Origin of the sequence: Mesorhizobium sp. M7A.F.Ca.US.010.02.1.1 (assembly GCF_004023085.1) — a bacterium.
GTDB lineage: Bacteria > Pseudomonadota > Alphaproteobacteria > Rhizobiales > Rhizobiaceae > Mesorhizobium.
Map to the genome: position 1 here is coordinate 1 of NZ_RZRV01000014.1, position 110,729 is coordinate 110,729.

At 63.5% G+C, this 110,729-nt stretch carries 118 protein-coding genes (1 of these 118 running past the window's edge); 45 read left to right on the forward strand and 73 right to left on the reverse strand.

Annotated features, from left to right (window positions below; translation table 11 throughout):
* Window positions 1-47: 47 nt before the first annotated feature.
* A complete protein-coding gene (locus EOA19_RS16710; RefSeq protein WP_206638052.1) occupies window positions 48-584 on the reverse strand; it encodes a L,D-transpeptidase in 537 nt (178 codons plus the stop codon).
* Window positions 585-728: 144 nt separating this feature from the next.
* Here EOA19_RS16710 and EOA19_RS16715 point away from each other — a divergent pair, with 144 nt between their 5' ends.
* From EOA19_RS16715 to EOA19_RS16730, 4 genes are all read left to right on the forward strand, one after another.
* Window positions 729-1,412 (forward strand): response regulator transcription factor, encoded by a 684-nt coding sequence (locus EOA19_RS16715; protein ID WP_013528898.1) that lies wholly within the window; start codon window positions 729-731, stop codon window positions 1,410-1,412.
* Window positions 1,413-1,532: 120 nt separating this feature from the next.
* Entirely contained in the window at window positions 1,533-1,988 is a 456-nt protein-coding gene (locus tag EOA19_RS16720) for a cyclic nucleotide-binding domain-containing protein (RefSeq protein WP_023811239.1), read from the forward strand.
* Between the two features lie 254 nt (window positions 1,989-2,242).
* Window positions 2,243-3,325: a glycosyltransferase family 9 protein gene (locus EOA19_RS16725; protein ID WP_128304240.1), complete on the forward strand. Its 1,083-nt coding sequence runs from the start codon at window positions 2,243-2,245 to the stop codon at window positions 3,323-3,325.
* A 122-nt stretch (window positions 3,326-3,447) separates the two neighbouring features.
* Window positions 3,448-4,227: a hypothetical protein gene (locus EOA19_RS16730; RefSeq protein ID WP_164892947.1), complete on the forward strand. Its 780-nt coding sequence runs from the start codon at window positions 3,448-3,450 to the stop codon at window positions 4,225-4,227.
* Window positions 4,228-4,256: 29 nt separating this feature from the next.
* Here EOA19_RS16730 and EOA19_RS16735 read toward each other — a convergent pair whose 3' ends face one another.
* The 7 genes from EOA19_RS16735 to tesB all read right to left on the reverse strand — a co-directional run bounded on the left by EOA19_RS16735 (window position 4,257) and on the right by tesB (window position 12,479).
* Window positions 4,257-5,063 (reverse strand): exodeoxyribonuclease III, encoded by an 807-nt coding sequence (locus tag EOA19_RS16735; protein ID WP_128304241.1) that lies wholly within the window; start codon window positions 5,061-5,063, stop codon window positions 4,257-4,259.
* A gap of 234 nt (window positions 5,064-5,297) precedes the next feature.
* The gene (locus EOA19_RS16740) at window positions 5,298-5,981 is read right to left on the reverse strand and encodes an outer membrane lipoprotein carrier protein LolA (RefSeq protein WP_128304317.1); all 684 of its coding nucleotides are present in this window, start codon (window positions 5,979-5,981) and stop codon (window positions 5,298-5,300) included.
* A gap of 151 nt (window positions 5,982-6,132) precedes the next feature.
* Complete coding sequence (locus EOA19_RS16745; protein ID WP_128304242.1) at window positions 6,133-8,802, reverse strand: DNA translocase FtsK; 2,670 nt, start codon at window positions 8,800-8,802, stop codon at window positions 6,133-6,135.
* Between the two features lie 261 nt (window positions 8,803-9,063).
* Complete coding sequence (locus tag EOA19_RS16750) at window positions 9,064-9,339, reverse strand: hypothetical protein (RefSeq protein ID WP_013528891.1); 276 nt, start codon at window positions 9,337-9,339, stop codon at window positions 9,064-9,066.
* A gap of 255 nt (window positions 9,340-9,594) precedes the next feature.
* Window positions 9,595-11,016, reverse strand: coding sequence for an ammonium transporter (locus EOA19_RS16755; protein WP_023811246.1), 1,422 nt, complete (start codon window positions 11,014-11,016; stop codon window positions 9,595-9,597).
* A 31-nt stretch (window positions 11,017-11,047) separates the two neighbouring features.
* The gene (locus EOA19_RS16760) at window positions 11,048-11,386 is read right to left on the reverse strand and encodes a P-II family nitrogen regulator (protein WP_013892292.1); all 339 of its coding nucleotides are present in this window, start codon (window positions 11,384-11,386) and stop codon (window positions 11,048-11,050) included.
* 217 nt (window positions 11,387-11,603) lie between these two features.
* On the reverse strand, window positions 11,604-12,479 hold the full coding sequence (gene tesB / locus EOA19_RS16765; RefSeq protein WP_013528888.1) for an acyl-CoA thioesterase II: 876 nt from the start codon (window positions 12,477-12,479) through the stop codon (window positions 11,604-11,606).
* Window positions 12,480-12,576: 97 nt separating this feature from the next.
* Here tesB and EOA19_RS16770 point away from each other — a divergent pair, with 97 nt between their 5' ends.
* Window positions 12,577-13,854 (forward strand): ubiquinone biosynthesis hydroxylase, encoded by a 1,278-nt coding sequence (locus EOA19_RS16770; protein WP_164892950.1) that lies wholly within the window; start codon window positions 12,577-12,579, stop codon window positions 13,852-13,854.
* Between the two features lie 241 nt (window positions 13,855-14,095).
* On the opposite strand, the gene EOA19_RS16775 is transcribed toward EOA19_RS16770, so the two are convergent.
* From EOA19_RS16775 to EOA19_RS35890, 3 genes are all read right to left on the reverse strand, one after another.
* Window positions 14,096-14,623, reverse strand: a complete 528-nt coding sequence (locus EOA19_RS16775) for a hypothetical protein (protein WP_023811248.1) — start codon at window positions 14,621-14,623, stop codon at window positions 14,096-14,098.
* A 140-nt stretch (window positions 14,624-14,763) separates the two neighbouring features.
* Window positions 14,764-15,120, reverse strand: coding sequence for a YciI family protein (locus tag EOA19_RS16780; protein ID WP_023811249.1), 357 nt, complete (start codon window positions 15,118-15,120; stop codon window positions 14,764-14,766).
* Window positions 15,117-15,560 carry a hypothetical protein gene (locus EOA19_RS35890; protein ID WP_245486194.1) on the reverse strand — a complete coding sequence of 148 codons (444 nt, stop codon included), beginning with the start codon at window positions 15,558-15,560 and terminating at the stop codon, window positions 15,117-15,119. Before EOA19_RS35890 ends, EOA19_RS16780 begins: the two co-directional genes overlap by 4 nt.
* On the opposite strand from EOA19_RS35890, the gene EOA19_RS16790 reads away from it, so the two are divergent.
* Window positions 15,559-15,984, forward strand: a complete 426-nt coding sequence (locus EOA19_RS16790) for an OsmC family protein (protein WP_128304244.1) — start codon at window positions 15,559-15,561, stop codon at window positions 15,982-15,984. The genes EOA19_RS35890 and EOA19_RS16790 overlap by 2 nt on opposite strands.
* A 55-nt stretch (window positions 15,985-16,039) precedes the next feature.
* Here EOA19_RS16790 and EOA19_RS16795 read toward each other — a convergent pair whose 3' ends face one another.
* The 7 genes from EOA19_RS16795 to EOA19_RS16825 all read right to left on the reverse strand — a co-directional run bounded on the left by EOA19_RS16795 (window position 16,040) and on the right by EOA19_RS16825 (window position 21,618).
* A complete protein-coding gene (locus tag EOA19_RS16795) occupies window positions 16,040-16,669 on the reverse strand; it encodes a DUF480 domain-containing protein (protein WP_128304245.1) in 630 nt (209 codons plus the stop codon).
* The gene (locus tag EOA19_RS16800; protein ID WP_245472976.1) at window positions 16,666-17,478 is read right to left on the reverse strand and encodes a nucleotidyltransferase domain-containing protein; all 813 of its coding nucleotides are present in this window, start codon (window positions 17,476-17,478) and stop codon (window positions 16,666-16,668) included. Before EOA19_RS16800 ends, EOA19_RS16795 begins: the two co-directional genes overlap by 4 nt.
* 7 nt (window positions 17,479-17,485) lie before the next feature.
* Window positions 17,486-18,265 carry a succinate dehydrogenase iron-sulfur subunit gene (locus EOA19_RS16805; protein ID WP_128304246.1) on the reverse strand — a complete coding sequence of 260 codons (780 nt, stop codon included), beginning with the start codon at window positions 18,263-18,265 and terminating at the stop codon, window positions 17,486-17,488.
* Window positions 18,266-18,274: 9 nt separating this feature from the next.
* Complete coding sequence (sdhA, locus tag EOA19_RS16810; protein ID WP_128304247.1) at window positions 18,275-20,110, reverse strand: succinate dehydrogenase flavoprotein subunit; 1,836 nt, start codon at window positions 20,108-20,110, stop codon at window positions 18,275-18,277.
* A gap of 1 nt (window position 20,111) precedes the next feature.
* Window positions 20,112-20,507: a succinate dehydrogenase, hydrophobic membrane anchor protein gene (sdhD, locus tag EOA19_RS16815; RefSeq protein ID WP_128304248.1), complete on the reverse strand. Its 396-nt coding sequence runs from the start codon at window positions 20,505-20,507 to the stop codon at window positions 20,112-20,114.
* Window positions 20,508-20,509: 2 nt separating this feature from the next.
* Window positions 20,510-20,929 carry a succinate dehydrogenase, cytochrome b556 subunit gene (gene sdhC, locus EOA19_RS16820; RefSeq protein WP_128304249.1) on the reverse strand — a complete coding sequence of 140 codons (420 nt, stop codon included), beginning with the start codon at window positions 20,927-20,929 and terminating at the stop codon, window positions 20,510-20,512.
* A gap of 260 nt (window positions 20,930-21,189) precedes the next feature.
* Window positions 21,190-21,618, reverse strand: coding sequence for a hypothetical protein (locus tag EOA19_RS16825; RefSeq protein ID WP_023811256.1), 429 nt, complete (start codon window positions 21,616-21,618; stop codon window positions 21,190-21,192).
* 263 nt (window positions 21,619-21,881) lie between these two features.
* On the opposite strand from EOA19_RS16825, the gene EOA19_RS16830 reads away from it, so the two are divergent.
* Entirely contained in the window at window positions 21,882-22,244 is a 363-nt protein-coding gene (locus EOA19_RS16830) for a hypothetical protein (RefSeq protein ID WP_023811258.1), read from the forward strand.
* A gap of 62 nt (window positions 22,245-22,306) precedes the next feature.
* Here the strand turns inward: EOA19_RS16830 and EOA19_RS16835 are convergent, their stop codons facing one another.
* Together EOA19_RS16835 and EOA19_RS16840 are read right to left on the reverse strand one after the other, a co-directional pair.
* The gene (locus EOA19_RS16835; RefSeq protein ID WP_128304250.1) at window positions 22,307-23,524 is read right to left on the reverse strand and encodes a GGDEF domain-containing protein; all 1,218 of its coding nucleotides are present in this window, start codon (window positions 23,522-23,524) and stop codon (window positions 22,307-22,309) included.
* A 75-nt stretch (window positions 23,525-23,599) separates the two neighbouring features.
* On the reverse strand, window positions 23,600-24,796 hold the full coding sequence (locus EOA19_RS16840) for a GGDEF domain-containing protein (protein WP_128304251.1): 1,197 nt from the start codon (window positions 24,794-24,796) through the stop codon (window positions 23,600-23,602).
* 159 nt (window positions 24,797-24,955) lie between these two features.
* Between EOA19_RS16840 and EOA19_RS16845 the strand changes: the two genes are divergently transcribed.
* Window positions 24,956-25,396, forward strand: coding sequence for a hypothetical protein (locus tag EOA19_RS16845; protein WP_348629839.1), 441 nt, complete (start codon window positions 24,956-24,958; stop codon window positions 25,394-25,396).
* Window positions 25,397-25,436: 40 nt separating this feature from the next.
* Here the strand turns inward: EOA19_RS16845 and leuC are convergent, their stop codons facing one another.
* The 7 genes from leuC to rplS all read right to left on the reverse strand — a co-directional run bounded on the left by leuC (window position 25,437) and on the right by rplS (window position 31,423).
* Entirely contained in the window at window positions 25,437-26,846 is a 1,410-nt protein-coding gene (leuC, locus tag EOA19_RS16850) for a 3-isopropylmalate dehydratase large subunit (RefSeq protein ID WP_127267368.1), read from the reverse strand.
* Between the two features lie 266 nt (window positions 26,847-27,112).
* Complete coding sequence (locus tag EOA19_RS16860) at window positions 27,113-27,748, reverse strand: class I SAM-dependent methyltransferase (RefSeq protein WP_128304252.1); 636 nt, start codon at window positions 27,746-27,748, stop codon at window positions 27,113-27,115.
* 54 nt (window positions 27,749-27,802) lie between these two features.
* Window positions 27,803-28,615, reverse strand: a complete 813-nt coding sequence (locus tag EOA19_RS16865; protein ID WP_128304253.1) for an amino acid ABC transporter permease — start codon at window positions 28,613-28,615, stop codon at window positions 27,803-27,805.
* 210 nt (window positions 28,616-28,825) lie between these two features.
* Window positions 28,826-29,623, reverse strand: a complete 798-nt coding sequence (locus tag EOA19_RS16875) for a transporter substrate-binding domain-containing protein (RefSeq protein WP_128304255.1) — start codon at window positions 29,621-29,623, stop codon at window positions 28,826-28,828.
* A gap of 176 nt (window positions 29,624-29,799) precedes the next feature.
* Entirely contained in the window at window positions 29,800-30,303 is a 504-nt protein-coding gene (locus tag EOA19_RS16880; protein ID WP_128304256.1) for a MarR family transcriptional regulator, read from the reverse strand.
* Window positions 30,300-30,734 (reverse strand): organic hydroperoxide resistance protein, encoded by a 435-nt coding sequence (locus EOA19_RS16885; protein WP_023811268.1) that lies wholly within the window; start codon window positions 30,732-30,734, stop codon window positions 30,300-30,302. Before EOA19_RS16885 ends, EOA19_RS16880 begins: the two co-directional genes overlap by 4 nt.
* A 140-nt stretch (window positions 30,735-30,874) precedes the next feature.
* Entirely contained in the window at window positions 30,875-31,423 is a 549-nt protein-coding gene (gene rplS, locus EOA19_RS16890) for a 50S ribosomal protein L19 (RefSeq protein WP_023811269.1), read from the reverse strand.
* Between the two features lie 328 nt (window positions 31,424-31,751).
* On the opposite strand from rplS, the gene EOA19_RS16900 reads away from it, so the two are divergent.
* The gene (locus EOA19_RS16900; protein ID WP_128304257.1) at window positions 31,752-32,504 is read left to right on the forward strand and encodes a sulfite exporter TauE/SafE family protein; all 753 of its coding nucleotides are present in this window, start codon (window positions 31,752-31,754) and stop codon (window positions 32,502-32,504) included.
* On the opposite strand, the gene trmD is transcribed toward EOA19_RS16900, so the two are convergent.
* Window positions 32,486-33,190 carry a tRNA (guanosine(37)-N1)-methyltransferase TrmD gene (trmD, locus tag EOA19_RS16905; protein WP_128304258.1) on the reverse strand — a complete coding sequence of 235 codons (705 nt, stop codon included), beginning with the start codon at window positions 33,188-33,190 and terminating at the stop codon, window positions 32,486-32,488. The genes EOA19_RS16900 and trmD overlap by 19 nt on opposite strands.
* Window positions 33,187-33,786: a ribosome maturation factor RimM gene (gene rimM / locus EOA19_RS16910; RefSeq protein ID WP_128304259.1), complete on the reverse strand. Its 600-nt coding sequence runs from the start codon at window positions 33,784-33,786 to the stop codon at window positions 33,187-33,189. Before rimM ends, trmD begins: the two co-directional genes overlap by 4 nt.
* A 399-nt stretch (window positions 33,787-34,185) precedes the next feature.
* Between rimM and EOA19_RS16915 the strand changes: the two genes are divergently transcribed.
* The gene (locus EOA19_RS16915; RefSeq protein WP_128304260.1) at window positions 34,186-35,124 is read left to right on the forward strand and encodes a tyrosine recombinase XerC; all 939 of its coding nucleotides are present in this window, start codon (window positions 34,186-34,188) and stop codon (window positions 35,122-35,124) included.
* Window positions 35,125-35,247: 123 nt separating this feature from the next.
* Window positions 35,248-36,318, forward strand: a complete 1,071-nt coding sequence (locus EOA19_RS16920; RefSeq protein WP_023811275.1) for a TraB/GumN family protein — start codon at window positions 35,248-35,250, stop codon at window positions 36,316-36,318.
* A 2-nt stretch (window positions 36,319-36,320) separates the two neighbouring features.
* Here EOA19_RS16920 and EOA19_RS16925 read toward each other — a convergent pair whose 3' ends face one another.
* The 14 genes from EOA19_RS16925 to EOA19_RS17000 form a co-directional block, all read right to left on the reverse strand.
* Window positions 36,321-36,794: a DUF2867 domain-containing protein gene (locus EOA19_RS16925; RefSeq protein ID WP_164892948.1), complete on the reverse strand. Its 474-nt coding sequence runs from the start codon at window positions 36,792-36,794 to the stop codon at window positions 36,321-36,323.
* 670 nt (window positions 36,795-37,464) lie between these two features.
* Window positions 37,465-38,871: a dihydrolipoyl dehydrogenase gene (gene lpdA, locus EOA19_RS16935; RefSeq protein WP_128304262.1), complete on the reverse strand. Its 1,407-nt coding sequence runs from the start codon at window positions 38,869-38,871 to the stop codon at window positions 37,465-37,467.
* A gap of 23 nt (window positions 38,872-38,894) precedes the next feature.
* Complete coding sequence (locus EOA19_RS16940; RefSeq protein ID WP_127296321.1) at window positions 38,895-39,650, reverse strand: SDR family oxidoreductase; 756 nt, start codon at window positions 39,648-39,650, stop codon at window positions 38,895-38,897.
* The gene (locus EOA19_RS16945; RefSeq protein WP_023811279.1) at window positions 39,647-40,165 is read right to left on the reverse strand and encodes a hypothetical protein; all 519 of its coding nucleotides are present in this window, start codon (window positions 40,163-40,165) and stop codon (window positions 39,647-39,649) included. Before EOA19_RS16945 ends, EOA19_RS16940 begins: the two co-directional genes overlap by 4 nt.
* Window positions 40,166-40,223: 58 nt before the next feature.
* On the reverse strand, window positions 40,224-41,504 hold the full coding sequence (odhB, locus tag EOA19_RS16950; RefSeq protein ID WP_023811280.1) for a 2-oxoglutarate dehydrogenase complex dihydrolipoyllysine-residue succinyltransferase: 1,281 nt from the start codon (window positions 41,502-41,504) through the stop codon (window positions 40,224-40,226).
* A 47-nt stretch (window positions 41,505-41,551) separates the two neighbouring features.
* Window positions 41,552-44,539: a 2-oxoglutarate dehydrogenase E1 component gene (locus EOA19_RS16955; protein WP_128304263.1), complete on the reverse strand. Its 2,988-nt coding sequence runs from the start codon at window positions 44,537-44,539 to the stop codon at window positions 41,552-41,554.
* Window positions 44,540-44,688: 149 nt separating this feature from the next.
* Window positions 44,689-45,591, reverse strand: coding sequence for a succinate--CoA ligase subunit alpha (gene sucD / locus EOA19_RS16960; protein ID WP_023811282.1), 903 nt, complete (start codon window positions 45,589-45,591; stop codon window positions 44,689-44,691).
* Between the two features lie 14 nt (window positions 45,592-45,605).
* Window positions 45,606-46,025 (reverse strand): PIN domain-containing protein, encoded by a 420-nt coding sequence (locus EOA19_RS16965; RefSeq protein ID WP_127296323.1) that lies wholly within the window; start codon window positions 46,023-46,025, stop codon window positions 45,606-45,608.
* Window positions 46,015-46,245 (reverse strand): hypothetical protein, encoded by a 231-nt coding sequence (locus EOA19_RS16970; RefSeq protein WP_023811284.1) that lies wholly within the window; start codon window positions 46,243-46,245, stop codon window positions 46,015-46,017. The genes EOA19_RS16965 and EOA19_RS16970 overlap by 11 nt, the downstream gene beginning before the upstream one ends.
* Before the next feature lie 64 nt (window positions 46,246-46,309).
* A complete protein-coding gene (locus EOA19_RS16975; protein WP_128304264.1) occupies window positions 46,310-46,681 on the reverse strand; it encodes a cupin domain-containing protein in 372 nt (123 codons plus the stop codon).
* A gap of 4 nt (window positions 46,682-46,685) precedes the next feature.
* Window positions 46,686-47,879, reverse strand: coding sequence for an ADP-forming succinate--CoA ligase subunit beta (sucC, locus tag EOA19_RS16980; protein ID WP_128304265.1), 1,194 nt, complete (start codon window positions 47,877-47,879; stop codon window positions 46,686-46,688).
* Window positions 47,880-47,922: 43 nt separating this feature from the next.
* Window positions 47,923-48,891: a malate dehydrogenase gene (gene mdh, locus EOA19_RS16985; protein WP_013528846.1), complete on the reverse strand. Its 969-nt coding sequence runs from the start codon at window positions 48,889-48,891 to the stop codon at window positions 47,923-47,925.
* Between the two features lie 746 nt (window positions 48,892-49,637).
* A complete protein-coding gene (gene zapE / locus EOA19_RS16995) occupies window positions 49,638-50,840 on the reverse strand; it encodes a cell division protein ZapE (protein ID WP_128304267.1) in 1,203 nt (400 codons plus the stop codon).
* A gap of 53 nt (window positions 50,841-50,893) precedes the next feature.
* A complete protein-coding gene (locus tag EOA19_RS17000; RefSeq protein WP_023811288.1) occupies window positions 50,894-51,433 on the reverse strand; it encodes a protease inhibitor Inh/omp19 family protein in 540 nt (179 codons plus the stop codon).
* Window positions 51,434-51,693: 260 nt separating this feature from the next.
* On the opposite strand from EOA19_RS17000, the gene EOA19_RS17005 reads away from it, so the two are divergent.
* From EOA19_RS17005 to EOA19_RS17040, 8 genes are all read left to right on the forward strand, one after another.
* A complete protein-coding gene (locus EOA19_RS17005; RefSeq protein ID WP_128304268.1) occupies window positions 51,694-52,713 on the forward strand; it encodes an MBL fold metallo-hydrolase in 1,020 nt (339 codons plus the stop codon).
* Window positions 52,714-52,791: 78 nt separating this feature from the next.
* Window positions 52,792-52,953: a DUF1328 family protein gene (locus EOA19_RS17010; RefSeq protein ID WP_128304269.1), complete on the forward strand. Its 162-nt coding sequence runs from the start codon at window positions 52,792-52,794 to the stop codon at window positions 52,951-52,953.
* A 96-nt stretch (window positions 52,954-53,049) separates the two neighbouring features.
* Window positions 53,050-53,934: a diaminopimelate epimerase gene (gene dapF / locus EOA19_RS17015; RefSeq protein WP_023811291.1), complete on the forward strand. Its 885-nt coding sequence runs from the start codon at window positions 53,050-53,052 to the stop codon at window positions 53,932-53,934.
* Window positions 53,934-55,247: a tRNA (N(6)-L-threonylcarbamoyladenosine(37)-C(2))-methylthiotransferase MtaB gene (mtaB, locus tag EOA19_RS17020; RefSeq protein ID WP_128304270.1), complete on the forward strand. Its 1,314-nt coding sequence runs from the start codon at window positions 53,934-53,936 to the stop codon at window positions 55,245-55,247. The genes dapF and mtaB overlap by 1 nt, the downstream gene beginning before the upstream one ends.
* 12 nt (window positions 55,248-55,259) lie before the next feature.
* Complete coding sequence (gene ftsY, locus EOA19_RS17025) at window positions 55,260-57,071, forward strand: signal recognition particle-docking protein FtsY (protein ID WP_128304271.1); 1,812 nt, start codon at window positions 55,260-55,262, stop codon at window positions 57,069-57,071.
* A gap of 61 nt (window positions 57,072-57,132) precedes the next feature.
* On the forward strand, window positions 57,133-57,807 hold the full coding sequence (locus EOA19_RS17030; RefSeq protein ID WP_023811294.1) for a septation protein A: 675 nt from the start codon (window positions 57,133-57,135) through the stop codon (window positions 57,805-57,807).
* 51 nt (window positions 57,808-57,858) lie between these two features.
* Entirely contained in the window at window positions 57,859-58,479 is a 621-nt protein-coding gene (locus EOA19_RS17035) for a pyridoxamine 5'-phosphate oxidase family protein (protein ID WP_023811295.1), read from the forward strand.
* A 39-nt stretch (window positions 58,480-58,518) separates the two neighbouring features.
* Entirely contained in the window at window positions 58,519-59,049 is a 531-nt protein-coding gene (locus EOA19_RS17040) for an NADPH-dependent FMN reductase (protein ID WP_128304272.1), read from the forward strand.
* A gap of 276 nt (window positions 59,050-59,325) precedes the next feature.
* On the opposite strand, the gene EOA19_RS17050 is transcribed toward EOA19_RS17040, so the two are convergent.
* Together EOA19_RS17050 and EOA19_RS17055 are read right to left on the reverse strand one after the other, a co-directional pair.
* A complete protein-coding gene (locus EOA19_RS17050) occupies window positions 59,326-59,532 on the reverse strand; it encodes a 4-oxalocrotonate tautomerase family protein (RefSeq protein ID WP_128304273.1) in 207 nt (68 codons plus the stop codon).
* A gap of 72 nt (window positions 59,533-59,604) precedes the next feature.
* A complete protein-coding gene (locus tag EOA19_RS17055; RefSeq protein WP_128304274.1) occupies window positions 59,605-60,525 on the reverse strand; it encodes an SMP-30/gluconolactonase/LRE family protein in 921 nt (306 codons plus the stop codon).
* 361 nt (window positions 60,526-60,886) lie between these two features.
* Between EOA19_RS17055 and EOA19_RS17060 the strand changes: the two genes are divergently transcribed.
* On the forward strand, window positions 60,887-61,054 hold the full coding sequence (locus EOA19_RS17060; RefSeq protein ID WP_013528833.1) for a hypothetical protein: 168 nt from the start codon (window positions 60,887-60,889) through the stop codon (window positions 61,052-61,054).
* 103 nt (window positions 61,055-61,157) lie between these two features.
* Here EOA19_RS17060 and EOA19_RS17065 read toward each other — a convergent pair whose 3' ends face one another.
* From EOA19_RS17065 to ccmA, 4 genes are all read right to left on the reverse strand, one after another.
* The gene (locus EOA19_RS17065; protein ID WP_023811300.1) at window positions 61,158-61,739 is read right to left on the reverse strand and encodes a DsbE family thiol:disulfide interchange protein; all 582 of its coding nucleotides are present in this window, start codon (window positions 61,737-61,739) and stop codon (window positions 61,158-61,160) included.
* A complete protein-coding gene (gene ccmD, locus EOA19_RS17070) occupies window positions 61,736-61,903 on the reverse strand; it encodes a heme exporter protein CcmD (RefSeq protein WP_013528831.1) in 168 nt (55 codons plus the stop codon). Before ccmD ends, EOA19_RS17065 begins: the two co-directional genes overlap by 4 nt.
* A 112-nt stretch (window positions 61,904-62,015) precedes the next feature.
* The gene (gene ccmB, locus EOA19_RS17075; RefSeq protein ID WP_023811301.1) at window positions 62,016-62,681 is read right to left on the reverse strand and encodes a heme exporter protein CcmB; all 666 of its coding nucleotides are present in this window, start codon (window positions 62,679-62,681) and stop codon (window positions 62,016-62,018) included.
* 25 nt (window positions 62,682-62,706) lie between these two features.
* Window positions 62,707-63,330 (reverse strand): heme ABC exporter ATP-binding protein CcmA, encoded by a 624-nt coding sequence (gene ccmA, locus EOA19_RS17080; RefSeq protein ID WP_128304275.1) that lies wholly within the window; start codon window positions 63,328-63,330, stop codon window positions 62,707-62,709.
* A 280-nt stretch (window positions 63,331-63,610) separates the two neighbouring features.
* Between ccmA and acnA the strand changes: the two genes are divergently transcribed.
* Window positions 63,611-66,301 (forward strand): aconitate hydratase AcnA, encoded by a 2,691-nt coding sequence (gene acnA, locus EOA19_RS17085; protein ID WP_127273510.1) that lies wholly within the window; start codon window positions 63,611-63,613, stop codon window positions 66,299-66,301.
* A gap of 106 nt (window positions 66,302-66,407) precedes the next feature.
* Here acnA and EOA19_RS17090 read toward each other — a convergent pair whose 3' ends face one another.
* The gene (locus EOA19_RS17090) at window positions 66,408-67,079 is read right to left on the reverse strand and encodes a ceramidase domain-containing protein (RefSeq protein ID WP_128304276.1); all 672 of its coding nucleotides are present in this window, start codon (window positions 67,077-67,079) and stop codon (window positions 66,408-66,410) included.
* A gap of 172 nt (window positions 67,080-67,251) precedes the next feature.
* Between EOA19_RS17090 and EOA19_RS17095 the strand changes: the two genes are divergently transcribed.
* Together EOA19_RS17095 and EOA19_RS17100 are read left to right on the forward strand one after the other, a co-directional pair.
* A complete protein-coding gene (locus EOA19_RS17095) occupies window positions 67,252-68,052 on the forward strand; it encodes a thioredoxin family protein (RefSeq protein ID WP_023811305.1) in 801 nt (266 codons plus the stop codon).
* A gap of 605 nt (window positions 68,053-68,657) precedes the next feature.
* On the forward strand, window positions 68,658-69,041 hold the full coding sequence (locus EOA19_RS17100; RefSeq protein ID WP_128304277.1) for a DUF2794 domain-containing protein: 384 nt from the start codon (window positions 68,658-68,660) through the stop codon (window positions 69,039-69,041).
* Between the two features lie 82 nt (window positions 69,042-69,123).
* Here EOA19_RS17100 and EOA19_RS17105 read toward each other — a convergent pair whose 3' ends face one another.
* From EOA19_RS17105 to EOA19_RS17120, 4 genes are all read right to left on the reverse strand, one after another.
* Window positions 69,124-69,696, reverse strand: a complete 573-nt coding sequence (locus EOA19_RS17105) for a GNAT family N-acetyltransferase (RefSeq protein WP_128304278.1) — start codon at window positions 69,694-69,696, stop codon at window positions 69,124-69,126.
* 110 nt (window positions 69,697-69,806) lie between these two features.
* Window positions 69,807-70,586 carry a Bax inhibitor-1/YccA family protein gene (locus EOA19_RS17110; RefSeq protein WP_127296342.1) on the reverse strand — a complete coding sequence of 260 codons (780 nt, stop codon included), beginning with the start codon at window positions 70,584-70,586 and terminating at the stop codon, window positions 69,807-69,809.
* Window positions 70,587-70,813: 227 nt separating this feature from the next.
* Entirely contained in the window at window positions 70,814-73,363 is a 2,550-nt protein-coding gene (locus tag EOA19_RS17115; protein WP_023811309.1) for an ABC transporter permease, read from the reverse strand.
* Window positions 73,363-74,058 carry an ABC transporter ATP-binding protein gene (locus tag EOA19_RS17120; RefSeq protein WP_023811310.1) on the reverse strand — a complete coding sequence of 232 codons (696 nt, stop codon included), beginning with the start codon at window positions 74,056-74,058 and terminating at the stop codon, window positions 73,363-73,365. The genes EOA19_RS17115 and EOA19_RS17120 overlap by 1 nt, the downstream gene beginning before the upstream one ends.
* Window positions 74,059-74,142: 84 nt before the next feature.
* Between EOA19_RS17120 and EOA19_RS17125 the strand changes: the two genes are divergently transcribed.
* Window positions 74,143-74,787 (forward strand): arylesterase, encoded by a 645-nt coding sequence (locus tag EOA19_RS17125; protein ID WP_128304279.1) that lies wholly within the window; start codon window positions 74,143-74,145, stop codon window positions 74,785-74,787.
* A gap of 125 nt (window positions 74,788-74,912) precedes the next feature.
* The gene (gene thpR / locus EOA19_RS17130) at window positions 74,913-75,509 is read left to right on the forward strand and encodes an RNA 2',3'-cyclic phosphodiesterase (RefSeq protein WP_127382293.1); all 597 of its coding nucleotides are present in this window, start codon (window positions 74,913-74,915) and stop codon (window positions 75,507-75,509) included.
* On the opposite strand, the gene EOA19_RS17135 is transcribed toward thpR, so the two are convergent.
* Window positions 75,413-75,931 (reverse strand): low molecular weight protein-tyrosine-phosphatase, encoded by a 519-nt coding sequence (locus EOA19_RS17135; protein ID WP_128304280.1) that lies wholly within the window; start codon window positions 75,929-75,931, stop codon window positions 75,413-75,415. The two genes, thpR and EOA19_RS17135, sit on opposite strands and share 97 nt — an antisense overlap.
* 50 nt (window positions 75,932-75,981) lie before the next feature.
* On the opposite strand from EOA19_RS17135, the gene EOA19_RS17140 reads away from it, so the two are divergent.
* From EOA19_RS17140 to EOA19_RS17165, 6 genes are all read left to right on the forward strand, one after another.
* Window positions 75,982-76,278, forward strand: coding sequence for a 4a-hydroxytetrahydrobiopterin dehydratase (locus EOA19_RS17140; protein WP_023811314.1), 297 nt, complete (start codon window positions 75,982-75,984; stop codon window positions 76,276-76,278).
* Between the two features lie 123 nt (window positions 76,279-76,401).
* Window positions 76,402-76,764, forward strand: coding sequence for a YkvA family protein (locus tag EOA19_RS17145; protein ID WP_128304281.1), 363 nt, complete (start codon window positions 76,402-76,404; stop codon window positions 76,762-76,764).
* A gap of 270 nt (window positions 76,765-77,034) precedes the next feature.
* Window positions 77,035-77,538: an invasion associated locus B family protein gene (locus tag EOA19_RS17150; protein ID WP_127296348.1), complete on the forward strand. Its 504-nt coding sequence runs from the start codon at window positions 77,035-77,037 to the stop codon at window positions 77,536-77,538.
* Between the two features lie 191 nt (window positions 77,539-77,729).
* Window positions 77,730-78,965, forward strand: coding sequence for a 23S rRNA (adenine(2503)-C(2))-methyltransferase RlmN (rlmN, locus tag EOA19_RS17155; RefSeq protein WP_023811317.1), 1,236 nt, complete (start codon window positions 77,730-77,732; stop codon window positions 78,963-78,965).
* Window positions 78,962-79,411, forward strand: coding sequence for a hypothetical protein (locus EOA19_RS17160; RefSeq protein WP_128304282.1), 450 nt, complete (start codon window positions 78,962-78,964; stop codon window positions 79,409-79,411). The genes rlmN and EOA19_RS17160 overlap by 4 nt, the downstream gene beginning before the upstream one ends.
* Entirely contained in the window at window positions 79,411-79,890 is a 480-nt protein-coding gene (locus tag EOA19_RS17165) for a hypothetical protein (RefSeq protein ID WP_128304283.1), read from the forward strand. The genes EOA19_RS17160 and EOA19_RS17165 overlap by 1 nt, the downstream gene beginning before the upstream one ends.
* Window positions 79,891-79,896: 6 nt before the next feature.
* On the opposite strand, the gene EOA19_RS17170 is transcribed toward EOA19_RS17165, so the two are convergent.
* Together EOA19_RS17170 and EOA19_RS17175 are read right to left on the reverse strand one after the other, a co-directional pair.
* Complete coding sequence (locus tag EOA19_RS17170) at window positions 79,897-80,538, reverse strand: LysE family translocator (RefSeq protein WP_128304284.1); 642 nt, start codon at window positions 80,536-80,538, stop codon at window positions 79,897-79,899.
* Between the two features lie 126 nt (window positions 80,539-80,664).
* Entirely contained in the window at window positions 80,665-82,734 is a 2,070-nt protein-coding gene (locus EOA19_RS17175) for a bifunctional diguanylate cyclase/phosphodiesterase (RefSeq protein ID WP_245486196.1), read from the reverse strand.
* A 287-nt stretch (window positions 82,735-83,021) separates the two neighbouring features.
* Between EOA19_RS17175 and EOA19_RS17180 the strand changes: the two genes are divergently transcribed.
* Both EOA19_RS17180 and EOA19_RS17185 read left to right on the forward strand, forming a co-directional pair.
* Window positions 83,022-84,245, forward strand: a complete 1,224-nt coding sequence (locus EOA19_RS17180) for an argininosuccinate synthase (protein ID WP_128304285.1) — start codon at window positions 83,022-83,024, stop codon at window positions 84,243-84,245.
* Between the two features lie 5 nt (window positions 84,246-84,250).
* The gene (locus tag EOA19_RS17185; protein ID WP_245486198.1) at window positions 84,251-84,838 is read left to right on the forward strand and encodes a hypothetical protein; all 588 of its coding nucleotides are present in this window, start codon (window positions 84,251-84,253) and stop codon (window positions 84,836-84,838) included.
* Between the two features lie 4 nt (window positions 84,839-84,842).
* Here the strand turns inward: EOA19_RS17185 and EOA19_RS17190 are convergent, their stop codons facing one another.
* A complete protein-coding gene (locus EOA19_RS17190) occupies window positions 84,843-85,640 on the reverse strand; it encodes a lytic transglycosylase domain-containing protein (RefSeq protein WP_128304286.1) in 798 nt (265 codons plus the stop codon).
* 141 nt (window positions 85,641-85,781) lie between these two features.
* On the opposite strand from EOA19_RS17190, the gene EOA19_RS17195 reads away from it, so the two are divergent.
* The 7 genes from EOA19_RS17195 (at window position 85,782) to rpsP (ending at window position 92,690) form a co-directional block, all read left to right on the forward strand.
* Window positions 85,782-87,029 carry an NAD(P)/FAD-dependent oxidoreductase gene (locus tag EOA19_RS17195; RefSeq protein WP_128304287.1) on the forward strand — a complete coding sequence of 416 codons (1,248 nt, stop codon included), beginning with the start codon at window positions 85,782-85,784 and terminating at the stop codon, window positions 87,027-87,029.
* A 91-nt stretch (window positions 87,030-87,120) separates the two neighbouring features.
* Window positions 87,121-88,218: a putative zinc-binding metallopeptidase gene (locus EOA19_RS17200; RefSeq protein ID WP_128304288.1), complete on the forward strand. Its 1,098-nt coding sequence runs from the start codon at window positions 87,121-87,123 to the stop codon at window positions 88,216-88,218.
* A gap of 63 nt (window positions 88,219-88,281) precedes the next feature.
* Window positions 88,282-88,881, forward strand: coding sequence for a DUF1236 domain-containing protein (locus EOA19_RS17205; RefSeq protein WP_023811326.1), 600 nt, complete (start codon window positions 88,282-88,284; stop codon window positions 88,879-88,881).
* Between the two features lie 171 nt (window positions 88,882-89,052).
* A complete protein-coding gene (locus EOA19_RS17210) occupies window positions 89,053-90,003 on the forward strand; it encodes a CPBP family intramembrane glutamic endopeptidase (protein WP_128304289.1) in 951 nt (316 codons plus the stop codon).
* A 277-nt stretch (window positions 90,004-90,280) separates the two neighbouring features.
* Window positions 90,281-91,903 (forward strand): signal recognition particle protein, encoded by a 1,623-nt coding sequence (gene ffh, locus EOA19_RS17215; protein ID WP_128304290.1) that lies wholly within the window; start codon window positions 90,281-90,283, stop codon window positions 91,901-91,903.
* Window positions 91,904-91,910: 7 nt separating this feature from the next.
* Window positions 91,911-92,237: a chorismate mutase gene (locus EOA19_RS17220; RefSeq protein ID WP_023811329.1), complete on the forward strand. Its 327-nt coding sequence runs from the start codon at window positions 91,911-91,913 to the stop codon at window positions 92,235-92,237.
* A 51-nt stretch (window positions 92,238-92,288) separates the two neighbouring features.
* A complete protein-coding gene (gene rpsP, locus EOA19_RS17225) occupies window positions 92,289-92,690 on the forward strand; it encodes a 30S ribosomal protein S16 (protein WP_023811330.1) in 402 nt (133 codons plus the stop codon).
* Window positions 92,691-92,771: 81 nt separating this feature from the next.
* On the opposite strand, the gene EOA19_RS17230 is transcribed toward rpsP, so the two are convergent.
* The 3 genes from EOA19_RS17230 to EOA19_RS17240 all read right to left on the reverse strand — a co-directional run bounded on the left by EOA19_RS17230 (window position 92,772) and on the right by EOA19_RS17240 (window position 94,619).
* Window positions 92,772-93,035: a YMGG-like glycine zipper-containing protein gene (locus tag EOA19_RS17230; RefSeq protein ID WP_023811331.1), complete on the reverse strand. Its 264-nt coding sequence runs from the start codon at window positions 93,033-93,035 to the stop codon at window positions 92,772-92,774.
* Between the two features lie 134 nt (window positions 93,036-93,169).
* Window positions 93,170-93,580: a DoxX family protein gene (locus tag EOA19_RS17235; protein ID WP_128304291.1), complete on the reverse strand. Its 411-nt coding sequence runs from the start codon at window positions 93,578-93,580 to the stop codon at window positions 93,170-93,172.
* Window positions 93,581-93,689: 109 nt separating this feature from the next.
* Window positions 93,690-94,619 (reverse strand): bestrophin family ion channel, encoded by a 930-nt coding sequence (locus tag EOA19_RS17240; RefSeq protein WP_245486200.1) that lies wholly within the window; start codon window positions 94,617-94,619, stop codon window positions 93,690-93,692.
* Window positions 94,620-94,776: 157 nt separating this feature from the next.
* Here EOA19_RS17240 and EOA19_RS17245 point away from each other — a divergent pair, with 157 nt between their 5' ends.
* Window positions 94,777-95,184: an ACT domain-containing protein gene (locus tag EOA19_RS17245; protein ID WP_128304292.1), complete on the forward strand. Its 408-nt coding sequence runs from the start codon at window positions 94,777-94,779 to the stop codon at window positions 95,182-95,184.
* 174 nt (window positions 95,185-95,358) lie between these two features.
* Here EOA19_RS17245 and EOA19_RS17250 read toward each other — a convergent pair whose 3' ends face one another.
* The gene (locus EOA19_RS17250) at window positions 95,359-96,393 is read right to left on the reverse strand and encodes an aspartate-semialdehyde dehydrogenase (protein WP_023814446.1); all 1,035 of its coding nucleotides are present in this window, start codon (window positions 96,391-96,393) and stop codon (window positions 95,359-95,361) included.
* Window positions 96,394-96,850: 457 nt separating this feature from the next.
* Here EOA19_RS17250 and EOA19_RS17255 point away from each other — a divergent pair, with 457 nt between their 5' ends.
* Window positions 96,851-98,725: a DEAD/DEAH box helicase gene (locus EOA19_RS17255; RefSeq protein WP_128304293.1), complete on the forward strand. Its 1,875-nt coding sequence runs from the start codon at window positions 96,851-96,853 to the stop codon at window positions 98,723-98,725.
* A 98-nt stretch (window positions 98,726-98,823) separates the two neighbouring features.
* Here the strand turns inward: EOA19_RS17255 and EOA19_RS17260 are convergent, their stop codons facing one another.
* Window positions 98,824-100,191, reverse strand: coding sequence for a glycosyltransferase (locus EOA19_RS17260; RefSeq protein WP_245486202.1), 1,368 nt, complete (start codon window positions 100,189-100,191; stop codon window positions 98,824-98,826).
* A 183-nt stretch (window positions 100,192-100,374) separates the two neighbouring features.
* On the opposite strand from EOA19_RS17260, the gene EOA19_RS17265 reads away from it, so the two are divergent.
* On the forward strand, window positions 100,375-101,085 hold the full coding sequence (locus EOA19_RS17265; RefSeq protein WP_128304295.1) for a DUF805 domain-containing protein: 711 nt from the start codon (window positions 100,375-100,377) through the stop codon (window positions 101,083-101,085).
* Between the two features lie 63 nt (window positions 101,086-101,148).
* The gene (locus tag EOA19_RS17270; protein WP_023814442.1) at window positions 101,149-101,811 is read left to right on the forward strand and encodes a DUF805 domain-containing protein; all 663 of its coding nucleotides are present in this window, start codon (window positions 101,149-101,151) and stop codon (window positions 101,809-101,811) included.
* Here the strand turns inward: EOA19_RS17270 and EOA19_RS17275 are convergent.
* From EOA19_RS17275 to leuD, 6 genes are all read right to left on the reverse strand, one after another.
* Window positions 101,808-102,284 carry a GNAT family N-acetyltransferase gene (locus EOA19_RS17275; RefSeq protein ID WP_128304296.1) on the reverse strand — a complete coding sequence of 159 codons (477 nt, stop codon included), beginning with the start codon at window positions 102,282-102,284 and terminating at the stop codon, window positions 101,808-101,810. The genes EOA19_RS17270 and EOA19_RS17275 overlap by 4 nt on opposite strands.
* A gap of 4 nt (window positions 102,285-102,288) precedes the next feature.
* Window positions 102,289-103,392, reverse strand: coding sequence for a 3-isopropylmalate dehydrogenase (gene leuB / locus EOA19_RS17280; protein ID WP_023814440.1), 1,104 nt, complete (start codon window positions 103,390-103,392; stop codon window positions 102,289-102,291).
* Window positions 103,393-103,552: 160 nt separating this feature from the next.
* Entirely contained in the window at window positions 103,553-103,903 is a 351-nt protein-coding gene (locus EOA19_RS17285) for a VOC family protein (protein WP_128304297.1), read from the reverse strand.
* A gap of 13 nt (window positions 103,904-103,916) precedes the next feature.
* A complete protein-coding gene (locus tag EOA19_RS17290; protein ID WP_128304298.1) occupies window positions 103,917-104,300 on the reverse strand; it encodes a RidA family protein in 384 nt (127 codons plus the stop codon).
* 312 nt (window positions 104,301-104,612) lie between these two features.
* On the reverse strand, window positions 104,613-105,542 hold the full coding sequence (locus tag EOA19_RS17300) for a hypothetical protein (protein ID WP_128304299.1): 930 nt from the start codon (window positions 105,540-105,542) through the stop codon (window positions 104,613-104,615).
* An 84-nt stretch (window positions 105,543-105,626) separates the two neighbouring features.
* Window positions 105,627-106,232, reverse strand: a complete 606-nt coding sequence (gene leuD / locus EOA19_RS17305; RefSeq protein WP_023810900.1) for a 3-isopropylmalate dehydratase small subunit — start codon at window positions 106,230-106,232, stop codon at window positions 105,627-105,629.
* 127 nt (window positions 106,233-106,359) lie between these two features.
* On the opposite strand from leuD, the gene EOA19_RS17310 reads away from it, so the two are divergent.
* Window positions 106,360-106,785: a GNAT family N-acetyltransferase gene (locus EOA19_RS17310; RefSeq protein WP_023810899.1), complete on the forward strand. Its 426-nt coding sequence runs from the start codon at window positions 106,360-106,362 to the stop codon at window positions 106,783-106,785.
* A 222-nt stretch (window positions 106,786-107,007) separates the two neighbouring features.
* Here EOA19_RS17310 and EOA19_RS17320 read toward each other — a convergent pair whose 3' ends face one another.
* The 4 genes in view from EOA19_RS17320 to EOA19_RS17335 are tightly spaced (at most 29 nt apart) and all read right to left on the reverse strand, a layout consistent with a single transcriptional unit that may run on beyond the window.
* Window positions 107,008-108,174, reverse strand: a complete 1,167-nt coding sequence (locus EOA19_RS17320) for an FAD-binding oxidoreductase (RefSeq protein ID WP_128304300.1) — start codon at window positions 108,172-108,174, stop codon at window positions 107,008-107,010.
* A 29-nt stretch (window positions 108,175-108,203) separates the two neighbouring features.
* On the reverse strand, window positions 108,204-109,805 hold the full coding sequence (locus EOA19_RS17325; RefSeq protein ID WP_128304301.1) for an ATP-binding protein: 1,602 nt from the start codon (window positions 109,803-109,805) through the stop codon (window positions 108,204-108,206).
* The gene (locus EOA19_RS17330) at window positions 109,796-110,488 is read right to left on the reverse strand and encodes a response regulator transcription factor (protein ID WP_128304302.1); all 693 of its coding nucleotides are present in this window, start codon (window positions 110,486-110,488) and stop codon (window positions 109,796-109,798) included. The genes EOA19_RS17325 and EOA19_RS17330 overlap by 10 nt, the downstream gene beginning before the upstream one ends.
* A 3-nt stretch (window positions 110,489-110,491) precedes the next feature.
* Window positions 110,492-110,729 carry the 3' portion of a DUF4173 domain-containing protein gene (locus tag EOA19_RS17335; RefSeq protein ID WP_128304303.1) on the reverse strand. The gene runs 1,301 nt beyond the window's last position, so only the last 238 of its 1,539 coding nucleotides appear in the window; the start codon falls outside the window, past its right edge — the gene reads right to left on this strand; its stop codon occupies window positions 110,492-110,494.

Sequence of the window (110,729 nt, forward strand, 5' to 3'; positions counted from 1 at the left end):
GTCCCTACTCCCCTACTCCCCTACTCCCCTCCTCCCCTACTCCCCTACTATCTTACCACCCTCACCACCGTCCGATCCGACAGCAGTGGCAGCAGTCGCGCCATCGTACGAGCCGTGACAGCCACACAGCCTTGCGTCGGCGTGAAGCCGGGGCGCGCCAGATGGAAGAAGATGGCGCTGCCGCGCCCGCGCCGGCGCGGCGACAGGTTCCAGTCGAGCACAAGACAGGCGTCGTAGAGCCGGTCGTCGCGCCGCATGCGTTCGTGGCTGGCGCCATAGGGTATCTTGACGGGCCTGTTGTAGTTGCGGTCGTCAGGCACTTCGCACCAGCCCAGATCGGGCCCGATCGGCGTCATCGCCAGACGGGTCCTGCGGCCGCTGGAGAACTGATCTCCCCGGAAATACCCCGACAGTATCCGCATCGCGGCCAGCGGCGTGGCGCCATCGCCTTCGCGCTTGCCGGCCGAGATGCCACCGCGCCCCAACGCACAGGCAAACACCGTTTTCCCGGCCTGCAGCAGGCCCTGGCTTGAATGCCCAGGCCTGGCCCGCACGGTCAGCACACGCAGCCCTTTTCGCAAAATTGCGCCGGCTGCATTGCGATCGTGTTTTTTCTTGTATGATCGTGCCACGGAACAAATCACTGTGAACGGCTGTTGCGCCGGTCAGCTTCCGCATAAACAGGCAGCGGTCAACTGAATTTTCTTTTCAAAACAACGGATTGATCCATGACTTCACGCACCATACTGATCGTCGACGATGATGATGACCTGCGCGGCACACTGGTCGAGCAATTATCCCTTTATGAGGAATTCGACGTGCTGCAGGAATCGACTGCGGCAAAAGGTGTCGCCGCAGCGCGCGGCGGCCTCATTGATCTGCTCATCATGGACGTCGGGCTGCCCGACATGGATGGCCGCGAAGCGGTGAAGATCCTGCGCAAGGGCGGTTACAAGGCGCCCATCATCATGCTGACCGGTCACGACACCGATTCGGATACGATTCTTGGTCTCGAGGCCGGCGCCAACGACTATGTGACGAAGCCGTTCCGCTTTGCCGTGCTGCTGGCGCGCATTCGGGCGCAGCTGCGCCAGCATGAGCAGAGCGAGGACGCCACCTTCTCGGTCGGGCCCTATACTTTCAAGCCCAGCCAGAAACTGCTGCTTGACCCGCGCGGCGGCAAGGTGCGGCTGACGGAGAAGGAAGCCTCGATCATCAAATATCTTTATCGCGCCGACCAGAAGGTGGTGACGCGCGACGTGCTGCTCGAGGAGGTGTGGGGCTACAATTCCGGTGTCACCACGCACACGCTGGAAACCCATGTCTACCGGCTGCGCCAGAAGATCGAGCGCGATCCTTCCAATGCGGAAATTCTTGTGACAGAAAGCGGCGGCTACAAGCTGGTTCCTTAAACATTTCATTATCCAATGAGCGGTCGGGCGGGGCCGCTTTCGGGTACGATCCAGTTGGAGGGTGGTTTGGATCGAACTCGCAGAGGAGGAGTCGGACTGTCGGTTCGGGGACATAGCTAGATGGCGCTGGATGACGACATCCGCGTCCTGTCCGCCGTGAGGCTCTTCGAGGGCTTCACGCAGGAACAATTGCGCCTGCTCGCCTTTGGCGCCGAGAACACCAGGCTGATTGCCAACCACAAGCTTTATCGCGAGGACGATGAGGCCGATTCCGCCTATATCGTCGTCAGTGGGCGCATCGTGCTCTACCGGGAGCAGGGTGGTGAACGCATCCCAATTGGCACGGCAGGCCCCGGCACAATCCTGAGCGAACTGGCGTTGATCGCCGACACCAACCGGTTGACCAGCGCCTCGGCCGAGATCGATTCCGAAGTGATGCGGCTCAGCCGCAAGATGTTCCGCCGCATCCTGGAGGAATATCCCGAGATCGCGGTCAAGCTCCACCAGCGCATCTCGGAGGAATTTCAGGCGATGATCCGCCGCATCGAGGAACTGGCGCCGCGCTTCTCTGGCTGAAGGCTGCCCGCCTGCGAAGCTGTTGTGTCGCGGCCCAAGGCGGAAGCGCGGCAGCGCTTTTCAACGACATTGGCCGCGATGACCTGATCGTGGCGCACTGCGGCCGGAGCGGGAATCGCCAAGGTTCGTTCATCCGGACGCCCGGATCCAGGGGCAAGGGTCCGTTGACAGGCATGAGGTGAAATCCTAAAGCACCTCGAAGGCGGCCGGCACAGCAGGCGCCATCACCACCAGGCTCCTGGGGGGAGCGAGCCATGCCATCAGGGCGGTACGAGACGATTATCTTGTATTCCCGCAATGACGCGTTCGGCGACGGATTAATCCGGATTCCGGCTTTGCGCGCCGCCAGAACGGCATTCCCCGATAGTTTCATCGTCTACGGAACCACCCGGTCGTCGTCCCTTGAACATAGCCTCAATCGCCATGCCGGCCATTTGGTCGATGCGATCAATGTGCGGACGCCCCTGGCGCGCCTGATCGCCGGTCACCGCAACGGCAAGGGGCGATTGGCCGTGGTCGATTTCCGCATCTCGGCGCGTTGGCTGCTTCAAGCCTCGGCATCACTGCTCGGCCGCGGCATCGCCTATGAGGCAAACTTTCCGGCTTTCGCCCTTTCCTGGCGCCTGGGCCAAAGGCCTGAAGCACGACCCGGGCACAATGCCTGGCGCTACCACCGCCTCATCGAACGCCTTGCCGGCAAGCGGCTGCCTTTCGATCATCGGCTGGAGCCTGGCCCGGCCGCGCGAGCGGCGGCCAGGGGCCTTGCGGACGGCAAGCATGCTCCGTTGATCATTATCGCGGCGCACGGCAGCGCCAGCAAGCGCATGTCGGCGGATCAGGTTGCCGCGATCGCCGACAGCCTGATCGCCGACGGGGCGGACCTTCTCTATGTGAAAACTCCCGGCGATGGTCCCGATATGGCTGAACTGGCTCAGCGCGTACCGAAGCTGCGGCTTGTCGATTCCGCCGCGATCGAGGGTGTCGATATCGGTGACATCTTGCTGGCGCTCGGCGAGTTTGCCGATCTTTACATCGGCGCCGAAGGCGGTACCGCACATCTCATGGCAACCGTGATGACGCCGATGGTTATCCTCAGTGGCGGCGCCAACATGGCCCGTTGGAGGCCGCTTTCGAACTGCGTGGACGTGATCGAATCCCGTCTTGCAAGCCCGACCGGCCTGGTCGCCGATGTGCCTGCGTCGACAATCGTCGAAGCGGCGCAACGGATGCTGGCGACGCGCCGCCGCGACCATCCCCATCTGCCGGATCTCGCAGGCCTGTCAGTCCAGCAATTTCGCGATAACGACATGCATGAAGACTTGAAGCACGCGGTTTGAACTTGAATTCATTTGGCGCGCTTCGAAGCGCGTTGAGATTCAGGTCGGCCATTTGCAGGCCAGCCTCACCTGAACATCGACGCCATGGTATAATGGGTTCGGTGGGGCGAAGCGCTGCAATCATGGTGACCACCGGCACAATGCAGGCGAAGTTCTCGGCGGCAAATCTGGCGGCTGTCGTACTTTGGTTCCAGTGGAGTTCCTCTCAGTCCTCAATGAGAATAGCAATGCCAGAGAACAACGCGCTGAACACAAAGCATGGCGGCGAATGGATAATAGCCTGGCGCTTGGTCGTACTGGCGGCGACGGCGATTAATGTTGCGATGCTCTTAGCCGCGCTGTTCATCGCGCAAATTCGTGGCCTGGACGCTTGGATCTTTTATCGAGATCCATCTGCAGCCGCCGAAGTCGGCTTCTATACGGGGTGGATTTCGTCCCTGGGTGCTTCGCTATGGATCGGCACCGGCGCTGCCACCCTGTTTGCTGGCCTGCTCACGCATCGATGGGATTGCACGTTTCTCGGCGGTCTTACCCTGTTCTTGGGCCTCGATGACCTGTTGTTGATCCATGAGGACGTGCTGCCCATTGTAGGGATACCGGAGATCGTTCCGATGATTGTCTACGCCGCCGCCGGGTTGTTCTGGTTCTTTCGGCTGCGACGAAAGACATTCGACGGCACGATCGTCTTTGTGGCCGCAGGCTTCCTGCTCGCGATGTCAGCATCGATTGACCAGCTCGGAGAGCTGTTTCCTACCCCTGGTTCTGCGGCCGCCATCGCCGAAGACGTCGTCAAAGAGCTTGGCATCTTCCTTTGGGCGGCAGGTGCCGTTGGGTACGCGGCGATGGTGACACGATTGGGCCGTCCGTGGGTGGATCCAGCCGACTCCACCTCTACCGACTGACTGCCGCAGGCCCCGCATCTTCAAGCAGGCTAGTCCAGATCGAACCGCGCGATCACAGGCACATGGTCCGACGGGCGCTCCCAGCCGCGCGCCGGACGCAGGATTTCGTAGCCGGAAAAGCTGGGCACCAGGTTCGGCGACGACCAGACGTGGTCGAGACGGCGGCCGCGGTTGGACAGCTCCCAATCCTGCGCGCGATAGCTCCACCAGGTGTAGAGCTTCTGCTCATGCGGCACGTTGAGCCGCATCAGGTCGACCCAGTCGCCGGCGCGCCGCATCGCCTCGAAATTTTCTGTCTCGACCGGCGTGTGGCTGACCACGTTGAGCAATTGCTTGTGCGACCAGACGTCATGCTCGAGCGGGGCGATGTTGAGGTCGCCGACCAGCACCGAGCCGGACACCTCGTCATGTTCTGCCCGGATGGCATTCATCTCGGCAACGAAGTCGAGCTTGTGCTTGAACTTCCTGTTGATGACGGGATCCGGTTCGTCGCCGCCCGCCGGAACGTAGAAATTGTGGAGCAGGATCGCCTTGCCGCCGGCCCGCACCGTGACCGAGAGGTGCCGGCTGTCCTCGATTTCGCAAAAGCGTCGCTTTTCGACCACCTCGATCGGCCGCCGCGCCACCGTCGCGACGCCGTGGTAGCCCTTCTGGCCATGGAAGGCGATGTGCTCGTAGCCGAGCTTGCGGAAAGCCTTTTCGGGAAACAGTTCGTCGGGAACCTTGGTTTCCTGCAGGCACAGCACGTCGGGCGCATGCTCGACGAGCAGGCGCTCGACGATCGGCATGCGCAGGCGAACGGAGTTGATGTTCCAGGTGGCGATGGAGAAGGGCATTGGCAATCCAGGACAGCGTGCAGCCGGCCAGAACCGATGGGTCCCGGCGGGGAAGACGCCTTTTGACGGAGTCAGCCCGGGAAATTGCCAGCCGCGGGCCGCAAAGACAAGCCGGGCCACGCCCGACGAGGCGCGGCCCGGTGCTTTCCACAGCTATTGAGCGTTTGAAGCCAGAGCAATTCCAGGAACAAGGAGTTGGAGCGGGTCGTCGTTCCCGTGAAACGGTGAACTGCTCTAGCGCGCCTTGTTGGTGTTGAGCTCGCGGTTCGCCGTGTAGTCGATGGCGAAAGTATCCGGCGCGAAGCTGACACCTTCCTTGGTGTTGAAGATCATCACCGTCGTATCCTTGCCCTGCGCGTCGGTGATCGTCCACTGCCGCAAATCGAAGGTTTTCGGATCGAACATCATGGTGATCCTCGAATTGCCGAACACCGATTTGTCGGCGAGCTGGATGGTGGTGAGGTCATCCTCCTGCTTGACGCTTTTGACGCGATCGCCGGAGAGGTCGATCCTGGTGTCGAGCAGCAGCTTCAGGGGCGTCTTCGACAGCGGATAGAGATCGGACGTGTTGAGCCTCTTGTTCAGGATGACCACCGATTTGCCGTCTGAAATCACCCGGAAATTCGAAGAGCCGTCATAGTTGAAGCGGATCTTGCCCGGCCGTTCAAGGAAGAACTTGCCGCCGGTCTGCTCGCCCTTGGGGCCGAACTGCACGAATTCGCCGCTCATCGATTTGACCGAGGAAAAGTGGTCGGCGATCTTCTGTGCCGCGGCCGGCACGGCCGCCTGCGCCGAGGCCAGCACCTGGAAGCCGGGTACCGCGTTGAAGGCTGCCGCCCCCGCAAACGCCAGGCCGAGGCCCAGCAACTGACGCCGGGAGGGAGCAAATGTGCTGAGCGCTGAAAGATCGTTTTTCATGTCGGTCACTCTCATCTGATTCCTGAGTTGTTCTGTGCTTGGACCCCCAGTTAGGCTGAAATTTGGCGGGTCAGGCGTCCCTTGGTCGCTTCAACGCCTTGAAAGGTTCAAGGTTGCCGGACCGGGATGTCACAAGGGTCAGGCTTTCCAGTCAGAACTTGTCCTCTTCGGTCGGCACCAGGATCTCGCGCTTGCCGGCATGGTTGGCCGGGCCGACGATACCTTCCTTCTCCATCTTCTCGATGATCGAGGCGGCGCGGTTGTAGCCGATGCCCAGCCGGCGCTGGATATAGCTGGTCGAGGCCTTGCCATCGCGCAGCACCACGGAGACCGCCTGATCGTAGGGATCGTCGGAATCCTCGAAATTGCTGTTGCCGCCACCGGACCCACCCTTGCCCGACGGCTCGTCGTCGTCCTCGCCGTCATCCTCGGTGATGGCGTCGAGGTATTCCGGCACGCCCTGCAGCTTCAGGTGCGCGACGATCTTCTCGACCTCTTCATCGGCGACGAACGGGCCGTGCACGCGCTGGATACGACCGCCGCCGGCCATGTAGAGCATGTCGCCCATGCCGAGCAGCTGCTCGGCGCCCTGCTCGCCCAGAATGGTGCGGCTGTCGATCTTGGACGTCACCTGGAAGGAGATGCGGGTCGGGAAATTGGCCTTGATGGTGCCGGTGATGACGTCGACCGACGGCCGCTGCGTAGCCATGATGACATGGATGCCGGCGGCGCGCGCCATCTGCGCCAGGCGCTGCACGGCACCTTCGATGTCCTTGCCGGCGACCATCATCAGGTCGGCCATCTCGTCGATGATGACGACGATATAGGGCATCGGCTCGAGATCGAGGTTCTCGGTCTCGTAGATCGCCTCGCCGGTCTGGCGGTCGAAGCCGGTCTGCACGGTGCGTGAGATCTTCTCGCCCTTCTTGTCCGCCTGGCTGACGCGGGCGTTGAAGCCGTCGATGTTGCGCACGCCGACCTTGGACATCTTGCGGTAGCGGTCCTCCATCTCGCGCACGGTCCATTTCAGCGCCACCACCGCCTTCTTCGGATCGGTGACGACGGGCGTCAGCAGATGCGGGATGCCGTCATAGACCGAGAGTTCCAGCATTTTCGGATCGATCATGATCAGCCGGCAGTCCTGCGGCGTCAGCCGGTAGAGCAGCGACAGGATCATGGTGTTGATGGCGACCGACTTGCCCGAGCCGGTGGTGCCGGCGACAAGCACGTGCGGCATCTTGGCGATGTCGACGATGACCGCCTCGCCATTGATGGTCTTGCCCAGCGCCAGCGCCAGCTTGGCCTTCGTCGTCTCGAAATCGCGGCTGGCCAGGATCTCTCTGAGATAGACGGTTTCGCGCTTGGCGTTCGGCAGTTCGATGCCGATGGCGTTGCGGCCTGGCACCACCGCGACGCGGCAGGCGATGGCGCTCATCGAGCGGGCGATGTCGTCGGACAGGCCGATGACCCGCGACGATTTGATGCCGGGCGCCGGTTCGAGCTCATAGAGCGTGACCACCGGACCCGGACGCACGGCGATGATCTCGCCCTTGACGCCGAAATCCTCCAGCACGCCTTCGAGCAAGCGGGCGTTCTGCTCCAACGCGTCCTTGGACAGGCTGGCGTCGCGCACCACGTTCTTCGGTTCGGAGAGGAAGTGCAGCGACGGCATTTCGAACTTTTCCGAGCCGATCAGCGAGGTCTGCGCCTCGCGCTGCACGCGGGCGCCGGGCACGGGGCGCGCCGCCGGCGCCTCGACGCGGGTGGCTGCGTCGGAGCGGAACGGCTGCACCTTGGCGGTCGACGCGCCGCGGCGTTGCACGACAGGCTCATCGTCGAAATCGGCATCCTCGCCCGCATTGTCGAAGCGGTCCTCGAAGATATCGGCATCGTCGGGATCGAGCGAGACGCTGCGGTCATTGACCATGGCGGCGAAGAATTCGGGCTCGACGCGGGCGCGGCCATCCTGGCTCATCCGCTGCTCGGCAAACTCGGCCGATTCGACCCGTTCTGCGGCGCGCCGCCAAGCGGTGGAGCGCTGCTCCATCTCCGGCTCGTACTCGTCCCGCTCCTGCCAGCGGCGCAAGGCGCGGCGGTGCATCCACGCGCGGAGCGAGAGCCACCAATGAGTAATTGCCCCGAGTGCCAGGATGCCCTCGTCGCCCTCGTCCTCGTCATTGTCGAACAGAAGGTCGTCCTCGCGCGGATCAACGGCGGGCTCGTCCTCCATCACGGCGAAGCCGTTCTTGCGTCCGATCAGCGCCGAGCCATGGGCGAAGAGCCACAGTGCGGGCGCCGACAGCAGGATGGCGATGATGCTGGCGATCAGCCCGGTCGGATAGCCGCCGATGACGACGCCGGGGATCTTCAGCACCATGTCGCCGAACACGCCGCCGAGGCCGGTGGGCAGCGGCCAGGTCTTGGGCGGCACGACGCAGCCGACCATCGCAGCGGCCAGCAGCGCGAAGCCGAACCAGGACAACCCGCGCTTGGGCAGCCTGTCGACGCCGCGTGCGGAAAACAGCAGGAATCCCCAGATGACCGTCGGAACCAAGGCGGCGACGGCGGCGAGGCCGAAGAACTGCATGGCCAGGTCGGAGAACACGGCACCCGCATAGCCCATGGCATTGGTGACGGTGTTGTTCGTCGCGTGGGAAAAACTCGGATCGGCGACATTCCAGGTGGCAAGGCTGGCAACGCCAAAGGCGGCCAGCGCGAACAGGCCGACGCCGACCAGCCGCCCGACCTGACGCCGTGCGAACGCCTGGATGCCGTGCCCCGTATCGGCCAGCGCGAGCGGTGCTGAAGCCCCTGAACGCATGCTCTTCCCCGTCTGTCGTGGACTCGCCGGGTGCGTGGCGCATTCCGGCAGATTCGGGTCTCAGACTATCGGTGGGAAGGTTAAGGGCGCATTAACTATAAGAGGTTGAGATGATCAAACCTCGTTACCGCCGGTTGAGCCGCTCGAGGCAATGATGGACGACGGGCCGATGGAGCTTCCATCGAACGACACAATGGCGGGCTGGCAGCCCGCCATTGGTCGTCTGGAACAAAGATCGGGTCTCGGCCCGATCGCGGCAAATCAGTTGGCGCCGCCGAGCGCCTGCACATTGGCGCAGAATTCCGCATGCGGCTTGCTCATCGCCGCATCCTGGCATTCCTTCTTCATCGCTTCCTGCTTTTCCATCGGCATGGCCATGAAGGCTGTCTTGAAATCCGCCATCGGCTTCATGGTTTTCATGCCGGAGTCCGTGAAGAACGGCGCCATGTTGTCGGGCTCATCCAGAGCACCGGCAAAAGCCACGCCGCCTATCATGGAAAGAGCAAGCGCTCCGAGGCAGATGTTCTTGAGGTTCATGAGATGGTTTCCTTCCCTGTTGTTGGCACGAGCGTCAGAACGACGATCGCCTCCACTGTTCGGAACCAGAGCGGTCGTTGTTTCCTCAAAAAACCTGATCACCCGAACGTGATTGCGTGAAGCCGCCCATTGCCGGAATGGCTTGCCAAAAAAAGAGGCCCGGAGGTGATCCGGGCCTCAATGCGTGAACTCCTTTCGGGAGCGTCACGACGGGATGGGAGAATACGAGGCGGCCGAGGCCGCCTCGCACAGGGCTTACGAGTGATAGGCCGCTTCGCCATGCGAGGTGAGGTCGAGGCCTTCGCGCTCTGCGTCGGCTGTCGGACGCAGGCCGATGATCAGGTCGACGATCTTGTAGAGGATGGCGCTGCCGATACCCGACCACAGCAGGGTCACCAGGACACCCTTGGCCTGCGCCAGGAGCTGGGTGGCCGTGCCGGCATAGCCGGCAGCAAAGTCGGCCGTCGAATAGTCGACAATGCCGGCGCCACCGAGGGCAGGATTGACCAGGATGCCTGTGCCGAGCGCGCCGATGATGCCGCCGATGCAGTGGACGCCGAAGACATCAAGGCTGTCGTCGTAGTCGAACGCGTTCTTCACCACCGAGACGAAGAAGTAGCAGACGAAGGTGGCGACGATGCCGAGCACGATGGCGCCCATCGGGCCGGCAAAGCCGGCAGCGGGCGTGACGGCGACGAGGCCGGTCACCGCACCCGAAACAGCACCAAGCATGGAGGCTTTGCCGCGCAGCAGCGATTCAAGCACGATCCAGGTCACCGCCGCCGCCGCCGTGGCGACGAAGGTATTGATCATGGCCAGCACCGCATAGGCGTTCGCTTCAAGGTTCGAACCGGCGTTGAAGCCAAACCAGCCGACCCACAGCAGCGAAGCACCGACCATGGTCAGCGTCATCGAGTGCGGCGCCATGAGATCCTTCTTGTAGCCGCTGCGCTTGCCGATCATGAGCGCGCCGACGAGGCCGGCGATGCCCGCATTGATGTGAACGACCGTGCCGCCGGCGAAGTCGATGGCGCCGAAGCTGAAGATGAGGCCGGTCGGATCGCTATAAGCGCTCGGGCCGCCCCAGAACCAGACCATATGAGCGATCGGGAAGTAGATGAAAGTGACCCACAGGATCACGAAAAGGATCAAAGCGGAGAATTTGACGCGTTCGGCGAAGGCGCCGACGATCAGGGCCGGCGTGATGCAGGCGAAGGTCATCTGGAAGACGACGAACACCAGTTCAGGAATGGCGACACCCTTGGTAAAGGTTTCCGACAGGGTCGTCACATCGACGCCGGAGAGAAACATCTTGGAAAGGCCGCCGACGAAGGCGTTGCCCGGGGTGAAGGCGAGGCTGTAGCCGTAGAAAACCCAGATGATCATGACCACGCTGGTGATGGTGAAGACCTGCATCAGCACCGACAGCATGTTCTTGCTGCGAACCAGGCCGCCGTAGAAAAGCGCAAGACCGGGAACCGTCATCAACAGCACCAGAACGGTGGAAACCATCATCCACGTGGTGTCGCCCTTGTCGACGGTGAAAGCTGGCGCTGCCGCAGCCGCGGCGGGAGCCGCTTCCTGCGCGAATGCGGCGACCGTGCCCAATGCTCCGAGCGCGAACGAGCCGAGCAGCGCGGAGCGCGCCGCTGACTTCAAGGTGGAAGGAATATTCATTGAACTCTCCATTGGAATACGTGATCGCCGCTCAGAGCGCGTCGGTGTCTGTTTCGCCGGTGCGGATGCGCACCGCCTGATCGATGCCGAAAACGAAGATCTTGCCGTCGCCGATCTGGCCGGTCTTGGCGGCGGCGGTGATGGCTTCGACAGCCTTGTCCACCATGTCGGAACTGACGGCGACTTCGATCTTGATCTTCGGCAGGAAGCTGACCGCGTATTCCGCCCCGCGATAGATTTCCGTATGCCCTTTCTGACGCCCGTAGCCTTTGACTTCGGTGACGGTCAGGCCCTGGATGCCGACGGCGGTAAGCGCTTCGCGTACCTCGTCGAGCTTGAACGGCTTGATGATTGCCATCACAATTTTCATAAGGTTTCACCCTTCGCTGTTGCGGTCCCCCGCGTTTGCACACCTTCACCGATCCCAAAAAGCCGGAGAGTGCCCACGAGGATTCAAGCTCCGTGCCAAGTGCCGAAGCAGGATGCTAACCCATTGTAAACAAAGAGATTAGGGAGCACACCGACGCAACCTGCCCACAGCTGCAGCGGTGCATCTGCCTAAAACTTAGGCAATTTTTGAAAAATGCCTACTCTGCAGGCGATCGCTTGAGCCGGATCAGCCCTTCCTGCGCAACCGAGGCGATCAGCGTGCCGTCGCGGGCAAACAGCGACCCGCGTGTAAAGCCGCGGGACCCCTGTGTCGACGGGCTGTCCTGCGTATAGAGCATCCAGTCGTCGAGCGCATGGCTGCGATGGAACCACATGGCGTGGTCGAGGCTCGCCGCCTGGATATCGCGATCGAAAATGGCGCGGCCATGCGCGAAGGTCGATGTGTCGAGCAGCGTCATGTCGGAAAGATAGGCGAGCACCGCCGCCTGGATGGCGCGGTCCGCCGGCACCGGACCGGTGGTGCGGATCCAGATATTCTGCTTCGGCTCCAGCTTTTCGCGGCTGGTGTAATGCTTCAGCATCACCGGCTTCATCTCGATCGGCCGGTCGCGCTCCCAGTAGCGTTTGATGCCATCGGGCACCGCCTCGCCGAATTTGCCCAGCAATTCGCGTTGCGACAGCAATGTGTCCGGCCCCGGAACGTCCTGCGGCATCGGCACCTGGTGCTCGAGACCGACCTCGTCCTGCTGGAACGAGGCTTCGAGCGAAAAGATCGCCTGGCCGTGCTGGACCGCCACCACGCGCCGCGTGGTGAAGGAGCCGCCGTCGCGAATACGGTCGACCTCGTAGACGATCGGCACCTTGGTGTCGCCGGGCCGCATGAAATAGCCGTGCAGCGAATGCACGTACCGATCGGGATCCACTGTCCGCTGCGCCGCCACCAGCGCCTGGGCGATGGTCTGGCCGCCGAACACGCGCTGCCAGTCGAGCAAGGGGCTGCGACCACGATACAGATTGTGTTCCAGCTTCTCGAGGTCGAGAATGCCGAGAAGCTCGTCCATGGCTGCCGTCATATTTCGCGCCCTCACCGCAGAAGTGTTATGGCGGTTTCCGACAGGACGAACAGGCAGTCAAGGGTGCAGGACCCGGCGGCGCGCAGGAGCGAAGATGATGGAACGCAAGGCGGACACGAAAACCGGGGCAAACGCGAAAACAAGATCTGGGCTCGATGTCCTGGTCGCCGGCGCCGGCTATGTCGGCCTGGCCGCCGCCGTATCGCTGAAGCAGGCGCGACCGGATCTCGCCATCGCTCTCGTCGATGCCGCACCTGCTGGCGCCTGGCAAAGGGATGGCCGCGCCTCGGCCATTGCCGCCGCCGCCTGCCGCATGCTCGACCAGCTCGGCGTGTGGGCCGAGATCGTGCCCCAGGCGCAGGCGATCACCGAGATGATCATCACCGATTCGCGCACTGCCGATCCGGTGCGTCCGGTCTTCCTGACCTTCGACGGCGAAGTGGCGCCGGGCGAGCCTTTTGCGCATATGGTCGCCAACAGGGTGCTGAACGGCGCCTTGCGGGCCAGTGCCGAAAAACTCGGCATCGACATCATCGAAGGCGTCGCCGTGCAGGGGTTCGAGACCAACGGCGCCGGCATCACCGTGCATCTCGCCGACGGCGCGACGCTGAAGGCCCGGCTGCTGGTCGCCGCCGACGGCGTCAACTCGAAGCTGCGCGACATGGCCGGCATCAAGACGGTGAAGTGGGAATATGGCCAGTCCGGCATCGTCTGCACGGTGGCGCATGAACGCCCGCACAATGGTCGCGCCGAAGAGCATTTCCTGCCGGCTGGCCCCTTCGCCACATTGCCGCTCAAGCCCGGCGAGGACGGCACCAACCGCTCGTCGATCGTCTGGGTCGAACGTACGCCCGACGCCGAGAAGCTGGTGGCCGGTGACGATCTCCTCTTCGAACACGAACTCGAACAGCGCTTTGGCCTGAAGCTTGGCGAAATCCGCGTCGCCGACAAGCCGCGCGCCTGGCCGCTCGGCTTGACCATTGCGCGTGCCTTCGTCGCACCCCGCATCGCGCTCGCCGGCGATGCCGCCCACGGCATCCACCCGATCGCCGGCCAAGGCCTCAATCTCGGCTTCAAGGATGTCGCAGCCCTTGCCGAGGTGATCGTCGAGGCCGACCGGCTCGGCCAGGATATCGGAGCGCTCGACGTGCTCGAGCGCTACCAGCAGTGGCGCCGCTTCGACACGGTGCAGATGGGTGTCACCACCGACGCGCTGAACCGGCTGTTTTCCAACGATATCGGCCCGCTGCGCACCGTCCGCGACATCGGCCTCGGCCTCGTCGAACGCATGCCGCGCCTGAAGGAATTCTTCATCCGCCAGGCGTCGGGACTGTCCGCCGGCACGCCAAGACTGTTGAAGGGCGAGGCGATTTGACCCGCGGCCAGCATCCCCAACGTCGTCATTCCTTGGGCGTAGCGACGCGAAGCGGAGCGAAGACCCAAGGATCCATGCCGCGACCTTGGCTGAAGAATGCAGCGGAGCAGAATTCTGCACCGTGGTGACGCGTTTGAGTCGCGGCATGGATCCCGGGGTCTGCGCCGCGTCGCTTCGCTCCTTGCTCCGCCCCAGGATGACGAAAGCGATGGGCGTTTCCGCCAATCGCCAAGGTATGCGATCAATTGACCTCAAAACCCAGCTTTTGCCGCAGCCGCAATATCCTCTGGTCGGATATTTCGAGGCGTTTCTCGCCGCCCTGGGCGGCGCGGTTGACCATCTGCAGCAGATCGTTTCGCTCGGCGACATCCAGACGCTCGCGCAGGAACGGCGCCAGCTTGTCGATGACGATTGTGGTGTCGTCGATCTGTGACGCCGCCCATTTGGCGTAGACCACCGCTTCGTCCGTTTTCTTCTTGTCGGCGATCTCGGAAATCACGGCGCGGATGACGGCCTCGCGCTGCGGCAGTATGGGCCCATCCTCGGAGACGATCGATGTGATCAGCGTAGCTGCCGCTACGACCGGATCATCGATCGCCGTCAGCGGCGACAGCGCCGCCTGCTTGCGCAGCTTCTTGCGGCGGATGTTGCCCTGTACGCGCCCGACAACGTCCGCAACCTCACGAGCCGCGTCGTTCATCGCCTTCATCCGGTACCACCAGAACGCTGCCGCGCCCATCACGCCAAGGATAGCAATCAGGAAAGGCATGTCGAAATCCCCAAGAACCCCGGCGACGATAGGAGAACTCTCTCCTTGCTTCAACACGCAAAAGTTGCGCACGAAATGAACCAGGACGATCGTTCAGTCGAATGTCTTGGTTTCCGCGTGGCTGTAGCACATGGCGGGGGCTATGACCCCGGCACATCGTAGATCGCCCGCACCTCGATAGTGCCTATTTCGGCCAGCGGGATCTCGCCAGCGATCTCCAGCGCCTGGTCGAGATTGTCCGCCTCGATCATGACGAAGCCGAGCAACTGCTCCTTGGTTTCGGCGAACGGGCCGTCGGTGATCAGCCGCTTGCCCTGGCGTCGCCGCAGCGTCTTCGACGTCTTCACCGATTGGAGCGCCTGTGCGACGATCAGCATCCCACGCTGATCCAATGAGCGGTCATGAGCCATCGAATCGGCATCGAGCTTGGCCAGACGCTCCGGCGTCATGGCATGGAGGTCGTTTTCCTCGCCATAGACCAGACAGACATATTTCATTTCCAGCTCCCTTGCTGTGACGAACCATAGGCGATCACGGTATCGGTTGAGTCCTTGCCGGCAGCAACATGGTCGAGAAGGCTGACCGCAATGCCGATAATGGCAATTGCCGCAATCAGCCGGCCGAAGCCGGAGGGCGGCACATGCAGCGGGTCGCGTTCCCCTAGATCAGCCCTTCGGCCGGTGCTTGTCCAATGGGCAGAAAACAGATTGTTCATCCGAACCTCCATCCGCCACGAGAATCCGTGGTCGCCCGCAGGACGGTCGGGGCCGGTGCAAGTCGACATTTTTGCACGCACATTTTTCAAAAAAGATTCGATGAGACCCGCCGTCGCCGCATGCGCGCGCAAAACAGCGCGGTGGTCTTCCCGCGCGCCCGCGCTATAGTTGGGAGGAACGCCGCCTGGCCGGCGCCACCGCTGTAACAAGGAGGAATTCATGGACCGCACCGCAAACGCCGTCTGGAAAGGCAATCTGAAAGAGGGCACGGGCACGCTCGACACCCAGAGCGGGACCCTGAAGGGCACGCCCTATTCGTTCAAGGCGCGCTTCGAGGACGAGAGCGGCAAATCCGGCACCAACCCTGAAGAGCTGATCGCGGCGGCGCATGCGGGCTGCTTTGCCATGCAGTTCTCGCATTTCCTGGCCGAGAACGGCACGCCTGCCACCGAACTCGACGCCAAGGCCGTGGTGACGCTGGTTCCCGGCACGGGGATCACCGGCAGCGCCCTCACCGTGGTCGGCAAGGTCCCGGGCATCGATGCGGCGAAATTCACGGAGCTGGCCGAGAAGGCCAAGGCCGGCTGCCCGGTCTCGAAGGCGCTCGGCGCCATAAACGTGTCGCTCGACGCCAAGCTCGGCTGAGAACGCTGCATCCGGTGTGAAGACCCGGCGCGAACGCTCAGGCGCGCGCGGGGACCTATGCTCCCAGCGCGTCCAGCCGGGCACGCAATGCGGCGACTTCCTGCTCCAACGCCTCCAACCGCGCCTCCAGGTCGGAAGCGGGCAGGACCGATGCACTTCGCTGCGCCGAAAGGACGGTAACGTCTACCGGGCCGCTCAGCAGATGTACGTAGCGGTCCTCGCGCTGGCCCGGTCCGCGCGGGATTTCCTGGATGAGTGACGGCCGACGGCCGATCAGCATGTCGAGCTCGGCGCGCAGATCTTCGATCGACGAAAACCGCGCCATGCGCTCGGTGCGCGCCGACAATTCATGGACCGTCTGCGGCCCGCGCAGCAACAGCAGGGCGATCAAAGCGGTCTGCGGCGTGGTCAGCGAGAAGCGCTGCGCCATCTGGTGCTCGTAGCGCTCGACACGCGAGCCGAACATCTGCCGCACCAGTCCCTTTTGTTCGAGCAGCTTCAGCCCCCGGTGCACCTCGGTCTGCTCCAGCGCCATCACCGGCTCGCGCGCCGTCTTCTGGTTGGCGGCGGCCAGTGCCGCGTTGAGCGTCAGCGGATAGACATCCGGCGTCAGCTCCTTCTTCTCGATCAGGCAGCCGAGAATGCGGGCTTCGATGGGGGAAAGGATGGGAAGGTCATCGCTCATTGAAGTTCAGCCTCCCGGCGGTAAAAATCGGTTGCAAGGGCTCGATTGTGCGCTTGGCGGCCCTCATCCCTGACCGTGCCAGCAAGATTCATTTCATAGTGTCCATAACGGGCCTCAAGGTAGCGCGCGATTGCCGTCGGGGTGAGACCGGACCCCATCTCCCGCGTCTGGCTTTTCCGCTCGATCAGGCTGCGGATTTCGTCGCATGCCCGTGCGGGTATCTCGGTCTGGTCGAGGCACTCGCCAAGATTCATCGGAGGCAGGCTGGCAAAGCCGTGCTGCTCCATCCAGTCCAGCGCTACCAGCGGCCGAATGAGATAAAACAGCTTCTTCAGCTTCACCTCGCCAGAGAAACTGCCGATCTTGGCGACATGCGACCGTGCAAGTCCGAGATAGTGATGCGAAACCTTTGCCGGATCGACGATCTCAGCCAACAGGTCGAGAAGGCGCCGGCGAAATCCCGCGACTTCCTCATAGACGATCGGTGACTTTGCCCATTCGACGATGACCGCATTGCCGCCGAGCGCCAGCAGCAAGGCCTTGCGCAGATCCCAGCCGCCGGCATCGATCTCGCCTTCGATAGGAAATTCAATCACGTCGCGTGCTTGTTCCAGCACGAGGTGATCGGGCACCGGCCTGACATAGACGAAGCGGCAATCATAGTCGCTGTCGGGAGACGGGAAACCCCAGGCGCGACTGCCGCTTTCGATGGCGAACAGGATCGTCACACCTTGGGTTCGCACCAGGTCGAGTCGCGCCCGGACTGCCGCAACGGCGTCCGGCGAAAAATCAGCAGGTAGCCGCTTCATTCAGGGCCTAAACCCTTCTCTCCACCATCATCTTCTTGATCTCGGCGATCGCCTTGGCCGGGTTGAGGCCTTTCGGGCAGGTCTGCGCGCAGTTCATGATGGTGTGGCAGCGATAGAGCCGGAACGGGTCTTCGAGGTTGTCGAGCCGCTCACCGGTGGCCTCGTCGCGGCTATCGATCAGCCAGCGATAGGCCTGCAGAAGCGTTGCCGGGCCGAGATAGCGGTCGCCGTTCCACCAATAGCTCGGGCACGAGGTCGAGCAGCAGGCGCACAAAATGCACTCGTAGAGCCCGTCGAGCTTCTCGCGGTCCTCATGGCTTTGCAGCCACTCCTTGGCCGGCTCCGGCGATACCGTCTTCAGCCAGGGCTGGATCGAGGCGTGCTGGGCGTAGAAGTTGGTGAGATCGGGCACCAGGTCTTTGACCACCTGCATATGCGGCAGCGGGTAGACTTTTACCGCGCCGGAAATGTCGTCGCAGCCCTTGGTGCAGGCGAGCGTGTTGGAACCGTCGATGTTCATGGCGCAGGAGCCGCAAATGCCTTCGCGGCAGGAACGCCGCAAGGTCAGTGTCGGGTCGATCTTGTTCTTGATCCACAGCAGCGCGTCGAGCACCATCGGCCCGCAATCGTCCATGTCGACGAAATAGGTGTCGATGCGCGGGTTCTCGTCATCGTCCGGCGACCAGCGGTAGATGCGGTACTCCCGCAGATTGGTGGCGCCCTCGGGCTTGGGCCAGGTCTTGCCCGGCTTGATCTGCGAATTCTTCGGGAGCTTGAGTTCAACCATGTTCGATCCTCAATACACTCTGGCCTTGGGCGCGATCTTGGCGAGGCTGATGCCGCCGTCCTTTTCAGCCAGCTGCGGTTCGGTGTGCACCGGCCGGTAGGAGAGGGCCACCTTGCCGTCTTCGCTCAGCCTGGCCAGCGTATGCTTGCGCCAGACCGCGTCGTCGCGCGCCGAAAAGTCCTCGCGTGCGTGCGCGCCACGGCTCTCCTTGCGCGCCTCGGCGCTGTAGACCGTGGTGATGGCATTGGCCATCAGATTTTCCAGCTCCAGCGTCTCGACCAGATCGGAGTTCCAGATCATCGAGCGGTCGGACACTTTGATGTCCTTCAACTCGCCCCAGATCTGCGAAACCCGCTTGCAGCCGCTTTCGAGGGACTCCTGCGTGCGGAATACGGCCGCGTCTTCCTGCATCGCCTTCTGCATCTTTTCACGCAGCACCGCCGTCGGCGTCGAGCCATTGGCGTGGCGCAGCCGGTCGAAGCGGTCCATGATCTTTTCGACCGAGGCTTCGTTGGGCGAAGGGATCGCCGACTTGCGGTCGATGACCTGGCCGGCGCGGATCGCGGCCGCGCGGCCGAACACCACAAGATCGATCAGCGAATTCGAACCGAGCCGATTGGCGCCATGCACGGAGGCACAGCCGGCTTCGCCGACAGCCATCAATCCGGGCGACACCTGGTCTGGATTGAGCGCCGTCGGATTGAGCACCTCGCCCCAGTAATTGGTCGGCACGCCGCCCATATTGTAGTGGACCGTGGGCAGCACCGGGATCGGCTCCTTGGTCAGGTCGACGCCGGCAAAGATCTTGGCCGATTCCGAAATGCCCGGCAGCCGCTCATGCAGGACGGCGGGATCGAGATGGTCGAGATGCAGGAAGATGTGGTCCTTGTTCTTGCCGACGCCGCGACCCTCGCGGATTTCCAGCGTCATGCAGCGCGAGACGACGTCGCGCGAGGCAAGGTCCTTGGCCGACGGCGCGTAGCGCTCCATGAAGCGCTCGCCCTCGGAGTTGACGAGATAGCCGCCCTCGCCGCGTGCGCCCTCGGTGATCAGGCAGCCGGCGCCATAGATGCCGGTCGGGTGGAACTGCACGAACTCCATGTCTTGAAGGGGGAACCCTGCCCGCGCGGCCATGCCGCCGCCGTCGCCGGTGCAGGTGTGCGCCGAGGTGGCCGAGAAATAGGTGCGGCCATAGCCGCCGGTCGCCAGCACCACCATCTTGGCGGAGAAACGGTGGATGGTGCCGTCATCGAGGTTCCAGGCGACGACGCCGGTGCAGGTGCCGTCCGGCTCCATGATCAGGTCGAGCGCGAAATACTCGATGAAGAACTGCGCGTTGTTCTTCAGCGACTGGCCGTAGAGCGTGTGCAGGATGGCGTGGCCGGTGCGGTCGGCGGCGGCACAGGTGCGCTGCACCGGCGGGCCGTCGCCATAGTTCATCATGTGGCCGCCGAACGGCCGCTGGTAGATCTTGCCCTCTTCGGTGCGCGAAAACGGCACGCCGTAATGTTCGAGCTCGTAGACCGCGGCCGGCGCTTCGCGCACCAGATATTCCATGGCGTCGACATCGCCCAGCCAGTCCGAGCCCTTGACGGTGTCGTACATGTGCCACTGCCAGGAATCGGGACCCATGTTGGACAGCGAGGCGGCAATGCCCCCTTGCGCCGCCACCGTGTGCGAGCGGGTCGGGAACACCTTGCTGATGCAGGCGGTGCGCAGCCCCTGTTCGGCCATGCCGAGCGTGGCGCGCAGGCCGGCGCCGCCGGCGCCAACGACCACCACGTCGAACTTGTGGTCGACAAAGGTATAGCCTGCCGTGTTGGCTTGTTTCGCGTCCTTGGCCAACTCAGCCTCCGAATGCCAGCTTGAGCAGGGCGAAGATCGAGGCGACGCCGACCGCTATGGTGAAAAATGTATTGAGCGCGATCAGCGCCAGCTTCATGCCTTCGCCATGCACGTAATCCTCGATGATCGCCTGCATGCCGAGCCGCATATGGGTAAGCCCGGAAATGAGCACCAGGGCCATCACTAGCGCCACGAACGGGTTGGCAAGAGCTGCCCGCACATGTGCGTAGTCGGCGCCGTTGAGCGCGATCAGGAAGCCGACGAAGAACAGGATCAGCGGGATGTTGGCGATCGCGGTGAGGCGTTGGCGCCAGAAATGCCCGGTGCCCTCACGGGCGGAGCCGAGGCCGCGGACCCTCGCCAGCGGCGTGCGCATGTCGGTGTTTTTGCCGCTCATGGTCAGGCTCCCCGCGCCATAGTGCCGGCGATCCAGATCAGCAGGGTGAGCAGGATCGAGCCGGCCAGCGTCGCCCAGGCGATCTTCGAGGCGGTATGCTTCTCCAGACCCGCGCCGGTGTCCCAGACCAGATGGCGCACGCCACCCAGCATATGGTGCATCAGCGCCCAAGTGTAGCCGAACAGGATGAGCCGGCCGAGCCAGGTGCCGAAGGCCCAATTGGCCCAATCGAACGTCGCCTGCGAGCTTGCCGCCGCCATCAGCCACAGGGCGACCAGCAGCGTGCCGAAATACAGCGCGCCACCGGTGATGCGGTGAATGATCGACATCGTCATGGTGATCGGCGGCCGGTACACGGTGAGGTGCGGCGAAATCGGCCGTTCACGTCTGACAAATTCGCGGGTGGCTGGTGATTTGCTCATGGCTCCCCCAGTTCGGCGTCTCTCTGGAGCCTCAGGTGGAAATGCGGCATTGCCGCTTCCGGTTGCGACTTCGGACAGCCGGTTTCTAATGCTCTTTTTGCACCGCGTCAAAGCCAGAAAACCGTTTCGAAAACGTAATTTAGTCTGACTAAAAGGCCGGCTTGGGCTTCAATCGATTAGGCCGGGAGGCCCGAAGCCGGCTCGATATCGCTGCAGTGCAACATGTCTGACCCAAGGGCCCAGCGGTGTTGAGATTGGCGTCAGCGTTTGCAGGTCTGCGGCGTCGACCCCTTCTTCATCACCAACGCCTCGCGTCCGTCGATCACGATTGCGTCATGCGTGACCGCCTGGTAGCGGCTGCTCTGGTTGGCGGGCGACGCCGCAAACTCCTCGGTCGCGCCGTCGGACCCGACCACACGCAACGATGTACCGAGATTTTGGATAGAAATCATACCGTTGTTGCCGCATCTGTAGGTGGCCGCGCCTATGCCGGACCGAGGCGCGGTAAGGTCGGTGATGATCTTGGTTGCAGCTGCCGGAGGCGCCGCGGCTGCGACGGACTGCTGAGCCGGTGCAGGTGAGACGACCACGGTATTGGCCGCCTTCGGCGCGCTGTCCTGCGGCACACAGCCAGCGGCGATCCCGAGCAACGGGAAAACGGACACCCAATTCGGCCGGCGTAGCGCCATATGCTGTCCTCCCGCGCGGCAAACCAGCCGCGATGCTTTGCCAAGATCAAGGTCATCCCGACGCCGAGACGGACACCAGCCGCGATGGTGCGGCCGAGCATGGCCGAATGATGGCCACCAGGTTTTCCATCCAGTCGGATATTAACGGATATTAACCATGTTTACCGAGACATTGCCGCCAAACGCGCCGGCCTCTTAACAAAGGTTAAGAAAACGTTAATTTCTGATTCGAGGAGGCTTTCCCTCAAGACACGGAGGACGCCATGCGTTCGAATTCGGGCAGATCGCGCCTTGCGGCGCTCATCGTGACGGCGTCGGCCGTCGGCCTTGCAGCGCCAGCGCTTGCAGGCGCGCGGCATCAGGATCGCGTCTACGCCGATTCCTTCGGCAACCTCGTCGTCGACAGCGCCGCTGGCTACAAGCGCATCATCGTCGGCGAAGGCAGGCTGGCCAAGCAGCTTTCCGACTACACCAGCGCCGGCCAGCCCAAGGTGATCTACGAGAACGAAGCCGACGAAATCAGCGGATACAGCGATTGCTACCGGCCGCCGGTGCTGGTGAAGGGCCGCTCCTATATGTACGGTCTCTCCGACGGCGAGATGCCCGAGCTCAGCCCCTGCCGCTAGACTCTTTGTCTGGACGCAATTCCCAAGGGAAAGCGCCATGCGCTTTTCCCGGGAAAACCGTTTCACACTTTTCCTGAAATTGCTCTGGCTTCCATTCCGGCTGACGACCAATTGCCGGCAGGCCCGGCGGAGACGCGCACGCAATCGCGCCCGGCATTCTTCGCCTGATAGAGCGCCTGGTCGGCGCGCCGCATCAGATCGGCAAAGTCTTCGTTCGGATGAAGTTCGGCGACGCCGAAGCTCGCGGTGCAGCGGTTGTCAGCCGGCAGCCCGTCGATGGGCAGCCCGCCAAAGGCGCTGCGCGTGCCCTCGGCGAACAGCCGCGCCGCGGCAAGGTTGGTTCCCGGCAGGATGATGGCGAACTCCTCGCCGCCGATGCGGCCGGCAACGTGATGCGCGGCGGCGGCTTCGCGCAGGAAGCCTGCAAAAATCTCGATCACCCGGTCGCCTGACGCATGGCCGAAACTGTCGTTGACGCTCTTGAAATGATCGAGGTCGGCGATGACCAGCGCGACCGGCACGCCTTGCCGCATCGCGCCAAGCACCGCCAACTCGGCATGGCGGGTGAAGCCGCCGCGGTTGAGCAGGCGCGAAAGCGTGTCCGTCTCCGACTTCGACGTCACTTCGGCAAGCACGTCGCGAACCAGGATGGCCAGCATCAGCAGCGCCAGCGCCAGCGCAAAGACAGTGCCGAGCGATTGCGACACCAGCGCGTAGTTGCTTTGCAGATAGGCCTGCGGATTGGCGCCCCAGCCGCCGAGCGCATGCGCGATGAACGGCTTGGAGGCAAACTGCAGGCCGCTCGCCGCCAGCACGGCCATCAATATGCGATCGAGACGGTCAAGCTTTTGCCTCGATGACCAGACGATGGCCAGCCCGACGAACTGCATGACCGCATAGGGAAGCTGGTAAGCCATGATGCGGATGAGCGACTGGCGAGGCAGGTCCTGCACGAAATACACGGCTATGGTGGTGGCCAACAGGAAAAACAGCATCGGCTTCCAGGGCGGCGCCACGCCGTATTTGCGGGCAAGCCCGCCATTGAACGCAATGGTGGCGCCAAGGAAGACCGCGAAGGCGGCAACGACCGGGAGCCGCGCGTCGGCAAAAGCGGGAATGGAGAATTCGATGGCCGAATAGGCCATGCCCAGCAGATAGCCAAATGCCAGCCAGCGCGCCGGCGCCCGGCCGACATCGTGGAAGGCGACCGCCATGAAGGATGCCGCCAGCAGGCCGGCAACCGACAGATTGATCAACAGGATGAAGTTGGCGCCGCTCATGTTCTCCCGCACCCGCGCCGACAGCTAATCATCGACGGGCGAAGAAGACGTTAACGCCGTCCCGGCCGGACAGATTCAGCCGGTCTTGAGCGGCTCCGGCAGGAACGCCGTTTCCGGCCGCTCATAGGACAGGCGTACACTGTCGCGGCCGTTCTTCTTGGCTTTGTAGAGCGCATCGTCGGCACGGCGCATCAGCGGCTCCAGCGCCTCGCCACCGCTGCGGGCCGCCACGCCGAAGCTTGCCGTCACCTTCGTTCCCTGGGGAAGCCCGTCGACATGGCCGGCCGAATAGACGGTGCGCACCGCTTCGGCGAACAGCCGCGCCGCCGCAAGATCGCTGAGGGGCAGCAGCACCGCGAATTCCTCGCCGCCGATACGCCCGGCAACACCGCGCGCGCCGGCCGCCGACCGAAGCTTGGCGGCGAAGTCGGCGATCACCCGATCGCCCGCCCCATGCCCATGCACATCGTTGAGCGCCTTGAAGTGATCGAGGTCGGCCAGCACCAGCGCGACCGGGAACCGGGCCGAGGCGCAGTGCTGCAAGAGCCGCATGCCTCGCTCCGCGAAGCCACGCCGGTTGAGCAGGCCCGACAGGGGGTCGGTATAGGTCTCGGTCTTCAATGCCTTCAACACGTCGAGTGCCGCGGCGGAAAACAGGCACAGCGCGATGAGCAGCGAGAGCAGCGCGTGCGACAGCAGCGCCGTCGTCCAGTAGGACGAGCCATAGAACCCGTCATAGCTGGCGAAGGGCCCATGCGCGATGACGACGGCAAGGGTGCGCACGAAGAAATTGACGCCCGACAGCAGCGACAGCACGAACAGGATTTTTTCGGTCGGGCCGTTGTTGCGTACCGGGCGCAGTTCGGCGGCAACCAGAAGGCTGATGCCGCCGAATGCGAAATTCATCGCCAGGATGCGCCAGGTGAGATCCGGCGCGACGAACAGGAACCAGCATAACGACGCCAGGCCGCCGCCCGCCAACACGGCGATTCCCACAGAGGGCACCTTGCGGCCATAACGGTGGATGATGGCGCTGGACAGGCAGCAGGCAGCGATGGTGAAGCAGATGTTCGACGTAAGCTTGGTCAGCGGCATCCCGATGGGCAAGGTGAAATACTGGAGCAGGAAGCCAGCCGCCGAGAGACTGTAGCTGATCGCCAGAACGGCCAGATAGGGGCGGTGGCGCTGATAGGACCATAGCACAAGGAACGCCGCGCCGAGCGCCAGCGCGATCGTCGGGTTGAGCAGCGCAATGAGCAGACCCGTGTCCAACCGACTGTGACTTCCCCTGGCTTACGTCAGGGAAGAGCTTAGAGGGCAAGCCCAAACAAGCGGTTAAGCCATGCGGCAAGCAGGACCGCCGCCTCAAAATAATGTCAGGGAACCGCAGTCCCCAGTCAGCGTTCCTCCGTTCACAATCTGGAGCGACCCATGGCCGACACGATCACACTGACCGACCACGATGCGATCCGCTCATGGGCTGCCGGGCGCGCCGGCTTTCCCGCAATCGTCGACATATCGCCGGAGGCGGGGACGCAGCCCATGTTGAGGCTGGTCTTCGGCCAGCACGCCTATCAGGATCAGGACCAGCCTGAACGGCCGCTCAATGCGGGAGGTTATGAGCTCGTCGAATGGGACGAATGGTTCAAGCTCTTCGAGGAACAACAGCTTGCGCTTGTGGTCGCGGCCGAACAGCCGGGACGCCGCGAGGAGTCCACGAACTCGTTCGCCGCGACGGAACGAACTGACCCGAGCCGGGCGCGGCTCGGGTTCTGTTCACGGCAGAGCAATTCCAGGAAAAGTGTGAGGCGGTTTTCCCGGGAAAAGCGCATAGCGCTTTCCCTGGGGAATTGCGTCAAAACAGAGAGATAGAGCGGTCAACGTTTCCGTGAAACGCTGAACCGCTCTAGGGTTACTTCCACTCGCGGATGTCGACGAAGTGGCCGGCGATCGCCGCCGCGGCCGCCATCGCCGGCGACACCAGATGGGTGCGGCCCTTGAAGCCCTGCCGGCCCTCGAAATTGCGGTTCGAGGTCGAGGCGCAGCGTTCATGCGGCTTCAGCCGGTCGTCATTCATCGCAAGGCACATCGAACAGCCCGGCTCGCGCCAGTCGAAGCCGGCGGCGACAAAGATCTTGTCGAGCCCTTCGGCTTCCGCCTGTTCCTTGACCAGGCCGGAGCCCGGCACGATCATCGCATCGACATGCGGGCTGACCGTCTTGCCTTCGACCACCTTGGCGACGGCGCGCAGATCCTCGATGCGGCCATTGGTGCAGGAACCGATGAAGACGCGATCGAGCGTGATGTCGGTGATCTTGGTGCCCGGCGTCAGCCCCATATAGTCGAGCGCGCGCTGCTTGGAGGTGCGCTTGTTTTCATCGGCGATGTCGTCCGGGTTCGGCACGATGCCTTGCACCGACACCACATCCTCGGGCGAGGAGCCCCAGGAGACGATCGGCGGCAGCTTGGCCGCGTCGAGCACGATCACCTTGTCGAAATGCGCGCCTTCGTCGGACTGCAGCGTCTTCCAGTATTCGAGCGCCGCATCCCAGGACGCGCCCTTCGGCGCGCGCGGCTTGTCCTTGACATAGGCGAAGGTCGTCTCGTCGGCGGCGATAAGGCCGGCGCGCGCACCGCCTTCGATCGACATGTTGCAGATCGTCATGCGGCCTTCCATCGACAGCGCACGGATCGCCTCGCCGGCATATTCGATGACATAGCCGGTGCCGCCGGCGGTGCCGATCTCGCCGATGATGGCCAGGATGATGTCCTTGGCGGTGACGCCCTCCGGCAGCTGGCCGTCAACGCGCACCAGCATGTTCTTGGCCTTGCGCTGGATCAGCGTCTGTGTCGCCAGAACATGCTCGACCTCGGACGTGCCGATGCCATGCGCCAGCGCGCCGAAAGCGCCATGCGTCGAGGTGTGGCTGTCGCCGCAGACGATGGTCATGCCGGGCAGAGTAAAGCCCTGCTCCGGACCGATGATGTGGACGATGCCCTGGCGAATATCGTTCTCGGAATAATATTCGACGCCGAAATCCCTGGCGTTCTTGGCCAGCGCCTCGACCTGGATACGGCTTTCCTCGTTCTTGATGCCGAACTTGCGCTCGGGTGAGGTCGAGACATTGTGATCGACCACGGCCAGCGTCTTTTCCGGATGCCGGACTTTACGGCCGGTCATCCGCAGGCCTTCGAAGGCCTGCGGGCTGGTCACTTCATGGACCAGGTGGCGGTCGATGTAGAGCAGGCAGGTGCCGTCGTCCTGGCGGTCGACGACATGGTCGTCGAAAATCTTGTCGTAGAGGGTGCGCGGTGCGCTCATGTGCGTAAATCCGTCGATATGAGAATGGGAAAGACGCCTGACTTGCGGCCCGGCGAAAACGACCTGAACAGGTCGGCCTAGGGTAGTCGGCTGGTCAGCGCCCCGGACACGCGCGCGGAAAAGCGCGACGGCAGGCGTTTCCTGTCCTGCAGCACGAACCCCTTGTAGGCCGGATCGCCAAAAAGCTCTTCCATGGCGTGGCTCATACCAATGTTTTGGGTTTTCGGCAATTGCGGCGTGTCTTCGCAGAACCCAAACCTCTCCGCTCAGATCACTTCAAACACAAACGTCTTCACCAGCGCTTCGGGCTCGGCGATCGCATAGCAGCGGAACCACGGGCTTTCCTCGACCGGTCGCCATTTCCCAGCTTGCTCCAGCTCATCGAACACGGCTTGAAAGCCGCCACTTTCGAACACCTGGTCACGCACGGTGAAGATGGCATGGCCACCCTTGCGAGTGATGCGCACCAACTCGTGCAGACTAGAGGCCGGCGCATGGCTGATGGTGAACACTCCGGTCGAGAAGAAGGCGCGGAAGTGGCCGTCAGGCCATGGCAACGTGTCGCCCAGCATTGCCTGCTTCAGTTCGCTGTAGGCATTGCGGCTGCCGGCGATCTTCAGCATATCGTGCGAGAGGTCGAGCCCCGCAATGTCGCGGTAACCGAGCGCCTTCAGCGACGGTCCCGACAGGCCGGTGCCGCAGCCGGCATCGAGCAAGGGGCCATCGCCCGCCGGCACATGGCGCGCCACCCAGGCGGTGATCAGGAAAGGCAGGAGGTAGCCGAGCGAGGCGGTCTCGCTGTCATAGGTCGCGGCCCATGCGGCATAGGCCTCTTCAAGCGCTTCCGGCGTGTCGGCCGTGTAGACGGAATCCAGCGCCGCATTGGCTTTGTCGACGATCATGGGACCTCCTCAACGGGAATGCTCGGGGATCGTAATGCTGTCTTCGCCGAAAAACTATTCCTCGTGCTGACGGCGCAGCCGCCGCTCCAGCGCCCTGAGCGCCAGCGACAGTCCGACGGTCAGGATGAGATAGATGTAGGCCGTTAGCGAATAGGTCTCGAAGAAGCGAAAGGAGCCGGCGGCGTAGACCTTGCCCATCTGCGTGATGTCGGCAACGCCGAGCACCGAGACCAGCGAGGAATCCTTGACCAGCGCGACGAAATCATTGCCGAGCGGCGGCAGGATGGTGCGGATTGCCTGTGGGAACACGATCAGCCGGAAGCGCTGAGCGCGGGTCAGCCCAAGCGCCTTCGCCGCCTCGATCTGGCCCTTCTCCACCGACTGGATGCCGGCCCGGAAAACCTCCGAGATGAAAGCCGAATAGCCGATGGTCAGCGCCATGATGGCGCGCCAGAGCAGCGACACGTCGCGCACCAAAAGCTCGCCGAACAGGCCCGCACTTTGCAGCGGCGCGGTCAGCGCGTTCCAAGCCGCGACGAAGGCCGGTGCACCGGCAAAGGCGATCCAGAACAACAGCACCAGGATCGGCACGCCGCGGATGATCTCGACATAAAAGCGCGCGATCTGGCGCAGCCAGCGCGAGCCGGACATTCCCATCAGCGCGATGCCGAGACCCATGGCCGAAGCCAGCACGAAGGCAATCACGGTGACGAAGATGGTGACGCCGATGCCCTTGGCGACCGTGGCGAACACCTGGGTATAGAGGTTGCTGGTGGCGACGAAGACGGCCACCGCGATCGCGAGGGTTACGGCAACGACGAGCCACCAGGGGAAGTCGGCTTTGGAGGAAGAGCAAGGGACCTGCATCAGAAGGATTGCGCCAAGGCACCCCCCTCTGGCCTGCCGGCCATCTCCCCCGCAAGGAGGGAGATTGGCAGCTTCAATGCCCGCGCCTTTTCTTCAATGCTGGAGGTACGCGAAGGCAGGGCGGACAGTTGATCTCCCCCCTTGCGGGGGAGATGCCCGGCAGGGCAGAGGGGGGTGTTCAAGCGCCGTGTCTGCGTGAGGTTCAGCGAACTACTGCCCCATCTTGTAATCAAGAAACCATTTCTTGTTGAGCGCATCGAGGGTGCCGTCGGCCTTCAGCGCCGCGATGGCCGCGTTGACCGGCTTCACCAGGTCCGAACCCTTCGGAAAGATAAACCCAAAATCCTCGGTACCGAGCGGCCCCCCGATCAGCTTCAATTTGCCCTCGGAGGCGTCGACATAGCCTTTGCCGGCGGTGCCATCGGTCAAAACAACATCGACGTCGCCTGATTTCAGTGCCTGCACGGTCGCGCCGAACGTCTCGAACAGTTTGATGCGCGGGTTCTGCTCATTGCCGTCGAGCACGCTGTAGACGGCGGTGTAGAAGGGCGTGGTGCCGGCCTGCGCGCCGACCAGCCCGTCCTTGAAGGCGCCGAAGGTCTTGGCGTCGGTGAAGCGGCTCTCATCGCCGCGCACCAGCATGAACTGTTCCGAGCGCATATAGGGGTCGGAGAAATCGACCTTCTCCTTGCGGTCGTCCTTGATGGTGATGCCGGTCATGCCAATGTTGTACTGGTTGTCGGAAACCGCCTGGATCATCGCGTCCCAGGAAGTGTTCTGGTACTCGACCGTGAAATTGAGCCGCTTGGCGATCTCGTTCATCGCGTCATATTCCCAGCCGATCTGTTTGCCGGTCTTGGCATCGATGAACTGCAGCGGCGGATAGGCGTTTTCGGTCACAACCACCACCTTCTTGCCGCCGAGGTCGGGCAGCGCCTGCGCGAAGGCGGCAACGGGTGCCAGGACGAGGGCAAGCAGGCCCGCCAGCAGCAGTTTCGATTTGGTCATGACACACTCCCCGGGAATTGATGACCCGGGCATGGCCGGGCTTGCAGGAAAATCCGGCGCCGACTTTAGCTTTCCGCAAGCGTCATGCAAGACGCTCTGCCGTGTCGCCTGGGGCGAAATCGGATTCCAATGCTCTCGATCGGAAGATTCCGGGAGATCCGTGCCTTGGCCGGCGGTCAGTCAGCCGCCGGTGCCTTGGCGTCCGTCTCGCGCAGCCCAGCAATGAGCTTGGCCAGGATGCGGTGCAGGCCATCCAGTTCGACCGCGCTGAGGCGGGGAAATTGGCAGAGTATCTGGACAGCAACGTCTTTGGCGGGCCCGCGTAGCGACTGTCCCTTGGCTGTCAGCTCCAGAAGCACCCGGCGCTCATCGGCAGCGTCGCGCCGGCGGGTGATGAAGCCGCCCGCCTCCAGCCGTTTGAGCAGGGGTGTCAGCGTCGCCGAATCGAGACCCAGCACCTCGCCGAGCCCACCCACCGTGCGTGGCGCTCGCTCCCACAGCGCCATCATCGCCAGATATTGCGGATAGGTGAGGCCGAGCGGTTCGAGCAACGGCCGGTAGAGCCGTGTCATCAGCCCGCTAGCCGAATAGAGGGCGAAGCAGATCTGTTCGTCGAGTTTCGGCACCCCGGCGAAATCCGCCGAGGCCTGCGTGGTATCGTCCGTCTGTTTTGTGTTCATGCTGCCTTTGCCGGAAGCGCCTTAGCCGAAAGCGCCACCTCGATGTTGCCCTTGATGGCGTTGGAATAGGGGCAAACCTGGTGCGCCGCCGATACAAGCGCTTCCGCCGCCGCCTGATCAAGACCTTTTGTTTCCGCTGCCAGCGAAACGCCGAGCACAAATCCGCCCTGCGCATTGCTGTGCAGGCTGACATTTGCCGTCACCGAGGCATCCTGCAGCGGCAGTTTCTGCTTGCCGGCGATGAAGCGCATGGCGCTTTCGAAGCAGGCGGCATAGCCGGCGGCGAAAAGCTGTTCGGGATTGGTGGCGCCACCTTTGCCGCCAAGCTCCTTGGGCATGGCAAGATCGAGGCTGAGCAAGCCATCATCGCTCTGGACATGGCCGGCGCGGCCGCCGACGGCGCGGGCTTGGGTAGAATACAATGCAGGCATTTCATTTCTCCATTTAATTCGTGCACGATTGTTTAGTACACGATGTAAATCGAGTCAACCGCCGACTTTTCCGCCAGCCAGCCCCCGGAAACGAAAAAAGGCGGCCGAAGCCGCCTTTTCAAACTTGCTCGCCGAAAAACTTATTCGGCGGTGGCTGCTTCGGCTGCCTTTGCGGCTTCAGCTGCCTCGGCGGCGGCCTTCTTCTCGGCGGCGTCCTGAGCGGCCTTCTCGACGGCCAGGGCCTCGGCGGCTGCCACCTTCTCGGCCTCGATGCGGGCCTTCTCGGCGTTCAGAGCATCGCGCTCCTCGTCGTTCAGCTTGCGGGCGCGCACGCCGGTGTTTTCCGAAATACGGGCCGATTTGCCGCGACGATCGCGCAGGTAGTAGAGCTTGGCGCGACGCACCTTGCCGCGGCGAACGATTTCAACGCCTTCAACCATCGGCGAGTAGACCGGGAACACGCGCTCGACGCCTTCGCCGTAGGAAATCTTGCGAACCGTGAAGTTCTCCTGGAAGCCGGCGCCTGCGCGGGCGATGACGACGCCCTCATAGGCCTGGACGCGGGTGCGGGTGCCTTCGGTCACGCGGACCTGGACGCGCACGGTGTCGCCGGGCTGGAATTCGGGAAGCTTGCGCTTGGCTTCGATCTTGGCGGCCTGTTCGGCCTCGAGCTGACGGAGAATATCCATCTCAAAAGTCCACTTCTTGTTCTTCCGACAGTCAGAGCGTCCGACACTCGCCTTGCAGTTCCATTGACCGCTTGGCTATGCCCTTTGTCTCCAAGACATTTGTCTTTGAAACATCAGGCAGGGGCGACTACACCGTCATTGTTGACGGGTCCGGCAGATTCTTTCTGGCCGGTACGGGCGGGCACATACAGCTATTTCGCCGCTTTGTCACGCCTTGGCAGCGCATTTTCTGCTCGCATGGCACCATCGTAATCCTGCCGTGCCGGGTTGCGCCGGTCGTTCAGGCTTTCTAAGCCTGAAATAACACAGTTTTGAGCGGCCGCAATTCATGTCTGTCTTCGATGCCATCCTGCTCTTTCTGGCGGGCTTTCTGTCAGGCGCCGCCAATGCGGTCGCCGGTGGCGGCACCTTCATCACCTTCGGCGCCATGACGTTGGTCGGCCTGCCGCCGATCGTCGCCAACGCCACCTCCTCGGTGACGCAATTTCCAGGCTACATCACCTCGACCCTCGCCTACTCGGCCGATATCAGGCATTTCTGGCGCAGCGCACTGCTGCTGTGCCTGATCTCGGCCGTGGGCGCACTGGCCGGCGCTCTGATCCTTTTGGCGCTCGACAATCCGTCGTTTCGCGCTCTGGTGCCGTGGCTGCTCTTGGCCGCGACAGCCCTGTTCGCCGCCGGCCCCTGGCTGAAACCAGTGCCGAAGCTCGGCCATGAAGCGGCGGTGGGCTCGCTCGCCGGCTTCCTGGCGCAGTTTCTCACCGCCATCTATGGCGGCTTCTTCGGCGCCGGCATGGGCGTGATGATGCTGGCGACGCTCGGCCTCACCCAAGCCGGCGACTATCACCGGCTGAATGCGTTGAAGAACATGCTGGCCATGGTCATCGCCGCGGTCGCGATCGTCGTCTTCGTCTCGGGCGGCGTCGTCGCCTGGCCGCAGGCGATCATCATGATCCCGGGCGGCGCGCTCGGCGGCTATGCCGGCGTCTGGATCGCCAAGCGCGTGCCGCAAAACGCGGTGCGCGGCTTCGTCGTCGCCGTCGGCCTGTTTCTGGCTTTCTATTACTTTTGGAAAGGCTGAGCGGCGGCGCCCAACAAATCAGGACGCCGCTCTTTCGTCAGCGCTTCCGACTGCGCCCGCCGCCATGCGGCGATCTTCTTGTGATTGCCCGAGATCAGCACCTCGGGAATCTCGCGCCCTTCAAACTCCTGCGGCCGCGTATAGTGCGGATGTTCGAGCAGGTCGTTCTCAAAGCTTTCTTCCTCGCCCGACACCGCGTTACCCATCACGCCCGGCAACAACCGCACCACCGCATCGAGCAGAACGAGCGCTGCCGGCTCGCCGCCCGAGAGGATGTAGTCGCCGATCGAGACTTCCTCTAATCCCCGCGCGTCGATCACCCGCTGGTCGATGCCTTCGAAGCGGCCGCACAAGATGACCGCGCCCGGCCCGGCGGCCAGTTCGCGCACGCGGACCTGGGTCAGCGGCTTGCCGCGCGGGCTCATCAGCAGCCGAGGCCGCAGGTCGCCTTCCGGCGAAGTGTGGTCGATGGCTTTCGCCAGCACGTCGGCGCGCATCACCATGCCGGCGCCGCCGCCGGCTGGCGTGTCGTCGACGGTGCGATGACGGTCGGTGGCGAAGTCACGGATCTGGATCGCCTCCAGCGACCACGTGCCGGCCTCGAGCGCCCGGCCGGCCAGCGACAGGCCGAGCGCGCCGGGAAACATCTCGGGGTAAAGCGTCAGCACCGAAGCGGAAAAACTCACCGGTTGCCCCCGGCATCGCTCGGTCCGCGCGGCCTGCCCTTCGGATCGAAGTCTTCCTCTCGCGGGCCGTCGCCATCCTCGTCCTCGACAAGTCCGGCCGCCGCCGGGTCGACGCGGACGAAACCCTCGGCGATCGACACTTGTGGCACGGCAGCCTGTGTGAACGGGATCAGCACGCCCTTGCGCCCGCCCAGCGTCACGTCGAGAATGTCGCCGCCGCCGAAATTGTGCACCGCGACGATCTTGCCGAGTGCGGCACCCGTCTCGTCGCGGACTTCGAGGCCGACGAGGTCGGCATGGTAGAACTCGTCTTCCTCGCCGTCGTCCGGCAGCATCGAACGGTCGACGAACAGCTCCGTGCCGGCCAGCGCCTCGGCCGCGTTGCGGTCGGCAACGCCCTTGAAGCGGACCACGACGACGGTGTTGGCGGGCCTGATGTCGATGATCTGGAAGGCGCGGCCGTCACGGGCGTAGAGCGGGCCGTAGTCGGCCAGCGCCAGCGGTTCACCGGTGAAGGTCTTCACCCGCAATTCGCCCTTGATGCCATGGGCGGCGCCGATCACGGCCATCTGGACAGGGTTCTGGAGCTTGCTCATGGCGCTTCTACCTTCGTCATCCACGGGCGGAGCAGGCGCGAAGCGACTGCGCAGACCCGAGGATCCATTCCGTTACAGCGACCAAAAAGCACGGCAGTTCAGAAAGGGTCACGAGTCTCGTTCCTGCCAAATCTCCATCTGCGGACACGTCGCATTGTCCGCCGCGAATATTTGTAACTTCTGTACCGCAGCAACGCTCGCAGGTCACGGCATGGATCCTGGGGTCTCCGCGACGTCGCTTCGCTCCTGCTGCGCCCCAGGATGACGAAGGGGGCGGGCATTTCAGCCAATCACCAAGGTTGCGACCTGCCACCAATCGATGGTTTCCTAACCCCTGTCGGCGGTCATTTCAATGAGGGTCTTCACCGCTTCCTAACCCGAATACCCGAAAATGCCGCCATGCAGGAATTCCTGATCCCGGCCAAACCCGATCTCCAGGCGGCGCGCGAAAGCTGGCTGAAGATGCTCGCGCGAGAACGTCGGCTGTCGCCTAAGACGGTGGAAGCCTATGAGCGCGACACGCGCCAGTTCCTGCATTTCCTCACCGGCCATTGCGGCGGCTCGCCCGGCATTTCGGACATCGCCGATCTGCGCCCGGCCGATCTGCGCGGCTTCCTCGCTGCACGGCGCAATGCCGGCGCCGGTGCCCGCACGCTGGGCCGGGGTCTCGCGGGCATTCGCTCACTGCTGCGTTTCCTCGAGCGGCGCGGCCTCGCCAATGCGGCCGGTGCGGCAGCCCTGCGGGCGCCGCGCCAGCCCAAATCGCTGCCCAAGCCGCTGACGGCGAGCGACGCCAAGCATATCGTTTCCATCGAAGGCCAATTGGCGGAAGAACCCTGGATCGCGGCCCGCAACGCCGCTGTGCTGACACTGCTCTACGGCTCCGGCTTGCGCATTTCCGAGGCGCTCGGCTTGGCCGGCGCCGACCTGGCGTCGGCGACCGACACCGTGCTGCGCGTCACCGGCAAGGGCGGCAAGACGCGACTGGTGCCGGTGCTGCCGGTGGCGCTCAGGGCAATCGCCGAATATCGCCGGCTCTGCCCCTATCATCTCGACCCCAAGGGCCTGCTGTTTCGCGGCGCCCGTGGCGGTCCGCTCAACCCGGCCATCGTCCAGCGCGACATGGCCAAACTGCGCTCGGCGCTCAACCTGCCCGATACCGCGACGCCGCATGCGCTGCGCCATTCCTTCGCCACGCATCTGCTCGGCCGCGGCGGTGACTTGCGCACCATCCAGGAACTGCTCGGCCACGCCAGCCTGTCGACGACGCAAATCTACACCGGCGTCGACACCGCGAGGCTGCTCGAAATCTACGAATCAGCCCATCCACGGGCATGAACCCTTCAATTTCGCAGTACCAATTAACCGTTTTGCCGCTTTTCGGTTCTAGAACTGACCATGATCCCGAAAAGTGGGACCCGGTTTTCGGAAAAGATCATGGTCAAACATGAAGACAGAACCATGAAACGCGTCATCGCCATCGCCGACCGTGCAGCTTCCGTGTCGCTGAAGCTGCTCGTCGCACTCAATGTTCTGTTCTTCCTGTCGTTCCTCGCCGTGCTGCTGTTCGCGGCCGGCAAGGCGCATGCCGGAATCCCGACCTGCACCGGCGCCGACATGCTGTCGGCCTTGCAGAAGAACGATCCGGCGACCTACCGCAAGATCGAAGCGGAAGCCGCAGCGACACCGAACGGCAAGGGCCTGTTGTGGAAGCTGGAAAAGCCCGGCGAGAAGCCGTCCTTCCTGTTCGGCACCATGCATATGACCGACCCGCGTGTCACCACGCTGCCTCCCGATGCGCAGAAAGCCTATGACGCCGCCGGCACCATCGTCATCGAAACCACCGACGTGCTCGACAAGCAGAAGATGATGGTCGCGATGCTCCAGGAGCCGGACCTGATGATGTTCACTGATTCGACGACGCTGGCGTCGCTGCTGTCGCCCGACGATGCGGCGGCCATGAACGCCGCGCTCGACGCACGCGGCATTCCTCCGGCAACGGTTGCCAAGATGAAGCCGTGGATGCTCTCGGCCATGATGGCACTGCCGGCCTGCGAGCTGGCCCGCCAGTCAGGCGGCGCCCCGGTGCTCGATGTCAGGCTGGCCCAAGGTGCGAAGGCTTCCGGCAAGCCGGTGGAAGGATTGGAGACGGCTGAAAGCCAGCTGCGGGCCATGGCCTCGCTGCCGCTGGCGTTTCACATGAAGGGTCTCGTCGACACGCTGAAGCTCGGCGATAAGATCAACGACATCAACGAAACCATGATCGTGCTCTACCAGCGCGGCGACACCGGCATGTTCTGGCCGCTGTTTCGCGTGGCCATGCCCGATGGCACGGACGACCCCGCGGGCTATGCGGCGTTCGAGGAAACCATGATCACCAGCCGCAACAAGGTGATGGTCGAGCATGCCGAACCGATCCTTGCCAGGGGCAACGTCTTCATGGCGGTCGGCGCCCTCCACCTTCCCGGTCCCGAAGGCCTCGTCGAGGATTTCCGCAAGGCCGGTTACACCGTCACGCCTGTAGGCCTGTAACCTTATCTGATCTGGGCCAGCATCGCCGGAACGACGATCCGGTGGAACGGCATGATGATCGCGAGATAGGCGCGCCCGAGCCAATTGTGCGTCTTGACGATCGTCGTCGCGGCCAATTCCTGCCGGCCCATGCCGAGATCCCTGACTTCGACCAGGACCCGGAAATCGAGATGTCGGTCGTCCAGGCCAAGCACAACCTTGCCGGGAAACTGGCTGATGAGCGGAAATATCCCGATCCGGCCCGACGGCAACACCGCAGCTTCCAGGCCCGTCTTCAGCCGGAACGGCCTGACGGCCAGGTTGCGCAGCGCCATGAGCCTGCCGATCCAGGGCGGTGTTCGCCCCAAGGCGCGTTCCGCCGCGCCGAGTGCGGTTAAAGAAAGACCTTCAGTGACCAGCACATAGCGGTCGGCGAACTGGGCTCCGGCGAGAGCATCGCAGTGATTCGGGACAACCTGCGCTAACGGATTTGTCACGGCAAAATCCTCTGATTCGAGCTTAACAGACGCAAACTTGGCGCGCTGCGGGGCGAAACGACGCCGTTCAGGCTGCGGAAAGGCAGGATTGTCCTTGTTTTTGGCGTTTTCCAACCCTAGCGTGAAACCAGTTCAATGATTGCGCGTTGAATGGTGTTGATTGATATTTTTCATCCACGGAGGACACTTTTATGGCGAACGCACCGAATCCAAACGATCCGTTCAATCCCAACACCACCAACACCACCATCAAACAGAGCGGTGGCGGCGGTAGTGGCTGGCTGATTGCGCTGGTCGTCGTTATTCTGGCGGTTGTCGCGTATTATGTTTTCGGAAGAAGTGGTGAGCACCCGGCACCAGCCGAGCCGCCGGCGGCCAGCACACCGGCCCCCGCGCCCGCACCGGCAGAACCGATGAAGCCAGCCGAACCTGCACCTGCACCTGCACCTGCACCTGCACCTGCACCTGCACCTGCACCTGCTCCGGCCCCTGCAGAACCGGCCCCAGCGCCCGCACCGGCTCCAGCGCCGGCTCCTGCCGCACCGGCCAACTGATCGGTTCGATATATCAAATACGAACGGCCCGCTGAAAGCGGGCCGTTTTGGTTAGTGGTGTCACCGTGCCTTCGTCATCCTCGGGCTTAACCCGAGGATGACGAAGCATTGGCCTTTTAGATGTGGATGGGCTTGAAGAACGTGGCCAGCGCCGCCTCCTTGATCGCCTCCGACATCGTCGGATGCGCATGGCAGGTGCGGGCGAGATCCTCCGACGAGCCGCCGAACTCCATCAGCACCGCCGCCTCGTGGATTATCTCGCCGGCGCCGAAGCCGACGATATGCACGCCGAGCACGCGGTCGCTTTGCTTGTCGGCGAGGATCTTCACAAAACCGTCGGTGTGCAGCATGGCGCGCGCCCGGCCATTGGCGCTGAACGGGAACTTTCCGACCTTGTAGTCGATGCCGGCCTTCTTCAACTCTTCCTCGGTCTTGCCGACCGAGGCGATTTCCGGGCTGGTGTAGACGACGCTCGGAATGACGTCATAGTTCACGTGGCCGGCCTGGCCGGCAATGGCTTCCGCTACCGCCACGCCCTCGTCCTCGGCCTTGTGCGCCAGCATCGGCCCGGCGATGACATCGCCGATGGCATAGATGCCCGGGACATTGGTCTTGAGATGGCCATCGGTCTTGACGCGGCCGCGCTCGTCGACCTCGACGCCGACTTCCTTCAGCCCGAGACTGTCGGCATAGGCCCGGCGCCCGGTGGCGATCAGCACGGCATCGGCCTCGATCGTCTCGGCGGCGCCGCCCTTGACCGGCTCGAAGGTGACCGTGGCACCCTTCTTGGCCTTGGCGACGCCGGTGACCTTGGCGCCGAGCTTGAACTCGAAACCCTGTTTGGATAGCAGCCGCTGGAACTGCTTGGAGACCTCGCCGTCCATGCCGCCCAGGATGGTGTCGAGGAATTCGACCACGGTGACCTTGGCGCCGAGCCGCGCCCACACCGAGCCGAGCTCGAGCCCGATGACACCGCCGCCGACCACCACCAGATGGCCGGGCACCTTCTCCAGCGACAGCGCGCCGGTCGACGACACGATCACCTTCTCGTCGATGTCGACCTTGACGCCGGGAATGCCGGCGACATCCGATCCGGTGGCGATGACGATGTTCTTGGTCTCGATCTCCTCGACCTTGCCGTCCTCGCCGGTCACCGAGACCTTGCCGGCCGCGACCACCTTGCCGGTGCCGCGAAAGCTGTCGATCTTGTTCTTCTTGAACAGGAAGGCGACGCCGTTGACGTTCGACGACACCGTCGCATCCTTGTGCGCCATCATCTTCGTCAGGTTCAATTTCGGCGCTGGTATCTCGATACCGAGCGCGTCGAAGGAATGGCCGGCTTCGGCGAACATCTCGGAGGCATGGAGCAGCGCCTTCGACGGAATACAGCCGATGTTGAGGCAGGTGCCGCCGAAGGTCGCGTTCTTCTCGACCACCGCAACGCTGAGCCCGAGCTGCGCCGCCTTGATGGCGCAGACATAGCCGCCCGGTCCCGATCCGATGATAAAGACGTCATAAGCCATGTTTGTTTCCCTTTGCTTGGCGCTCAGCGGCCGCCGCTTACATTCAGGATCGCGCCCGTCGTATAGGACGCGGCGTCGGATAGAAGATAGAGAACCGCGCCCGCGACTTCATCAGCCGTGCCGGCTCTTTTCATCGGCAGCAGGTCGCGGAACCGCTCTATCCTGTCCGGCTGCCCGCCGGAGGCATGGATCTCGGTATCGATGAGGCCGGGCCGCACCGCATTGACGCGAATGCCTTCCAGTGCGACCTCACGGGCGAGCCCGACGGTGAACGTGTCGATGGCACCCTTGGAGGCGGCATAGTCGACAAATTCGCCCGGCGAGCCCAATGTCGCTGCCGCCGACGAGATGTTGACGATCGATCCGCCCGCCCCCCCATGACGGGTCGACATGCGCTTCACCGCTTCGCGGGCACACAGGAACGAGCCGACGACATTGATGCGCATCATGCGCTCCAGCCGCGCGACGTCCATCTCGTCGACACGCGCCTTGACGTCGACGATGCCGGCATTGTTGACGAAGGCGTCGAGCCGGCCATAGGCGCGGTCGACGGCCTCGAACATGGCCACGATATCGGCCTCGCTGCCGACATCGCCCTTGACGGCTAAGGCCTCGCCGCCGCCGGCCTTGATCTCGGCGACCACTGCGTCAGCGGCAGCCTGGTTCGAGGCATAGTTGACCGCCACGCGGTAGCCGGCTTTCGATCCTAGCCGGCAGACCGCGGCGCCAATGCCGCGGCTGCCGCCGGTGACCAGCAGCACCTTTTTCGCCTCGCTCATTCCTGGCATCCCTTCAAGACAAACACATCCCACGGCACTTTCGAAAACCCGCTGCCGCCATAGGCCGAGGATTGGCGCAACGCCGGCCCGAGGTCCGGCAGGATCAGCGTCTTCGGCGCTTCGACCCCTTCGGCCGGCAGCAGTCCGATGTTGCCCTTGTCATCCGACGTGTAGATGACGCCATGCCAGGGCGTGCAGGCAGCAAGCTCCTCGCCGGTGACGTCGCCTTCGGGGCATTTGTACATCAGCGCGCCGTTCGGCCGCGACACGCCTTCGTTCCACATAACGATACCGTTGAGCACCACATTGTTGTCGAGGATCATGCGGAAGCTGTTGGTGACGGTCGCCGAGGTGCCGGTCGGCGTGAAATCGATTTCGCTGCCGCTCTGGGCGTCGCCATAGACGGCGAGCTCGATCGGACAGGCTGCATGGGCGCCGGCGGTGGCCAGCACCATGCCGGCCGCGATCGATGCGATCGAAAGCACCTTGGAAAGGCTAAGGGAACGGGTCGTCATTCTGCCGCGCAGATCCTTCCTCCGGCACGCATTCCAACAGCCGGATCAGCACCAGACCTCAGAGATCGAGTACCAGCCGTTCCGGATCCTCCAGGCTTTCCTTGACGCGGACCAGGAAGGTCACCGCTTCCTTACCGTCGACGATGCGGTGATCGTAGCTGAGTGCCAGGTACATCATCGGCCGGATCACGATCTGGCCGCCGACCACGACAGGCCGCTCCTGGATCTTGTGCATGCCCAGAATGCCCGACTGCGGCGCGTTGAGGATAGGCGTCGACATCAGCGACCCGTAAACGCCACCGTTGGAAATCGTAAACGTCCCGCCTTGCATGTCGGCGACCGACAGCTTGCCGTCGCGGGCGGCGATGCCCAGCCGGCCGATGTCCTTCTCGATCTCGGCGATCGACATCTGGTCGGCATTGCGCACGACCGGGACGACGAGGCCCTTTTCGGTGCCGACGGCGACGCCGATATGGGCATAGTTCTTGAAGATGATGTCGGTGCCGTCGATCTCGGCATTGACCGAAGGGATTTCCTTCAGCGCGTGGGTGACGGCCTTGGTGAAGAAGCCCATGAAGCCGAGCTTCACGCCGTGCTTCTTCTCGAACACGTCTTTGTATTTGGTGCGCAGCGCCATCACCGCAGACATGTCGACCTCGTTGAAGGTGGTCAGCATGGCGGCGGTCGACTGCGCTTCCTTGAGGCGGCGCGCGATGGTCTGGCGCAGCTTGGTCATGCGCACGCGCTCCTCGCGCGAGGCGTCGTCGCCGGAGGATGGCGCGCGCACGGCAACCGGTGCAGGTGCCGCCTTGGGCGTCTCTGCCGGCTGTGACGGCGCGCCTTTGGAGATGGCGTCGAGCACGTCGCCTTTCAGCACCTGGCCACGCTTTCCCGAACCGGAGATCTGGTCGACCGAGAGATTGCTTTCGGCGATCAGCTTGGCCGCGGCCGGTGCCGGCGGCATGGTGCGCGGTTCGACCGGGCCGGCGTCGCCGGCAATCTTGGCGGTCTCGGCCGCGGCCTGCTTGCCGGTCGATGCGGCATCCGGCGACGAGGCCTGCGACACCGCCTGCGGCTTGGTAGCCGGAGCGGCGGCCGCGCCACCTGCCGAAATCGAACCGAGCAGCGCGCCGACACCGACCGTCTCACCTTCCTTGACGGTGATCTCACCCAGCGTGCCGGCGGCGGCGGCAGGCACCTCCACCGTCACCTTGTCGGTCTCGAGCTCGACCAGCGGTTCATCGGCGGCGATTGTATCGCCAACCTTCTTGAACCATTTGCCGACGGTCGCTTCAGTGACGGATTCGCCGAGAGTGGGAACGCGGATTTCGGTAGCCATTGTGCCTGTCCGTTTTCTTTCGGTTCTGTTGTTCGCCCAGATATTCTCTATTCACCAAGCGCGTCTTCGAGCAAGGCGGCGAGCTGGGCGAGATGCTTCGACATCAGTCCGGTCGCCGGCGAGGCGGCGGCCGGACGGCCGGTGTAGCGCACCCGCTGATGCTTGGCGTCGATATGCGCCAGCACCCATTCCAGATACGGGTCGATGAACGACCAGGCGCCCATGTTCTTGGGCTCCTCCTGGCACCACACCATCTCGGCATTTCGGAACCGCGACAGTTCGGTGATCAGCGCCTTGGCCGGGAACGGATAAAGCTGCTCGACGCGCAGCAGATAGATGTCGTTGATGCCGCGCTTCTCGCGCTCCTCATAGAGGTCGTAATAGACCTTGCCCGAACACAGCACGACGCGGCGGATCTTTGAATCCTTGACCAGCTTGATCGCCTGGCCGGAAAGCAGCTGCGCATCGTCCCACAAAAGCCGGTGGAACGAGCTTTCGCCCGAAATTTCCGGCAGCGTCGACACTGCCCGCTTATGGCGCAGCAGCGACTTCGGCGTCATCAGGATCAGCGGCTTGCGGAAGTCGCGCTTCAGCTGCCGGCGCAATATGTGGAAGTAGTTGGCCGGCGTCGTGCAGTTGGCCACTTGCATGTTGTCTTCGGCGCAAAGCTGCAGGAAGCGTTCGAGCCGGGCCGAAGAGTGTTCCGGACCCTGGCCTTCATAGCCATGCGGCAACAGGCAGACGAGGCCCGACATTCTGAGCCACTTGCGCTCTCCGCTGGAGATGAACTGGTCGAACACCACCTGGGCACCGTTGGCGAAGTCGCCGAACTGCGCTTCCCACAAGGTCAGCGCCTTCGGCTCGGCCAGGCTGTAGCCATATTCGAAGCCCAGCACCGCCTCTTCCGACAGCATCGAGTTGATGACTTCGTAGCCGGCTTGAGCCGCCGACAGATTGTTGAGCGGGATGTAGCGGGTCTCGTCGCGCTGGTCGTAGAGCACGGAATGGCGCTGCGAGAAGGTGCCGCGTTCGGAATCCTGCCCCGACAGGCGGATTGGATTGCCGTCGAGCAGGATGGCGCCGAAGGCCAGCGCCTCGGCCGTCGACCAGTCGATGCCTTCGCCCGACTCGATCGCCTGACGTCGGTTTTCGAGGAAGCGGATGATCGTCTTGTGCGCCTCGAAATCCTTCGGCACCTCGGTCAGCTTCTTGCCGATTTCCTTCAGCGTCTTCACCGGCACGGCGGTCTTGCCGCGCCGCTGTTCGTCCTGGTTGTCGGCGGTGCGCAGGCCCGACCAGGCGCCGTCCAGCCAATCGGCCTTGTTGGGCTTGTAGTGCTGGCCGACTTCCCATTCCGATTCCAGATGCGCCCGCCAGTCGGCCTTGAGCTGGTCGAGCTCGGCCTGGCTAATATGGCCCTCGGCGATCAGCCGGTCGCCATAGATCTGGACCGTCGTCTTGTGGGTGCGGATGTTACGATACATGATCGGCTGGGTGAAGGCCGGCTCGTCGCCCTCATTGTGGCCGAAGCGGCGATAGCAGAACATATCGACCACAACAGGCTTGAAGAACTTCATGCGGAATTCGATCGCCACCTTGGTGGCGTGCACCACGGCTTCCGGGTCGTCGCCATTGACGTGGAAGATCGGCGCCTCGATCATCTTGGCCACGTCTGATGGATAGGGCGACGAGCGCGAGAAGCGCGGGTTGGTGGTGAAACCGATCTGGTTGTTGATGATGAAGTGCAGCGTGCCGGCGACGCGGTGGCCGCGCAGGCCGGACAGGCCGAGGATCTCGGCGATCACGCCCTGACCGGCGAAGGCGGCATCGCCATGCAGCAAGAGCGGCAGCACCTTGGCGCGCTCTTCCAGCGGCACGATCTCCTCGCGGCTGCGGCCGAACAGGTAATCCTGCTTGGCGCGCGCCTTGCCCATCACCACCGGATCGACGATTTCCAGATGCGAGGGATTGGCAGTCAGGGACAGATGCACCTTGTTGCCGTCGAACTCGCGGTCCGACGAGGCGCCGAGATGGTACTTGACGTCGCCCGAGCCCTCGACCTCGTCGGGTGCGGCCGAGCCGCCCTTGAACTCGTGGAAGATGGCGCGGTGCGGCTTGGCCATCACCTGGGAGAGCACGTTCAGCCGGCCGCGATGCGCCATGCCGAGCACGATCTCCTTCATGCCGAGCTGGCCGCCGCGCTTGACGATCTGCTCCAGCGCCGGGATCAGCGCTTCACTGCCATCGAGGCCGAAGCGCTTGGTGCCCTTGTACTTGACGTCGATGAACTGCTCGAAGCCTTCGGCCTCGACCAGCTTCTGCAGGATCGCCTTCTTGCCGGTGGCGGTGAAGGTGATCTCCTTGTCGGCGCCCTCGATGCGGGCCTGGATCCAGGCCTTTTCCTCGGGGTCCGAAATATGCATGAACTCGACGCCGAGCGTCGAGCAATAGGTTCGGGTCAGGATTTCCAGCATCTGCCGGATGGTGCCGAATTCAAGCCCGAGCACATTGTCGAGGAAGATCGGCCGGTCATAGTCGGCTTCGGTGAAGCCATAGTTCTCCGGCGACAGCTCGTTGTAATCCTCGAGCGGCTTGGCGATGCCGAGCGGATCGAGATTGGCGTGCAGATGGCCGCGCATGCGGTAGGCGCGGATCATCATGATGGCGCGCACCGAATCGCGCGTCGCCTGGTGCACGTCGGCATCGGACAGGACGACGCCGTTGGTGACCGCCTTGTCCTTGACCTTCTTTTCGATCGTCTTCTCGACGATGCCCCAATTGCCGTCGAGCGCCGACACCAGTTCGCCATTCGCCTGCAGCGGCCAGGAGGGCTTGGCCCATGAGGCGCCCTTGGCGTTCCTGCGCACATCGCCGGAATCGTCCTTCAGCCCGGCGAAGAACTCCTGCCATTCGGGATTGACCGAAGCTGGATCGTCCTCATAGGCGGCGTAGAGCGCGTCGATGTAATCGGCGTTGCCGCCATAGAGGAATGAGGTGAGCGAAAATTGGTCGTTGGCCTGATCTTGTCTTGCCATTTTTGTCCGCGGAGCCTGGCTCCGTCTCCTGTTTTTGGAGGGGAGTAGGGCAGTAGGGGAGTAAGGCAGTAGGGAAAGCAGGCGGTTGCCGCCGCTCGTCCCGTTCTTCCTATTCCCCTACTGCCATACTGCCCTACTCCCTTACTGCCTTAACCCTTGATCGCCTCGACCAGCGTCGTGCCTAGCCGCGCCGGCGAGGGCGATACTTTTATCCCAGCCGATTCCATCGCCGCGATCTTGTCTTCCGCGCCGCCCTTGCCGCCGGAGATGACCGCGCCCGCATGGCCCATGGTGCGGCCGGCCGGCGCCGTGCGCCCGGCGATGAAACCGGCCATCGGCTTGCTTCGGCCACGCTTGGCTTCGTCCTTGAGGAACTGCGCGGCGTCTTCCTCGGCGGAACCGCCGATCTCGCCGATCATGATGATCGACTTGGTCTCGTCATCGGCGAGGAACATTTCGAGCACGTCGATGAATTCGGTGCCCTTGACGGGGTCGCCGCCAATGCCAACGGCGGTGGTCTGGCCGAGGCCGACATTGGTGGTCTGGAACACTGCCTCATAGGTAAGCGTTCCCGACCGCGAAACAACGCCGACCGAGCCCTTGCGGAAGATGTTTCCGGGCATGATGCCGATCTTGCATTCGTTGGGCGTCAGCACGCCCGGGCAGTTCGGCCCGATCAGCCGCGACGTCGAGCGGTCGAGCCGCGCCTTGACCTTGATCATGTCCATCACCGGGATACCTTCGGTGATGCAGATGATCAGCGGGATCTCGGCCTCAATCGCTTCCAGGATGGCCTCGGCGGCACCCGCCGGCGGCACATAGACGACGGAGGCGTTGGCGCCGGTCTTTTCCTTGCCCTCGGCGACGGTGGCGAAGATCGGCAGGCTCTCGCCCTTCGCGCCGGTCCACGTCTCGCCACCCTTCTTCGGGTGGATGCCGCCGACCATTTTCGTGCCGTGATAAGCCAGCGCCTGTTCGGTGTGGAACGTGCCGGTCTTGCCGGTCAGGCCCTGCACCAGCACCTTGGTGTTCTTGTCGACGAGAATGGACATTTTTTGCGACCTGATCAGTGATTGCGGAAGGGGTTCATGGCGACCACGGAGCCATAAGACTGCCCGTGGTTGAGGTCTTCGGTGTAGAGTATCTTGACGCCAAGGCGCTCGGCGGCGGCGATGATGGCGCCATCCCAATATGAAATCTGGTAGCGTTGCGCGTTCGCGATGCCCCGCATTACAACGGCGCTATCCAGATCCTGGCAGGGCTTCATGGAGATCGCGGCGACCCATTCGGCCGCCTTCGCCGGCGCCAGTGTGACCTCAGCTCGCTTGGTCACGTTGACATAGAACTCCTGCAGCACCTGTGCGGAGGTCGAATAGTCTTCCTTGGCGATCAACTCCACGGCGCGCTCATACTTCGCGCGCTCGGCCTTGTGTCCGATGGCGGCATAGACGAGGATGTTCGTGTCGAGGAAGCAGTCAGCGATCATAGAGAGCTTCCCGGTTCCATTTCTTGCCACCCATGTCGCCTGCCGCCTCGCGGGCGAGCCGCAGAAGGGCCTGCCGTGCCTCGTCCTTGGCGTACCGCTTGGCGGCCACTGCCGAGAAAAACTCCCGCACCATGGCGTTGACGGTCGTTCGCTGTTCGGCGGCTGTCAGCTTGACCTGCTCCAAGACCTCGTCTTCGACTGCCAGAGTGATGTTCTTCATTTCTCTTTTCTCCTGCGCCTGCTTCACACAGTATATGTGTAACTGTGTGGCAGTCGCAAGTTCGTTACAGCCGCTTCAGGTCGGCGACGGTGAGGTCGCTTTTGGCATTGCCGGTGTTGAGCGTCGTTGCCGGCTCGAACATCAGCACCACGGGTTCCGCGGTCAGCGAACGCGGCCGGTGCTCGACACCGCGCGGCACGACGATGAAATCGCCCTCGCCGAGCTCGACCGGACCGTCGCGGAAATCGATGGCGATACGCCCGCGCAGCACGAGGAAGGCTTCGTCCTCATTGTCATGCGCATGCCAGTCGAACATCTCGCCGAACTTGGCGACCTTCGCCTGGCTGTCGTTGACGTCGCCGGCGACGAGCGGATCGAAAACCTTGCTGATGGTCCGATCGGCCGCCTCGACGAGGTTTATCTTGCGCGGAGGCATCCGCTCAGCCCTTCACCGCCGCCACGATCTTCTTGGCTGCGTCGTCGAGATCATCGGCCGACACCACGTTGAGGCCGCTGTCGTTGATGATCTTCTTGCCGAGCTCGGCATTGGTGCCTTCCAGGCGCACCACCAGCGGCACTTCCAGCCCGACTTCCTTGACCGCGGCAATGACGCCCTCGGCAATGATGTCGCACTTCATGATGCCGCCGAAGATGTTGATCAGGATACCCTTGACCGCCGGATCCCTGGTGATGATCTTGAACGCCGCCGTCACCTTCTCCTTGGACGCGCCACCGCCGACATCGAGGAAGTTGGCCGGCTCGGCGCCATAGAGCTTGATGATGTCCATCGTCGCCATGGCGAGGCCGGCGCCGTTGACCATGCAGCCGATATTGCCGTCGAGCGCGACATAGGCGAGGTCGTATTTCGACGCCTCGATTTCCTTTTCGTCCTCTTCGGTTGTGTCGCGCAGTTCGAGCACGTCGGGGTGGCGGAACAGCGCGTTGTTGTCGAACGACACTTTCGCGTCGAGCACGCGCAGCCGGCCGTTCTTCATGACGATCAGCGGGTTGACCTCGAGCAGGCTCATGTCCTTCTCGACGAAGGCCTTGTAGAGGATCGGGAACAGCGTATCGCCGTCCTTGGCCGCATCGCCGTCGAGCTTGAGCGCGCCGTTGAGCGCCTTCAGGTCGGCTGCCGTGACGCCTTTTTCCGGATCGATGGCGACGGTGATGATCTTTTCGGGCGTGTCATGGGCGACCGCTTCGATGTCCATGCCGCCCTCGGTCGAGACGACGAAGGCGATGCGGCCGACCGAACGGTCGACCAGGATCGACAGATAGAGCTCGCGCTCGATGTCGGCGCCGTCTTCGATGTAGAGGCGGTTGACCTGCTTGCCGGCCGGACCGGTCTGCTTGGTCACCAGCGTGTTGCCCAGCATCTCGTTGGCGTTGGCGATGACGTCGGCCACCGATTTCGCCAGCCGCACGCCGCCCTTGGCGTCCGGGCCGAGCTCGCTGAATTTGCCCTTGCCGCGTCCGCCGGCATGGATCTGGCTCTTCACCACATAGAGCGGGCCCGGCAGCGCCTTGGCGGCGGCTTCCGCTTCGCTCGCCTTGAACACCGGCACGCCTTCGGCCACCGGCGCGCCAAAGCTCTTCAGCAGCGCCTTGCCCTGATACTCATGGATGTTCATCTGGATGGTCTCCGGATCGACTGGGGGTTCACTTGCTGGAGATTCATTTGGAGGCGAGTTGCGGCGCGATCTTGACGCAGGCCTCGGTCAGGCCCTGCACCGTCGCCACAGAGGAGTCGAACATCTTCTGCTCGCTCTTGTTGAGTTCGATCTCGATGATGCGCTCGACGCCGCCGGCGCCGATCACCACGGGAACGCCGACATAGGTGTTCTTGACGCCATACTGGCCGGAGAGATACGCCGCGCAGGGCAGCACGCGCTTCTTGTCCTTGAGATAGGCTTCGGCCATCGAGATCGCCGAAGCGGCCGGCGCGTAATAGGCCGAACCGGTCTTGAGCAGGCCGACGATCTCGGCGCCGCCGTCGCGGGTGCGCTGCACGATCTGGTCGAGCTTCTCCTTCGAGGTCCAGCCCATCTTGATGAGGTCGGGCAGCGGAATGCCCGATACCGTCGAATAGCGGATCATCGGCACCATGGAATCGCCGTGGCCGCCGAGCACGAAGGCGGTGACGTCCTCGACCGAGACCTTGAATTCCTCTGCCAGGAAATAGCGGAAGCGCGCGCTGTCAAGCACGCCGGCCATGCCGACGACATGGCTGTTGGGCAGGCCTGAGAACTTCTGCAGCGCCCAGACCATGGCGTCGAGCGGGTTTGTGATGCAGATGACGAAGGCCTTCGGCGCGTACTTCTTCAGCCCGGCGCCGACCTGTTCCATGACCTTGAGGTTGATGCCCAAAAGGTCGTCGCGGCTCATGCCGGGCTTGCGCGGCACGCCGGCGGTGACGATGCAGACGTCGGCCCCTTCGATGCCGGCATAGTCGTTGATGCCGGTGAGCCTGGAGTCGAAGCCATCGACAGGCGACGACTGCGCGATATCGAGCCCCTTGCCCTGCGGGATACCTTCGGCAATATCGAACAGCACCACGTCGCCGAGGTCCTTGAGGCCGATCATGTGAGCGAGCGTGCCGCCGATCATGCCAGAGCCGATAAGCGCTATCTTGTTGCGTGCCATGTGAGGATGTTTTCCCTTTGTCGGTGACGACGTCTCAAATCTCTGGTGATTTGATGGCGGCGTCGAAGAAGAGGCCGGAATGCTGCGGGGAACCGCGAATTTTCGCCGCACCCAATAGCCCCGGCACGGAAAAAATTCAAACGATTATTTTGGTGTCAGTATTTTCAATCGGTTAGATCATTTGGGATTTACGTAAACGTCAAAGTTTGTAAGCCGACTTGGGAAGAAATAGCCGACGAAGATGGAAATCGTAAGGCTGGATGCAGGCGATGACGCCCTTGTGATGGCGGTCGCCAAATCTCCCCCTTGAGGGCAGGCTATCGCATATGGATTTCCTGAGATGTCTGCCCGGCACGGACCCCCACTCCTAACCCCTCCCCACAAGGGGGAGGGAGACTTCCGTTGGCGCTGACCCAGGAGCATCGCCTGTCTTTTCGGCGCCAAGAAGAATTAAAGGCACGCGGCAGCGTTCCCTCCCCCTTGTGGGGAGGGGTTAGGGTGGGGGTTCTTCTTCGCAAGAATCCATGTGCGATAGCCCTGCCCGCAAGTGGGGAGATGTCACCGAAGGCGACAGAGGGGGTCGCCGCGCGTGACGCGCTGGCGCCATCTGTGCCGCGCCCGGTCGAACCAACCCCCCTGGCCTGCCGGCCATCGCCCCCTCGAGGGGGAGATCCATTGCCACGCGATTTCGCCAATCTTCAACGAAGCAGGAATGAGCGGGGCGCTAAGCTGCCAATCGCTTTTCTTTAGGCCTGCGCCTGCGACGCTTCCGACACCGCCGGCTTTCCTTTCTGCCGCTCCGCCCAATCCTCCAGCCAGTCGCGGCTTTGCATCTCGATCAGCCGCGATGCCGTGCGCTCGAACTCGAAGGCTTCGACGCCGCGCTTGGCTGCATAAAGTGCTTGCGGCGGCGCTTCGGCGCTCGCCACCAGCCGCATACGATGGTCGTAGAGCGTGTCGATCAGCAGGATGAAGCGCTTGGCCTCGTTGCGCTTGCCTTCGCCGAGCACCGGGACGTGGTCGATGAAAATGGTTGAGAAGCGCCCGGCGATCGCCAGGAAATCACGCGCGCCAAGCGGCTTCTCGCAGAGATCGGCGAAGGAGAACCGCGCCGCATCGCCCGCCGCACGCGGCACGATCACCTGCCGCCCTTTGAGGGCCAGCGACGTCTCGGCGGTCGGCGCGCCCCGCGTCATGGCTTGCCAGGCCTCGTCGAGTAGCTGGTCCGCCGCCGCGTCGGCCGGCGTCACATAGACCGGTGTCCGGGCGAGCTTTTCCAGCCGGTAGTCCTTGTCGGCATCGAGCGCCAGCACCTGTGTGTGCCGCTCCAATATGCCGATGAAGGGCAGGAAAAGCTGGCGGTTCAGCCCGTCGCTGTAGAGGTTTTCCGGCGCCACATTCGAGGTGGCGACCAGCACCACGCCGCTGGCAAACAGCGCCGAAAACAACCTGGACAGGATCATCGCGTCGGCAATGTCGGTGACCGAGAACTCGTCGAAGCACAGCACCCAGGCTTGCTCGGCAAGGGCCTTGGCCACCGGCGGGATCGGATCGTCTTCCCTGACGTCGCCATTCTTGCGCGCCTGCCGGTGCTTCTGGATACGGTCCTGCACGTCGGCCATGAAGTCGTTGAAGTGGACGCGGCGCTTGCGCCGCACCGGCAGCAAGTCGAAGAACATGTCCATCAGCATGGTCTTGCCGCGGCCGACGCCGCCATGGATGTAGAGGCCTTTGACGGCCTCATGCGTCTGGCGCTTGCGGGCGAACAGCCAGCCCAGCGCGCTCGACTTATGCGCCAGCCGCTTGGCCGAAATCTCATCGGTCAGCCGGTCGAGCGCCGCAATAATGCGTTCCTGCGCCGGATCGCGGTCGATCGTACCGGTTTCCACCAGATGGTCGTAGCGCTGCCTGACGGTCGCATGGGTCTGAAGGCCGTCACGCAGATGCATCGGTCACGTCGTTCTGGAGCAATTCCGGGAACCGGAATTGCGTAAAACAAAAACTATCTCGTAAGCGAAATCGGCTGGCCGTTGGAAGTCTGGCCATCGAATTTCGAGCCGCCCGAGGAATAGAGCCGCGCCAGCGCACCGCCGCTCTCGTCATAGAGCGTCAGCTGCTTGCCGGCGACGTTCCACGACTTGATGCCGTCCATCGGCGCCGGGCAATGCAGCGGACCGGCGCGGAAGCCGGCGCCGAATTTGGTCTGCGGTGTCGCCACCTTGCAGCTCTGGCCCGCAACGCTGGCGTTCCAGACACCGGCGACGCTGGCGGCGGTCACGTCCGAAGCGCCGGCCGGCGCCGAACCATCCGAAGGCAGCGCGGCGACCTGCGTGTTCGCCGGAGCGGTCGGGAATTGCGAAGGGTCGGTGGTGCCGGGCGATGCCGGCGGCGGCAGTTGGTTCGCCGTCACCTTGCCGGCGGGCGCGGCCTCCAGCGGTGCCGGCTGCTGGTCATCCATCGAGGAAAAACGTGAGGTCGAACAGCCGCTCGCAACGAGCGCCGCCAGCGATACGGCCACCAGACCGGTTTTCGAAAAAGTCATTCCAACCTCCGTCGGATCCGGCTGGGGGGAAGCCGTCCGCACAATCTCACCCCCACCAAGATGGAGAAGGTGGCGAAATTTCAACCCGATATGGTTAAAATACAGTTTGCAGCAAGAATTGTCGCGAATTTATCGCAATCGACGGCTGACCGCTTGTCGCGCGTCGCTTGGGAATTCCGGTCAACACTTCGTCGGTGGACGCTTGCGCGAACCGCCTTAGCGCCTATGTCTGAAAAACGAAACCCTGCTGGAGCCGCAAATTGGCCGCGAGAAAAACTGCCGCCAATCTCTATTACAGCGGCCCGCCCAGCGACCATTTCGACGGCGCATTGTTCTTCAATCCCGACGGCCAGCCACCCGGCCGTTTCGCCGACCTGCTGAAATGGCAGTTGAATGGCCAGCGCTCGAAATGGCCGGCGAGCGATGCAAGCCCCCTTCCGCAGGCAAAACCGGCGACAAGGGTCGAGGGCGCCGCGCTGGAAGTGACGATGGTTGGTCATTCCACCTTGCTGGTCCAGACGGCCGGTCTGAACATCCTCACCGATCCGGTGTGGTCGCTGCGCGCGTCGCCGCTTTCCTTCGCCGGACCAAAACGCATCAATGCGCCAGGCATCGCCTTTGCCGACCTGCCGCCGATCGACCTCGTTCTGGTCAGCCACAACCACTATGACCATCTCGACCTCGCCACGTTGAAGCGGCTGAAGGCCGGCCACGACCCGCTGGTGCTCACTCCGCTCGGCAACGACGCCATCATCGAAGCCGCCGTGCCCGGCATGCGACTGTCGGCGCATGACTGGGGCGACAGGGTCGAGATCGGCAATGGCGCCGCCGTCCATGTCGAGCCGGTGCATCACTGGTCGGCGCGTGGCGCCCGCGACCGGCGCATGGCGCTGTGGGCCGGCTTCGTCGTCGAAACGCCTGACAGCAAGCTCTATTTCGCCGGCGACACCGGCTTCCACGATGGCATCAACTACCGGCTGATGGCTGAGAAACATGGCGGTTTCCGCTTCGCCATCCTGCCGATCGGCGCCTATGAGCCGCGCTGGTTCATGGCGCCGCAGCACCAGAACCCCTGGGAGGCGGTGCAAGGCATGGCGCTGTGCAATGCCGCCCATGCCGCCGGCTGCCACTGGGGCACTTTCCAGCTCACCGACGAGCCGATCGACGAGCCGGCGCGCAAATTGACCGAGGCGCTTGACGATCAAGGCATCCCCCGCGAGCGCTTTCGCGCCTTGCGGCCGGGTGAGGTCTGGGATGTGCCGGAGCACATAGCGCCCTGATCCGGTTTCGACGGAACCCCAACGCGGCAACCGCGTTTTCATGTGGTTGAAAAATCTGCCGGTTTGCGAGGCATTGCCATGCTCAAATGGATCGTCATTCTCCTGATCGTCGCCGCGGCGGCGAGTCTGCTCGGCATGCCGGCGCTGGCAGGTGCCGCCGCCACCGGTGCGCGCATCCTTATCGGCATCGTTCTGATCATTTTCCTGCTGATGGTGCTGGGCATTTTCGCCGTCACGTAAGTCCGGCGCTTTCGCCGTGACCAAGCGGCTGCGCACTGGTAATTCCTGCCCGTTTCCGCCATATAGCGCCAAACGGACACGGAATTTTTCGGAGCAATGGCCAGCACTGCCCCTTTCGCCAAGATGAACGGCATCGGCAATGAGATCATCGTTGCCGATATGCGTGGCCGTGCCGACCGGGTGACGGCGGCGGCGGCGATTGCGCTGAATGCCGATGCCGCGACCAGCTTCGACCAGATCATGGCGATCCATGACGCCAGGACGCCGGGCACCGCCTTTTTCATCGACATCTTGAATTCCGATGGAACCAGCGCCCAGGCCTGCGGCAATGGCATGCGCTGCGTCGTCCAGGCGCTCGCCGCCGAGACCGGCCAGAAGATCTTCACCTTCGAAACCGTTGCCGGTATCCTCAACGCGCGCGAGCACGCCGACGGTTCGATCTCGGTCGATATGGGCACGCCGCGCTTCGGCTGGCAGGATATCCCGCTGGCCGAGGAGTTCCGCGACACCCGGATGATCGAGCTGCAGATCGGCCCGATCGACGCGCCGGTGCTGCATTCACCCTCGGTCGTCTCGATGGGCAATCCGCACGCCATCTTCTGGGTCGACAATGACGTCTGGTCCTATGAGCTCGACCGCTTCGGCCCGCTGCTCGAGAACCACCCGATGTTCCCCGAGCGCGCCAACATCACCATCGCTCAGGTTACTTCGCCCGAAACGATGATCATCCGCACCTGGGAGCGCGGCGCCGGACTGACCAAGGCCTGCGGCTCGGCCGCCTGCGCCGCCGTCGTGGCCGCTGCCCGCACCAACCGGACCGGCCGCAGCGTCAGTCTGTTGACCCCCGGCGGCGGCATGCTGCATGTCGAATGGCGCGACGATGACCACGTGGTCCTGACGGGCGCCGCCGAATGGGAATTTTCCGGCAGCTTCGACCCGTCGAACGGGACATGGGCCCGCGACACCGAAAGCGCGGCCTGATGTCCGCTCTGCCCAAGAGCCCGATGTCCCAGGGCATCGATGTCGTCACCTTCGGCTGTCGGCTCAACACCTATGAATCGCAGGTGATGCGGCGCGAGGCTGAAAGTGCCGGTCTGGGCGCGCTGGAAGGTGGCGCCATGATCTTCAACACCTGCGCCGTGACAGGCGAAGCAGTGCGCCAGGCCAAGCAGGCGATCCGCAAGGCGCGCCGCGACAACCCGCAGGCGCGCATCATCGTCACCGGCTGCGCCGCGCAGACCGAGCCTGAAAAATTCGCCGCCATGGACGAGGTCGATCTCGTGCTCGGCAATGAAGAGAAGCTGAAGGCCAACTCCTATCGCGCACTGCCGGATTTCGGCGTCAACGACACCGAAAAGGCACGCGTCAACGATATCTTTTCGGTGCGTGAGACCGCAGGCCACATGGTCGACGCCATCGAGGGCCGGGCACGCGCCTTCGTCCAGGTGCAGAATGGCTGCGACCACCGCTGCACCTTCTGCATCATTCCCTACGGCCGCGGCAATTCGCGCTCGGTGCCGATGGGCGCCGTGGTCGAGCAGGTCAAGCGGCTCGCCGGCAACGGCTATGCCGAGATCGTTCTGACCGGCGTCGACATGACATCATTCGGCGCCGATCTGCCGGGCGCGCCGAAGCTCGGCAGGCTGGTGAAAACAATCCTGAAACAGGTGCCGGACGTGAAGCGCCTGCGGCTGTCCTCCATCGATTCGATCGAGGCCGACGACGATCTGCTCGACGCCATCGCCACCGAGCCGCGGCTGATGCCGCATCTGCATCTGTCGCTGCAGTCGGGCGACGACATGATCCTGAAGCGGATGAAGCGCCGGCATCTGCGCGACCAGTCGATCCGCTTCTGCGAGGATGTGCGCAAGCTGCGCCCCGGTATCGTCTTCGGCGCCGACATCATCGCCGGCTTCCCGACCGAGACCGACGAAATGTTCGAGAACTCGGAAAAAATCGTCGAGGAGTGTGGCCTGACCCATCTCCACGTCTTCCCGTTCAGCCCACGCGAAGGCACGCCTGCCGCGCGCATGCCCCAGCTCCGCCGCGAATTGGTCAAGCAGCGCGCCGCCCGGCTGCGCGCCGCCGGTGAAGTTGCGTATATCAGGCATCTGTCGTCGCTCACCGGTACGCGTCAGTCGATCCTGATCGAGCGCGACGGCCTTGGCCGCACCGAGGGTTTTACGCTTGCCGCAATCGGCACGGGCGCACCGGGTGAGATCGTCGAGGCCGATATATCAGGCCACGATGGTAGCAGGCTGATCGCGGCGCCCCTCGCCGCCCGCGCGGCCTGAGAAACGCAAAGCATGGCTGGTTTTTTCAAGAAGATATTTTCGTTCGGCAAGAAAGAGGTGGTCGAGGAGCGGGTCGACGAGACCGCCCCGCTGCCGCCGATCAAATGGGAAGCGCTCGAGGCGCTGAAGCCGGCGGCCGAGCAGGTCGTTCCGGAGTTCTTGAAGCGTGACGAGCTGGAGCGCGAGGCGGAAACTGCGCCGACGCCGACGACGGTCGAGCCGGAAGTGATCCCCGCGCCGGAATCGGCGCCTGTCGAGAAGCCGGTGCCCGAGCCGGCACCGGCCATTCCGCCAGCACCGGAGCCGACTATTCCCTCCGAGCCGGAACTCCTGCCGGAGCCCGAGCCGGAAGAAGAACCCGCGCCCGAGACGCCTGCCGAGCCGCCGGCGCCCGAGGAGATACCAACACCTCCCGCCGTTCCGGAGCCTGCTCCCGAACCGCAGCCGCAGGAGGTCCCGCCACCCGCGCCGGCCGAGCCGGAGATCGTCCCGTCACGCCCGGAACAGCAGCCGGAACCGGAACCGGTCGAAGTGCCGACGCCTGCCGAGGTTCCGGCCGAGACACCAGCCCCGATCGAGGTGCCGACACCGGGGCCGGCCCCTGCTCAGCCATTATCAGAGGTCAGCGCCGCCCCTCATCCGCCTGCTGGCACCTTCTCTCCGTCTGAAGACGGGGAGAAGGAAGAAGTTTCAGCACCGACGCCCGAAGCCCCGCCTGCCGAAATCGCACCTCCCATTCGCCAGCCGGCGCCGATCGAATCGCAGCCGGTCATTGCGGAAATTGCGCCCGAGCCGCAGTCTCTTCCACAACCCGCGCCGGAGCCAAAAGCCGCACCCGGCAAGGTGACCGTCACCAAGAAGGTCGAGCAGAAGGCCGAGCCACAGAAGGCGCCGGAGCCGGCACCGAGGCGCTCATGGTTCCAGCGCATGAAGGACGGGCTTGCCCGCTCCTCCAAGGAGCTCACCGGCAACATTGCCGGCGTCTTCACCAAGCGCAAGCTGGACGAAGAGACTTTGCAGGACCTTGAGGATGTGCTGATCCGTGCCGATCTCGGCATGGAGACGGCCTTGCGCGTTACCGACGCGCTGGCCGCCAGCCGCTACGGCAAGGACGTCTCCGACACCGAGGTCCGCGCCATCATGGCGGCCGAGGTGGAAAAAGTGCTGGCCCATGTCGCCATGCCGCTGGAGCTCGACCTTTCACACAAGCCGCATGTCATCCTGGTGGTCGGTGTCAACGGCACCGGCAAGACCACAACTATCGGCAAGCTGGCCGCCAAGCTCACCGATGGTGGCCTGTCGGTGATGCTCGCCGCCGGCGACACCTTTCGCGCCGCCGCGATCGAGCAACTGAAGATCTGGGGCGAGCGGACGAAATCGCCTGTGATCGCCTCAAAGATCGGCGCCGATGCCGCGGGACTGGCCTATGACGCCTTCGAGAAGGCCAAGGAGGCCGGTTCCGACGTGCTGATCATCGACACCGCCGGCCGCCTGCAGAACAAGACCGAACTGATGGCGGAGCTCGAAAAGATCGTCCGCGTGCTTGGCAAACTCGACCCGGAAGCACCGCACACCGTGCTGCAGACGGTCGACGCCACCACCGGCCAGAACGCGCTCAACCAAGTCGAGATCTTCCGCAATATCGCCGGCGTCAACGGCCTGGTGATGACCAAGCTGGACGGCACGGCGCGCGGCGGTATTCTGGTGGCGATCGCGGCAAAGCACAAATTGCCGGTCTATTTCATCGGCGTCGGCGAACAGGTCGACGACCTCGAACCTTTCTCGGCAAGCGAATTCGCCAGGGCGATCGCTGGAGTAGCTTAACAAGCATGTCCCAAAAAGTTGCAGACTTTTTGGATCAGATCATGCGCAAGAAAGAGATTCCATGAACCCACCCATTCTCGAACGCGATCCGTCGGACCCGCAGAAGCAGAAGAAGGAAGGCGTCAATCCGCTGCTCAAGCTAGTGCTGGAGCTGGGTCCGTTGATGGTGTTCTTCTTCGCCAATGCGCGCGGCGGATGGCTGGTGCAGAAATTCCCGGTTCTGGCCGAGTTCGGCGGGCCGATCTTCGTCGCCACCGGGCTGTTCATGGCCGCCACGGCAATCGCCCTGATCGCCTCGTGGCTGCTCACCCGCACCTTGCCGATCATGCCGATGGTGTCGGGCGTCGTCGTCTTCATCTTCGGCGCGCTGACGCTCTATCTGCAGGACGACATCTTCATCAAGATGAAGCCGACCATCGTCAACACGCTGTTCGGCGGCGTGCTGCTCGGCGGCCTCTACTTCGGCAAGTCGCTGCTTGGCTATGTCTTCGATTCAGCCTTCAGCCTCGACGCCGAAGGCTGGCGGAAACTGACCTTCCGCTGGGGCCTGTTCTTCCTGTTCCTGGCCATCGTCAATGAGGTGGTGTGGCGCAATTTTTCCACCGACGCCTGGGTTACTTTCAAGGTCTGGGGCATCATGCCGATCACGCTTCTGTTCACCTTCAGCCAGATGCCGCTGATCCTGCGTCATTCACTCGAGGACAAGGCCGGCAAAGAAGAGAGAACCGGAAAGTAGAAAAAGCGGTTCTGCGTTCGTGAAACAATGAACCGTTCTGGGGAGAGGGACATGGAATTCATCACCACGCGCGACCAGTTGAGGACGATCTACAAGACGCCACGGCCGACCGACGGTTCTATCCGCAAGGAGCTGAAAAAACTTGACGGCCATTGCCGCTCCTTCATCGGCAAGAGCCCGTTCGTGCTGATCGGCTCGTCCGACGGTGCCGGCAATGCCGACGTGACGCCGAAGGGCGACAAGCCGGGCTTTGCCACCGTTCTCGACGACACCACCATCGCCATTCCCGATCGGCCCGGCAACAACCGGCTCGACACGTTGGAAAACATTCTCCTCAATCCCTCTGTCGGGCTGCTCTTCCTCATTCCCGGCATGAACGAGACGCTGCGCGTCAACGGCGATGCCCGCATCACCGTCGACGCAAATTTGCGCGAACGCCTCGCCGTCGACGGCAGGGAGCCGCAAAGCGTCGTCGTGGTCAGCGTCAAGGCCGCCTACATGCATTGCGCAAAAGCCTTCATGCGCTCGGACCTGTGGAAGCCGGAAACCTGGTACGACCGTGCGACGCTGCCGACGCTCGGCCAGATCATGCGCGATCAGCTGGCGGTTGCCGATTCCGCCGAGGCGACCGACCGCTGGCTCGACGAGGAATACAAGAAGACGATGTGGTAGGTTTCCGGACGCGATTCGCGTCTGGACCGATTCCACACCTTGCTGAACATCCTTGCCATTTCCGGCAGCCTGCGCGCGGCTTCCACCAATTCGGCACTGATCGCCGCACTGGCCCGCGAAGCGCCGTCCGGCTGCCGCGTCACCGTCCATGACGGGCTTGGCCGTCTGCCCATCTTCAATCCCGATGATGAGGGCGAGCGGACGCCGCTCGAAGCCTCCAAGCTGATCGATGCCGTCAGCCGAGCCGACGGCCTGATCGTTTCCTGTCCGGAATATGCCCATGGCGTGCCGGGCGGGCTGAAGAACGCCCTCGATTGGCTGGTCTCGCGCGATGCCGCAGTCGCCAAGCCCGCCATGCTGGTACACGCCTCGCCGCGCTCGCTGTTCGCCCGCGCCGCACTGGCCGAGATCATGCGCACCATGTCGTTCGCGTTGTGCGACGATGTGCTGGAGATTGCCCTGCTCGGCAAGAAGCCGCCGGAGGTCGAGAGCATCCTGGCGGAGCCGGCGAACCGGCAAGCGATGCGCGATGCGCTGAATGCTTTCGCGGACTTTATCCGCGCCCGTTGAGTGCCGACCCACCACGCATTCGTCATCCTAGGGCGAAGCAAGGAGCGAAGCGACGCGGCGCAGACCCTAGGATCCATGCCGCGACCTTTGCCGAGAATGCATCGGTCCAAGAAGGGCAGCCTAACGTTGGATACTACACGGACCGCCAAAGACAGTATTGCACCGTTGTGCCCTGCTCGAAAGTCGCGGCATGGATCCTAGGGTCTCCGCGACGTCGCTTCGCGACTGCTTCGCCCTAGGATGACGAAGGAAAGGGGCTTCGCCATGCCTTCGAAATCAACCCTTTCGCAGCGTCTCCACATCCGTCTTTCCAACATACCAATCACGCGCATTGACCTCCTCGAAAACCACCCAGACATCGTTATTGCCGAGGCCGGTGGCGTCCATGATGGCCGCCGTGACCTTTTTGGCGATGTCCGCCTTCTTGCCCGCCGGATCGGCTGATATCACTTCCTTGACGATGCGGATGTTGACGAATGGCATTTTGTCCTCCCGGGATGTTCGTGCTCGCGACCCGCTTCGATGAAACCTCGAACGGCCGCCAGTGCTCCAGTCTCAGTATGTCTTGGCGCCGTTGACCATGAGCCGCACCATGTAGAGCGACGTGGTGCCGGCGATGTAGAGGCAATTCAGCTTGTTGCCGCCGAACACGCAGTTGGCGGTGACTTCCGGTACCTTGACCTTGCCGATCAGCGTGCCGTCGGGATGGTAGCAATGGATGCCGTCGGCGGCACTGGTCCAGATGCGGCCGTCCTCGTCGAGCCTGAAGCCGTCGAACAGGCCGGCCGTGCAGCCGGCGAAGACTTTCTCGCCCGAAACCTTCTTGCCACCCTTGCCGACATTGAACACCCGCATATGCGCCGGATTCTGCGCGCCATGCGTGCGGCCGGTATCGACGACATAAAGCTTGCTCTCGTCGAGCGAGAAAGCCAGGCCGTTGGGCCGGACCATGTCGGTGATGACGGCTTCGACCTCGCCGGTGCCGGGATCGACCCGGTAGACATGACAGGCGCCGATTTCGCTCTCGGCCCTGTCGCCCTCATAATCCGTATCGATGCCGTAGCTCGGATCGGTGAACCAGATAGAACCGTCGGATTTCACCACCGCGTCGTTTGGCGAATTCAGCCGCTTGCCCTTCCATTTGGCCGCGATCGTAGTGACCGAGCCGTCGAACTCGGTGCGGCTGACGCGGCGGCCCGAATGCTCGCAGGTGATCAGCCGGCCCTCCCGGTCGACGCTGTTGCCGTTCGAATTGCCGGACGGTTGCCGGAAGACGCTGACATTGCCGTCGGTCTCGTCATAGCGCAGCATGCGATTGTTGGGGATATCGGACCAGACGACATAGCGGCCGGCGGCGAACCAGGCCGGCCCCTCCGCCCACTGGCATCCGGTGAACAGCTTCTCGACCTGCGCGTTGCCGTTGAACAGGCGCGCGAAGCGCGGATCGAGAATTTCATAATAGTCTGCGGCCGCCATGCTTTCCTCCCGGCATCAATGACACCGGATCAAGCCAGCCGGAGGGACAGAAGGCAATGTGGGTACGCACAGTGTCATGCAAAAGATCGCTTGCCGGCTCTGCGCATGACGTTAATGCATGTCGCCCAAAAGTGGCCCCGGTTTTGGGAGAACGACATGCATAAAACAAAGACCTAAAGCGCGTCGCCTGAATCCGTTCAACGCGACGCGCTTTAGCGCCGCATTAACCGGCTATGCGTCCAGCGCAATGGTGCATTGCAACATCTTCTTTTTGCAATGCACCATTACTATGTCATGCTTCGTATCGATCAAGGGAGGAAGAAACCGCCGCCGAAACGCGGCGCCAAAAAGGAACCTTGCTATGATCCTCGACAGTCTCATGACCCGCGCTCGCAACAGCATTGCCAAGCGCAAGCACTACAACCGCCTTGTCGCCGAAATCGACAGCTTTTCCAGCCGCGATCTGGCCGACATGCGCGCCGACCGCTCGGAGATGCTCTACCAGATCCACAAGCAGATCTACGGCTGAGTATTCGATCGCCTCATCACGTTCGCCATCCTTGGGCGTAGCGACGCGTGGCGTTGCGAAGACCCAAGGATGATGCAGCTACGCGTATAGGTGCGTCGCGACGTCAGTTCGACGCCGCCAGCGCCTTGTCGATCTGTGGCAGCAAGAGATCCCTCGCCGTCTCGGGCGTCAGCGGGCCGACATGCTTGTAGGCGATCTTGCCGTCCTTGCCGATGACGAAGGTTTCCGGCACGCCATAGACGCCCCAGTCGATCGCCGCGCGGCCCGCTTCGTCGACCCCTATCGCCTGGAACGGATTGCCGAGATCGCCGAGGAACCGGCGTGCGTTTTCGGGCCGGTCCTTGTAGTTCAGCGCCGCCATGCTGAAACGCTTGTCCTGCGACAGCGCCAGAAGCACCGGGTGCTCTTCGCGGCATGGCGCGCACCACGACGCGAAGACGTTGACCAATGTGACCTTGCCGGCGAAGGTTTTCGAATCGAGCCCCGGCAGGTTTGAGCCCTCCAGCGCCGGCAGGCTGGTTTGCGGCGCAGGCAGGCCGATCAGGGCCGACGGCACTTCCGAAACATCGCGCCCCGACAGCAGCTGCGACAGGAACAGTCCGGCCAGGCCGAGGAAGATCAGCAGCGGCAACAGCACGAACAGGCGACGAGTGCGCGGGGGCGGCGTTTCTGTTTCGATGCTCATGGCTTTGCGACCTTGTCGGAGCGACGCCTCACGCCGGACGCCTCCAGTTCGGCAAGCTCACGCTTGCGCGCCCGCTGGTCGAGCAGGATCCAGCCGATCAATCCGGCCAGCACCACGGCAGTGATGCCATAGGCAGCGGTCACATAGAGTGCATGCGCGCTCATGCGGCAGGCCCCGCTGAAGTGCGGCCTTCCAAGCCGATCATGTCGCCCAGTCTAGACATGCTTTCCCTTAGCCTCGCTCCGTCGGCTTCGCAATCCGCAGTCATACGCCGCGTCAATCCGTGCCATGGCGCAGCGCCAGCGCCGCCGAGACCGGACCCAGCACGCCAAGAAACAGGGTCAGCGCGGCAAGAATGAGGAAGGGCTGCAGAAACGGATCGGGATTGGCGGTCGCTCCATAGCTTGCCGAAACGCCGAAGATCAGCACCGGAATGGTCAGCGGCAGCACCAGCACCGAGATCAGCAGCCCGCCACGCGGCAGCGCCACCGCCACCGCCGCACCGGCGGCGCCGATGAAGGTGATAGCAGGCGTGCCGACCAGCAGCGTCAGCGCCGTGGCGCCGATGCCGAGCGGCTCCATGTTCATGAACAGCCCGAGCACGGGCGCGGCGACCACCAGCGGCAGCACGCTGCCCGCCCAATGCGCCAGGCATTTCACCAGCACCGTCAAGGCCAGCATGTGGCGATCATTGCCGAGCACCAGCAGATCGAGCGAGCCGTCCTCGCGGTCGGCCTGGAACAGCCGATCGAGACCGAGCAGGCAGGACAGCAGCGCGCCAATCCACAGGATCGCCGGCCCAATGCGGGCCAGCAGCTTCAGGTCCGGCCCGACTCCGAACGGGATGGTGGCGATGACGGCGAGGAAGAAGATGACCCCGGTCAGCGCCCCGCCGCCCGCACGGATGTTGAGGCGGATGTCGCGCAGGAAGAGGGCTAGCATGGTATGAGATGCTCGGGCGCCATCATCAACCCGTTTCCCCCATCCTCAACTCCATCCCCTCGATCCCCAGCGGCAGGTGCGTCGCCGCGACAATCATCCCGCCATCCGTGCAATGCTTCGCCATCAACCCCGCGAACCGCGCCTCCGAAGCCTTGTCCAGCCCCGCCGTCGGCTCGTCCAGCAGCCACAATGGCCGGTGGCTGACCAGCAGTTTCGCGATCGCCGCCCGGCGCCGTTGCCCGGTCGATAGATAGCCGAACGGCAGGTGGCCGATGCCACCGAGCCCGACCGTTTCCAGCGCCTCTTCGACGCCGAGCTGTCCGTCGCCGTTGAAGTCGCGCCAGAAGCGCAAATTCTCCGCCACGCTGAGCGCCGGCTTCATTGCGTTCTGGTGGCCAAGGTAGTGACAGGCCGAGGCAACAGACGGGAACGCTTCGCCCCCGTCTTCAATCTTCATGGCACCCTTGATCCTCACGCTGCCTTGCGCCACCGGCAGCAGCGCGGCGATGACCCGCAGCAAGGTCGACTTGCCCGATCCGTTCGGCCCGGTAACGATGAGCGCCTGACCCTCCTCCAGGGCAAAGCCGATGCCGGAAAACACCGCGTCGCCGCCTCGCTCGCCGCCCAGATTTTCGGCGATCAGCCGCATTCCTCGCCTGCCCTGAAACCATGTGTCGCGGCCGCTGCCGCATCGCACAAAATTGCTTTCCAACTGTCTAGAACTATTCCAGAAAATTCTCTATATGCGGTGCATCCGTGCCAGCGGTCGGCACGGGAACAGAATTAGCGCCGAACCAGCGCACGCGCCGCCTTGAACGGCTCGGGTTGCTTGGGAACGGACAGCGGAAATGGCCGTACCCGCACCTTTGCGCGTGATTGCATGCCATCGGCGTCCGTTCCCTTTCAGGCTGAACAGACAAGGATCGCACGTGTCAAAATCCCTCGACAGTTTCAATTGCCGCCGCACGCTGACCGCAGGCGGCGCGGAGTATGCCTATTTCGACCTCATCGAGGCCGAGAAGAACGGCCTCACCGGCATCTCGCAGCTGCCCTATTCGATGAAGGTGCTGCTGGAAAACCTGCTGCGCAACGAAGACGGCCGCTCCGTCACCAAGGAATCGATCCAGGCGGTGGCCGGCTGGCTGACCGACAAGGGCACCGCCGGTGTCGAGATCGCCTATCGCCCGGCCCGCGTGCTGATGCAGGATTTCACCGGCGTTCCGGCCGTGGTCGACCTTGCCGCGATGCGCGACGCCATGGCTTCGCTCGGCGGCGATCCGCAGAAGATCAACCCGCTGGTGCCGGTCGACCTCGTCATCGACCATTCCGTCATCGTCGACGAATTCGGCACGCCGATGGCCTTCGCCCGCAATGTCGAGCTGGAATATGAGCGCAACGAGGAGCGCTACAAATTCCTCAAATGGGGCCAACAGGCGTTCCGCAACTTCCGCGTCGTGCCGCCCGGCACCGGTATCTGCCATCAGGTCAACCTCGAATATCTCGGCCAGGTGGTGTGGACCAACACCGAGGACGGCGAAACGACAGCCTATCCCGACACCTGCGTCGGCACCGATTCGCACACCACCATGATCAACGGCCTTGGCGTGCTCGGCTGGGGCGTCGGCGGCATCGAGGCCGAGGCGGCCATGCTCGGCCAGCCCGTCTCCATGCTTTTGCCTGAGGTGATCGGCTTCCGCCTCACCGGCAAGCTCAAAGAAGGCGTCACCGCCACCGACCTCGTGCTCACCGTCACCCAGATGCTGCGTAAGAAGGGCGTCGTCGGCAAGTTCGTCGAGTTCTTCGGGCCGGGCCTCTCCAACATGACGCTGGCCGACCGCGCCACCATCGGCAACATGGCGCCCGAATATGGCGCCACCTGCGGCTTCTTCCCGGTCGACTCGGAAACCATCCGCTACCTCACAATGTCCGGCCGCAGCGAGGACCGCATCGCGCTGGTCGAGGCTTATGCCAAGGCTCAAGGAATGTGGCGTGAGACCGGCTCGACCGATCCGGTGTTCACCGATCTGCTCGAGCTGGAACTTGGCTCCGTCGTGCCGTCGATGGCCGGACCCAAGCGGCCCGAGGGCCGCGTCGCCCTGGAAGGCATTCCGGAAGGTTTCGCCAAGGCGATGGAGACCGAATACAAGAAGGCCGCCGAAATCTCCAAACGCTACGCAGTCGAAGGCACCGACCATGATCTCGGTCATGGCGACGTCGTCATCGCCGCCATCACTTCGTGCACCAACACCTCGAACCCGAGTGTGCTGATCGGCGCCGGCCTCCTGGCCCGCAACGCCAACCGCCTCGGTTTGAAGCAGAAGCCATGGGTGAAGACCTCGCTGGCGCCGGGCAGCCAGGTGGTCGCCGAGTATCTGGAGAAATCCGGCCTGCAGAAGGAACTCGATCAGATCGGCTTCAACCTGGTCGGCTTCGGCTGCACCACCTGCATCGGCAATTCCGGCCCGCTGCCGGCGCCGATCTCGAAGACCATCAACGACAAGGGCCTGATCGCTGCCGCGGTCTTGTCCGGCAACCGCAACTTCGAAGGCCGCGTCTCGCCCGACGTGCAGGCGAACTATCTGGCCTCGCCGCCGCTGGTCGTCGCGCACGCGCTGGCCGGCACCGTCACAAAGGACCTGACCACCGAGCCGCTCGGCGAGGACAAGAACGGCGAGCCGGTCTACCTCAAGGATATCTGGCCGAGCTCGGCCGAGATCCAGGAGTTCATCGAGAAGAACGTCACCCGCGAGCTGTTCGCCCGCAAATATGCCGACGTCTTCAAGGGCGACGAGTACTGGCAGAACGTCAAGGCGCCGGAAGGCCAGACCTATGCCTGGGACGACAACTCGACCTATGTGCAGAACCCGCCCTATTTCGCTGGCATGACATCAGGTTTCGGCAAGATCGGCGACATCAAGGGCGCCCGCGTGCTCGGCCTGTTCGGCGACAAGATCACCACCGACCACATTTCGCCGGCCGGATCGATCAAGGCGGCCTCGCCGGCCGGCAAATACCTCACCGACCACGGCGTCGGCGTCGCCGACTTCAACCAGTACGGCACGCGGCGCGGCAATCACGAGGTGATGATGCGCGGCACCTTCGCCAACATCCGCATCCGCAACCACATGCTGGGCGAGAACGGGCGCGAGGGCGGCTACACCATCCACTACCCGTCGAAGGAAGAGGAATCGATCTACGACGCGGCGATGGAGTACAAAAGGGAAGGCGTGCCGCTGGTTGTCTTCGCCGGCGTCGAATACGGCAACGGCTCGTCGCGCGACTGGGCTGCCAAGGGTACCAATCTCCTTGGTGTCCGCGCGGTCATCGCCCAGTCCTTCGAGCGCATCCATCGCTCGAACCTGGTCGGCATGGGCGTTATCCCCTTCGTCTTCGAGGAAGGCACCTCATGGGCATCGCTCAACCTCAAGGGAGACGAGCTGGTCGAGATCGACGGCTTGAGCACCATCAAGCCGCGCCAGACGATGATCGCCAAGGTCACCTATGGCGACGGCACGGTGAAGAATGTGCCGATCATCTGCCGCATCGATACGCTGGATGAGCTCGATTACTTCAAGAACGGCGGCATCCTGCAATACGTGCTGCGCGATCTTGCTGCTTAGTACGGGAGTAAGGGAGTAGGGCAGTAAGGGAGTAGGGAAGGGAATCCCTATTCCCTATTCCCTATTCCCTATTCCCTATTCCCTATTCCCCTATTCCCCTATTCCCCTATTCCCCTACCTTCGGCTTCCCAAACCGCGCCGCTGCCGCCAAAAGCACGCTGAGCATCACGCCGTTGAGGATGTGCCAGAGGAAGTGCGTTCCGAGCGGAAAGCTGCCGCAGACCACCGGGTCGATCATCCGGCAGATGACGGACACGACGAAGATCGCCGAGCCCGCCAGATTATACCAGCCGGCGCGATTGCCGCTCACCGTCACCCAGACACCGAAGAAGGCGAGCGCCAGGAACGGCGGCAGATAGCCCGTCGTACCGTTCGACGCCTGGCGCAGCCAGTCCGGCACGGCAAGGGTTATCGCCCCGGCAAGCACATAGAAGGCAATGAAGATGGCAATGGCCTTGCCCCATCGCATGCCGAGGAAGCGGCGTAAATTGAACAGCGTGTAGGCCAGCGTGAAGCCGGCGATCGGCAGCACGTCGGCCCAGACCGTGCCCTTGGTGGCAAAGGTGTGGAAGATCGTCGAACCGATGCCGATCGCCACCACCCACCAGGCCAGCACCTCGGCGAAGGCGCCGGTGCCCAGCCTTCGCACCTCGCGCACGCCCCACAGGCCGGCGGCGATGAAGGCGAGATTGGTCAGGGCGTTGACGGGTTCGGACCAGAATTCCGGGCCGGTCCGCTCGCAATAGAGGTCGACCGGCGCCAAAAACGTTTGCCACATCGTGATTGCCGCCCGAATCGGTTTCTATCCTGAAGCGCAGATCCTTCCTATTGCGGGGTTGCGGTCAGCTGCAATGGCAAAATTTCACCGCAACGTGACTTCCCGTTGACTTCCGGTTCTGCCACATATTTTAGCAATCAAGATAAAGCCGGCACCACCGGCGGGAATCGGAATGGCCATGGCCTCGCGAAAATCATTGTGGCTGGCAGCTCTTGCGCTGGCCTTCTCGGCGTCTGCCGGCGCCGGGCATGCCGGCGAATCCGATCGCGCCCATGCCGACCGGGTCCAGATCGACAGGCTCCAGATCGACAGGCCATTGGGCGTGGTCGAACTGTTCACCAGCCAGGGCTGCAGTTCCTGCCCGCCGGCCGATACGCTGTTCTCCGAACTTGCCGCTAAGGAAGATATCGTCGCGCTCGCCTATCACGTCGACTATTGGGACTATCTCGGCTGGCAGGACACGCTGGGCCGCAAGGAGAACACCGAGCGGCAATACGACTACATGCGCGCCTTCGGCAGCCGCTCCGTCTATACGCCGCAGGCCGTCATCAACGGCCGTGTCCACGTCAACGGCGCCAGCCGCGGCGAGGTCGATGGCGCGCTCGCCCGCATGGCCAAGAACGGCGAAGGCATGCGCGTCGCCGTCAAGGTCAGCCGCACCAGCGACCGTGTGACGATCGACGCCGGTGATGCCGGCAACGGCCCCAGCGACGCCCATGTCGTCATCGTCTATTTCGACCCGCCGCAGACGGTCAAGGTCGGCGAGGGCGAGAATACCGGCCGCAAGATGACCTACTGGAACGCCGTCACCGGGATTCAGACCGCTGGCATGTGGCATGGCAAGGCACAGCGCTACGAGCTGCCGATGAGCGAGATTGCCAAAAAGGGCGGCTGCGCCGTGCTGCTGCAGTCGGTCGGCAAGGACGGCATGCCCGGTCCTATTCTCGGCGCCGCGTTCATCCACAAGCCGTAACGGACGCCGGCGCCCCCCATATTCGCTAGGACTGTGGATGGGAGGCCCCTCATCCGGCCGCTTCGCGGCCACCTTCTCCCCGAGGGGAGAAGAGGTAAAGCGCCGCCGCGATCTCCTCTCCCCTCGGGGAGAGGTCGGATTGTCCCGAATTGCCCCTTCGCAATTCGGTTGGCAATCCGGGTGAGGGGGACGCGACGCTCGGTGAAACCGCACTCGACTCACCACCCAATAAAAAACCGACGTCAGCTTGCTTCTGACGTCGGTCATTTAGGTTTTGGGATCGTCGCACCCGGTTCTTCCGAGGAAGAGCCGAGGTTGGTTCGATCCGACGCAGACCCGTGGGCGGGGGGCTTGGGGTTTACGAGCCGGTGCCGGACCGAACCGTCTCAGGCAACACCGGTAAATTCGTCGGACATTGGGGCATGAGCGCGGATAAAAAAAGGCAGAAATGTGGCGGAACATCACCAATTCCAACACGGCGTTTCATAAAAGTGACTGGACGTGACGAAAACGGCGCGGCGCGGGGCTCGGTTCGCTAGGCCTTGCAATTCAGTCGCGAACACGCCAACTTTGGTTGGCAAAGATTCATTTTGAAGGATCGAGGCATGACGGATGACAGCGGGACGGGGGATGGGGACGCATCCGCGATATTGATCCCGCTGCACGAGGCACGACGCGAACGTCTCGATCAGCCGGTACGGTTTGACCGCCGCGAGTTGGACCAGATCCTCAGGCTCTACGGACGCATGGTCGCTGCCAATGAATGGCGCGACTACGCCATCGATCATCTTGCGGACCGCGCCGTGTTTTCCGTATTCCGCCGCACCAGTGAAGTGCCGCTGTTCCAGATCGTCAAGGATCCGAAACTGGCCCGCAAGCAGGGCGCTTTTGCCGTCATCGCCGCCGGCGGCCGCATCCTGAAACGCGGTCAGGAACTTGGCCGCGTGCTTGGTGTGTTCGACAGCAAGCTCAAGGTTGTAGAGGCTTGAGCTACGGAATTGAAGAAAAGGGCACTCGACGCCTGATGTAACTGCCTTCTTCTTCAGTTCTTCAATTCCCCAATTCCTCGCTTCAGTCCCCTCTAAAGCGGAACTTCCGCTCCGGCAGCGAGCTCGGATCGGGCGGCGCCGAGGCACCGCCATTCAGCGACAGCTGCATGAACACCGTGTCCAGCCAGCGCCCATGCTTGTAGCCGGAACCTTCGAGGCGTCCCGAATAGCGAAAGCCGAGCTTTTCGTGCAGCCGCACCGAGGCACTGTCGGGACGGCCATCGCCGATCACCGCGATGATCTGGCGAAAGCCCGCCGTCGTCACTGCCTCGATCAGGCTTTGCATCAGCTTGAGCCCGACGCCCTGGCCCTTGGCCTCGGGCGCGACATAGACCGAATCCTCGACGATGAAGCGATAGGCCGGGCGCGGCCGGAAGGCGCCGGCATAGGCGTAGCCGAGAATGGTGCCGTCCTTCTCCGCCACCAGGTAAGGAAAGCCGCCGGCCATCAGGCTGTCGAATCGAACACCCATCTCCGCGCGGCTCGGCGGCTCCAGTTCATAGCTCGCCGTGCCTTGGGTCACCGCGTCGGCATAGATGTCCGTGACGCTGTCGAGGTCGGCCACCGTAGCGGGCCGGATCGCAATATTGCTCATTGTTTATGCATGCCGTTTCCCTGCTCGCAATAACAGCAAAGGCCAAGACAAAAGAAAAGGGCGGCCGTTGGGCCGCCCTTCTGGAACTCGATGGTCCAAGCGCTGCTGAACTAGCGGCGGTCGCCCATGAACTGCAGCAGGAACATGAACAGGTTGATGAAGTCGAGATAGAGCGTCAGTGCGCCCATGATCGCCTTGCGGCCGGCGACGTCGGAAGTGTCGCCCTCGAAATACATCTCCTTGATCTTCTGCGTGTCATAGGCGGTGAGGCCGGCGAAGACCAGCACGCCGATCGCCGACACGGCAAAGGACAGCGCCGACGACTGCAGGAAGATGTTGATCACCGACGCGATGATGATGCCGAACACGCCCATGATCAGGAACGAGCCCATCGCCGTCAGGTCGCGCTTGGTGGTGTAGCCGAACAGCGACAGCGCGCCGAAAGCGGCGGCGGTGGCGAAGAAGGTCTGCGAGATGCTTGCCGTGGTGTAGACCAGGAAGATCGACGACAGCGACAGGCCGACGAGACCGGCATAGACCCAGAACGTGGTCTGCGCGGCAGCGACGCTCATCGACTGAATCCTGAACGACAGGAAGAACACGGCGGCCAGCGGCGCCAGCATCACCACCCAGCGCAGCGGCGAACCGAAGATCGCGTAGCCGAACGAGGTCAGCATCTCGCCGCTTGGCAGCGTCGCGACAGCCGAAGCCGGATCGGTGGTGGTGGCCAGCATGATCGTGCCGACAGCGGCAAGACCAGTGATGAGGAGGCCAAGCCCCATCAGATTGTAAACCTTGATCATGTAGGCGCGCAGGCCCTGATCGATGTCGGCACCGACGCTGACGCCGGGCACGGCGCGCGTCTGGTAGTTGCGAATGGGATCAGCCATTGTAGTCCTCTATTGCTTCTGCCCCGTCCGGTGTCAGGTCCTTCCGGACCCAGGCGCCGCTGGCAGGGCTCCAGCATGCCTGTGGCGAAATATGATGGTTATTCGCGTCAAGAACAAGACCGTAACCGGATGTAACGGTTCGTGAGGCAACCAAGTGCCGATTCCTCGGCTTTCCGGACGGCTTTCTTACCAAGATTTAATCCAGGATGCCTTTTCCGGGCCTGTCGTCACAGGTTGCGCAGCACCGGTGCTGCCTTGTGGCCGAGCACCCGCCAGGTGCCGGCGAGACCAATGCCGACCGTGACCACCAGCGAAAACAGAATGGTTGCCACCGCCACCTCCGGCATGAAATGCGACGGCAATGTCATGATGCGCGCGACGACGAACCAGGCGGCAGCACTGCCCGCTGCCAGCGCGAAGATGGCGGTGGCCAGCCCGATCAGCATATATTCGAGCGAGAAGGCCGATATCAGCGTCGTGCGTGTCGCACCCAGCGTCTTCAACACCACCGCATCATGGATGCGCGCCCGGTTGCCGGCTGCAAGCGCGCCGGCCAGCACCAGCACCGAGGCGATCAGCGCCACGCCAGCGGCGGCCCGGATCGCCGTGCCGAGTTGCCCGACCAACCGGTTGACGACATCGAGCGCGTCCTTGACCCGCACCGTCGTCACCGCGGGGAAGGCGCGGGTGACGGCGTTGAGGATGCGGGCGTCGTCGGCCGTCGAGGCACTCTTTTCGGTCAGCGTCGCCATCCAGCCATGCGGGGCGCCTGCGAATGTGTTGGGCGAGAAGACCATGACGAAATTGATGCCCATCGTCTCCCATTCGACCTGGCGGAAATTGGCGATCCTGGCGGTGACATTGCGGCCCAGCACATTGACGGTGATGGTGTCGCCGAGCTTCAGCCCGATCTCCTTGCCTTCTTGCGCCGAAAACGAAACCAGCGGTTCGCCGCTGTAATTTTCGGGCCACCAACTGCCCTCGGTCAACGTCGCGTTCTCCGGTTGCCTGGTGTCATAGGTCAGGCCGCGGTCCCCCCTCAGCACCCAGGCGCCTTCCGCCGGCACTTTCACCTTGTCGACATCGACACCGTTCAGCGCCATCACCCGGCCGCGCAGCATCGGCACCTTGGCCAGCACGCCCTGCGGGGCCTCCTTGCCGATCAGCGCCGAGAAAGACGCGACATCGGCGCTCTGGATGTCGACGAAGAAGAAGTTCGGCGCCCGTTCCGGCAGGCTGCCGGAGATCTGCCGCCTGAGATTGCCATCGATCAGCGCCAGCGTCACCAGCAGCGTCAGGCCAAGCCCCAGGGACAGCACCACCGATGGCGTCAGGGCGCCTGGCCGATGAATGTTGCCGATGGCGAGCCTGAGCGCCACGAAGCGCACGCGCGGGCTTTTCCTGGCCGCCCATTGCACCAGTGCGCCGACCACGCGCAGCACCAGGAAGGCGAAGACGGTAGCGCCGACAAAAATCGAGGCTATGCGCTGGTCGCCCGAGAACAGAATGGCCAGCGCCGCAAGCAACAGCGCGATGCCTATGGCGGCCGCGACATAAGCGGGGCGCGGCAAGCCGCGGCCTTCCAGCCCCATTTCGCGAAACAGCGCGGTTGCCGGCACGTCGCGGGCGCGGCCGAGCGGCAGCAGCGCGAAAGCCAACGTCACCAGCAGGCCGAACAGCGCCGCCATACCGAGCGCGCCGGGATAGAAGCCGCCTTCGGCAGGCACCGGAATGACGGATTGCAAGGCCGCACTCGCCGCGAACGGCATCAGTGCGCCGAGCACAAGGCCCAGCACGATACCCAATCCGGCTATGATCAGGATCTGCACGAGATAGACGGCAAAGACGAAGCCGCCCGAAGCGCCCAGGCTCTTGAAGGTGGCGATGACGCCGCGCTTGCCGTCGAGATAGGCGCGTACCGCATTGGCGACGCCCACGCCGCCGACCACCAGCGCCGTCAGCCCGACCAGGGTCAGGAACTGCGAGAAACGTTCAATGTTGGACGACAGCGCGGGCGCCGCGTTGCTGCGTGTGCGGATCGACCAGCCTGCTTCGGGGAAATCCGTGGCGGCCTTGTCCTGGACGGCTTTCAGCCGCACCTCGTCGGCGTCTGCCGGCAGCCGGATCTTGTAGGCATTCTCGACCAGGCTGCCCGGCTGGATCAGTCCAGTGGCCGCCAGTCCGTCGGTCGAGATCATCAGCCTTGGGGCGAAGCCGAAACCGTCGGACACGGCGTCCGGTTCGGCGACCAGCCTGGCGCGCAGTTCGAAAGTGGCGGTGCCGAGCTTCAGCCGGTCGCCGATCTTGACGTGCAACCGCTCGAACAGAAGATCGGGTGCCGCCGCACCGAAGACGCCGAACTCTTCGCCGAACAGTTCCTGTTTCGACAGTGCCGGCTCGGTCTCCAGCGTGCCATAGAGCGGATAGGCATGGTCGACCGCCTTGGCCTCGACCAGCGCCTGGTCGGATCCGTCGGCCAGACGCGCCATCGAACGCATGCTGGCGGTCCGGGAAACCGTGCCGAGCCCGTCAAGGAAGCTGCGCTCCGCCCGGCTGGCGTCACGCTGGTTGATCTGGAAGCGAAGATCGCCGCCGAGCAGCGTCTGGCCCTGATTGGCGACACCGGCGGTGATCGAACGCGCCACCGAGTTGACGCCGCCGATGGCCGCGACGCCGAGCGCGATGCAGGCGAGGAAGATCAGGAAGCCGGACAGGCCGCCGCGCATCTCGCGCAGTGAGAAGCGGACCGCGAGCCTCAACGTCCGGGACAGCGGCATCAGGCCGTCACCTTGACGGGGGCCGGTGCCTCGATCCGGCCCGAGCGCATCGAAACCTGGCGCGAACAGCGCGCCGCGAGCGCCGGATCATGGGTCACCAGCACCAGCGTCATGCCGCGCTCGGCCGCCTTGGCAAACAAGAGGTCGGCGACCTGCCGCCCGGTCGCCTGGTCGAGATTGCCGGTCGGCTCGTCGGCGATCAGGATGCGCGGCGACGGCGCCAATGCGCGGGCGATCGCCACGCGCTGTTGCTCGCCGCCCGACAATTCGCCGGGATAGTGGGTGACGCGGTCGCTGAGGCCAACCGCCGCCAGCTCGCGCGCCGCCACCGAAAACGGATCGGCATGGCCGGCCAGTTCCAGCGGCACCGCGACATTTTCCAGCGCCGTCATGTTGGGAATGAGATGAAAGGACTGGAACACGATGCCAATGTTTCGGCCACGAAACGAAGCAATCTGGTCCTCGCTTTTGCCGTTGAGCAGCTCACCGGCGATTCGGACCGTACCCGAATCGACTCTTTCCAGGCCTGCCAGGACCATCAGCAATGTCGACTTGCCGGAACCCGAAGGCCCTACGATGCCGGTCGCCTCGCCCGTCGCCACATCAAGGCTGACACCCTTCAGCACATGGACCGATGAAGCGCCCTCGCCAAGGGTCAGGGATACATCTTTCAGCGCGATGACGGCTTCTGTCAAAATGAAATCGTCCTATATCTGGAAAGGCTCTGCTTGCCGGAAGCCGTCGACTGAAGAATTCCTAGCTCATATGGGGCCTGCCGCATGTCTTTCAAACGCAGTATTGCCGCAGGCTTGATGGTTTTCCTCGCCATCAGCGGCGCCATGTCGTCGGCGAGCGCCGAGCCGTTCAAGATCGTCGGCTTCGGTGACAGCCTGATGGCGGGCTTCGGTCTTGGCCCGGACCAGGGCTTTACCGACAGGCTGCAGGCCGCGCTTGGCGCCAGGGGCCAGGATGTGATCGTCGCCAATGCCGGCGTCTCCGGCGACACGACGAGCGGCGGCCTGGCTCGGCTCGACTGGTCGGTGCCGGACGGCACGCAGCTTGTCATCCTCGAACTCGGCGCCAACGACATGCTGCGCGGCGTTTCGCCCGACATCACCAGGAAGAACCTCGACGAGATGCTGAGCAAGCTGAAGCAGCGCAAGATTGCCGTGCTTCTGGCCGGCATGCGTGCCGCACCCAATCTCGGTCCCGACTACCAGAATGCGTTCGACGCCATTTTTCCGGACCTGGCGAAGAAATACGAAGTCGTGCTCTACCCGTTCTTTCTCGACGGCGTCGCCGGCCAGCCCGGCATGCAACTCGAGGACGGCCTGCATCCGAGCGCAAAAGGCGTCGACCAGATGGTCGAACGCATCCTGCCGACGGTAGAGAAGGTGATCGCGGCAGTGCCGGGCGATTCCTAGCGGATTGGAACTGTTTCCGCCCGGCAAGCTTTTAACAGGGACTGTGGCCAACAAACCTCTTGCTCCGTTTGACTATCGATGATTCGCTATAGGTGACAGTTCGATTCGAGGAAGGGAGGCTCTTCATGCCGCGTCTTTTCACCGCCCTCGAAATTCCGCGTGACGCTGCCCTTTCGCTGTCCCTGCTGCGGGGCGGCTTGCCGGGAGCCCGCTGGATCGATGTCGAAAACTACCATCTGACGCTGCGCTTCATCGGCGATGTCCCCGGCCATGTCGCCGACGAGATCGCCAACGCGCTCGACCGCGTCCACCGCCCTTCCTTCTCGCTGGCGCTGTCCGGCGTCGGCGCTTTCGGGCAGAAGAAGCCGCATGCGGTGTGGGCGGGTGCTTCCGCCTCGCCCGGTCTGGCTGCCCTTCAGGGCGAGATCGACCGCATCTGCCAGCGGCTCGGCATCCCGGCCGATCCGCGCAAGTTCATGCCGCATGTGACGCTGGCGCGCTTACGCAATTCGACTCCGCTGGACGTCGCCCAATATCTGTCGGCGCGCGGCAATTTCTCGACGCTGCCGTTCCGCATCGGCCGTTTCGTGCTGATGTCGTCGCGCGATTCGGTCGGCGGCGGACCCTATATCGTCGAGGAAGCCTGGCCGCTGTCAGGCACGGACGCCCGCGCCTCCAGCCTTGTCGCCAGCGCCTCCGACGCCTCGCGGATCATGCGATAGGCGGAAGCGAAGGCTTCTGCCTCGTCATGATAAGGATCCGGCACGTCGCGTGCCTTTCCCTGCGCGAACTCCAGGAACAGATGGATGCGGTCCTGCACGGCCGCCGGCGCCAGCGCCTTCAGGTCGGCGACATTCGACCGGTCCATGCCGAGGATCAGGTCGAAACGGTGGAGGTCCTGCGGCGTGACCTTGCGCGCCCTCTGTCCGGAAATGTCTACGCCGTGCCGCACCGCGATCGCGATCGCGCGTCGATCGGGGGCAGAGCCGGCCTCCCAGTCACTGGTTCCCGCTGAATCGAGCAGGATATCCCGGGCCGATCCGCGCTCGGCCCAAACGGCGCGGAAGACACCTTCCGCCAGCGGCGACCGGCAGATGTTGCCGAGGCAGACGAAGAGAATGGAGTTTATGGGCTTCGCGCTCATCGATCCGTCGCTATGGTGAGGGTCGTTTTCGAATAGCACAGGATATGGACATGGCGAGAGAGAAACTGGGCAGGCAAGCCGCTGAAGCCGCATTGACCGGTCTCGACGGCTGGGCGCTGGCGGAAGACGGCGCCTCCATCAAGCGTACATTCACCTTCGCGAATTTCTCCGAGGCTTTCGCCTTCATGACCCGCGTCGCGCTTGCCGCCGAGACGATGGACCATCATCCCGACTGGTCGAATGTCTACAAGACAGTCGACGTGACGCTGAACACTCACGACGCCGGCGGCGTCACCGCGCTCGATATCGATCTGGCCAAGAAAATGAACCGTTTTGCCGGCGCCTGAGGCCTGGTATCGCCTCGGCGGGCCCAAATCGGCACCGGCATCTTGTAGCGGGGGTCGGGTTTCACCACATTTTGCCCCGCGGGCATGCGCCGGGATGCGCACGGGCTCTGCAAGGAGAGACTGATGGCGCGACAATCCGGTTTTAATTTCTTCGGCTTTGGCGGCAAGCTGGCGGACGAGAGCGAAGTGCGCGAGAAATTCTGGCGCACAGCCAAGAAGGCCGCGCGGCAGATCCCCTTCATGGAAGAGGTGGTGGCCGCCTATTACTGCGCCATGGACAAGAACACGCCGCTGCGCGCCAAAGGCATTCTGCTCGCCGCGCTCGGCTATTTCGTGCTGCCGGTGGATGTCATCCCCGACTTCGTCTTCGGGCTTGGCTTCACCGACGACATCGCCGTGCTCACCGCCGCGATCACCGCCGTCAGTGCCCACATCACCACTGCGCACCGGCAGGCCGCCAGGGACGCCATGGCCGACAAGGGCTGAACTCGCGCACGGAACGCCGTTGAAGCCGGCTTTCTGCGACAGCGTAAAAAGTCAAACTCTTGCCGCTTTCGTGGCCTCCAAGTCGCCAAAGGGATGTCGCGCCAGCCGCTCACAAGGCGGCGGCGCGGGAATGGCGGCGGTTTCCTCGGGGTGAGGGTCCTTTTCTCTTCGGAAATTCACCGTTTGGTAACCCAGATTAAATCAAAATGAAGCGACGGGCAGGACGCCAAGCCGGCCTGCCTCCGCACCATTTGGAATACGGGAAAAGCGATGCGCGGATTGATTGCTATAGTTTCGAGTCTGGCCCTGGTGGCCGTGGCAGCGCCGGCACTGGCGCAGTCGGCGACCAAAATCGGCCAGCACAATGCCTGGGGCACCTACAGCTACCAGGCGTCGGGCGGCAAGGTCTGCTATGTCCTGACCGTGCCGACCGACAAGCAGCCGCCGACGCTCGACCATGGCGACATGTTCTTCTTCGTCAGCCAGCGGCCCGGCCAGCAAGTGTCCTACGAGCCGCAATTCATTGCCGGCTACAACTTCCAGGACGGCTCCAAGGCCACCGTGACCATCGATAAGAAGACGTTTTCGATGTTCACCCGCGGCAAATCGGCCTGGGTCGAGAATGCCGCCGAGGAGCCGGTGCTGATCGCCGCCATGAAGACCGGCACCGACATGAAGGTGACGGCGAAGTCCGGCCGCGGCAACCCGACCAGCTACGTCTTCTCGCTGAAGGGCATTTCGGCGGCGCTGACGTCGATTGCCAAGTGCAAATAGGCTAGGCTTTGTTTTAGTGAAAGGCCGGGCCGCAAAGCCCGGCCTTTCGTTTTTGGGTCTGTTGGTGGATCTCTGGCGAGGGTGCATCATCGCACAACCCATGACTCTGCCGTCAACCTGTGCTATGCGCCGCGCTTCCTTTCCGGCACGATGCGTGAAATCGGCCGCAAACCGCTTATATCAGTGCAACCATGACCCTTTCATTCGATCTCACCACTGACGGCGCCCGCGACGCGTTGCGTGCCCGCGCGGCACAGCCCGAAAAGCCGTCGCTGATCGGCCTGACGCGGGTCGAGCTCGCCGAGGCTCTGGTTGCATCAGGCACCGTGCCCGAGCGCCAGGCGAAAATGCGCGCCCAGCAGTTGTGGCACTGGATGTATGTGCGCGGCGTCTCCGATTTCGCCGGCATGTTCAACATCTCCAAGGATCTGCGCGCCGAGCTCGACAAGCATTTCACCGTCGCCAGGCCCGAGATCGTCGAGGAGCAGATTTCCGCCGACGGCACGCGAAAGTGGCTGTTCCGCTTTCCGCCGCGCGGCGCCGGCCGGCCGGTCGAGATCGAGACTGTCTACATTCCCGAAGAGGGTCGCGGCACACTGTGCATCTCGTCACAGGTGGGCTGCACGCTGACCTGCTCGTTTTGCCACACCGGCACGCAGAAGCTGGTGCGCAATCTAACGGCTGAGGAGATCCTCGCCCAGCTGCTCACCGCCCGCGACCGGCTCGGCGATTTTCCCGACCGCGACACGCCCGACGGCGCCATCGTGCCGGCCGAGGGCCGCAAAGTGTCCAACGTCGTCATGATGGGCATGGGCGAACCGCTTTACAATTTCGAAGCGGTGAAGAAGGCGCTGCTGATCGCTTCCGACGGTGACGGCCTGTCCCTGTCGAAGCGGCGCATCACGCTGTCGACCTCCGGCGTCGTGCCGGAAATCTTCCGCACCGGCGAGGAGATCGGCGTCATGCTGGCGATCTCGCTGCACGCCACCAATGACGATCTGCGCGACTTGCTTGTGCCGATCAACAAGAAGTATCCGCTCAACGAGCTGATCGCCGCCTGCCGCGCCTATCCCGGCTTGTCGAACGCCAAGCGCATCACCTTCGAATATGTGATGCTGAAGGACGTCAACGATTCCATCGAGGACGCCAAGGGCCTGATCAAGCTGCTCAAGGGCATTCCGGCCAAGATCAACCTGATCCCGTTCAACCCGTGGCCGGGCACCAATTACCAGTGCTCGGACTGGGAGACGATCGAGAAATTCGCCGATTACATCAACAATGCCGGCTATGCCTCGCCGATCCGCACGCCGCGCGGCCGCGACATTCTCGCCGCCTGCGGCCAGCTCAAATCCGACTCCGAGCGCATGCGCAAGGTCGACCGGCTGGCGCTGGAAGCGATGATGATAGCGGGGCACGGCGAGGCGTGAGCCGCCCCTTCGCCTGGCTAAAACGCTTCGCCATCATGGCGGTCGGCTATGTCGCCGCGGTGCTGACCTCGATCCTGGTGCCGGTGCTGCTGATCGCTCTCCTGGAAGGCATCGAAGACGGCAACTGGTCCATCATTTTCGCTTTCGACTGGCTGGGCTCGTTCCCGCTCGCCGTCTTGACCGTAACGATCGGCGCGCTGTTGATCGTCGGCCCGGCGCTCTTTGTCGCCGAACGGTTTTCACTTCGGGGATGGTACTACTTCGCCGCCACCGGTGCGATCACGTCCATCGCCTTTGGCGTATCCATGCCGCGCTCGGCCAGCAGCTTTGTCTTCAATCCGGGCTTTCTGGGTTTTCTCGCCACCGCCGGCATCGCCGCCGGTTCGGTCTACTGGCTTCTGGCTGGACGCAGGTCCGGCACGCGACAGACTCTGGGCAGAGATTGATGGCGCGTCTCGTCGGCTACCTCGTCCGTTTCACTGTCATCCTGTTCGGCTATGCCGTCGCCTCGCTGGCGGCGAGTGCCTTCCTCAACATCCTGTTCCTGGCATCGCTCGGCTACACGCCGGAACATGCGCACCCGACGGCGACGACTTCCCTGTATTTCTCAATTCCCTTCGCCGCCCTGTTCGTCGCCTATTTCGCCCTGATGCCGGCCTCTGTCGTCATCCTGCTTGCCGAAATCCTGGGCCGGCGCGACTGGCTGTTCTATGCGCTGGCAGGCGCGGTGGTTGCCGGTGTTTTCCTCGGGCTTGCCGACCGCAGCGATGACACCGCCTTCATCGTCAGGGACACCAGCGCCATCATGGCCGTGATCGGCAGCGGCATGGTCGGTGGTATCTTTTACTGGCTCAGCGCCGGGCGCTGGGCCGCAAGCTGGTGGCAAGGCGAACCAGGCTCAAAAGAGGATGGCCGGACAGGATGACGGCGCCTACTTCGCCTGGGCCGTCAGGATCTTGAGGGCGAAGGCGGAGAACACGCCGGCAAAGAGATAGTCGACCGCCCGTGTGACGCGCGGGCTGGCCTTCATCGCCGCCGAAAACTTTTCCGCCGCCAGCACCATCGGCACCGTCACCGGGACCGACAGCACAATGAACATCAGCCCAAGGAAAAACAGCTTTCCCGGTGCGTTCGGATCATGCGCGGAGACGAACTGCGGCAGGAAGGTCATGAAGAACAGGATGATCTTCGGGTTGAGCAGATTGACGCCAAGACCCGCGGCCCAGCTGCGCAACAGGGAAATCTCGGGGCCTGTCTTCTTCTCCGGCGAAAAGGCCGAGCCCCTGGTGATTGCCTGCCAGGCCAGGAAGACGAGATAGCCGGCGCCGAAGATCTTCAGCACGAAGAAAGCCATCGGCGAGGCGACGATCAGCGCCGAGACACCGACAACCACCAGTGTGGTGTGGATCAGCGTGCCGCACAGCGCGCCGGCCATCGAGGCAAAGCCGGTGGCACGGCCCTGGCTCAGCGTGCGCGAGACGAACAGGGTCATGTCCGGCCCCGGCGTGATCGCCAGGATGACCGTGGCGATGGCGAACTGGATCAGCGTGGCGGTGTCTGGAATGAACGACATGAGCGGCCCCCAAGGGATTGCGAGGCCTATACAGGATGCGCCATGACGATGCCAGACACAGCAGCGACCCGATCTCGATCCAGCAGGCGTCCGCACGGCATTCGCTGGACGGCCGGCCGCGGCGTCCTATGCCTGCCTGCTCAGCCGCATCCTCGCCGGCTCCTCCGCGACGAGTTGATCGTTGCGGACATCGGCGTCCCCGGTGATCTGGTCGATCGGCTTGGGCCGGCCGAGGAAATAGCCTTGCGCCTCGTTGCAGCCTTCGACTTGCAGGATGGTGAGCTGGACATGCGTCTCGACGCCTTCCGCAAGCACCGGAATGTCGAGGCTGCGGCCCAGCGTCAGCACCGCCCGGATGATGGCCTTGGCCTGCGGGCTTCGCTCGACGTCAGCCATGAATGAACGGTCGAGTTTGATCTTGTCGAACGGAAACGAGCGCAGCGTATCGAGCGATGAATAGCCTGTGCCGAAATCGTCGATCGCGATCGTCACCCCCAGCGCCTTGATCTGGCGCAGAACATGCAGCGTGCGCACCTTGTCGGCGACGATCGTCGATTCGGTGAGCTCCAGCTCCAGCCGTTTCGGCGACAACCCGGTCTCGATCAGGATCTGATGGACGAGCTTGGCGAGATCGGCATGGGCGAACTGCACCGGCGACAAATTGACCGCGATCTTGTGGCCGTTGCCCCACGAGGCCGCCTGGCGGCACGCGGTCCGCAGCACCCATTCGCCGATCGCCATGATCGAGCCGTTCTCCTCGGCAATCGGGATGAATTCGGCGGGCGGGATCATGCCGTGCACCGGATGGGTCCAGCGCAGCAGCGCCTCGTAGCCGCAGGTGGCGCCGGTCGGGACCGAGGTCTGCACCTGATAGTGGAGCGAAAGCTCGCCGCGCTCGATCGCCTGGCGAAGGTCGGTGGCCAGCGCGCGGCGCGCCCGCGCCGTCTCGTCCATGGCGGATTCGTAGAAGCAGACGGCTCGCGTGACGTCGTTCTTTGCCCGGTACATGGCAAGATCGGCATTGCTGACCAGCCGCTCGCGGTCGGCCCCGTCGCGCGGATAGATCGCTACGCCGATGCTGGCGCCGGCGGCGATTTCGAAATCGTCGAGTCGCAACGGCTCGAACAGGGATTTCTCCAGCCGCGAGACCAGCCCGAGAAGGTCCTTCTGATCCTTGAAGCGCTTGATCGCGGCGAACTCGTCACCGCCGAGCCGGGCGACGAATTCGCCCTCGCCGATGAGTTTCGACAGCCTGCGGGCGACGATCTTGAGCGCCTGGTCGCCGGCCGCATGCCCCCTGAGGTCGTTGATCTCCTTGAAGCGGTCGAGATCGATGACGATGACCGCCGTCATTGTGTCCTCGCCCTCGCATGCCCGGTCGATTTCATGGTCAAGGCGGTCGTTGAAGGAGACCCGGTTGGGAAGGCCGGTAAGGGCGTCGTTGAGGGCGAGATGCTGAAGCCGCTCGAAGCTCTCCAAACGACCACGCTCATCGATCAGATAGCTGGCGAAGCCGGTGGCCGCGACGATCAGGCCGACAATGGCGACGGCGACCGCCATCGCCACGAGAATGTCGGGGTTGGTGCCGGTGGTGATGAAGGACAGCGGCGTCACCGCCACCGCCGCCATCGCCGTGAAATGCAGGCCGACGATCGCCAGCACCAGCAGCCCGATGGCGAGGTAGTGCGACCAGCGGTATGGTCGACGCACGGCATGGCCGACAGCCACGGCGGAAAACGCCGCCGAAATCACCAGTGAAGCGGCAACATAGGAGCCGTCCCATTCGACGATGCCGGCAACGTGATAGGCCATCATGCCGGTGTAGTGCATGGCCGAGATCGCCAGCCCGACGACGCATCCGCCCCACTCCGGGACCAGACGCTTGTCGGAGGCAAGGGTGAAGCCCGCTCCGGTGCCGGCAATGGCGATGACCAGGGACACCATGGTCAAGACCGGATCGAAGGTGATCGGCGCGCCGGGCTCATAGGCCAGCATGGCGATAAAATGCGTGCACCAGATCGAGGAACCGGCCGCGACTGCGGTCAGGAACAGCCAGCCCCGCATCTGCACGCCGGCGGTTTTCCTGGCACGGTCGAAGAGGCCGATCGTCACCCAGCAGCCGGTGACGCACATCAGCGCCGCCAGCAGGACGAGCCACAGATTATGCTCCGTGGCGATACATGATATAACGCGCATCAGGAATGGCCCAGCCCGAGGGTGCCCGCGACGAGGCAAGGCCGTCTCGGCACTTCGCCTACACAGCTTGTCGTCATATTAGCGACGGAGCGTGAAAACTTGATTAAATCCCTCCAGCAAATGCAGCCCTTGATTGCAGAAGGTTGTTTTCCCTGCCCACCCCTCGCCATGGACTGGACCAGAAGCCATGCATGCACGTGTGCTTGCTCGCTCTGCCGTTCCTGCTAAAAGGCGCTGCGACAATCCGTGACGCCCAGGCTGGGGCGTCCGCCATCGACGGAGTAGAAATGTCCAAGGCCAAAGACGTCAAGAAGGTCGTGCTCGCCTATTCCGGCGGTCTCGACACATCCATCATCCTGAAATGGCTGCAGACTGAACTCGGCGCCGAAGTCGTGACTTTCACCGCCGATCTTGGCCAGGGCGGCGAACTCGAGCCGGCCCGTCGCAAGGCCGAGATGATGGGCATCAAGGACATCCGCGTCGTCGACGTGCGCGAGGAATTCGTGTCCGACTTCGTCTTCCCGATGTTTCGCGCCAACACCGTCTATGAAGGCACCTATCTGCTCGGCACCTCGATCGCGCGGCCGCTGATCTCCAAGCATCTGGTCGATATAGCCCGGGAAACCGGCGCCGACGCGATCGCGCATGGCGCCACCGGCAAGGGCAACGATCAGGTTCGCTTCGAGCTTTCAGCTTACGCACTGAACCCCGACATCAAGGTCATCGCGCCGTGGCGCGACTGGTCGTTCAAATCGCGTACCGACCTGATGAATTTCGCCGAGCAGCACCAGATCCCGGTGCCGAAGGACAAGAAGGGCGACGCACCGTTTTCGGTCGACGCCAACCTTTTGCATTCGTCCTCCGAGGGCAAGGTGCTGGAAGACCCGTGGGTGGAGCCGCCCGAATTCGTCCACCAGCGCACCGTTTCGCCGATGGACGCGCCTGATACCGTCACCGAGATCGAGATCGAGTTCCTGAAGGGCGATCCGATCGCGCTGAACGGCAAGAAACTGTCGCCGGCGACCATGCTGGCGGCACTCAACGATCTTGGCCGCGACAATGGCATCGGCCGGCTCGACCTGGTCGAGAACCGCTTCGTCGGCATGAAATCGCGCGGCGTCTACGAAACACCAGGCGGCACCATCCTGATCGCCGCCCATCGCGCCATCGAATCGATCACGCTCGACCGAGGTGCCGCCCACCTCAAGGACGAGTTCATGCCGCGCTATGCCGAGCTGATCTACAACGGCTTCTGGTTCGCGCCCGAACGGCTGATGCTGCAGGCGATGATCGACAAGAGCCAGGAAGACGTCGAAGGCACGGTGCGCCTCAAGCTCTACAAGGGCAATGTCATGGTCACCGGCCGCAAGTCGAAGAAGACGCTTTATTCGGATGCGCTGGTCACCTTCGAGGACGATCGCGGCGCCTACGACCAGAAGGACGCCGCCGGCTTCATCCGCCTCAACGCGCTGAGGCTAAGGACGCTGGCCGCGCGCAGCCGCACCAAGTAGCGCGGATGCGCGGTTTCGGTCGCTGCTTGGCGCCGCTGGTTGTTCTGGCGACGCCGGCCGCCGGCCAGGAGTTCGACCCCGCCTCTCTCGACCTTCCGGCCCTGATCGAGTGCAGGGCGGACGTTCCGACCTACAACGACTTTGCCCTGTGGCTGTCCAGCGCACCAGGTGCCGTTGAAACGCTTGGCTGGAAGGAGGTTGCCTCGGGCAATCCGTTTCTCAGCCAATACGAACTGCCGGCCAAAATCCGCGTGTTCAACCGCGAGACGGGATCGATCGTGTTTACCGCAGCCGGGCCGATGGCCGTGCTCGATGGCATTGCGGCGCCAGAGCTTGCCAGGGAGCTCAATGTCATTGCCGTTTTTTCGACGCCGGAAAAATTCCTTGGCGAGAAGGTCGTTGTCCAAAGCACCGAAGAGTCGGAAGGATTGACCTTCTCCACGGGCATCAAGCTCAACGTCTCGACCGTCGAGTCGCACCCCGGCAAGACGCTGGCGGGCTGCTCCTACACGCTCGAATCAAATGAAACCCGACATTCGCGCCGGGTTTCCGATCAAGTCAAAAATAGCCGGGGCCTTCTGCCCGGAGCATGATCCGTCAATCGCCGTCGATCGCCGTGGCAATGCGGGCGATGGCCTGCTGATAGACGCTCGCGGAATTCCAGCCGGCAATCGCGCCCATATTCGCACTCGCGCTCGCGCCCGCCCGCCAGCCATGCCCCTTGAGGAAGTTGGCGGTGGAAGCCAGCGCCGTGCTCTTGTCGCGCAGGTTTCCGCCACCGACGCCATATTTCAGGACGTTTCCGGGCAGGAACTGCGTGTGTCCGATCTCGCCATGCGCGGCCCCGACCGACGAGGCTGTCAACGCCCCGCGATCAACCAGCTTCAGGGCTGCGATGGCATGCGGGTAGAAGAACCCCGGCCGGCGGCAATCATAGGCAAGCGTCAAAATGGCAGAGACGGTGTTCTGGTTGCCCATGGCCGAACCGAAGCCGGTTTCCATACCCCAGATGGCGAGCAACACGCCCGGCGACACGCCGTAATTCGCTTCGATCTTGGAGAACAGCGCCGCATTCGACTTTTTCAGCGACCGGCCCTTGGAAATAATCGCTGCGCCACCACGACGCCGCATGAAATCGTCCACCGAGCCGCTGAAGGCCTTGTGAATGCCGCGGTCGACTGAGATCGTCTTTGTCGCGTAGTTTGCCCCGGCCAGAGCGGCCAGCCCCTTGGCGCCTACACCTTCCGACCTGGCCTGCGCGGCAAAGTCCTGCTTCCAGGCGTCGAAGCCGGCGCCGGTCTTGCCGCAGCTGGCTGCCGCCTGTGCGCCCGTCGCCAGCGCAAGCACCGCCACCACGGCCGCTGCAAACATCTTTCCCTTGGCAAGAATTGCCATGTTGATCTCCTGGTTGCCTGAATCACGTCCCAATTGCGAACTTGCCAGCGAAACGCGCACTTGTCACTGTCACCGCTGCAATGCTGGCGAATGCCGTGGAATTTGCCTAGGATCAAGTGATTATTGTGGCAGGGGGGCTGCATGCAAGACGTTGATGTCGTCATCATCGGTGCCGGCTCGGCGGGTCTTGCCGCCGCCAGGAGCTTGCAGGCGGCGGGACTTTCCTTCACGCTGCTCGAAGCGATGGACCGAATCGGCGGGCGAGCCTGGACCAGCGACCAGCATTTCGGCGTGCCTTTCGACATCGGCTGCGCCTGGCTGCATGCGGCCGACCGCAATCCCTATTTTCCCGAAGCCCAGGCGGCAGGCTGGACGTTGCATCATCACGACATGAACGTCGATCATCTCTACTACCGCGAGCGCAAGGCGAGCGAAGCGGAAGAAGCCGACATGAAGGCCGCCGACGCAAAGCTGTTCGAACTGCTGGCCAGGCATGAAGTGAAGGACGGAGATGACGATCGTCTTTCGGCGCTGTTGGCAAAAGGCCATGCACCGCGCGCCGCCGCCACCTTCGCCGGGCCGATGGATTTCGGTGCCGACGAGGACGAAATCTCGATCCTCGACTTCCAGGCCGCTGCCGATCTCGACCCGAACTACTTCAGCAAGGAGGGCCTTGGCGCGCTGGTGGTGCGTTTCGGCGCCGGCGTGCCGGTCGAACTGTCGACGCCGGTGCGCAAGATCCTGTGGGACGTGCCCGGCGTCGCCTGCGTCACCGATCGCGGCACCGTCCGCGCCAAGGCGGTGATCGTCACCGCTTCGCCGGCGGTGCTCGCCTTCGAAGAGATCGCGTTCTCGCCGGCCCTGCCCGACACGCATTTCGGCGCCTTCTTCGACCTGCCGATGGGCATGCTGACCAAATTGCCGGTCGAGATATCGGGCACCAGGCTCGGGCTGCAGCCCTTCGACGACCTGCTGATCGAACGGATGGCCAGGCACGACATCTATTTCCTGTGCTTCCCGTTCGACCTCGACCTGATGGTCGGCTTCGTCGGCGGCGATTTCGCCTGGGAAATGTCGGCAGCCGGCGAGGCGGCCGGCATCGACTTCGTCGTCGACCGGCTGTGTGGCATCTTCGGCGGCGATACGCGCAAGCACGTCGGACGCGCCATGATGACCAATTGGGGCGGCGAGCGCTTCGTGCGCGGCGCCTATGCCGCCGCCCGCCCCGGCCGTTCGCTGGCGCGCGCCGCACTCATGCAGCCGGTGGCCGACAAGATCTTCTTCGCCGGCGAGCACCTGGCCGGTCCTCTGATGCAGACCTGCGGCGGCGCACGGCTGTCGGGCGAAGCGGTGGCAAGACAGGTTGTCGCCCAGCTTGCGGCCAAATAGCTTCAGGAAAATGTGGAACACCGCGCGGCTGTTCGCGTTGGGCACGGGCCGCCGTGAACATCTATGTCACCTCCGGTGAATTGAGACCGACATGAAACTCTTCGACTGCCCCCATTGCGGCCATCGCATCTATTTCGAGAACGCCAAGTGCCTGAACTGCGGGAACCCGGTGCTCTACGATCCCGAGCACGCGCGCTTTGCGCTGGCGGGCGTCGACGGCGTCTTCCAGTGCACCAACGCCGACGAATGCGCCTGCAACTGGATGGCGGAACCGGGTCACGCTTTTTGCCGCGCCTGCGTGCTGAACCAGCTGATCCCGGATCTCTCCGTCGACGGCAACCGCCGCCGCTGGATCCGTGTCGAAGCGGCGAAGAAGCGCGCCATCTACTCGCTGCTGGCCTTCGGGCTGCCGGTAGTCCCCAAGCAGACTCCTGCCGACGAGGTCGGCCTGGCCTTCGACTTCCTCGCCGATCCGATCGGCGGCGGCCCTGGTGGCGAGCGGATCCTCACCGGCCACGACAATGGTTTGATCACGCTCAATGTCGCCGAGGCGGATTCGGCCGAGCGCGAGAAGCGGCGCGTCGAGATGGGCGAGAACTACCGCACCTTGCTCGGCCATTTCCGCCATGAGCTCGGGCACTATTACTGGGACCGCCTCATCCGCGACGATCCGCACAGGCTCGAAGCTTTCCGCGCACTGTTCGGCGATGACCGCGCCGATTACGAACAAGCGCTGAAGGCCTATTATGCCGATGGTGCGCCGCCCGACTGGCAGCAGGGCCACATCTCGGCCTATGCGACCTCGCATCCTTGGGAGGACTGGGCCGAGACCTGGGCTCACCACCTGCATATCACCGATACGCTGGAAATGGTGCACGCACTGAACTTTCCACTCGGCCGGCTGGAGACGGTGGAGGCCAACGACTTGCCGCGCGGCGACACCGGCGGCGAATTGCAGGCGGCACCCTCGGAGCCGGCGGCCGCGCCGGAGCCTTTCGAAAAGATCCTTGCCCGCTGGCTGGTGCTGTCGGAGGCCTCCAATTCGATCAACCGCTGCATGGGTCTGCCCGACCTCTACCCCTTTGTCATTTCGGACGTCACGGCGCGGAAATTGGAATTCGTTCACGAACTTCTGACCGATTTGCCGAAAGAACACGGAACAAATCGTGAGTTGGCGCAGGCGCTTTAGCGGGAACGCATGAGCTGCTGCCCCGTTTTCGCTGCCGAGGGACCATGAAAACGGAGAGAAACCATGAAATCCCTATTGTTTCCTGCGGTAGCCGGAATGCTGACCGTGATGTCGGGCGCCGCGTTTGCCGATACCGCCGTCTCAGCCGTCACCGATCTTAACGTGCGCGCCGGGCCTGGCCCGCAATATCCTGTGATCGGCGTGCTCGCCGCCGGTCAGTCGGCAACGCTCAATGGCTGCATCGAAAACAGCAAATGGTGCACCATAGCCGAGGCCGGCGGCCAGGGCTGGGTCTATTCCGACTATGTGACGGCCGATATAGGCGGCAGCCGGGTGGTGCTGACGGAACGGCGCTCTAGCGTTGCTGTCGTCTCGCCGCCGGAGGACATCGGCAACTACTCGACCGATTATACCGGCGCGATCATCGCCAGCGATCCGGTCGTGGATGACTTCCCTTCGCCCCCGGCTGAAGTCCGCACCTATGTCGACACGCATCGCCTCGATCCCATCTATCTCGAAGGCGAAGTGGTGACCGGCGCGACCCTGCCCGACACCGTCGAGCTGCGCGAGATTCCGGACTACAATTACCGCTATGTCTATGTGAACGGCCAGCGGGCGCTGATCGATCCGCAGACCCGACGCATCATGTACGTCGTTCGCTGACGACAAGCGGCACAAGCGGCCGCAGCGACAGCAGCGGCCGCCAGCAGGCGGCGCTGCCGCGCGGCGCTCTCCTGCGCCGACTTTGCTCTGGCTTAGTCTTTGCGGAAAACCATTCCGATTTTCCCGGCCATCGGTTAGTCAACAGGCGATGACTTTGGGAAGGGAGCCCGCGTGACCATCGATCCGGCCGCCTTCGAGCGTTACAGGCATTCGCCGAACTCCAGGACGACCTTACCGCGCCTGTTGCTCGGAACGGGGATCGTGGTCCTTTTTTGGGCAGCAACCACCGTGGCCGTGCTGGTCGGCGGCACCTATGCCTTCATCGCCTGGCAGGCGACCCCATCATCCGGCATTCAGGGCTTCCTCGCTTCGCCCCTCGGCATCCTCACCGCGCTCGTCTCGTTTGCCGGCATCTGGATCGGCCTGTGGGTCGCGATGCGCTGGGTGCATGGCGAGAAGCTGTCGGCGCTGCTCGGCAACAGCCGACGAGTTTCATGGCCCGGCTTCCTCAAAGGGCTGATCGCGGTGCTGATCACGTCGTTCATATCCGAAATCCTGCTCTATCTGCTGCAGCCGCAGATCACGCGTGGCCCGATCAGCCTGTCATCCTGGCTGCTGTTTGCGATCCCGATCGCCGCGCTTACCTTGGTGCAGACCTCTTCGGAAGAGCTGCTGTTTCGCGGCTACCTGCTGCGCGGTCTCGCCAGCCGGTTCACGAGCCCATTCGTCTGGGCCCTGCTGCCGGCCCTGCTGTTCACCTCGCTGCATTGGAGTGCGAGTTCGTCACCAGCCATCAATGCTTGCGTGCTGGCGTCGATCGCCGCTTTCGCGCTGCTGCTGACACTTGTCGTCTACGCAACCGGCAATCTCGGCGCCGCCTTGGGTGCTCATCTCGGCAACAACCTGACCGGGTTTCTCTTGATCTCGCATCAGGAAAGCTACAATTCCTTCGCCCTGTTCAATGCCAGGCCGCTCGAAGGACCGGGCTGGGCGACGTCGGATGCGGTTCTCATCGCCTTCATCGGCATCGCCTGCAGCCTGCTGACCATCGTGCTGCTTCTACATCCGCGTTCGCCGCTCAGGGTTGCCGCCGAATTTCCGGACCGGGCGAGCACGGCCTGATTGCAGGCCGGGAACGACGCAATCCGGTCTTTGTCTTGACTCCGTGTCCGATTTCCTGTCTACACGCCCCGAATTCCGCGACGAGTATCCCTCCGAGCAAGCCGACCAGGACGCCGAAGCCTCTTTGAGGTGAAGTGCTGTAAATCGATCCTGGAGGCCAACACCCGGCAGCGCTGAGCGCCCCCGGGTGCTTTTTGGTTTTGGCTTTTGGTTGGACACTGGGCGCGAACGCATTACCTCTCGGGCATCATCCGGATGCCAGGGAAAAGGAAAACGAATGTTTGAATCGCTACAGGAACGTCTTGGTTCGATCCTGAACGGCCTGACCGGCCGCGGAGCCCTGTCGGAGGCTGATGTCTCGGCGGCGCTGCGCGAGGTGCGCCGGGCGCTGCTCGAAGCAGACGTGGCGCTGGAAGTGGTGCGCTCCTTCACCGACAAGGTGCGCGAGAAGGCCGTCGGCGCTGCCGTGGTCAAGTCTATCAAGCCCGGCCAGATGGTCGTCAAGATCGTCCATGACGAACTGGTCGACATGCTCGGCGCCGAAGGCGTCGCCATCGATCTCAATGCCCCGGCGCCGGTCGTCATCATGATGGTCGGCCTGCAGGGTTCCGGCAAGACGACCACTTCGGCCAAGATCGCCAAGCGTCTTTCCGAGCGTCAGAACAAGAAGGTCCTGATGGCCTCGCTCGACACGCGGCGCCCCGCTGCGCAGGAGCAGCTGCGCCAGCTCGGCGAACAGGTCAAGGTCGCCACGCTGCCGATCATCGACGGCCAGTCGCCGGTCGACATCGCCCGCCGCGCCGTGCAGGCGGCCAAGCTCGGCGGCCACGACATCGTCATCCTCGACACCGCCGGCCGCACCCATATCGACGAGCCGCTGATGGTCGAGATGGCCGACATCAAGAAGGTGTCGAGCCCGCACGAAATCCTGCTGGTCGCCGATTCGCTGACCGGCCAGGACGCCGTCAACCTGGCCAAGAGCTTCGACGAGCGCGTCGGCATCACCGGCCTCGTCCTGACCCGCATGGACGGCGACGGCCGCGGTGGTGCTGCACTCTCCATGCGCGCCGTCACCGGCAAGCCGATCAAGCTGATCGGCACTGGCGAAAAGATGGACGGGCTGGAGGAATTCCACCCCAAGCGCATCGCCGACCGCATCCTCGGCATGGGCGACATTGTCTCGCTCGTCGAAAAGGCCGCCGAGAACATCGACGCCGAACAGGCGGCGGCGATGGCCAAGAAGATGCAGTCGGGCAAGTTCGACCTGAACGATCTCGCCGGCCAGCTTCAGCAGATGTCGAAGATGGGCGGCATGGGCGGCATCATGGGCATGATGCCCGGCATGGGCAAGATGAAGGACCAGATGGCCGCCGCCGGTCTCGACGACAAGATGTTCGGCCGCCAGCTCGCCATCATCTCGTCGATGACCAAGGCCGAGCGCGCCAATCCCGATTTGCTCAAGCATTCGCGCAAGAAGCGCATCGCCGCCGGTTCCGGCACCGACGCGGCCGAAATCAACAAGCTGCTCAAGATGCATCGCGGCATGGCCGACATGATGAAGGCGATGGGCGGCAAGGGCAAAGGCGGCGGCCTGATGCGCGGCATGATGGGCGGCCTCGCCTCCAAGATGGGCCTCGGCGGCATGATGCCCGGCGGCCCCGGGGGCATGGGTGGCGGCATGATGGGCGGCGGCATGCCGGACCTGTCGAAGATGGACCCTAAGCAGCTCGAAGCCTTGCAGAAGCAGGCACAGGCAGCCGGCCTTGGCGGCGGCATGAAAGGCCTTCCCGGCGGCGGTGGCCTGCCCAGCGGCGTGCCAGGTCTGCCCGGCGGCATGAAACTCCCCGGGCTTCCCGGCCTCGGCGGTGGCGGGCTGCCCGGCCTTGGCAAGAAGAAGTGAGGACGCCATGAACGAAGAGAAGGACATGGCCGACGCCCGCGCTCTCCTGGCCGATTACCGCGCCTCGATCGATAACATCGACGCGGCCCTCATCCACATGCTGGCCGAGCGCTTCCGCTGCACCAAGGCGGTCGGTGTGCTGAAGGCGACGCATGGCCTGCCCCCGGCCGACCCGGCACGCGAGCAGCAGCAGATCGCCCGGCTTCGCCAGCTGGCGAAGGATGCCCATCTCGACCCGGATTTCGCGGAAAAATTCCTCAACTTCGTCGTCCGCGAAGTGATCCGCCACCACGAACAGATCGCCGCTTCCAACGGCGTGATGAAAGCCGGCTGAGAAACCAGCCACCAACCGATCAACCAAATCAGCCTTTTTAGGAGAAAATAAATGCCCTTGAAGATCCGACTGGCCCGTGCGGGCTCGAAGAAGCGTCCTTACTACCACGTCGTCATTGCCGACGCCCGTTCGCCGCGTGACGGCCGGTTCATCGAATCGATCGGCTCGTGGAACCCGCTGCTGCCCAAGGACGGCGAACGCGTCAAGGTCGACGCCGACCGCGTCAAGCATTGGCTGGCGCATGGCGCCCAGCCGACCGACCGCGTGCTGCGCTTCCTCGACGAAGCCGGCCTCGTCAAGCGCGACGCCCGCTCCAACCCGAAGAAGGCCGAGCCGGGCAAGAAGGCGCAGGAACGTGCTTCGCTCTTGAAGAAGGCGCAGGAAGACGCCGCTGCCGCGGCTGCGGCCGCCGCAGCAGCACCGGCCGAGGCGGAAGCCGCCACCGCCGAATAAGTATTGCCCTATCGCATCCAGGAAAACGGCGGGCCAAGGCCCGCCGTTTTGCTGTCCGGTTCTGTCTGTAAGAGCTGCCTATCAATAACCGCTCGGGCAGCGGTCGATGTAGACGCGGCCCCGCCGATCGCGATAGCGGCATTCGCCGCTCTCGCTTGCCCGGCCGATCAGCGCACCGGCAACGGCGCCGACGGCGCCACCGACGACGGCGCCTTCAACCGGATCGCCAGCGACCGCCGCACCGACGGCAGCGCCACCGAGGCCGCCAACGGCCGCGCCTTTTTCCGTTTGCGAACAAGCGGCGAGCGGCACCAGAAGCGCCATCAAAAGCATCGTTTTCTTCATCGTCGTTCCTCTCCGATAGGAGCCGCCTCCGCCGCCAAGCGAATCTCTAACTCGCAACTCGGCGATTCGATCCCTAAGACATTGCCCGGCAAAGGGTTCCAGGCTTCGAGTTGAAAGCGATGCTTCGAGCGGATCTATCGGCTGAACGGGATCAGCGCGCGGACCCTGGCATCGCGCAGATACAGGCCACCCCACAGGATAATGCCGAGATAGACGCCGAACAGAATGTGCGAGAGCAGCGGGTTATCGACGCGGACATTGGTGGCGATGGCGCCGCCCATATAGGCGGTGAGCAGGATGGCGCCGAGCACCGCGCTGCGCGGCAAGGCGTAGAGCGCGGTCGAGATCAGGCCGATGACGCCAAGCATGCGCGCGACATTGGCATCGGCCGGCCAGCCGAGCGGCACCATCGTCTGGGTGACGACATCGAGCGGCGGCAGCTTGATGACGCCGTCGAAGATCATGAACAGCACGATGACGCCGCTGAGCACGCGGCCGGTCCACAAAGCGCCCGGCGAGACGGGCGCGGTTTCGGAAATGCTCATGGTGGTCCCTCCTGATGGTCGAGCCCTTTCGCAGGGGTCGACCCAAGGACGTGGCATGGGGCCGCGATCCGACAGCGGGGCGGATTCTTTTAAACCCGCGCGCCTTCGCCTACGAAAAATAGAACTTTTCCGCCGGGATCATCTTCGGCGGCGTTTCGCCCAGCGCCTCGAATACCGAGATCTCGCAGACGCGGCAGAGACCGTCGAGGGCGAGGTCGTTGGCCTCGGTGCCGAACGGATCCTCGAGCTCTTCCGAAAGCGCGTCGAGGCCGAAGAAGGTGTAGGCGATCAGCGCCGTGAACAGCGGCGTTGCCCAGCCGGCGGTCGAGATCAGGCCGATCGGCAGCAGCAGGCAGACGATATAGGCCGTGCGATGCACCAACAGCGTGTAGGCGAACGGCAAGGGCGTGCCGGCGATCCGCTCGCAGCCAGCCTGGATGGCGGCGATCGACGCGAGCCTCTCATCGAGGATACGAAAGCCGATCGTGTCGACGTCGCCCGCCCGGCGCTGGGCATTGGCACGCCGGCCCATGCGCCTGACCATCTCATCCGCCGGATTGGAAAAGGCTGCTGCCTTGTCCGCCTCGGCGTCGATGAAGGCACGGGCATCCTTCATGCTGTCGATCTTGCGCAACTGCCCGCGCAGGAAATGACAGAAGGCGAGCGCTTCCATCAGCAAGGCGCGCTGTTCGGTCTGGTCCGGTATGAGGCTGGTGGTGGCGCGTGCCAGGTTGCGCATTTCGAAGACCAGCGCGCCCCACAGCTTGCGCGCCTCCCACCAACGGTCGTAGGCGGCGTTGTTGCGGAACGAGAGATAGATCGACAATGTCACGCCGACCAGGCCGAAAGGCGTGATGTTGAAGACGCTGAAATCAAGCTGGAACCGGCGCGCCACGGCCAGGATGATCGCGGAACAAAGCGCGAAGCCCAATATCTGCGGCAGGATGCGTGGCACGACCGAACCGCGCATGATGAAGAACAGCTGTAGGAATGTGGGGCGCGGGCGAACGATCATCGAAGGCCTTTCACGGACCGCCATCGGCCCTCACCTCCTTTATTGTGCGATGCGACAGCTCTGCAAGCCCAGCCGCCAGCGACACCGCCATGTCGTCCTTGCAGGCTATCGGCACCCGACGGGCGTGGATATTGAGGAGTTGCGGGCTGCGGCCCACCACTTCAGTCGAGAGAAGAGAAAAATGACCGGCGAGACCGATCTGAAGACACTGCTGGCATCGATGACGCCGGAGCTGCTGGCATGCACCTATGTCTTCGCCACGCTGGCGCCTGGCGTCGTTCAGCCGGAAGGCCTCGAGCCGGTGATGGTGTTTCGTGAGCGCGGGGGCATGACGCTGATCGTAGACGAGGAGAAGGCCATCGCTGCGGCACTGACCGCGTCATTCCGCTGCCGGATGGTCACGCTCAACATCCATTCGTCGCTGGAAGCCGTCGGCTTTCTCGCCGCCATCACCACGCGCCTCGCCGCCGCCGGCATGGGCGTGAACCCGGTTTCGGCCTTCTACCACGACCATCTGTTCGTGCCGGTCGACCGGGCGGAGGAGGCGCTGGGGCTGTTGAACCAGCTGGCCAGGGAGAACAGAGCGTAGCGCATCGGCCAGAGCTGCCGATCTCCCCCTCGTGGGGAGATCGGCATCCATCAATGCCTTCGCTAACCTTCAGCACCCGGCCGAAGGCCGAGCCCGCGACTGCGGGCCGCCGGTCGTCCGGCGCCCCCGCGGAGGGCCCGCCGCGGCAGCGGCGATACGGCCCGTGAGCGAAAACTAAGCCGCCTTCTTCTTCGGCTGGATCAGTCCACGCTCGACCAGCAGCTCGGCGATCTGCACCGCGTTGAGTGCGGCGCCCTTGCGCAGATTGTCGGAGACGATCCACATCGACAGGCCGTTGTCGATGGTCGAATCCTCGCGGATGCGCGAGATGAAGGTGGCGTCTTCGCCGGCCGATTCCAGCGGCGTAATGTAGCCGCCGTCCTCGCGCTTGTCCAAGACCTGGCAGCCTGGGGCTTCACGCAGGATATCGCGCGCCTCGTCGGCGGTGATCGGCTTTTCGAACTCGATGTTGACCGCTTCCGAATGGCCGATGAACACCGGCACGCGCACGCAGGTCGCCGTCAGCTTGATCTTGGGGTCGAGCATCTTCTTGGTCTCGGCGACCATCTTCCACTCTTCCTTGGTGGAGCCGTCATCAAGGAAGACATCGATGTGCGGGATGACGTTGAAGGCGATGCGCTTGGTGAACTTCTTGACCTCGACGCCATCGGCGACGAAGACCGCGCGGGTCTGGGTAAAGAGTTCGTCCATACCTTCCTTGCCGGCGCCCGACACCGACTGGTAGGTGGCGACAACGACACGCTTGATGGTGGCGAAGTCATGCAGCGGCTTCAATGCCACTACCAGCTGCGCCGTCGAGCAATTCGGATTGGCGATGATGTTCTTGCGCGTGAACAGCGAGATCGCGTCCGGGTTCACTTCCGGCACGATCAACGGCACGTCCTGATCGTAGCGGAAGGCCGACGAATTATCGATGACGACGCAGCCCTGCTTGCCGATCTTCGGCGACCATTCCTTGGAGACGCTGCCGCCAGCCGACATGATGCAGATGTCGGTGTCGGAAAAATCATACTGGTCGAGCGTCTTCACCTTCAGCGTGCGGTCGCCGAACGACACTTCCGTGCCCTGGCTGCGCCGCGACGCCAGCGCCACGACTTCGCTTACCGGAAAGCCGCGCTCTTCCAGTATGTTGAGCATTTCCCGGCCCACATTGCCCGTGGCGCCGACGATCGCTACCTTGAAACTCATCGAAAAATCTCCTGTCCCTCTCCGCTTGGTTTTTGGAGAAACCCGCTGGCCGATGCGGGTTCCGTCCCCCGGGCCGAACCCGGGAGAGGGTGGTTAGGCCAAGGGAGTCACACCGTTTTGGTGGTGGTTTTGGTAGTTTTTTTGGCCAAGAATGGGGTTTTGCTGGAACGAGGGGACGCGCCGACGCGCCCGGCCCAATGATGTGCATTGAGGCTGGGGGCATCGAATGCAAGAAGAGCCATCAAAAGGCCGCGCATCGAAAAAACGATCCCGTTCAAAGCGGGCTTTTACGCGGTTTGCGTCAAGAGTCAATTGCGATGAGCGTCCTGTTGCCCTGTACAATCGCGGCGGCACGAAGTACGAACGGCATGACCATCCGGCTCATGGAGCGTCCCGACGCCCGCCGAAGACAGGCCCATTGCTGGGCATATAAGAATCCGAATTCCGAAAGAGTAAGATGTCCAACTTCGATGCACTCGTTCCCGCGCTGGCAAGGGCGCTGGAAAAACGCGGCTATTCCGAGCTGACGCCCGTCCAGAAGGCGGTTGTGGCGCCGGAACTCGGCGAGGCCGATGCGCTGGTTTCGGCGCAGACCGGCTCCGGCAAGACGGTGGCCTTCGGCCTCGCTCTGGCGCCGACCCTGCTTGAGGGCGCGGAGCGCTTCGGCCACGCCGCCGCACCGCTGGCGCTGGCGGTGGCGCCGACGCGCGAACTCGCCTTGCAGGTGACGCGCGAGCTGGAATGGCTCTACGAGTTGACCGGCGCAACCGTGGCTTCCTGCGTCGGCGGCATGGACATGCGCTCGGAGCGGCGTGTGCTGGAGCGCGGCGCCCATATCGTCGTCGGCACGCCCGGCCGGCTGCGCGACCACATCACCCGGCGCTCGCTCGACATGTCGGCGCTGAAGGCGGTGGTGCTCGACGAGGCCGACGAGATGCTCGATCTGGGCTTTCGCGAAGACCTCGAATTCATCCTCGACGCCGCTCCTGCCGAACGCCGGACGCTGATGTTCTCGGCCACGGTGCCGCGCTCGATCGCCACGCTCGCGCAGGGCTATCAGCGCGATGCGGTGCGCATCTCGGCCGCCGGCGAGGAGAAGCAGCATCTCGACATCGAATACCGGGCGCTGAGCGTCGCCCAGCCCGACCGGGAAAACGCCATCATCAACGTTCTGCGCTATTACGAAGCCAAGAACGCGCTGGTGTTCTGCAACACGCGTGCCGCCGTCAATCATCTGACCGCGCGCTTCAACAACCGCAACTTCTCCGTCGTCGCCCTCTCCGGCGAGCTCAGCCAGAACGAGCGCAGCCATGCGCTGCAGGCAATGCGCGACGGCCGCGCAAAAGTCTGCATCGCCACCGATGTCGCGGCGCGCGGCATCGACCTGCCCAACCTCGAACTGGTCATCCACGCCGATTTGCCGACCAACCCCGAAACGCTGCTGCACCGCAGCGGCCGCACCGGCCGCGCCGGACGCAAGGGCGTCAGCGCGCTGATCGTGCCCAACAGCGCCCGCAAGCGCACCGAGCGGCTGCTGCAGAACGCCGGCCTCAAGGCGACATGGGCGAGCCCGCCCTCGGCCGACGACGTGATGCGGCGCGACGACGAGCGCATCCTGGCCGATCCGGTTTTCGACGAGCCGGTGAAGGAAGACGAGCGCGGTTTCATCGACGCGCTGCTCGCAAGACATGGCGCCGAGCAAGTGGCTGCCGCCTTCGTGCGCCAGTGCCGCGCCAGCCGCTCGGCGCCCGAGGACCTCATGGAGATCGCGCCCTTCACGCCGTCGCGTGAAAGACCGGCAGGCGAAGGTTTCGCGCGCCGCGACGAGGCGCCCAGCCGCCGCGACGATTTCGGTGACAGCGTCTGGTTCTCGCTGTCGATCGGGCGCCGGCAAAATGCCGAGCCGCGCTGGCTCATCCCAATGCTGTGCCGCATCGGCAGCATCTCGAAGCGCGAGATCGGCGCCATCAAGATGCAGCCGGAAGAGACCTACGTGCAGATATCAGCCGACTGGGCCGACCGCTTCCTGGCCGCGATCGGTCCCGATCGCAAGCTGCAAGGCAACATCCTGGTGAAGCGGCTCGAGGGCACGCCCGATCTGTCGCGCGCCGGCTACCAGCCGCCAAGCCCCGACAAGAAGCCGCATCGCGGCAAGGCGCCGTTCGACCCCAACGCGCCGAAGCGCAAATTCGAAAAACGTGCACCAGCAGCAGTCGATCAGCGCCCGGCCACCGCGCATGAGGCAAAGCCATGGGCGAAGAAGCCGGGCAAGCCGAAATTCGACACCACCGGCGCGCCCAAGCACAAGAAGGCGAAGAAGCGGCCCACCTAGAGCATTTCACCGTTTCACGGAAACGGCGATCTGCTCTAACTCTTTGTTTTGACGCAATTCTAGACGGAAAACCGCTTCACACTTTTCCTAGAATTGCTCTAGGACTTCGGCCGGAGCGACGCGCTTGCCTGCAGGCCAGCCTTGATGGCAGCCCAGCTGGCCGATGCCGCCGTCGGGCGATGCTGCTTTGCGATGCGTTCCGTCAGCGACGAGCGCCAGTCCGGGTCTTCCGCCATCCTGCGGATTGCAGCGTACCAGCCGGCCTGGTCATTGGAATCGACCACCGGCATCAGCCCGCCGCTCGCCTCGATCAACGCCGGCGCTGTCGAGACGATGACGGGAACGCCGAAATCGAGACATTCCGAGGCGCCGTAGCCCCAGCCCTCGATATGCGAGGGAAAGACGCCAAAGGAAGCGCTGCGATAATATCGGATGAGCTCCTCATCGCTGATCGCTCCGGTGAACGTAACCCGCTCAAGCAATCTCGGATGGGCCTTGAGATAGGCGCGCAGCGGATCGATCATCCAGCCCCAGCGCCCGGCGCAGACGAGCCGCGGCAGCTTGACGCCCTCGTCGAGCGCCTGCTGCCATATCCGTGCCAGCAGGATGTGGTTCTTGCGCACTTCGATGGTCGAGCAATAGAGCACGAACGGCTCGTCGGCCTCGATGCGCGAAGTCTCGCCCATGCGCGAAGCCGTTTCGTACAGGATGGACGGCATCGGAAACCGATATACCACCGGCTGCGTGACGCCTGCCTGTTGCATATGATCGGTCAGCGTCGCACCAACTTCGTCGGATGCACAAAATGCCGGCGCGCCGGAACGCACGAGGTGCTCGAGATATGACCCGTAGCGAGCCTCGCCAGGGCTCATACCAACCATGTCGGGGCGCAGTGTCGGGATGAGGTCGTGGCAAAGAAACGCAAGGCCACCGGCGCGCCCGGAGACGGCGGCTCGGTCGTCCCCGGTCAGAATGTGATGGCTGATCAGGACAAAGCCGCGTTCAGTCTCGTCCGGTTGGCTTGGAACCTGACGCGGGGCCGACCGGGTCCGCGCCCGCTGGTACAGCCGATAGGCCCGGATCAGCAGCCTGGTCGCCTGATAGGCAATCCCTTTGCGGCCATGGGTCACCGTCTTTGCGAGATGGCGGTCGGCGTCGCGCTTGCCCCATGGCTGCTGCCTCACCGCTTCGAGGGCCTGCGACATCGCCGTGCGTCTCCCAGGCCATCGTTTGAGGCGCCAGGGTGAAATCTCGCCCGTCGCGACATGGTCCTGCTCGAAAGGAGCGAGGGGGCGAAACCGGCCTTCCCACGGTCGGAACGCCACCACCTCTACGCAAGGGTCGGGATCGGCCAGGGCTGCGCTGACGAGAAAGCTTTCCACCCGCGGGATGCCGACAAGTCCCTGGCCGGACGGCCAGAACGTTAGGCCGGTGGCGTCGATGGCCAGCCTGGGAGGTCTTTCCACTCCATCTTCAATCACGGTTTTACTGTCAGGACTCTCGACTGTCATGTTCTGCTTCTGCCGAAGGCGGTTGCACTCGATGCCTTATGCTTCATTTGCCGCGAAGAGGGTAGCTATGCTGGCTTGCCCATCGGCTCGGGCCTGTGCAACCTTCGGCTGGACGTGGCGAGCGGGGGGGGGTGGCAAATGCGGGGCGAAGTGCTTCACTATGACGAGGACCAAGGCTTTGGCTTCATATCCGGGGCCGACGGCAACCGTTACACCTTCACCCGCGAGAACCTGCGCCGGCAGACCGCCATGCCCAAAGGCACGGCCGTCGAGTTCCAGCCGGGTGGCGGCCAGGCGCGCGACGTCTTTTCGATCGCTGCTCCGACCGCTACTTCGGCCACTGACGCCGGCACGAACCCCGCACCGACTCAAGCCGGCAGCAAGGCCGCGGCAACCCCGCCCCCGGCACAGCATTTCGGCCGCTCCTCCGAGCCGGCCGAACCCAGCGATCTCTGGGGCTATTTCTGGCGCGGCGTGACGCAGAACTACTTCAATTTCGCTGGCCGCGCCCGCCGCAAGGAATATTGGGGCTACTGCCTGTTCTGGACGGTTTGCCTGCTGATCATCGGCGGCATCGGCCTGTACACCGATATGGATATGGGCGGTTTCGACAGTGATATTTCGGGCGCGATAACGGTCGGGCTGTGCGGCACGTTCCTGCTGGCGACACTGCTCCCTAGCCTCGGCATGATCGTGCGCCGGCTCCACGACATCGGCCTGTCAGGCTGGCTCAGCCTGCTGATCCTGATCCCGACCATCGGCAGCCTGATCATCCTGGTCTTCGCGCTGATCCCGACGCAGGCCCGGGAAAACCAGTGGGGGCCGGTGCCGGCGGGTGTCAGGATTTAGCCGCCACGTGTATTGCAATCACAAACAACCCTGGGTAGTATTTGCGCAACGCGGGGGAGAAACATGCGTGGCACGATATTCCACTACGATCAGGATCAGGACTACGGCTACATCGACGGAATCGACAGCAAGCGTTATATCTTTGCCCGTGACGATGTGAGCCATGAAGTGACCCTCGCCAGGGGCACCCTTGTCGAGTTTCAACCGGATGACGGTACGGCGCACGATATAGTCGCCGTCACCCCGACAGCGCCATCGCCAAGCACGGGCCAGCCACGCCGTTCGGCCGAGAGCAGGCCCGCCTATTCCATGGGTCTGTGGGCTTACTTCTGGCGCGCGATAATTGCGGACTATAGCAATTTCAAAGGTCGCGCCCGCCGCAAGGAATTCTGGGCCTTCTGGCTATTCTACACCCTCGGGATATTGGCGCTTCTAGGCTTCGGAATACTCGTTGACCTAGCGTTCAATGGCTTCAAAACCAATGCGGACAGGACGACGATGAGGGCCATAGGGCTCATACCCTTCCTGGTTTTCTTTTCGGGATTGATCCTGCCGTCGATTGCCCTCGTCGTGCGGCGTGTGCATGACGCGGGTCTGAGCGGCTGGTTTGCACTGCTGGGCTTCATCACTCCCATTGGCAGCATTGCCTTGCTGGTCTTCGGACTTCTGCCGTCCCAGGTGGGCGAAAATCCTTGGGGACCAGTGCCGGCAGGCGTCAGGATCTAGCCGCTTTTCAACGCCTCACCCGAAAGCCTGAGAAAGACCTCCTGGCCGTGGCGCTCGGCGCCAAGCCGGCCGTAAAAACGCAGCGCGCCCTCGTTCCAGTCCTCGGTGGTCAGGTCGATGCGGCCGATGCCTTCGCGCAGGCAATGATCGGCGAGAAAGCCGATCAGCGCCCGGCCGACGCCGGCGTTGCGGGCTTTGTCGCGCACGAACAGGTCCTTGAGGAACAGCAGCCGCTCGAGATCGATACCGGGGTGCGCGATCGCCACCGACGCCAGGCCGCTGACCTCGCCGTCGACGAAGGCAAGCGCGAAATGCAGATAGGCCGGGCTTTCCTCGCCAAGCCATTTTCGTGCGGCAGACACGGCCCGGCCGGCATCGAGAGGTGGCTGCCGGTAGTGAACCGCCATCTCGCACAATATGGCCGCGAGCGCCGTCGCGTCCTCGATCGTCGCCCAGCGGACGTCGACCGTCACGATATCAGCCCAGGAATTTGGCGATGATCGCGTCGCCCATCTCGACCGTACCGACCTCGGTCATGCCATCGGACATGATGTCTTTCGTCCGCAGGCCCGCGTCGAGCACAGCGGCGATCGCGCTTTCGACGCGGTCGGCTTCCTCGACCATGCCGAAGGAATAGCGCAGGCACATGGCGAAGGACGCGATCATGGCGATCGGGTTGGCGATGCCCTTGCCGGCGATGTCGGGGGCCGAGCCGTGCACCGGCTCGTACAGCGCCTTGCGCTTCTTGGTCTTCACGTCAGGCGCGCCGAGCGAGGCCGACGGCAGCATGCCGATCGAGCCGGTCAGCATGGCGGCGATGTCGGACAGCATGTCGCCGAACAGATTGTCGGTGACGATGACGTCGAACTGCTTTGGCCAGCGCACCAGCTGCATGCCGCCGGCATCGGCCAGCATGTGGTCGAGCTTGACGTCGGAATAGCGCGCCTTGTGGGTCTGGGTGACGACCTCGTTCCACAGCACGCCCGACTTCATCACATTGCGCTTTTCCATCGAAGTGACGTGGTTCTTGCGCGTGCGTGCCAGTTCGAAGGCGACGCCCGAAATGCGCTCGATCTCGAACGTGTCGTAGACCTGCGTGTCGATGCCGCGCTTCTGGCCGTTGCCGAGATCGATGATCTGCTTCGGCTCGCCGAAATAGACGCCGCCGGTCAGCTCGCGCACGATGAGGATGTCTAGACCCTCGACCACCTCCTGCTTGAGCGAGGAGGACGCCGCCAGCGCCGGATAGCAGATGGCCGGGCGCAGATTGGCGAACAGCTCCATGTCCTTGCGCAGGCGCAGCAGGCCGGCCTCAGGGCGCACCTCGTAGGGCACCGCATCCCATTTCGGACCGCCGACGGCGCCGAACAGCACCGCGTCGGCCGCCATCGCCTTTTCCATGTCGGCATCGGAGATCGCCGCGCCATGCGCGTCATAGGCGCAGCCGCCGACCAGCCCCTCATCGGTGGCAAAACCGCTGCCGAGCTTGTCGTTCATGACCGCGATCAGTTTCTTGACCTCGGCCATGGCCTCGGGACCGATGCCGTCACCGGGGAGCAGGAAAAGATGCTTCGTTGCCATGGAGAAACCGTCCTGGAAAGATTTGAACCGCGGCCTTGCTAAACGCCAAGCCGGTTGTGCGCAAGGAGTAACGCAGCGATCAAGAACAACCTCGTTCGTTTGCGATCCTTCGCGCCCCCCTCTGCCCCGCCAGCCTCCCGCAAATTGCAGCGCCTTGCCTTCACCGATGCGAGAGAATGTTGACCAGCCTGCCGAACGGATCGCGGACGTAGAAGCGGCGCACGCCCCAGGGCTCGTCGGCCGGTCCGTATTCGATGGCGAAGCCCGCCGCTTTCATGGCATCGAGCGCCGCATCGACGTCATCGACCTCGATCGAAAGATCCGGCACCGGCGTTTCGGAGCCGCCTTGCGCCATGAAACTGACCTGGACATCCATCTTTGCTTGCGAGCCGTAGGTGGCGATCCAGCCAAGATCCATCAAAAGGTCGAGGCCCAGCACATCCTGGTAGAAGCGCTTTGCCGCCACGATGTCCGATGTCTCAATGTTGGCAACGATGCGCCGGACTTTCATTGTCGGCCCGCCTTCATGCCGTGCGCCGCAGCGCGGTGACTTCGATCTCGATCTTCATTTCCGGCTTGTTGAGTTGGCAGACGATCATCGTTGCTGCCGGCCTGATGTCGCCGAACGTCTCGCCGAGGATCGGGAAGACGATATCCACGAAGGCCTGGTCGGTGATGTAGTAATGCGCCCGCACCACATCGGTCATCTCGAAGCCGCCGTCACGAAGCGCCTTGCCGATCGTCGCCAGGCAATTGCGCGTCTGTGCCTCGACCGTATCGGGCATCGTCATCGTCGCATAATCGTAGCCGGTCGTTCCCGACACGAAACACCAATCGCCCTGCACCACCGCGCGCGAATAGCCGGCGGTCTTTTCGAAGGGCGAACCGGTGGAGATCAGTTGTCGCATGGGGTTCTCGTGAGTTGTGGTGGGCCATTTTGCAGGGAAAGGGCAGATCTGACCATGGGTCAACGCAGAGCGACTGGCGCTGCAAAGGCATTTTTATGTCGGCGGGACAGCACCCCCCTCTGGCCTGCCGGCCATCTCCCCCGCAAGGAGGGAGATCGGATGTCTCCAATGCTTTCGCCAGTTACAAACGGTGCAGAGATAGGCAGAGCGGCCAAGCTGCCGATCTCCCCCCTTGCGGGGGAGATGCCCGGCAGGGCAGAGGGGGGTGTGAAGGATCGCGGCGAAACAGTTTTTGGTTCACCGCCGAAATGCCTAGTTCGCAGACCCCAGCGCCTTGTCCAACGCCGCCTTCACATCGGCCGGCCATGTCGCCACATCAGGCCACGCCTGCGGCTTGCCATTGTCGCCGCGGCGCGCAAAATAGAGCCTGTGCTGAGCCGGGTCGACCGCCATGAAGCCGTCATTGCCGCCGCAGTCATGCGGCACGCAGCCGCTGGCGTAGAAGGCGCCCGAAGCGGTCTTTTCCGTGCCGCCGCCGACCAGCAGGCTGGTCGCCATATCGGGCATGTCCTTGCCCAGCAGCTTTTCGGCTTCCTTGTAGACAGCCTCGTTGTGGAAGGCGTCGATGATGTTCTGGTACTTTTCCGGATCGATGTCTTTCCAGTCCGTGCCGGGTTCCGGCATGTAGGTCAGGTTGCCCGAAATCGTCAGCCCATCGGTCGGCGACCATTGCAAAGCCGGTTTCTCATCCCCCGGCAACAGATACGGCACGAAATAGATGGCATTGTCGGACACCGCCGAGGGCGGGGCGCCGCACTGGTCCTGCTCGACCATTGTGCTCTGGATCGTGCCACCTTCCGGTTTCCAGACGATCACCGTCGCCGGCCCGCATTGGTTGCCGCCGTCGCCGACATCGAACAGCGCCACCTTGACGCCGCCGACTTCCACGATTCTGTCAAAGAAGACGTCATAGTTCGTGGCCAGCTGCTGGCCGTCATAGGCAAGCACCTTCTCGCCATACTGTTCCTTCTGGGTGATGGTCAGCGTGCCGCCTTCGAAAGGGACGGGCGCCTGCTTGTCGTCATCGGCAGCGTCGGCGGCGTTCGTCCCCTGATCGGCGGACGGCTGGTCCGTCGCCGGGGCCGGCTGGGTGGCGGGTCCCTGTGTCTGCGCAAACGCGCTCACGGTTTGCCCCAGCAACAAGGCCAGCCCGCAAACGCCGGCAAGAAGCAAACGTGTCATGACTGTCCCTCCACTCAGTCGCAACGAACCCGGCGCAACGAAGGCCTGAAAAGCGGCCGGGCCTCCGCCTGGAGTGTGTACCGCTCAGGCCCAGGGGCGCTGTTCGGCGTTTCGCTTCTCGAACGAGGCGATGGCGCCGGCCTTCTCCATGGTCAGGCCGATGTCGTCGAGCCCGTTGAGCAGGCAGTGCCGCTTGAAGTCGTCGAGGTCGAAGGTCACGACACCGCCGTCGGGACCACGGATTTCCTTGGCTTCGAGGTCGACCGACACGGTGGCATTGGAGCCGCGCGAGGCGTCGTCCATCAGCTTCTCGAGATCCTCGGGGCTGACGGTGATCGGCAGGATGCCGTTCTTGAAGCAGTTGTTGTAGAAAATGTCGGCGAACGAGGTCGAGATGACGCAGCGAATGCCGAAGTCGAGCAGCGCCCATGGTGCGTGCTCGCGGCTGGAACCGCAGCCGAAATTATCGCCGGCGACCAGGATCTGCGCCTTGCGGTAGGCCGGCTTGTTGAGCACGAAATCCGGGTTTTCCGAGCCATCGTCCTTGTAGCGCATTTCGGCGAACAGGCCGGTGCCGAGCCCGGTGCGCTTGATCGTCTTGAGGTAATCCTTCGGGATGATCATGTCGGTGTCGACATTGACGATCGGCATCGGAGCGGCGACGCCGGTGAGCTTGGTGAACTTTTCCATGGCTTTTGCCCGTGTTTTCGTTGCGGGGGAATTTGCTGACGCCGGTTTACACAAAGCCGGCGGCAAATAAAAGGCAACTGTTCGTGCATGGTGGCACAAGCCAGCCCGATGGTGCAGTCTGACGGCCATGGCAGAAAACGCACACGTCCTCTATAACAGCGAAGCCGCGCTCGACATCGCCGAATTCCGGCGCGTGCTGGTCGAATCCGGCCTCGGCGAGACACGACCGGTCGATGATGAAGCACGGCTGCGGGCGATGCTGTCGGGCGCCAACCTGGTGCTGACCGCGCGCCTCGACGTCGAGGGCAAGCCGCTGATCGGCGTTATCAGGGCGATCACCGACTTCTCCTGGGTCTGCTACATCTCCGAACTCGCCGTTTCCCGATCGGCGCAGGGGCTCGGCATAGGCAAGGGCCTGATGGACGAGGCGCGGCGGCAGCTTGGACCATCGGTCGCCATCAGCCTGATCTCCATGCCCGACGCCGTCGGCTTCTACGAACGTATCGGCATGAAGCGCATGGCGGATGCCTTCTGGTTCGACCGCAAGGGCTGACGTGCGGTCACCTGACTTGCAACGGCTAGCGGGACAGCGCCCCCCTCTGTCCTGCCGGACATCTCCCCCGCAAGGGGGGAGATTGAGCGCTCACCGCTTTCGCCAATTCCTGCGTTGCAGGAAAGAGCAAGGCGCTGAAACTGCCGATCTCCCTTCTTGCGGGGGAGATGGCCGGCAGGCCAGAGGGGGGAACTCGACAGAACGGCGGTCTGCGCTGATCGCTCAAATCACATTCAATTCCCGGAACGCCCTTCCCTCCGCCACCCGCTCATACCCAAACGCCGAGCAGTCCACCGTGCGGTAGCCACCATGCACGATCAGTTCGGCCAGCGCCTTGCCGACCGCCGGCGCCTGCTGCAGGCCGTGGCCGGAGAATCCGTTGGCGAAGATGAAATTGCCGACTTCGGGATGCGGACCGATCACCGCGTTCTGGTCGAGCGTGTTGTAGTCGTAGTGGCCGGCCCAGGCGCGGGTCGGCTTGATTGCCTCGAAGGCGGGAATGCGGGTCGCCAGCACCGGCCAGATCACCTCTTCGAACAGCGGCCAGTTTACCTCGAAGTCACCGGGATCGGGTGCGCGGTCGCCTTCCTCCGGTTCGGCGCCGCCGGTGAGGTAGACCGAGCCTTCCGGACGGACATAGATGCCGGAGGGATCGACCAGCAGCGGCATGCCGGCATATTTCTCGCGCGCCTCGAAGACGAAGACATTGCGCTTGCGCGGCTCGACCGGCAGTTCAAGCCCGGCCATGGCAGCCACCTTGCCGGCGTTCGGGCCGGCGGCGTTGACGACGATGCCGGCCTTCAGCGTCTCGCCATTGCCGAGGCTCACCCCGGTGACGCGATTGCCATCGCGCGCGATGGCGGTGACATCGGCGGTGATGAAATCGACTTTCTTCTGCCGCAGCGCCTTGCGGAACAGCGTCAGCATCGCATGCGCGTCGAACCAGCCTTCGCCGGTGCGGCCATAGGCGCCGGCTGAAATGCCCTCGGTCGACAGCCACGGGAACCGGCGGGTAAGCTGGTCGGCATCCTCGAGCATGATGTCGGCGCCCTCCGCGATCTGCGCCTCGTGATTGCTCTTGAGGATCGGCAAGCCGTCCTCGCCTGCAAGGATGAGGTAGCCGCCCTCGCGAAAGCCGATATCGGCATCATCCCCGAACTCTTCCTTCAGCCGCCGGAACAGTTTTAGCGTGAACTGCGACAGGCGGATGTTTTCCGGGATCGAGAATTGCTGGCGGATCGAAGCCATGGACAGCGTCGTTGCCGCATGCGCGAATTGCGGATCACGCTCGACCAGCGCGATCGTGCCGGAAAACCCTTGCTCACGCAGGTAATAGGCGACCGAGGAGCCGACGATGGCTCCACCGATGATGACGATGTCGTAGCGCATTTTTTCTCCGATCCGGCCGATGGTGTCCGTCACGCCACCGGCACAATGATCTCGAAGCGCGTGCCGCGTTCGCTGTCAACCAGCGCGATCATACCATCATGCGCTTTCAGGAGGGCCAGCACGATGCCGAGCCCCATGCCGGTGCCGCCCTGCTCGCGCCGCGTGGTGAAGAACGGCTCGAAAATGCGCGCCCGATTGCTCGGCGAAATGCCGGCGCCGTCGTCGCTGACCAGGATGCTCGCCTTGCCGTCGGCGCTCGTAGCGGAGACAGAAACCGCCGTCGCGCCGTGCCTGGCCGAATTGTCGATGAGATTGGCCAGCACGATAGCCGCGTTCTCGGCCGATATGCGCAATCTGATGTCGCCGCCGGCTCCGACGCAAACCGCCAGCCTGTTGTCGACGGGCAGCAGCGCCAGCGCCGCACCGATCGATGTGCTTTCGCCGCTCGGCGCCAGGTTTTCGGCACGCGCTAGGTCGAGCAGACGGCGAACCAGCAGATTGAGCCGCCCGGCGTCGGTGACGATATTGTCGGAAAAGCGCCGCCGCTCCGTATCGTCCATCGCGCCACCGGAATCGCGCAGCAATTCGGCCGCGCCCTGGATCGCCGTCAGCGGCGATTTGAGCTCGTGCGAGACATGGGTGGCGAAAGTCTGGATGCTGTCCGACCGCGCCTGAAGCTTTTCGGCCATGTCGAGGAAGGCTGCGGACAGCTCCGCCATCTCTCGCGTGCCGTGATGGTCGAGCGGCCGGATCGCCGTGCGGTCGCCGGCGGCGATGCGCTCGGTGCGGTCGATCAGCGCATAGATCGGCCGGCTGACGGTGCGCAGGAAGATGAGACCGATGAGCAGCGTGCCGCCGAGAATGGCAATCGCCGCCAAGGTCACCTTGCCGCGTTCGCCATAGAGATGCTTGATGATGTTGTTGGGCGTCCGCGACACATAGACAACGCCCGCGACCTGGCCATCGACGGCGACCGGCAGGGCGACGAAGACACGCACCTTGGTGCCGCGGCTGACCGAATAGAGCGGTGGCGTCGGCTGGTCGGGAATGCGCAGCCTGAGCGCGCTGGCATAGTGACCGGCAAGTGCTGTGCGCACCTCCTCGGCCGCACCGAGCGATTGGCCGACCTCGCCACGACCGGCGATGACGACGCCCCGGGGATCGAGCAGCCGGAAGCCGGCTAGCGTGGTTTTCTGCGTGGCGTCGAGAATGCCGGACAGGCGGGCGCCGATCGCGGCGAAGGCAGGATCGGCGGTCGCGGGCGTAGCCGCTGGGCGAGTTGGCAGGACATAGTCGGAGGCGAGATCGAGCTGCGGCTCGATCGGCCTGTACAGCGGGTCAGGATTGACGCTTCGGCTTGAATCCCCGCTTGGCCCCGGCATCGGCGCGCCGAGTTTTTCCGGCGGGATGCCGGCATCGCGCACATCCTGCGCATAGATAGCGGCGATGGCCGCCCCTTGCGCGATCAGCTCCGCTTCGGTCTGACGGATCAGCTGGTTCTCGTAGAGGCGGAAGAAGAACAAGCCGACCAATGGCAGGGCCATCACCATGATCAGGATGGCGACGACGACCGTGGCAAGCCGTGGCCGCCATTTGCGGCCGACCCATTTGCCGGAAGTCGTCAGCCGCATCGACCGAGCCGGAAGCCGACGCCATGCACCGTCTCGATAACATCCAGGCAACCCACTGCTGCCAGCTTGGCGCGGATGTTGCGGATATGGCTGTCGACGGTTCGGCCGGCGACATGGATGTTTGCGGCATAGGCGCTGGCCATCACCGCGTCGCGGTCGAGCACATGCGCGGGCCGCGTCAGAAACCCTTTCAAAATCGAGAATTCGATCCCCGTCAGGGCAAGCGCCTTGCCGTCGAAGCTGGCAGCGTGACTGGCCGGCGCCAGAGCCAGTTTGCCATGCGAAAACTGCCTGTCGTCGACCGGTTCGGGCGCCGCCGGGCGGGCGCGCCGCAGGATGACGTTGACGCGGGCGACCAGCTCGCGCGGGCTGAATGGTTTCGTTACATAGTCGTCGCCGCCCATTTCGAGCCCGAGGATGCGGTCGATCTCCTCGTCGCGCGCGGACAGGAACAGCACCGGCACATCGGATGTGTGCCGCAGTCGCCGGCAGACCTCCAGCCCGTCCATCTCCGGCATGCCGATGTCGAGCACGACAAGATCCGGCGCCCGGCGGCCGATCGCTTGCAGGGCGGCGGCACCGTCGGCCACCCCTGTCGTTTTCATGCCGGCCTTTTCCAGCGCAAAGCAGATCACCTCGCGGATGTGCGGGTCATCGTCGGCGACGAGGATGTGATGCGGCATGGATCAGCGGCCCGGCATGGAAAGTTCGATTGCGGAGGGAATCACGAACGGCCCCTTGGTGTCGAGATATCGAAGCAGCCGCCAGTCGCGAAAGCTCCAGGCCCGCCAGTTCTGCTGGATAGTTCGATACCAGATTTCATCGCTGCCGCGCACGCCAGCCAGTTCGCGGACAGTGCCGGCGGCCGCCGTCTTGCCCTGCTGCTCGAGGAACCGATCGAGTGCGGGAAGCGCGCCCGGACCG

Coding starts and splice junctions, on each gene's coding strand:
- mdh (WP_013528846.1), bottom strand. CDS start 48,891: ATGGCACGCAACAAGATAGCGCTTATCGGCTCTGGCATGATCGGCGGC.
- EOA19_RS17190 (WP_128304286.1), bottom strand. CDS start 85,640: ATGGCAATTCTTGCCAAGGGAAAGATGTTTGCAGCGGCCGTGGTGGCG.
- EOA19_RS16745 (WP_128304242.1), bottom strand. CDS start 8,802: ATGCGTTCAGGGGCTTCAGCACCGCTCGCGCTGGCCGATACGGGGCAC.
- EOA19_RS17245 (WP_128304292.1), top strand. CDS start 94,777: ATGACCGGCGAGACCGATCTGAAGACACTGCTGGCATCGATGACGCCG.
- EOA19_RS17240 (WP_245486200.1), bottom strand. CDS start 94,619: ATGGCGGTCCGTGAAAGGCCTTCGATGATCGTTCGCCCGCGCCCCACA.
- EOA19_RS16825 (WP_023811256.1), bottom strand. CDS start 21,618: ATGGCGCTACGCCGGCCGAATTGGGTGTCCGTTTTCCCGTTGCTCGGG.
- ftsY (WP_128304271.1), top strand. CDS start 55,260: ATGGCTGGTTTTTTCAAGAAGATATTTTCGTTCGGCAAGAAAGAGGTG.
- EOA19_RS17320 (WP_128304300.1), bottom strand. CDS start 108,174: ATGCGCTACGACATCGTCATCATCGGTGGAGCCATCGTCGGCTCCTCG.
- mtaB (WP_128304270.1), top strand. CDS start 53,934: ATGTCCGCTCTGCCCAAGAGCCCGATGTCCCAGGGCATCGATGTCGTC.
- EOA19_RS17300 (WP_128304299.1), bottom strand. CDS start 105,542: ATGACACGTTTGCTTCTTGCCGGCGTTTGCGGGCTGGCCTTGTTGCTG.
- EOA19_RS35890 (WP_245486194.1), bottom strand. CDS start 15,560: ATGAATTCCTCCTTGTTACAGCGGTGGCGCCGGCCAGGCGGCGTTCCT.
- EOA19_RS17100 (WP_128304277.1), top strand. CDS start 68,658: ATGACGGATGACAGCGGGACGGGGGATGGGGACGCATCCGCGATATTG.
- EOA19_RS17195 (WP_128304287.1), top strand. CDS start 85,782: ATGCAAGACGTTGATGTCGTCATCATCGGTGCCGGCTCGGCGGGTCTT.
- leuC (WP_127267368.1), bottom strand. CDS start 26,846: ATGAGCGCACCGCGCACCCTCTACGACAAGATTTTCGACGACCATGTC.
- EOA19_RS17220 (WP_023811329.1), top strand. CDS start 91,911: ATGAACGAAGAGAAGGACATGGCCGACGCCCGCGCTCTCCTGGCCGAT.
- tesB (WP_013528888.1), bottom strand. CDS start 12,479: ATGACGGCAGCCATGGACGAGCTTCTCGGCATTCTCGACCTCGAGAAG.
- EOA19_RS17325 (WP_128304301.1), bottom strand. CDS start 109,805: ATGCGGCTGACGACTTCCGGCAAATGGGTCGGCCGCAAATGGCGGCCA.
- EOA19_RS16830 (WP_023811258.1), top strand. CDS start 21,882: ATGCGTTCGAATTCGGGCAGATCGCGCCTTGCGGCGCTCATCGTGACG.
- zapE (WP_128304267.1), bottom strand. CDS start 50,840: ATGCATCTGCGTGACGGCCTTCAGACCCATGCGACCGTCAGGCAGCGC.
- EOA19_RS17105 (WP_128304278.1), bottom strand. CDS start 69,696: ATGAGCAATATTGCGATCCGGCCCGCTACGGTGGCCGACCTCGACAGC.
- EOA19_RS17010 (WP_128304269.1), top strand. CDS start 52,792: ATGCTCAAATGGATCGTCATTCTCCTGATCGTCGCCGCGGCGGCGAGT.
- sdhC (WP_128304249.1), bottom strand. CDS start 20,929: ATGAGCAAATCACCAGCCACCCGCGAATTTGTCAGACGTGAACGGCCG.
- EOA19_RS17185 (WP_245486198.1), top strand. CDS start 84,251: ATGCGCGGTTTCGGTCGCTGCTTGGCGCCGCTGGTTGTTCTGGCGACG.
- ccmD (WP_013528831.1), bottom strand. CDS start 61,903: ATGAGCGCGCATGCACTCTATGTGACCGCTGCCTATGGCATCACTGCC.
- rpsP (WP_023811330.1), top strand. CDS start 92,289: ATGCCCTTGAAGATCCGACTGGCCCGTGCGGGCTCGAAGAAGCGTCCT.
- EOA19_RS16805 (WP_128304246.1), bottom strand. CDS start 18,265: ATGGTTGAACTCAAGCTCCCGAAGAATTCGCAGATCAAGCCGGGCAAG.
- EOA19_RS16835 (WP_128304250.1), bottom strand. CDS start 23,524: ATGAGCGGCGCCAACTTCATCCTGTTGATCAATCTGTCGGTTGCCGGC.
- EOA19_RS16880 (WP_128304256.1), bottom strand. CDS start 30,303: ATGAACACAAAACAGACGGACGATACCACGCAGGCCTCGGCGGATTTC.
- EOA19_RS17230 (WP_023811331.1), bottom strand. CDS start 93,035: ATGAAGAAAACGATGCTTTTGATGGCGCTTCTGGTGCCGCTCGCCGCT.
- EOA19_RS16845 (WP_348629839.1), top strand. CDS start 24,956: ATGGCCGACACGATCACACTGACCGACCACGATGCGATCCGCTCATGG.
- EOA19_RS16790 (WP_128304244.1), top strand. CDS start 15,559: ATGGACCGCACCGCAAACGCCGTCTGGAAAGGCAATCTGAAAGAGGGC.
- EOA19_RS16755 (WP_023811246.1), bottom strand. CDS start 11,016: ATGAATATTCCTTCCACCTTGAAGTCAGCGGCGCGCTCCGCGCTGCTC.
- EOA19_RS16770 (WP_164892950.1), top strand. CDS start 12,577: ATGGAACGCAAGGCGGACACGAAAACCGGGGCAAACGCGAAAACAAGA.
- EOA19_RS17095 (WP_023811305.1), top strand. CDS start 67,252: ATGGCCATGGCCTCGCGAAAATCATTGTGGCTGGCAGCTCTTGCGCTG.
- EOA19_RS17310 (WP_023810899.1), top strand. CDS start 106,360: ATGGCAGAAAACGCACACGTCCTCTATAACAGCGAAGCCGCGCTCGAC.
- leuB (WP_023814440.1), bottom strand. CDS start 103,392: ATGGCAACGAAGCATCTTTTCCTGCTCCCCGGTGACGGCATCGGTCCC.
- EOA19_RS16900 (WP_128304257.1), top strand. CDS start 31,752: ATGTCTGTCTTCGATGCCATCCTGCTCTTTCTGGCGGGCTTTCTGTCA.
- ccmA (WP_128304275.1), bottom strand. CDS start 63,330: ATGCGGCTGATCGCCGAAAATCTGGGCGGCGAGCGAGGCGGCGACGCG.
- EOA19_RS16885 (WP_023811268.1), bottom strand. CDS start 30,734: ATGCCTGCATTGTATTCTACCCAAGCCCGCGCCGTCGGCGGCCGCGCC.
- EOA19_RS17050 (WP_128304273.1), bottom strand. CDS start 59,532: ATGCCATTCGTCAACATCCGCATCGTCAAGGAAGTGATATCAGCCGAT.
- EOA19_RS16800 (WP_245472976.1), bottom strand. CDS start 17,478: ATGAAGCGGCTACCTGCTGATTTTTCGCCGGACGCCGTTGCGGCAGTC.
- EOA19_RS17145 (WP_128304281.1), top strand. CDS start 76,402: ATGGCGCGACAATCCGGTTTTAATTTCTTCGGCTTTGGCGGCAAGCTG.
- EOA19_RS16970 (WP_023811284.1), bottom strand. CDS start 46,245: ATGAAGAACATCACTCTGGCAGTCGAAGACGAGGTCTTGGAGCAGGTC.
- EOA19_RS17035 (WP_023811295.1), top strand. CDS start 57,859: ATGGAATTCATCACCACGCGCGACCAGTTGAGGACGATCTACAAGACG.
- EOA19_RS17270 (WP_023814442.1), top strand. CDS start 101,149: ATGCGTGGCACGATATTCCACTACGATCAGGATCAGGACTACGGCTAC.
- odhB (WP_023811280.1), bottom strand. CDS start 41,504: ATGGCTACCGAAATCCGCGTTCCCACTCTCGGCGAATCCGTCACTGAA.
- EOA19_RS16940 (WP_127296321.1), bottom strand. CDS start 39,650: ATGAGCGAGGCGAAAAAGGTGCTGCTGGTCACCGGCGGCAGCCGCGGC.
- ffh (WP_128304290.1), top strand. CDS start 90,281: ATGTTTGAATCGCTACAGGAACGTCTTGGTTCGATCCTGAACGGCCTG.
- EOA19_RS17030 (WP_023811294.1), top strand. CDS start 57,133: ATGAACCCACCCATTCTCGAACGCGATCCGTCGGACCCGCAGAAGCAG.
- EOA19_RS17255 (WP_128304293.1), top strand. CDS start 96,851: ATGTCCAACTTCGATGCACTCGTTCCCGCGCTGGCAAGGGCGCTGGAA.
- EOA19_RS16735 (WP_128304241.1), bottom strand. CDS start 5,063: ATGCCCTTCTCCATCGCCACCTGGAACATCAACTCCGTTCGCCTGCGC.
- EOA19_RS17060 (WP_013528833.1), top strand. CDS start 60,887: ATGATCCTCGACAGTCTCATGACCCGCGCTCGCAACAGCATTGCCAAG.
- EOA19_RS16730 (WP_164892947.1), top strand. CDS start 3,448: ATGGTGACCACCGGCACAATGCAGGCGAAGTTCTCGGCGGCAAATCTG.
- EOA19_RS17285 (WP_128304297.1), bottom strand. CDS start 103,903: ATGAAAGTCCGGCGCATCGTTGCCAACATTGAGACATCGGACATCGTG.
- EOA19_RS17140 (WP_023811314.1), top strand. CDS start 75,982: ATGGCGAGAGAGAAACTGGGCAGGCAAGCCGCTGAAGCCGCATTGACC.
- sucD (WP_023811282.1), bottom strand. CDS start 45,591: ATGTCCATTCTCGTCGACAAGAACACCAAGGTGCTGGTGCAGGGCCTG.
- rplS (WP_023811269.1), bottom strand. CDS start 31,423: ATGGATATTCTCCGTCAGCTCGAGGCCGAACAGGCCGCCAAGATCGAA.
- EOA19_RS16720 (WP_023811239.1), top strand. CDS start 1,533: ATGGCGCTGGATGACGACATCCGCGTCCTGTCCGCCGTGAGGCTCTTC.
- EOA19_RS17250 (WP_023814446.1), bottom strand. CDS start 96,393: ATGAGTTTCAAGGTAGCGATCGTCGGCGCCACGGGCAATGTGGGCCGG.
- thpR (WP_127382293.1), top strand. CDS start 74,913: ATGCCGCGTCTTTTCACCGCCCTCGAAATTCCGCGTGACGCTGCCCTT.
- EOA19_RS16865 (WP_128304253.1), bottom strand. CDS start 28,615: ATGCAGGTCCCTTGCTCTTCCTCCAAAGCCGACTTCCCCTGGTGGCTC.
- EOA19_RS16945 (WP_023811279.1), bottom strand. CDS start 40,165: ATGACGACCCGTTCCCTTAGCCTTTCCAAGGTGCTTTCGATCGCATCG.
- EOA19_RS16715 (WP_013528898.1), top strand. CDS start 729: ATGACTTCACGCACCATACTGATCGTCGACGATGATGATGACCTGCGC.
- dapF (WP_023811291.1), top strand. CDS start 53,050: ATGGCCAGCACTGCCCCTTTCGCCAAGATGAACGGCATCGGCAATGAG.
- rlmN (WP_023811317.1), top strand. CDS start 77,730: ATGACCCTTTCATTCGATCTCACCACTGACGGCGCCCGCGACGCGTTG.
- EOA19_RS17265 (WP_128304295.1), top strand. CDS start 100,375: ATGCGGGGCGAAGTGCTTCACTATGACGAGGACCAAGGCTTTGGCTTC.
- EOA19_RS17150 (WP_127296348.1), top strand. CDS start 77,035: ATGCGCGGATTGATTGCTATAGTTTCGAGTCTGGCCCTGGTGGCCGTG.
- EOA19_RS17000 (WP_023811288.1), bottom strand. CDS start 51,433: ATGACTTTTTCGAAAACCGGTCTGGTGGCCGTATCGCTGGCGGCGCTC.
- ccmB (WP_023811301.1), bottom strand. CDS start 62,681: ATGCTAGCCCTCTTCCTGCGCGACATCCGCCTCAACATCCGTGCGGGC.
- EOA19_RS16740 (WP_128304317.1), bottom strand. CDS start 5,981: ATGAAAAACGATCTTTCAGCGCTCAGCACATTTGCTCCCTCCCGGCGT.
- EOA19_RS16965 (WP_127296323.1), bottom strand. CDS start 46,025: ATGATCGCTGACTGCTTCCTCGACACGAACATCCTCGTCTATGCCGCC.
- sdhD (WP_128304248.1), bottom strand. CDS start 20,507: ATGAGCGGCAAAAACACCGACATGCGCACGCCGCTGGCGAGGGTCCGC.
- EOA19_RS16795 (WP_128304245.1), bottom strand. CDS start 16,669: ATGAGCGATGACCTTCCCATCCTTTCCCCCATCGAAGCCCGCATTCTC.
- EOA19_RS17055 (WP_128304274.1), bottom strand. CDS start 60,525: ATGGCGGCCGCAGACTATTATGAAATTCTCGATCCGCGCTTCGCGCGC.
- EOA19_RS16920 (WP_023811275.1), top strand. CDS start 35,248: ATGAAACGCGTCATCGCCATCGCCGACCGTGCAGCTTCCGTGTCGCTG.
- sucC (WP_128304265.1), bottom strand. CDS start 47,879: ATGAACATCCATGAGTATCAGGGCAAGGCGCTGCTGAAGAGCTTTGGC.
- EOA19_RS17090 (WP_128304276.1), bottom strand. CDS start 67,079: ATGTGGCAAACGTTTTTGGCGCCGGTCGACCTCTATTGCGAGCGGACC.
- EOA19_RS17205 (WP_023811326.1), top strand. CDS start 88,282: ATGAAATCCCTATTGTTTCCTGCGGTAGCCGGAATGCTGACCGTGATG.
- EOA19_RS17235 (WP_128304291.1), bottom strand. CDS start 93,580: ATGAGCATTTCCGAAACCGCGCCCGTCTCGCCGGGCGCTTTGTGGACC.
- EOA19_RS16760 (WP_013892292.1), bottom strand. CDS start 11,386: ATGAAAATTGTGATGGCAATCATCAAGCCGTTCAAGCTCGACGAGGTA.
- EOA19_RS17200 (WP_128304288.1), top strand. CDS start 87,121: ATGAAACTCTTCGACTGCCCCCATTGCGGCCATCGCATCTATTTCGAG.
- EOA19_RS16860 (WP_128304252.1), bottom strand. CDS start 27,748: ATGATCGTCGACAAAGCCAATGCGGCGCTGGATTCCGTCTACACGGCC.
- EOA19_RS16955 (WP_128304263.1), bottom strand. CDS start 44,539: ATGGCAAGACAAGATCAGGCCAACGACCAATTTTCGCTCACCTCATTC.
- rimM (WP_128304259.1), bottom strand. CDS start 33,786: ATGAGCAAGCTCCAGAACCCTGTCCAGATGGCCGTGATCGGCGCCGCC.
- EOA19_RS16750 (WP_013528891.1), bottom strand. CDS start 9,339: ATGAACCTCAAGAACATCTGCCTCGGAGCGCTTGCTCTTTCCATGATA.
- EOA19_RS17165 (WP_128304283.1), top strand. CDS start 79,411: ATGGCGCGTCTCGTCGGCTACCTCGTCCGTTTCACTGTCATCCTGTTC.
- EOA19_RS17115 (WP_023811309.1), bottom strand. CDS start 73,363: ATGCCGCTGTCCCGGACGTTGAGGCTCGCGGTCCGCTTCTCACTGCGC.
- EOA19_RS16875 (WP_128304255.1), bottom strand. CDS start 29,623: ATGACCAAATCGAAACTGCTGCTGGCGGGCCTGCTTGCCCTCGTCCTG.
- EOA19_RS17290 (WP_128304298.1), bottom strand. CDS start 104,300: ATGCGACAACTGATCTCCACCGGTTCGCCCTTCGAAAAGACCGCCGGC.
- EOA19_RS16725 (WP_128304240.1), top strand. CDS start 2,243: ATGCCATCAGGGCGGTACGAGACGATTATCTTGTATTCCCGCAATGAC.
- EOA19_RS16775 (WP_023811248.1), bottom strand. CDS start 14,623: ATGCCTTTCCTGATTGCTATCCTTGGCGTGATGGGCGCGGCAGCGTTC.
- EOA19_RS16975 (WP_128304264.1), bottom strand. CDS start 46,681: ATGCCTCCGCGCAAGATAAACCTCGTCGAGGCGGCCGATCGGACCATC.
- EOA19_RS17170 (WP_128304284.1), bottom strand. CDS start 80,538: ATGTCGTTCATTCCAGACACCGCCACGCTGATCCAGTTCGCCATCGCC.
- lpdA (WP_128304262.1), bottom strand. CDS start 38,871: ATGGCTTATGACGTCTTTATCATCGGATCGGGACCGGGCGGCTATGTC.
- EOA19_RS17135 (WP_128304280.1), bottom strand. CDS start 75,931: ATGAGCGCGAAGCCCATAAACTCCATTCTCTTCGTCTGCCTCGGCAAC.
- EOA19_RS17330 (WP_128304302.1), bottom strand. CDS start 110,488: ATGCCGCATCACATCCTCGTCGCCGACGATGACCCGCACATCCGCGAG.
- EOA19_RS17180 (WP_128304285.1), top strand. CDS start 83,022: ATGTCCAAGGCCAAAGACGTCAAGAAGGTCGTGCTCGCCTATTCCGGC.
- EOA19_RS17110 (WP_127296342.1), bottom strand. CDS start 70,586: ATGGCTGATCCCATTCGCAACTACCAGACGCGCGCCGTGCCCGGCGTC.
- EOA19_RS17175 (WP_245486196.1), bottom strand. CDS start 82,734: ATGCGCGTTATATCATGTATCGCCACGGAGCATAATCTGTGGCTCGTC.
- EOA19_RS17125 (WP_128304279.1), top strand. CDS start 74,143: ATGTCTTTCAAACGCAGTATTGCCGCAGGCTTGATGGTTTTCCTCGCC.
- leuD (WP_023810900.1), bottom strand. CDS start 106,232: ATGGAAAAGTTCACCAAGCTCACCGGCGTCGCCGCTCCGATGCCGATC.
- EOA19_RS17065 (WP_023811300.1), bottom strand. CDS start 61,739: ATGAGCATCGAAACAGAAACGCCGCCCCCGCGCACTCGTCGCCTGTTC.
- EOA19_RS16780 (WP_023811249.1), bottom strand. CDS start 15,120: ATGAAATATGTCTGTCTGGTCTATGGCGAGGAAAACGACCTCCATGCC.
- EOA19_RS16915 (WP_128304260.1), top strand. CDS start 34,186: ATGCAGGAATTCCTGATCCCGGCCAAACCCGATCTCCAGGCGGCGCGC.